The 112775-nt window shown below is 68.1% G+C and carries 109 protein-coding genes and 1 tRNA gene (1 of these 110 running past the window's edge); 58 read left to right on the top strand and 52 right to left on the bottom strand.

Features of this window, described 5'->3' with window-relative positions; all coding sequences use genetic code 11:
- On the top strand, positions 1 to 626 hold the 3' portion of the coding sequence (locus QMA07_RS10185) for a glycosyltransferase family 2 protein (protein WP_290161487.1). It extends 322 nt beyond the left edge of the window; 626 of the gene's 948 nt are visible here — the last part of the coding sequence; its start codon lies beyond the left edge, outside the window; it ends in the stop codon at positions 624 to 626.
- A 20-nt stretch (positions 627 to 646) separates the two neighbouring features.
- Positions 647 to 1420, top strand: coding sequence for an SDR family oxidoreductase (locus QMA07_RS10180; RefSeq protein ID WP_290161485.1), 774 nt, complete (start codon positions 647 to 649; stop codon positions 1418 to 1420).
- Positions 1421 to 1427: 7 nt separating this feature from the next.
- On the opposite strand, the gene QMA07_RS10175 is transcribed toward QMA07_RS10180, so the two are convergent.
- Entirely contained in the window at positions 1428 to 3473 is a 2046-nt protein-coding gene (locus tag QMA07_RS10175) for an ABC transporter ATP-binding protein (RefSeq protein ID WP_290161482.1), read from the bottom strand.
- A gap of 173 nt (positions 3474 to 3646) precedes the next feature.
- Between QMA07_RS10175 and QMA07_RS10170 the strand changes: the two genes are divergently transcribed.
- A complete protein-coding gene (locus tag QMA07_RS10170) occupies positions 3647 to 5128 on the top strand; it encodes an MDR family MFS transporter (protein WP_290161480.1) in 1482 nt (493 codons plus the stop codon).
- Between the two features lie 28 nt (positions 5129 to 5156).
- Here the strand turns inward: QMA07_RS10170 and QMA07_RS10165 are convergent, their stop codons facing one another.
- Positions 5157 to 5300 (bottom strand): hypothetical protein, encoded by a 144-nt coding sequence (locus tag QMA07_RS10165; protein WP_290161478.1) that lies wholly within the window; start codon positions 5298 to 5300, stop codon positions 5157 to 5159.
- A gap of 93 nt (positions 5301 to 5393) precedes the next feature.
- Between QMA07_RS10165 and QMA07_RS10160 the strand changes: the two genes are divergently transcribed.
- Entirely contained in the window at positions 5394 to 5975 is a 582-nt protein-coding gene (locus tag QMA07_RS10160) for a 1-acyl-sn-glycerol-3-phosphate acyltransferase (RefSeq protein ID WP_290161476.1), read from the top strand.
- Positions 5976 to 5985: 10 nt separating this feature from the next.
- Here the strand turns inward: QMA07_RS10160 and QMA07_RS10155 are convergent, their stop codons facing one another.
- On the bottom strand, positions 5986 to 6207 hold the full coding sequence (locus tag QMA07_RS10155) for a hypothetical protein (protein ID WP_290161473.1): 222 nt from the start codon (positions 6205 to 6207) through the stop codon (positions 5986 to 5988).
- Positions 6208 to 6276: 69 nt separating this feature from the next.
- Here QMA07_RS10155 and QMA07_RS10150 point away from each other — a divergent pair, with 69 nt between their 5' ends.
- Positions 6277 to 6810 (top strand): DUF6328 family protein, encoded by a 534-nt coding sequence (locus QMA07_RS10150; RefSeq protein ID WP_290161471.1) that lies wholly within the window; start codon positions 6277 to 6279, stop codon positions 6808 to 6810.
- 21 nt (positions 6811 to 6831) lie between these two features.
- On the opposite strand, the gene QMA07_RS10145 is transcribed toward QMA07_RS10150, so the two are convergent.
- The gene (locus QMA07_RS10145) at positions 6832 to 7374 is read right to left on the bottom strand and encodes a DNA starvation/stationary phase protection protein (protein WP_290161469.1); all 543 of its coding nucleotides are present in this window, start codon (positions 7372 to 7374) and stop codon (positions 6832 to 6834) included.
- Positions 7375 to 7470: 96 nt separating this feature from the next.
- On the opposite strand from QMA07_RS10145, the gene QMA07_RS10140 reads away from it, so the two are divergent.
- The 3 genes from QMA07_RS10140 (at position 7471) to QMA07_RS10130 (ending at position 8864) form a co-directional block, all read left to right on the top strand.
- Positions 7471 to 8010 carry a GNAT family N-acetyltransferase gene (locus QMA07_RS10140; protein WP_290161467.1) on the top strand — a complete coding sequence of 180 codons (540 nt, stop codon included), beginning with the start codon at positions 7471 to 7473 and terminating at the stop codon, positions 8008 to 8010.
- 77 nt (positions 8011 to 8087) lie between these two features.
- On the top strand, positions 8088 to 8387 hold the full coding sequence (locus QMA07_RS10135; protein WP_290161465.1) for a Fe-S cluster assembly protein HesB: 300 nt from the start codon (positions 8088 to 8090) through the stop codon (positions 8385 to 8387).
- A 132-nt stretch (positions 8388 to 8519) separates the two neighbouring features.
- Positions 8520 to 8864 (top strand): LysR family transcriptional regulator, encoded by a 345-nt coding sequence (locus QMA07_RS10130; RefSeq protein WP_290161463.1) that lies wholly within the window; start codon positions 8520 to 8522, stop codon positions 8862 to 8864.
- A gap of 3 nt (positions 8865 to 8867) precedes the next feature.
- Here QMA07_RS10130 and QMA07_RS10125 read toward each other — a convergent pair whose 3' ends face one another.
- The 3 genes from QMA07_RS10125 to QMA07_RS10115 all read right to left on the bottom strand — a co-directional run bounded on the left by QMA07_RS10125 (position 8868) and on the right by QMA07_RS10115 (position 11735).
- Positions 8868 to 10532: an ABC-F family ATP-binding cassette domain-containing protein gene (locus QMA07_RS10125; RefSeq protein WP_290161461.1), complete on the bottom strand. Its 1665-nt coding sequence runs from the start codon at positions 10530 to 10532 to the stop codon at positions 8868 to 8870.
- 98 nt (positions 10533 to 10630) lie between these two features.
- Positions 10631 to 11167 (bottom strand): isochorismatase family protein, encoded by a 537-nt coding sequence (locus QMA07_RS10120; protein ID WP_290161459.1) that lies wholly within the window; start codon positions 11165 to 11167, stop codon positions 10631 to 10633.
- Between the two features lie 4 nt (positions 11168 to 11171).
- Positions 11172 to 11735 (bottom strand): alpha/beta hydrolase, encoded by a 564-nt coding sequence (locus QMA07_RS10115; RefSeq protein ID WP_290161457.1) that lies wholly within the window; start codon positions 11733 to 11735, stop codon positions 11172 to 11174.
- 237 nt (positions 11736 to 11972) lie between these two features.
- On the opposite strand from QMA07_RS10115, the gene QMA07_RS10110 reads away from it, so the two are divergent.
- Complete coding sequence (locus QMA07_RS10110) at positions 11973 to 13079, top strand: N(5)-(carboxyethyl)ornithine synthase (RefSeq protein WP_290161611.1); 1107 nt, start codon at positions 11973 to 11975, stop codon at positions 13077 to 13079.
- A 19-nt stretch (positions 13080 to 13098) separates the two neighbouring features.
- Here QMA07_RS10110 and QMA07_RS10105 read toward each other — a convergent pair whose 3' ends face one another.
- Positions 13099 to 14859, bottom strand: a complete 1761-nt coding sequence (locus QMA07_RS10105; protein ID WP_290161455.1) for a GNAT family N-acetyltransferase — start codon at positions 14857 to 14859, stop codon at positions 13099 to 13101.
- An 84-nt stretch (positions 14860 to 14943) separates the two neighbouring features.
- On the opposite strand from QMA07_RS10105, the gene QMA07_RS10100 reads away from it, so the two are divergent.
- The 4 genes from QMA07_RS10100 (at position 14944) to QMA07_RS10085 (ending at position 17358) form a co-directional block, all read left to right on the top strand.
- Positions 14944 to 15723 (top strand): alpha/beta hydrolase, encoded by a 780-nt coding sequence (locus QMA07_RS10100; protein WP_290161453.1) that lies wholly within the window; start codon positions 14944 to 14946, stop codon positions 15721 to 15723.
- A gap of 34 nt (positions 15724 to 15757) precedes the next feature.
- Positions 15758 to 16090 carry a hypothetical protein gene (locus tag QMA07_RS10095; protein WP_290161451.1) on the top strand — a complete coding sequence of 111 codons (333 nt, stop codon included), beginning with the start codon at positions 15758 to 15760 and terminating at the stop codon, positions 16088 to 16090.
- Between the two features lie 573 nt (positions 16091 to 16663).
- Positions 16664 to 16999, top strand: coding sequence for a hypothetical protein (locus QMA07_RS10090; RefSeq protein ID WP_290161449.1), 336 nt, complete (start codon positions 16664 to 16666; stop codon positions 16997 to 16999).
- 155 nt (positions 17000 to 17154) lie between these two features.
- Positions 17155 to 17358: a hypothetical protein gene (locus QMA07_RS10085; RefSeq protein WP_290161447.1), complete on the top strand. Its 204-nt coding sequence runs from the start codon at positions 17155 to 17157 to the stop codon at positions 17356 to 17358.
- 244 nt (positions 17359 to 17602) lie between these two features.
- Here the strand turns inward: QMA07_RS10085 and ychF are convergent, their stop codons facing one another.
- Both ychF and QMA07_RS10075 read right to left on the bottom strand, forming a co-directional pair.
- Positions 17603 to 18676, bottom strand: coding sequence for a redox-regulated ATPase YchF (ychF, locus tag QMA07_RS10080; protein WP_290161445.1), 1074 nt, complete (start codon positions 18674 to 18676; stop codon positions 17603 to 17605).
- A 49-nt stretch (positions 18677 to 18725) separates the two neighbouring features.
- Entirely contained in the window at positions 18726 to 19475 is a 750-nt protein-coding gene (locus tag QMA07_RS10075; protein ID WP_290161442.1) for a class I SAM-dependent methyltransferase, read from the bottom strand.
- 59 nt (positions 19476 to 19534) lie between these two features.
- Between QMA07_RS10075 and QMA07_RS10070 the strand changes: the two genes are divergently transcribed.
- The gene (locus tag QMA07_RS10070; RefSeq protein ID WP_290161440.1) at positions 19535 to 20128 is read left to right on the top strand and encodes an exonuclease domain-containing protein; all 594 of its coding nucleotides are present in this window, start codon (positions 19535 to 19537) and stop codon (positions 20126 to 20128) included.
- 44 nt (positions 20129 to 20172) lie between these two features.
- Positions 20173 to 21525 carry a DNA recombination protein RmuC gene (locus tag QMA07_RS10065; RefSeq protein ID WP_290161609.1) on the top strand — a complete coding sequence of 451 codons (1353 nt, stop codon included), beginning with the start codon at positions 20173 to 20175 and terminating at the stop codon, positions 21523 to 21525.
- Between the two features lie 2 nt (positions 21526 to 21527).
- Here QMA07_RS10065 and QMA07_RS10060 read toward each other — a convergent pair whose 3' ends face one another.
- Positions 21528 to 21824 (bottom strand): hypothetical protein, encoded by a 297-nt coding sequence (locus tag QMA07_RS10060; RefSeq protein WP_290161438.1) that lies wholly within the window; start codon positions 21822 to 21824, stop codon positions 21528 to 21530.
- A 157-nt stretch (positions 21825 to 21981) separates the two neighbouring features.
- Positions 21982 to 22968, bottom strand: coding sequence for a class II fructose-bisphosphatase (glpX, locus tag QMA07_RS10055; protein ID WP_053095530.1), 987 nt, complete (start codon positions 22966 to 22968; stop codon positions 21982 to 21984).
- A gap of 182 nt (positions 22969 to 23150) precedes the next feature.
- Here glpX and fbaA point away from each other — a divergent pair, with 182 nt between their 5' ends.
- Positions 23151 to 24179 (top strand): class II fructose-bisphosphate aldolase, encoded by a 1029-nt coding sequence (fbaA, locus tag QMA07_RS10050; RefSeq protein WP_290161435.1) that lies wholly within the window; start codon positions 23151 to 23153, stop codon positions 24177 to 24179.
- Positions 24180 to 24240: 61 nt separating this feature from the next.
- Here the strand turns inward: fbaA and QMA07_RS10045 are convergent, their stop codons facing one another.
- From QMA07_RS10045 to QMA07_RS10035, 3 genes are all read right to left on the bottom strand, one after another.
- Positions 24241 to 24780 (bottom strand): DUF6264 family protein, encoded by a 540-nt coding sequence (locus tag QMA07_RS10045; RefSeq protein WP_290161433.1) that lies wholly within the window; start codon positions 24778 to 24780, stop codon positions 24241 to 24243.
- A gap of 278 nt (positions 24781 to 25058) precedes the next feature.
- On the bottom strand, positions 25059 to 25850 hold the full coding sequence (locus tag QMA07_RS10040; protein WP_290161431.1) for an IclR family transcriptional regulator: 792 nt from the start codon (positions 25848 to 25850) through the stop codon (positions 25059 to 25061).
- Between the two features lie 2 nt (positions 25851 to 25852).
- Positions 25853 to 26932 carry a 4-hydroxy-3-methylbut-2-enyl diphosphate reductase gene (locus tag QMA07_RS10035; RefSeq protein WP_290161429.1) on the bottom strand — a complete coding sequence of 360 codons (1080 nt, stop codon included), beginning with the start codon at positions 26930 to 26932 and terminating at the stop codon, positions 25853 to 25855.
- A 54-nt stretch (positions 26933 to 26986) separates the two neighbouring features.
- Between QMA07_RS10035 and xseA the strand changes: the two genes are divergently transcribed.
- From xseA to QMA07_RS10005, 6 genes are all read left to right on the top strand, one after another.
- The gene (xseA, locus tag QMA07_RS10030; RefSeq protein WP_290161428.1) at positions 26987 to 28279 is read left to right on the top strand and encodes an exodeoxyribonuclease VII large subunit; all 1293 of its coding nucleotides are present in this window, start codon (positions 26987 to 26989) and stop codon (positions 28277 to 28279) included.
- A 31-nt stretch (positions 28280 to 28310) separates the two neighbouring features.
- Positions 28311 to 28550, top strand: a complete 240-nt coding sequence (locus QMA07_RS10025) for an exodeoxyribonuclease VII small subunit (protein WP_290161427.1) — start codon at positions 28311 to 28313, stop codon at positions 28548 to 28550.
- Positions 28547 to 29185 carry a DUF4245 family protein gene (locus QMA07_RS10020; RefSeq protein WP_290161426.1) on the top strand — a complete coding sequence of 213 codons (639 nt, stop codon included), beginning with the start codon at positions 28547 to 28549 and terminating at the stop codon, positions 29183 to 29185. The genes QMA07_RS10025 and QMA07_RS10020 overlap by 4 nt, the downstream gene beginning before the upstream one ends.
- 2 nt (positions 29186 to 29187) lie before the next feature.
- The gene (locus tag QMA07_RS10015; RefSeq protein ID WP_290161425.1) at positions 29188 to 29877 is read left to right on the top strand and encodes a carbonic anhydrase; all 690 of its coding nucleotides are present in this window, start codon (positions 29188 to 29190) and stop codon (positions 29875 to 29877) included.
- Positions 29874 to 31292, top strand: a complete 1419-nt coding sequence (locus QMA07_RS10010; RefSeq protein WP_290161424.1) for a class II fumarate hydratase — start codon at positions 29874 to 29876, stop codon at positions 31290 to 31292. Before QMA07_RS10015 ends, QMA07_RS10010 begins: the two co-directional genes overlap by 4 nt.
- 209 nt (positions 31293 to 31501) lie before the next feature.
- Positions 31502 to 32338, top strand: coding sequence for a DUF559 domain-containing protein (locus QMA07_RS10005; protein WP_290161423.1), 837 nt, complete (start codon positions 31502 to 31504; stop codon positions 32336 to 32338).
- A 159-nt stretch (positions 32339 to 32497) separates the two neighbouring features.
- Here the strand turns inward: QMA07_RS10005 and QMA07_RS10000 are convergent, their stop codons facing one another.
- Positions 32498 to 33880 (bottom strand): PhoH family protein, encoded by a 1383-nt coding sequence (locus tag QMA07_RS10000; RefSeq protein WP_290161422.1) that lies wholly within the window; start codon positions 33878 to 33880, stop codon positions 32498 to 32500.
- A 204-nt stretch (positions 33881 to 34084) separates the two neighbouring features.
- On the bottom strand, positions 34085 to 34864 hold the full coding sequence (locus QMA07_RS09995) for an isoprenyl transferase (protein WP_290161421.1): 780 nt from the start codon (positions 34862 to 34864) through the stop codon (positions 34085 to 34087).
- Between the two features lie 144 nt (positions 34865 to 35008).
- Between QMA07_RS09995 and QMA07_RS09990 the strand changes: the two genes are divergently transcribed.
- Entirely contained in the window at positions 35009 to 35689 is a 681-nt protein-coding gene (locus tag QMA07_RS09990; protein WP_290161607.1) for a hemolysin III family protein, read from the top strand.
- Positions 35690 to 35705: 16 nt separating this feature from the next.
- Here QMA07_RS09990 and QMA07_RS09985 read toward each other — a convergent pair whose 3' ends face one another.
- Positions 35706 to 35990 (bottom strand): hypothetical protein, encoded by a 285-nt coding sequence (locus tag QMA07_RS09985; RefSeq protein WP_290161420.1) that lies wholly within the window; start codon positions 35988 to 35990, stop codon positions 35706 to 35708.
- A gap of 69 nt (positions 35991 to 36059) precedes the next feature.
- Between QMA07_RS09985 and QMA07_RS09980 the strand changes: the two genes are divergently transcribed.
- Both QMA07_RS09980 and greA read left to right on the top strand, forming a co-directional pair.
- Positions 36060 to 36446 (top strand): DUF4307 domain-containing protein, encoded by a 387-nt coding sequence (locus QMA07_RS09980; protein WP_290161419.1) that lies wholly within the window; start codon positions 36060 to 36062, stop codon positions 36444 to 36446.
- Between the two features lie 96 nt (positions 36447 to 36542).
- Entirely contained in the window at positions 36543 to 37031 is a 489-nt protein-coding gene (gene greA, locus QMA07_RS09975) for a transcription elongation factor GreA (RefSeq protein ID WP_140036577.1), read from the top strand.
- Positions 37032 to 37112: 81 nt separating this feature from the next.
- Here greA and ilvA read toward each other — a convergent pair whose 3' ends face one another.
- Together ilvA and QMA07_RS09965 are read right to left on the bottom strand one after the other, a co-directional pair.
- Entirely contained in the window at positions 37113 to 38342 is a 1230-nt protein-coding gene (gene ilvA, locus QMA07_RS09970; RefSeq protein WP_290161418.1) for a threonine ammonia-lyase, read from the bottom strand.
- Positions 38339 to 39535: an AI-2E family transporter gene (locus tag QMA07_RS09965; RefSeq protein WP_290161417.1), complete on the bottom strand. Its 1197-nt coding sequence runs from the start codon at positions 39533 to 39535 to the stop codon at positions 38339 to 38341. The genes ilvA and QMA07_RS09965 overlap by 4 nt, the downstream gene beginning before the upstream one ends.
- A gap of 80 nt (positions 39536 to 39615) precedes the next feature.
- Here QMA07_RS09965 and QMA07_RS09960 point away from each other — a divergent pair, with 80 nt between their 5' ends.
- On the top strand, positions 39616 to 40878 hold the full coding sequence (locus QMA07_RS09960; RefSeq protein ID WP_290161416.1) for a crosslink repair DNA glycosylase YcaQ family protein: 1263 nt from the start codon (positions 39616 to 39618) through the stop codon (positions 40876 to 40878).
- A complete protein-coding gene (locus QMA07_RS09955) occupies positions 40875 to 41402 on the top strand; it encodes a hypothetical protein (protein WP_290161415.1) in 528 nt (175 codons plus the stop codon). The genes QMA07_RS09960 and QMA07_RS09955 overlap by 4 nt, the downstream gene beginning before the upstream one ends.
- Positions 41403 to 41474: 72 nt before the next feature.
- On the opposite strand, the gene QMA07_RS09950 is transcribed toward QMA07_RS09955, so the two are convergent.
- From QMA07_RS09950 to QMA07_RS09940, 3 genes are all read right to left on the bottom strand, one after another.
- Positions 41475 to 42041, bottom strand: a complete 567-nt coding sequence (locus tag QMA07_RS09950) for a LemA family protein (RefSeq protein WP_056508667.1) — start codon at positions 42039 to 42041, stop codon at positions 41475 to 41477.
- Positions 42042 to 42129: 88 nt separating this feature from the next.
- Positions 42130 to 43443, bottom strand: a complete 1314-nt coding sequence (locus QMA07_RS09945; protein ID WP_290161414.1) for a D-arabinono-1,4-lactone oxidase — start codon at positions 43441 to 43443, stop codon at positions 42130 to 42132.
- Complete coding sequence (locus tag QMA07_RS09940; RefSeq protein WP_290161413.1) at positions 43440 to 44687, bottom strand: alanine racemase; 1248 nt, start codon at positions 44685 to 44687, stop codon at positions 43440 to 43442. The genes QMA07_RS09945 and QMA07_RS09940 overlap by 4 nt, the downstream gene beginning before the upstream one ends.
- Positions 44688 to 45027: 340 nt before the next feature.
- Between QMA07_RS09940 and QMA07_RS09935 the strand changes: the two genes are divergently transcribed.
- A tRNA-Leu gene (locus QMA07_RS09935) sits at positions 45028 to 45100 on the top strand.
- Between the two features lie 13 nt (positions 45101 to 45113).
- Here the strand turns inward: QMA07_RS09935 and QMA07_RS09930 are convergent.
- The 11 genes from QMA07_RS09930 to QMA07_RS09880 form a co-directional block, all read right to left on the bottom strand.
- On the bottom strand, positions 45114 to 45824 hold the full coding sequence (locus QMA07_RS09930) for a DedA family protein (protein WP_290161412.1): 711 nt from the start codon (positions 45822 to 45824) through the stop codon (positions 45114 to 45116).
- Positions 45821 to 46618, bottom strand: a complete 798-nt coding sequence (locus tag QMA07_RS09925) for a cation-transporting ATPase (RefSeq protein ID WP_290161411.1) — start codon at positions 46616 to 46618, stop codon at positions 45821 to 45823. Before QMA07_RS09925 ends, QMA07_RS09930 begins: the two co-directional genes overlap by 4 nt.
- 289 nt (positions 46619 to 46907) lie before the next feature.
- Positions 46908 to 48377 carry an FAD-dependent oxidoreductase gene (locus QMA07_RS09920; protein WP_290161410.1) on the bottom strand — a complete coding sequence of 490 codons (1470 nt, stop codon included), beginning with the start codon at positions 48375 to 48377 and terminating at the stop codon, positions 46908 to 46910.
- A gap of 39 nt (positions 48378 to 48416) precedes the next feature.
- Entirely contained in the window at positions 48417 to 49697 is a 1281-nt protein-coding gene (locus QMA07_RS09915) for a S8 family serine peptidase (RefSeq protein WP_290161409.1), read from the bottom strand.
- Positions 49698 to 49708: 11 nt separating this feature from the next.
- Positions 49709 to 50251 (bottom strand): DUF501 domain-containing protein, encoded by a 543-nt coding sequence (locus QMA07_RS09910; protein ID WP_290161408.1) that lies wholly within the window; start codon positions 50249 to 50251, stop codon positions 49709 to 49711.
- Between the two features lie 68 nt (positions 50252 to 50319).
- Entirely contained in the window at positions 50320 to 50880 is a 561-nt protein-coding gene (locus QMA07_RS09905) for a septum formation initiator family protein (protein ID WP_290161407.1), read from the bottom strand.
- Between the two features lie 55 nt (positions 50881 to 50935).
- Positions 50936 to 52216 carry a phosphopyruvate hydratase gene (eno, locus tag QMA07_RS09900; RefSeq protein ID WP_290161406.1) on the bottom strand — a complete coding sequence of 427 codons (1281 nt, stop codon included), beginning with the start codon at positions 52214 to 52216 and terminating at the stop codon, positions 50936 to 50938.
- 100 nt (positions 52217 to 52316) lie between these two features.
- Positions 52317 to 52976 carry an O-methyltransferase gene (locus tag QMA07_RS09895; protein ID WP_290161405.1) on the bottom strand — a complete coding sequence of 220 codons (660 nt, stop codon included), beginning with the start codon at positions 52974 to 52976 and terminating at the stop codon, positions 52317 to 52319.
- A 49-nt stretch (positions 52977 to 53025) separates the two neighbouring features.
- Positions 53026 to 53958: a type II CAAX endopeptidase family protein gene (locus QMA07_RS09890; RefSeq protein ID WP_290161404.1), complete on the bottom strand. Its 933-nt coding sequence runs from the start codon at positions 53956 to 53958 to the stop codon at positions 53026 to 53028.
- A gap of 37 nt (positions 53959 to 53995) precedes the next feature.
- Complete coding sequence (locus QMA07_RS09885) at positions 53996 to 55015, bottom strand: DUF1648 domain-containing protein (protein ID WP_290161403.1); 1020 nt, start codon at positions 55013 to 55015, stop codon at positions 53996 to 53998.
- A complete protein-coding gene (locus tag QMA07_RS09880) occupies positions 55012 to 55362 on the bottom strand; it encodes a GntR family transcriptional regulator (protein WP_290161402.1) in 351 nt (116 codons plus the stop codon). The genes QMA07_RS09885 and QMA07_RS09880 overlap by 4 nt, the downstream gene beginning before the upstream one ends.
- Positions 55363 to 55461: 99 nt before the next feature.
- On the opposite strand from QMA07_RS09880, the gene QMA07_RS09875 reads away from it, so the two are divergent.
- Positions 55462 to 55932, top strand: coding sequence for a DUF4442 domain-containing protein (locus QMA07_RS09875; RefSeq protein ID WP_290161401.1), 471 nt, complete (start codon positions 55462 to 55464; stop codon positions 55930 to 55932).
- Between the two features lie 48 nt (positions 55933 to 55980).
- The gene (locus tag QMA07_RS09870) at positions 55981 to 57207 is read left to right on the top strand and encodes an APC family permease (protein ID WP_290161400.1); all 1227 of its coding nucleotides are present in this window, start codon (positions 55981 to 55983) and stop codon (positions 57205 to 57207) included.
- Between the two features lie 58 nt (positions 57208 to 57265).
- On the opposite strand, the gene QMA07_RS09865 is transcribed toward QMA07_RS09870, so the two are convergent.
- From QMA07_RS09865 to nhaA, 4 genes are all read right to left on the bottom strand, one after another.
- Positions 57266 to 58069: an SGNH/GDSL hydrolase family protein gene (locus tag QMA07_RS09865; protein ID WP_290161399.1), complete on the bottom strand. Its 804-nt coding sequence runs from the start codon at positions 58067 to 58069 to the stop codon at positions 57266 to 57268.
- 153 nt (positions 58070 to 58222) lie between these two features.
- Entirely contained in the window at positions 58223 to 59473 is a 1251-nt protein-coding gene (locus QMA07_RS09860; RefSeq protein ID WP_290161605.1) for an ATP phosphoribosyltransferase regulatory subunit, read from the bottom strand.
- Between the two features lie 65 nt (positions 59474 to 59538).
- Positions 59539 to 60147, bottom strand: coding sequence for a MazG nucleotide pyrophosphohydrolase domain-containing protein (locus tag QMA07_RS09855; RefSeq protein WP_290161603.1), 609 nt, complete (start codon positions 60145 to 60147; stop codon positions 59539 to 59541).
- Between the two features lie 85 nt (positions 60148 to 60232).
- The gene (nhaA, locus tag QMA07_RS09850; protein ID WP_290161398.1) at positions 60233 to 61399 is read right to left on the bottom strand and encodes a Na+/H+ antiporter NhaA; all 1167 of its coding nucleotides are present in this window, start codon (positions 61397 to 61399) and stop codon (positions 60233 to 60235) included.
- 88 nt (positions 61400 to 61487) lie between these two features.
- Here nhaA and QMA07_RS09845 point away from each other — a divergent pair, with 88 nt between their 5' ends.
- Together QMA07_RS09845 and gdhA are read left to right on the top strand one after the other, a co-directional pair.
- Positions 61488 to 64175, top strand: a complete 2688-nt coding sequence (locus QMA07_RS09845; protein ID WP_290161397.1) for a phosphoenolpyruvate carboxylase — start codon at positions 61488 to 61490, stop codon at positions 64173 to 64175.
- A gap of 150 nt (positions 64176 to 64325) precedes the next feature.
- A complete protein-coding gene (gene gdhA, locus QMA07_RS09840) occupies positions 64326 to 65696 on the top strand; it encodes an NADP-specific glutamate dehydrogenase (protein ID WP_290161396.1) in 1371 nt (456 codons plus the stop codon).
- Between the two features lie 69 nt (positions 65697 to 65765).
- Here the strand turns inward: gdhA and QMA07_RS09835 are convergent, their stop codons facing one another.
- From QMA07_RS09835 to QMA07_RS09825, 3 genes are all read right to left on the bottom strand, one after another.
- Positions 65766 to 67199, bottom strand: coding sequence for an APC family permease (locus tag QMA07_RS09835; protein WP_290161395.1), 1434 nt, complete (start codon positions 67197 to 67199; stop codon positions 65766 to 65768).
- Between the two features lie 156 nt (positions 67200 to 67355).
- Complete coding sequence (locus QMA07_RS09830) at positions 67356 to 70397, bottom strand: aminotransferase (protein WP_290161394.1); 3042 nt, start codon at positions 70395 to 70397, stop codon at positions 67356 to 67358.
- A complete protein-coding gene (locus tag QMA07_RS09825; protein WP_140036551.1) occupies positions 70394 to 71020 on the bottom strand; it encodes a gamma carbonic anhydrase family protein in 627 nt (208 codons plus the stop codon). Before QMA07_RS09825 ends, QMA07_RS09830 begins: the two co-directional genes overlap by 4 nt.
- Positions 71021 to 71173: 153 nt before the next feature.
- Here QMA07_RS09825 and QMA07_RS09820 point away from each other — a divergent pair, with 153 nt between their 5' ends.
- Positions 71174 to 72055 (top strand): SDR family oxidoreductase, encoded by an 882-nt coding sequence (locus QMA07_RS09820; RefSeq protein WP_290161393.1) that lies wholly within the window; start codon positions 71174 to 71176, stop codon positions 72053 to 72055.
- On the opposite strand, the gene mfd is transcribed toward QMA07_RS09820, so the two are convergent.
- Positions 72056 to 75634 carry a transcription-repair coupling factor gene (gene mfd / locus QMA07_RS09815; protein WP_290161392.1) on the bottom strand — a complete coding sequence of 1193 codons (3579 nt, stop codon included), beginning with the start codon at positions 75632 to 75634 and terminating at the stop codon, positions 72056 to 72058. It abuts the gene before it with no gap.
- Between the two features lie 80 nt (positions 75635 to 75714).
- Between mfd and QMA07_RS09810 the strand changes: the two genes are divergently transcribed.
- From QMA07_RS09810 to QMA07_RS09780, 7 genes are all read left to right on the top strand, one after another.
- Entirely contained in the window at positions 75715 to 76278 is a 564-nt protein-coding gene (locus QMA07_RS09810) for a GNAT family protein (protein WP_290161391.1), read from the top strand.
- A gap of 46 nt (positions 76279 to 76324) precedes the next feature.
- Positions 76325 to 77188, top strand: a complete 864-nt coding sequence (locus QMA07_RS09805) for a DNA-formamidopyrimidine glycosylase family protein (RefSeq protein WP_290161390.1) — start codon at positions 76325 to 76327, stop codon at positions 77186 to 77188.
- Positions 77189 to 77457: 269 nt separating this feature from the next.
- Positions 77458 to 78489 (top strand): bifunctional diaminohydroxyphosphoribosylaminopyrimidine deaminase/5-amino-6-(5-phosphoribosylamino)uracil reductase RibD, encoded by a 1032-nt coding sequence (gene ribD, locus QMA07_RS09800; protein ID WP_290161389.1) that lies wholly within the window; start codon positions 77458 to 77460, stop codon positions 78487 to 78489.
- Complete coding sequence (locus tag QMA07_RS09795; RefSeq protein ID WP_290161388.1) at positions 78489 to 79118, top strand: riboflavin synthase; 630 nt, start codon at positions 78489 to 78491, stop codon at positions 79116 to 79118. The genes ribD and QMA07_RS09795 overlap by 1 nt, the downstream gene beginning before the upstream one ends.
- Positions 79115 to 80383 (top strand): GTP cyclohydrolase II, encoded by a 1269-nt coding sequence (ribA, locus tag QMA07_RS09790; protein WP_290161387.1) that lies wholly within the window; start codon positions 79115 to 79117, stop codon positions 80381 to 80383. Before QMA07_RS09795 ends, ribA begins: the two co-directional genes overlap by 4 nt.
- Positions 80380 to 80853, top strand: coding sequence for a 6,7-dimethyl-8-ribityllumazine synthase (gene ribH / locus QMA07_RS09785; RefSeq protein ID WP_290161386.1), 474 nt, complete (start codon positions 80380 to 80382; stop codon positions 80851 to 80853). Before ribA ends, ribH begins: the two co-directional genes overlap by 4 nt.
- A gap of 53 nt (positions 80854 to 80906) precedes the next feature.
- A complete protein-coding gene (locus QMA07_RS09780) occupies positions 80907 to 81266 on the top strand; it encodes a hypothetical protein (RefSeq protein WP_056277880.1) in 360 nt (119 codons plus the stop codon).
- Between the two features lie 16 nt (positions 81267 to 81282).
- Here the strand turns inward: QMA07_RS09780 and QMA07_RS09775 are convergent, their stop codons facing one another.
- The 3 genes from QMA07_RS09775 to QMA07_RS09765 are packed head-to-tail and all read right to left on the bottom strand — an operon-like array spanning position 81283 to position 83072.
- Positions 81283 to 82368 carry an ATP-binding protein gene (locus tag QMA07_RS09775; protein WP_285363107.1) on the bottom strand — a complete coding sequence of 362 codons (1086 nt, stop codon included), beginning with the start codon at positions 82366 to 82368 and terminating at the stop codon, positions 81283 to 81285.
- Positions 82369 to 82392: 24 nt separating this feature from the next.
- Positions 82393 to 82770, bottom strand: a complete 378-nt coding sequence (locus tag QMA07_RS09770; protein ID WP_290161385.1) for an SHOCT domain-containing protein — start codon at positions 82768 to 82770, stop codon at positions 82393 to 82395.
- Between the two features lie 44 nt (positions 82771 to 82814).
- Positions 82815 to 83072, bottom strand: coding sequence for a hypothetical protein (locus tag QMA07_RS09765; RefSeq protein WP_290161384.1), 258 nt, complete (start codon positions 83070 to 83072; stop codon positions 82815 to 82817).
- 159 nt (positions 83073 to 83231) lie between these two features.
- Here QMA07_RS09765 and QMA07_RS09760 point away from each other — a divergent pair, with 159 nt between their 5' ends.
- From QMA07_RS09760 to QMA07_RS09735, 6 genes are all read left to right on the top strand, one after another.
- Positions 83232 to 85802 carry a LuxR C-terminal-related transcriptional regulator gene (locus tag QMA07_RS09760; protein WP_290161383.1) on the top strand — a complete coding sequence of 857 codons (2571 nt, stop codon included), beginning with the start codon at positions 83232 to 83234 and terminating at the stop codon, positions 85800 to 85802.
- Between the two features lie 150 nt (positions 85803 to 85952).
- Positions 85953 to 86990 (top strand): AI-2E family transporter, encoded by a 1038-nt coding sequence (locus QMA07_RS09755; protein ID WP_290161382.1) that lies wholly within the window; start codon positions 85953 to 85955, stop codon positions 86988 to 86990.
- Positions 86991 to 87004: 14 nt separating this feature from the next.
- Positions 87005 to 88453 (top strand): hypothetical protein, encoded by a 1449-nt coding sequence (locus QMA07_RS09750; protein ID WP_290161381.1) that lies wholly within the window; start codon positions 87005 to 87007, stop codon positions 88451 to 88453.
- The gene (locus QMA07_RS09745; protein WP_290161380.1) at positions 88450 to 89874 is read left to right on the top strand and encodes a DUF2252 domain-containing protein; all 1425 of its coding nucleotides are present in this window, start codon (positions 88450 to 88452) and stop codon (positions 89872 to 89874) included. Before QMA07_RS09750 ends, QMA07_RS09745 begins: the two co-directional genes overlap by 4 nt.
- A gap of 9 nt (positions 89875 to 89883) precedes the next feature.
- Entirely contained in the window at positions 89884 to 90618 is a 735-nt protein-coding gene (locus tag QMA07_RS09740) for an ion channel (protein WP_290161379.1), read from the top strand.
- Entirely contained in the window at positions 90615 to 92237 is a 1623-nt protein-coding gene (locus tag QMA07_RS09735) for an MFS transporter (RefSeq protein ID WP_290161378.1), read from the top strand. Before QMA07_RS09740 ends, QMA07_RS09735 begins: the two co-directional genes overlap by 4 nt.
- 24 nt (positions 92238 to 92261) lie before the next feature.
- Here the strand turns inward: QMA07_RS09735 and QMA07_RS09730 are convergent, their stop codons facing one another.
- A complete protein-coding gene (locus tag QMA07_RS09730) occupies positions 92262 to 93299 on the bottom strand; it encodes a LacI family DNA-binding transcriptional regulator (protein WP_356762636.1) in 1038 nt (345 codons plus the stop codon).
- 109 nt (positions 93300 to 93408) lie between these two features.
- Between QMA07_RS09730 and QMA07_RS09725 the strand changes: the two genes are divergently transcribed.
- From QMA07_RS09725 to QMA07_RS09705, 5 genes are all read left to right on the top strand, one after another.
- Positions 93409 to 94326: a sugar ABC transporter permease gene (locus tag QMA07_RS09725; protein WP_290161377.1), complete on the top strand. Its 918-nt coding sequence runs from the start codon at positions 93409 to 93411 to the stop codon at positions 94324 to 94326.
- A gap of 1 nt (position 94327) precedes the next feature.
- Complete coding sequence (locus QMA07_RS09720) at positions 94328 to 95218, top strand: carbohydrate ABC transporter permease (protein WP_290161376.1); 891 nt, start codon at positions 94328 to 94330, stop codon at positions 95216 to 95218.
- A gap of 68 nt (positions 95219 to 95286) precedes the next feature.
- Positions 95287 to 96642 carry a sugar ABC transporter substrate-binding protein gene (locus QMA07_RS09715; RefSeq protein ID WP_290161375.1) on the top strand — a complete coding sequence of 452 codons (1356 nt, stop codon included), beginning with the start codon at positions 95287 to 95289 and terminating at the stop codon, positions 96640 to 96642.
- A gap of 64 nt (positions 96643 to 96706) precedes the next feature.
- Positions 96707 to 98449, top strand: coding sequence for a beta-galactosidase family protein (locus tag QMA07_RS09710; RefSeq protein WP_290161374.1), 1743 nt, complete (start codon positions 96707 to 96709; stop codon positions 98447 to 98449).
- 37 nt (positions 98450 to 98486) lie between these two features.
- Positions 98487 to 98852: an HNH endonuclease signature motif containing protein gene (locus QMA07_RS09705; protein WP_290161373.1), complete on the top strand. Its 366-nt coding sequence runs from the start codon at positions 98487 to 98489 to the stop codon at positions 98850 to 98852.
- Positions 98853 to 98859: 7 nt separating this feature from the next.
- Here QMA07_RS09705 and QMA07_RS09700 read toward each other — a convergent pair whose 3' ends face one another.
- Positions 98860 to 99357 (bottom strand): metallophosphoesterase, encoded by a 498-nt coding sequence (locus QMA07_RS09700; protein WP_290161372.1) that lies wholly within the window; start codon positions 99355 to 99357, stop codon positions 98860 to 98862.
- A gap of 149 nt (positions 99358 to 99506) precedes the next feature.
- Here QMA07_RS09700 and QMA07_RS09695 point away from each other — a divergent pair, with 149 nt between their 5' ends.
- Positions 99507 to 100967: an MFS transporter gene (locus tag QMA07_RS09695; RefSeq protein ID WP_290161371.1), complete on the top strand. Its 1461-nt coding sequence runs from the start codon at positions 99507 to 99509 to the stop codon at positions 100965 to 100967.
- Between the two features lie 61 nt (positions 100968 to 101028).
- On the opposite strand, the gene QMA07_RS09690 is transcribed toward QMA07_RS09695, so the two are convergent.
- Positions 101029 to 102060: a S66 peptidase family protein gene (locus QMA07_RS09690; RefSeq protein WP_290161370.1), complete on the bottom strand. Its 1032-nt coding sequence runs from the start codon at positions 102058 to 102060 to the stop codon at positions 101029 to 101031.
- A 93-nt stretch (positions 102061 to 102153) separates the two neighbouring features.
- Here QMA07_RS09690 and QMA07_RS09685 point away from each other — a divergent pair, with 93 nt between their 5' ends.
- Entirely contained in the window at positions 102154 to 102360 is a 207-nt protein-coding gene (locus tag QMA07_RS09685) for a transcriptional regulator (RefSeq protein ID WP_079112468.1), read from the top strand.
- Positions 102361 to 102438: 78 nt separating this feature from the next.
- Positions 102439 to 104322, top strand: coding sequence for an ABC transporter ATP-binding protein (locus tag QMA07_RS09680; protein ID WP_290161369.1), 1884 nt, complete (start codon positions 102439 to 102441; stop codon positions 104320 to 104322).
- A gap of 147 nt (positions 104323 to 104469) precedes the next feature.
- Here the strand turns inward: QMA07_RS09680 and QMA07_RS09675 are convergent, their stop codons facing one another.
- Positions 104470 to 106332 (bottom strand): phosphoenolpyruvate carboxykinase (GTP), encoded by a 1863-nt coding sequence (locus QMA07_RS09675; RefSeq protein WP_290161368.1) that lies wholly within the window; start codon positions 106330 to 106332, stop codon positions 104470 to 104472.
- A gap of 109 nt (positions 106333 to 106441) precedes the next feature.
- Between QMA07_RS09675 and QMA07_RS09670 the strand changes: the two genes are divergently transcribed.
- Positions 106442 to 107884 (top strand): XRE family transcriptional regulator, encoded by a 1443-nt coding sequence (locus QMA07_RS09670; RefSeq protein WP_290161367.1) that lies wholly within the window; start codon positions 106442 to 106444, stop codon positions 107882 to 107884.
- A 20-nt stretch (positions 107885 to 107904) separates the two neighbouring features.
- On the opposite strand, the gene QMA07_RS09665 is transcribed toward QMA07_RS09670, so the two are convergent.
- Both QMA07_RS09665 and QMA07_RS09660 read right to left on the bottom strand, forming a co-directional pair.
- Complete coding sequence (locus QMA07_RS09665; protein WP_290161366.1) at positions 107905 to 108966, bottom strand: winged helix DNA-binding domain-containing protein; 1062 nt, start codon at positions 108964 to 108966, stop codon at positions 107905 to 107907.
- Between the two features lie 34 nt (positions 108967 to 109000).
- The gene (locus QMA07_RS09660) at positions 109001 to 110449 is read right to left on the bottom strand and encodes a glyceraldehyde-3-phosphate dehydrogenase (RefSeq protein WP_290161365.1); all 1449 of its coding nucleotides are present in this window, start codon (positions 110447 to 110449) and stop codon (positions 109001 to 109003) included.
- A 206-nt stretch (positions 110450 to 110655) separates the two neighbouring features.
- Between QMA07_RS09660 and QMA07_RS09655 the strand changes: the two genes are divergently transcribed.
- Positions 110656 to 111027, top strand: coding sequence for a multidrug efflux SMR transporter (locus tag QMA07_RS09655; protein WP_290161364.1), 372 nt, complete (start codon positions 110656 to 110658; stop codon positions 111025 to 111027).
- Complete coding sequence (locus tag QMA07_RS09650; RefSeq protein WP_290161363.1) at positions 111024 to 111347, top strand: SMR family transporter; 324 nt, start codon at positions 111024 to 111026, stop codon at positions 111345 to 111347. Before QMA07_RS09655 ends, QMA07_RS09650 begins: the two co-directional genes overlap by 4 nt.
- 63 nt (positions 111348 to 111410) lie before the next feature.
- Here the strand turns inward: QMA07_RS09650 and QMA07_RS09645 are convergent, their stop codons facing one another.
- The gene (locus QMA07_RS09645) at positions 111411 to 111944 is read right to left on the bottom strand and encodes a hypothetical protein (RefSeq protein WP_290161362.1); all 534 of its coding nucleotides are present in this window, start codon (positions 111942 to 111944) and stop codon (positions 111411 to 111413) included.
- A 67-nt stretch (positions 111945 to 112011) separates the two neighbouring features.
- Here QMA07_RS09645 and QMA07_RS09640 point away from each other — a divergent pair, with 67 nt between their 5' ends.
- A complete protein-coding gene (locus QMA07_RS09640) occupies positions 112012 to 112596 on the top strand; it encodes a TetR/AcrR family transcriptional regulator (protein WP_290161361.1) in 585 nt (194 codons plus the stop codon).
- Positions 112597 to 112775 lie beyond the last annotated feature (179 nt).

Genomic DNA, 112775 nt, shown 5'->3' with positions numbered 1-112775 from the left:
TCGGCACCGTCACCGACACCGGCAGCGATTTCGTCGCCGGCGCCTACGTGCGGTCGCGCTTCGACGGCGAGCGCTATGTCCCCGGTCGGGTGCAGCCATGGGTGTCGGCGGCGACGTCTCCGGCGCGGCTGCGCACCACGATCATGGAGCACCCGCGCGCGAGCGCCAACATCGTCGCATGGTCGAAGATCAGCCGCACCGACTTCTGGAGCGGCCTCAGGTTTCCCGAAGGCGTGGCCTATGAAGATCAGGTGGTCGCGCAGCTGATGTACACGCGCGCCCGCAGCTTCGACGTGATTCCCGACACCGTCGTGAACTGGCGTCTGCGGGCCGACGGCACCTCGATCACGCAGAGTCGAGCGCAGCTCCCGGTGCTGCGTGACTACCTCGACGCGCTGCGCGGCGGAATCCGAGTGCTGCATGAGGTGGGTGCTCGGGCCGCCGTCACGGCCCGGCTCGAGCTGATCCTCACCATGGACGTGCCTCCGCTGCTCGAGATCGCACGCACGCACGCCGATCCGGCGTATTCGGCGGAGATCGACGCGTTCGTCGCCGAGATCGACGCGCTCCCCGAGCGCTCCGACGCCCGCCCCGATCCCGCACTCACCGCCGCCCTGGCGTGGTGAGCCCCGCCATCAGGAGACCCGTGAACCAGTATCTCGCTGATCTGTTCTCGCTCGAGGGCCGCACAGCGGTCGTCACGGGCGGAAGCTCAGGCATCGGACGAGGCATCGCGACCGCACTCGCGAGAGCTGGTGCTTCCACGGTGATCGTCGCGCGCGGCGATGCCCGGATCACCGAGACCGTCGCCGAGCTGACTCGCACCGGATGCCGAGCGGCCGGCGTCGTCGGCGATCTCAGCTCTCGGGAGGGGATCCGCGCCCTCGCCGAAGCTGCCACCGAGCCGTTCGGCGAACCCGACATCCTCGTGAACTCCGCCGGGATCAACATCCGTCCGCCGTTCGCCGAGATCACCGAGGACGACTGGGACGCGACGATGACCGTCAATGCGCTCGCCCCGTTCCTGCTCGGACAGCGCTATGCCACGGGCATGGCCGATCGCGGTTTCGGGCGCCTGATCCACGTCAGCTCGCAGCAGGCGCATCGTGCCTTCGTCGGCAGCGGCGTCTACGGGGTGTCGAAGGGAGCCGTGGAGTCGCTGATGCGCTCGGAGGCCGAGGCGTGGGGCGGCACCGGCGTCACGAGCAACACCCTCGTGCCCGGTTTCGTGCTCACCCCCCTCAACGCGCGGTTGCAGGAGGATCCGGAGCAGATCGCGGCGCTCGCCGCCCGGACGATGATCGGCCGCAACGGGCTGCCCGCAGACTTCGCGGCGGCAGCCGTGTTCCTCGCCGGTGTCGGCTCGAGCTACGTCACGGGGCAGTCGTTGTTCATCGACGGCGGGCTGTCGGTGCACTGAGCGCGCCTCACCCCTCGGCCGGGTACACCCGCTCGTCCGCGCGAGGCACCTCCAGCAGCGGAACCGGAGCGGTGAGCGCATCGACCGCATCCGCCCCGGCCGAGTCATCCGGCGCCCGGTCGGCTCTGCGGTCGACGAGTGCGGCACGCATTCCTCCCGAGACCGCCGTCTCGATGACCATCTCCGTGTCGAGCACGCGCGACGCGGCCACCTGCTGCGCGGCGAGCTCGGCGTAGAGACCGCCCAGGGCGAGGAGTTCGGCATGCGTACCCGACTCGACGATCAGCCCGGCCTCGACGACGTGGATGACGTCCGCACCCATGATCGTCGAGAGTCGGTGCGCGATCGTGAGGGTCGTGCGCCCCTTCGCCGCTTCGTCCAACGCCTCCTGCACGACGCGCTCCGATACGGTGTCGAGCGCGGAGGTCGCCTCGTCGAGAAGAAGCACAGGCGGGTCCTTCAGCAGCACGCGAGCGATCGCGATGCGCTGCTTCTCGCCACCGGAGAGGCGGTAGCCCCGCTCTCCGACCACCGTGTCGTAGCCGTCTTCGAACCCGCTGATGATGTGGTGGATGTTCGCCGCGGTACAGGCCGCGATCATCTCCTCGTCCGTCGCCTCCGGGCGGGCGTAGAGCAGGTTCTCACGGATCGTGGCGTGGAACAGGTAGGTCTCCTGAGACACGATGCCGACCTGATCGATGATCGACTCCTGAGTGAGGGTCTTCACGTCCGCACCGGCGAAGAGCACGGCGCCGCCATGCGCCTCATACAGCCTCGGAGCAAGGTACAGCACGGTCGTCTTGCCGGCGCCCGACGGACCGACGAATGCGACGTGCTGCCCCGGTTCGGCGACGAACGACACGCCCTGCAGCGTGGGACGAGCGTCCGGCGCCGCATCCGGGTATCGGAAGACGACATCCGCGAACTCGATCCGCCCGCGCGGCCCCGGTGCTTCGGCGACCGCGATCGCATCCGGAGCGTCCTGGATCTCGGGCACGAGGTCGAGGTACTCGAAGATGCGCGCGAACAGCGCGGATGACGTCTGCAGGTCGAGCGACACCCGCATGAGACCCATCAGAGGTTGCAGCAGACGCGCCTGGACGGTCGTGAACGCGACGACCGTGCCCGCGGTGATCGCGCCGGTGCCGCCGGCGATCAGGTACCCCGAGACGAGGTAGATGACGGCGGGGACGCTCGCCATCAGCACCTGGACGACGGCGAAGAAGCCCTGGCCGCTCATCGCCCGCCGCACCTGCAGGACCACCTGGTTGCGGTTCTCGGCCTGGTAGCGCTGGGATTCGGTGCGCTGGCGATTGAACGCCTTGGAGAGCAGCATGCCCGAGACGCTCAGCGTCTCCTGCGTGATCGAGGTGAGCTCCGAGAGGGACTCCTGCGTCTCTCCGGCGATGCGCGCACGCACCTGGCCGACGCGGCGTTGCACGATGATCAGGAACGGCATCAGCACGACGGCGATCAGGGTGAGGCGCCAGTCGATCAGGATCATCGCGACGAGCGACGCGATGACCGTGACGACATTGCCGAGGATGCTGGTGACGGTGTTCGTCAGCACTCCCGAGACGCCGCCGACGTCGTTCTGCAGACGGGACTGGATCACCCCCGTCTTCGTGCGGGTGAAGAACCCGAGCTCCATCGCCTGCAGATGCTCGAACAGGCGCACACGGAGGTCGCCGGTGACGTTGTTGCCCACCGTCGACGTCAACCACGTCTGGGCGACGCCGAGAACAGCCGACAGAAGGAACAGGGCGACCATCCCGCCGACGAGCCAACCGAGGAGCTGAAGCTGCGGGCCCCCGCCGTCGACCGGGAAGAGCGCGTCGTCGAAGATGCGCTGGACGATCAGCGGAGGGATCACCGCGATCGCGGCTCCGATGACGACCAGCACGCCGGTCCAGAAGATGCGCCACCGGTAGGGGCGGAAGAGCGCGACCACCCTGGCGCCCAGACCGCTGATCCGCGGAGCCTCGGCATTGAGTCGACGCTGCGCACTCTCGTCCACGCCGCGGAATCCGCCGCGTCCGCCACCCATGCTCATCTCGCCAGCGTAGTCAGCGCCGGAGACGTCGGGATCGGATCTCCTCCCTGGTCATCCGCTGAGAGCGGATTCACCCGGATCCGGAATGGAATGTCCGAAGCTGTGGTTACGCTGAATGGTCCCCGCGCACTCGCGCGACCCTCCCCTCTTTTTTCTCGTGCCCAGGAGGCCGTATGTCTGCCGTCGACACCGGTTCGATCACCACGCCCCCCGCTGCTGCCGCCGGAGGCGAGATCGCCCGCAGCGACATGCGGGTGATCTGGCTTCTCCTCGTCGCCGCGTTCGTCGCCATCCTCAATGAGACGACGATGGGGATCGCGATCCCCCATCTGAACACCGATCTGGGCATCCCGCCCGAGCTCGGCCAGTGGCTGACGAGCGCGTTCATGCTGACCATGGCCGTCGTGATCCCGACGACAGGGTTCATCCTGCAGCGGTTCACGACGCGCCAGGTCTTCATCGCCGCGATGACCTCGTTCTCCCTCGGCACCCTCGTCGCTCTCGTGGCACCCGGTTTCGAGATCCTGCTGCTCGGTCGCGTCATCCAGGCCGCCGGCACCGGCATCATGATGCCGCTGCTCATGACGACGATCATGAACGTCGTACCGCCGCAGTCGCGCGGTCGCATGATGGGTCGGGTCGGCCTGGTCATCTCGCTCGCCCCCGCGATCGGCCCGACGCTCGCGGGAGCAGTGCTCGAGACGCTGCACTGGCGCGCTCTGTTCGCGATCATCCTGCCCATCGCCCTCATCTCGCTCTTCATCGGCGTCAGGTGGATGACGAACCTCGGCGAGACGCGCAAGGTTCCGCTCGACGTGCTCTCCATCCCGCTCGCGGCACTCGGCTTCGGCGGCATCGTGTTCGGTCTCAGCCAGTTCGGCGGCGAAGGCGGCTCCGGTGAGGCCGCCGGCGTCACCGCACTCGTCGTGGGTGCCGTCGCTCTCGCGCTGTTCGTGTGGCGTCAGCTGGTGCTGCAGCGGATCGACGACGCGTTGCTCGATCTGCGGGTCTTCCGCTCCGCCAACTTCACGTTCGCCGTCATCATCATGGCGATCCTCGCACTGTCGATGTTCGGCACGCTGACTCTGCTTCCCCAGTATCTGCAGAACGTCGCCGGGCTCAACGCGCTCGAGTCCGGCCTGATCCTGCTGCCGGGTTCGGTGCTGATGGGCCTTCTCGGACCGCTCATGGGTCGTGTCTACGACGCACGAGGAACGCGCCCGCTCTTGATCCCCGGGACGATCCTCGTCTCCGCAGCGCTGTTCTACTACTCGACGGTCGGAGAGCACACCGTGTGGTGGGTGCTGATCATCGTGCAGGCCGCGATGTCGGTCGGGCTCGCGATGTCGTTCACTCCGCTGTTCTCGGCATCGCTCGGATCGCTGCCGCGTTCGCTGTATTCGCACGGCTCGGCGGTGCTGAACACCCTCCAGCAGGTCGGCGGGGCAGCCGGTGTCGCGGTCCTCACCGTGACCTACTCGGCGATCCTGCACGCCGGAGAGGCCGAGGGGCTCGACACGGCCACCGCCGGAGCACCGGGTGCCCGGATGGCTTTCCTCATCGCCGCGATCATCTCGCTCGCCGCCGTCGCGCTCAGCGCTTTCGTCCGCAAGCCTGCGGACGATGTGGCCGACGCCATGCACGGCGGCCACTGACCGTCACCGCTGCGGCGGCGTCTGATCGCTACTGCGTCTTCGGCGCAGGGAAGTGGCAGACGCCGTCGCTGCAGTATCCGGCAGCGGCGTCGTCGAGCAGGTTCGGAGTTCCGGTCAGCGGCTGAAGCACGGTCGGTGCGTCCTGCTCGGCGGAGTCCTGTGTCTTGGCCATCATTCGATGGTACGCCTGTGTCGACGGGATGGCGCGAAAAGGCCCTCGTCGGACGACAGCGGATAAACAGGAGCTCTGCTCTACGGTTGACGAGTGCTCAAACGACTCCTCGCCCGCCTCTTCTGGGCAGTCAGCCGCTGGACCCTCACCGCCGAGGCGACTCCGACGCGACCCACCATCCTGATCGGTGCGCCGCACACGTCGAACTGGGACTTCGTCCTCATGCTGGCGATCGCGTGGCGGCTCGACATCGAGGTGCATTGGCTCGGCAAGAGCAGCCTGTTCCGGGGCTGGCGAGGGCCGATCATGCGCGGTATCGGCGGCATCGCGGTCGACCGAGCCGACCCGGCACGAGTCGTCAAGGATGTCGTCGCGCAGGTGCACTCCGGCAGCGTCTTCGGTCTCGTGATCACGCCCGACGGCACTCGCGGGGGCAACGAGTACTGGAAGTCAGGCTTCTACCGGATCGCGCGTGAGACCGGGATGCCGGTGACACTCGGATTCGTCGACCGCACCACGATGACCACGGGCCTCGGCCCCACCTTCGAGCTGACGGGTGACGTCGCGACTGACATGAACAGGATCCGCGCCTTCTATTCGGACAAGGCAGGCCTGCGTCCGGAACGCCGGACGACACCCCGACTGCGCGAGGAGCAGGCCTCCGACGAGAGCTGAGCGCGTGGAGTCAGTCGGATTCCTCGTCCGCGATCTCCGAGCGTGTCTCCGAACGCGCGTACTCGAGGTCTTCGTCCGAGAGCGTCTCGGTCATGCCGACCACCGCGCCTGTGATCGTCCGGATCTCGGCTCGGGCCCGCTCGCTCAGCTGCGGCGCCGACTCCCCGAGCACGTCGACCCGCGCCTCGAGCGACAGCTCTGACCACCATTCCCGGATCGGGGGAAGCGTCATCATGATCTCCTTCTCGGTCGAGGCACAAGCCGCTGGACAGGATCCGAGGCCTCCCGCGAGACTGGCGGCATGGATCCCGATGAACGACCCGCGCCACCCGCGGAGCTCGACGACCTCCGCGACGGACGAGATGAGACGCGCAACGAGCGCGCAGACCGCAACTGGGAGGAGCTGCTGCAGGAACTGCGCGTGATGCAGACGGGCACCCAGATCCTGACGGGCTTCCTGCTCGCTGTGGCGTTCACTCCCCGCTTCGAGGACATGGACGAGTTCCAGCGAGATGCGTACGTGGTGCTCGTGGGTCTCGCCGCGGTGGCCACGATCCTCGCGCTGGCGCCCGTGGGCATGCATCGGGCGCTGTTCGGTCGCCGCCGCAAGCCCGAGCTCGTGCGCGTGGCCGCTCGCATCGTGAAGATCGATCTCGTGGCGATCGCCGCACTCACGATCGGCGTCACGACCCTCATCATCGACTTCACCGTCGATCGCTCAGCCGGGCTCATCGCGCTCGTCTCCTCGTTCGTGGGTGTGCTCCTGCTGTGGCTCATCCTGCCCCGCCTCGTGCGGCGCGAGGCCGAGCGAGGCGGGGCGGACGACGAAGCCTGAGGCGAGGCTCCCCCGCAGAGGTCAGTGACCGGCCGGTGTGCGGTTCTCGGCGCTGACCATCCACGCGAACTGCTCGAGACTCTCGAGCACCGCGTGCAGGATGTCGGCGGATGTGGGGTCTTCTTCATCGACTTCATCGTGCACGTCGCGGATCGTCGCCACCACGGCATCCAGACGCGCCGTCACGAGGTCGATCGTGTCGGTCGTCGAGACCTCGCCCATCGGGAACGCGGGGAGCGACGTCGACTCGGCGATCGTGTCTGTGCGACCGTCGGGCACCGCGTGCAGCGCACGCATGCGCTCTGCGACCGTGTCGCTGAATGTGCGCGCGGCGTCGATGATCTCGTCGAGCTGACGATGGGTGTCGCGGAAGTTGCGACCCACGACGTTCCAGTGCGCCTGCTTGCCCTGCAGCGAGAGCTCGATCAGATCGACGAGCACCAACTGCAGATTGGCGGCGAGCGTCGCCGATGCCGTGAATCCCTTCTCGGCGTTCTGTCGTCTGGTCGTCTTCGCTCCGCGCTTGGATGCGTTGCCGGTCTTGGACGCGGTCTTCTCAGCCATGGAGTCCTCCTGGGGTTGGGACTGCGAGGCTAACCCCGCGCGCCACCCGCATCGAGGGGGTTGACAGTCCCCCCGGTCGCATCAGATCGTGGCGCAGTGACGAATTCAGAAACAGCTCAGACCGACATCGACGACAACGCCTCCGACGTGGTGATCGGGCCCGTCTCGGAGTCGGATGCCGGCGAGGTGCTCACGCTTCAGCGCGCGGCGTTCGTCTCGGAAGCGCAGATCTACGGCAGCGCCGACATGCCTCCGCTGACCCAGACCCTGCCCGAGGTCGAGGCCGAGCTGCGCTCGAGCACGGGGCTGACAGCCCGCCAGAACGGCCGGCTGGTGGGAGTGATCCGATTCGTCGAAGCCGACGGAGTGCTGCTGATCGGCAGGATCGCGATAGCTCCCGACACGCAGGGCGAGGGCATAGGACGCACTCTGCTCGACGCAGCCGAGCGTTCATCGACGGCCCGTGAGGCCGAGCTCTTCACCGGCAGCCTGAGCGAGGCGAACATACGTCTCTACAAGGCGTGCGGCTATGAAGAGGCGGAGCGGGTGCCGCAGGGCGATGGAACCGAGCAGGTGTTCCTGAGAAAACCTCTGCATCAGGTGGGAGACCCCTCCGAACCGGGCGCGTCGGGTTGAATCGCCCCCGGGGTGTGCGGAATCGTAGCCCGGACACGTCGCACCCGCGGCGTGACAGCAACCGGAAGGAGAGTCTCGTGCTCACCCTCACCGATAACGCCACCGCAATCGTGAACACCCTCGTCAGCCGTCAGACCGACGCCACCGACGCAGGCCTCCGCATCCATTCCACGCCTGCTGCCGGACCGGACGGAGGCGCACGCCTCGCGGTCCTCGTGACCCCGGACCCCGAGCCCGATGACCGGGTGGTCGAGGTGTCGGGCACTCGACTCTTCCTCGATGAGACCGCTGCAGCCGCGCTCGACGACAAGGTGCTCGACGCCGGCGTCGACGACGAAGGCTCCGTATCGTTCGCGGTGCTTCCGCAGGTCGCCTGAACGAGAGAATCACCGGATGCCGCGGCTCATCGAGCCGCGGCATCCGTGCGCGTGGGGCGGCCGTGCATCCGCCTCGCGTAGGTTAGACGGAGACCCGCGATCGTCGCGGATCGAGAAGGATCGTTCACCCGCATGAAGCTGGCATTGCTCCGTCGCTACGTCGTCGTCGCCGAGACGCTGCACTTCCCCCGAGCCGCCCAGCAGCTGGGCATCCCCCTGGCATCCCTGTACACCTCTCTCGACAAGCTCGAGGACGAGGTGGGGCACACTCTGATCCACCGCGAAGGAACACCACGACTGACGAGCGTCGGCGAGTTGTTCCTCGTCGAAGCTCAGGCGACGGTGGCCGCTGCTCCTCCTCCTGCACCGAAGACGGCGGGCCCGGCCGGCGGCAAGGCCAAGGCGTCCAAGGGCAAGGGCCGGGCGCCGGTCGTGAAGGGGCAGCCGAAGCCCTACAAGAAGCGTCAGGGGCGCTGAGCCTCAGAGCTCGCTCACCTGACCGTTCTCGACGCTCCATCGGCGGTTCGTCTGCACGGCCTCCAGCATCCGCCGGTCGTGCGTCACCAGCAGCAGCGTGCCCGCGTACGACTCGAGCGCCTGCTCGAGCTGCTCGATCGCCGGCAGATCGAGGTGGTTCGTGGGTTCGTCGAGCACCAGCATGTTCACTCCGCGCGACTGCAGCAGCGCCAGCGCCGCCCGGGTGCGCTCGCCCGGAGACAGGGCACCGACGGGGCGAGTGACGTGGTCGGCTCTCAGGCCGAACTTGGCCAGCAGGGTGCGAACCTCCGCCGAAGACGACTCGGGAACGAGCGCCTCGAATGCGTCCGCGAGCGCCGCGTCGCCGATGAGCAGCGAGCGGGCCTGATCGATCTCACCGATCTGCACGCTGCTTCCGAGACTCGCGGTCCCCTCGATCGGCTTCTGCCGCCCGAGGAGAGCTCGGAGCAGCGTCGACTTGCCTGCTCCGTTCGGACCGGTGATCCCGATGCGGTCGCCGGCATCGATCTGCAGCGAGAGCGGCCCCAGGGCGAATGTCCCCTGCCGGAACACCGCTCCGCTCAGTGTCGATACCACGCTGCTCGATCGAGGCGCCGATCCGATCGTGAACTCGAGCTGCCATTCCTTGCGAGGCTCCTCGACCTCGTCGAGCCGCGCGATCCGGCTCTCCATCTGACGCACCTTCTGCGCCTGCTTCTCGCTCGACTCGGCTGACGCCTTGCGCTTGATCTTGTCGTTGTCGGGCGACTTCTTCATGGCGTTGCGCACACCCTGGCTCGACCACTCTCGCTGCGTGCGGGCGCGGGAGACGAGGTCGGCCTTCTTGTCGGCGAACTCGTCGTACTTCTCCCGCAGGTGCCGACGCACGACAGCTCGCTCCTCGATGTACGCGTCGTACCCGCCGCCGTAGAGGCGATTCGATCCCTGAGCGAGATCGAGCTCGAGCACACGGGTCACGCTGCGGGCGAGGAACTCGCGGTCGTGACTCACGAGCACGACACCGCCGCGGAGTCCACGGACGAACGACTCGAGTCGATCGAGTCCGTCGAGATCGAGATCGTTGGTCGGCTCGTCGAGGAACACGATGTCGAAGCGCGACAGCAGCAGCGCCGCGAGGCCGACTCGAGCGGCCTGACCACCGGACAGCCCGGTCATGAGCGCTTCAGTCCCGACGCCGCTCCCGCTCGGGAGCCCGAGGTCGGCGAGCACCGCAGGGATGCGCTCTTCGAGGTCGGCCGCACCGCTGGCAAGCCACCGATCGAGCGCCTGAGAGTAGGTGTCGGCCGGGTCTGTGCCCGCCGGTGCGAGCGTCGGGTCTCCGAGCGCCGCCGCAGCGGCATCCATCTCCCGAGTGGCCGTCGCGCAACCGGTGCGGCGGGCGATGTACTCCGCGACCGTCTCGCCTTCGACTCGCTCATGCTCCTGCGGCAGCCAACCGACGAACGCGTCAGTCGGTGCGAGCGAGATCGATCCTCCCATCGGCGCATCCACGCCGGCGAGGAGGCGGAGCAGTGTCGACTTGCCCGCTCCGTTCGCGCCGACCACGCCGATCACATCGCCGGGAGCGACCGTCAGATCGAGCCCCTCGAAGAGGATGCGGTGGCCGTAGCCGCCCGCCAGGTTCTGGGCGACGAGGGTAGCGGTCATCAGACCATCATCTCAGGCCGGCGATGGCAGCTCAGACTCGGGTCACGGTCGATCGCGGTCTTCTCCCGCAGTGCCTTCTTGTGCCGAGTGCCCCCGCGTCAGAGAGCGACCTGATCGTGGGTGGCGATCGCGAACTCCTGCCCGGGGTACCGCAGCCCCGAGAAGTACATGTTGGTGTGTGCGACGATCTGCTCCCCCGAGATCGGCACGCCATCCCATTCGGTGTCGACCGTGGTGTGGGCGTCGCTCACGAGCGTGACATCGTAGCCCTCCGCCGCTGCCCGCTGCATGGTGGTGCGCACGCAGAAGTCGGACTGCGCACCGGTGATCACCAGGCGCGTCGCACCCAGTTCGTCGAGCGTCGCGCGCAGGGTCGTGTCGGCGAACGAGTCCCGGTACTGCTTGCGCACGAGGGGCTCGCCCTCCGCGCGCTGCAGGGGTGCCGCCAGCTCCCACTCAGGAGTGCCCACGCCGACGGGGTCGTGATGCACCCAGATGACGGGAGCTCCGACCGCGCGAGCCCTGTCGACCAGGGCTGCAGCGCGAGCGAGCACGCCCTGTTCGTCGAAGCATCCGGGCGTCACGCCCGCCTGCAGATCGATCGCGAGGACGACGGTGCGGCCGGCCGCTGCCATCGGGTCAGTCCCAGTCCAGGTATTCCTCGATGATCACGCCGGTCTCGATCGGGTGATGCATCGGGAACAGGTGGTCGCCTGCGATCGTCTTGATGCTCGACCGATCCGGGATGGTCGCGTGCAGCGCCTCGGCGTTCGCTGCGGGGGTGTCGGTGTCTTCCGTCCCCTGCACGATGAGCACCGGGATCGCCGGGGCGACCGCGATGTCGACGTCCTCGACACCCAGCAGCAGCAGACCGTTGGCCCGGTCGCTGTGGGCCGCCACCAGCGCACGTGCGATCGTGCCGCCGAACCCGTGACCGCCGACCCAGGTGTCTTCGATGCCGACGTGATCGATCACCGCGACGACGTCGGCGACGCGATCGTCGAGCGTCGCCTCGGAGTCCGACCGGTGTCCGATGCGCAGAACGTGGAAGCCTGCCTCCTCCGCGAGGTAATGCGCGGCGACTCCCAGCACATCGGCGGCGAGCCCCTGCTCCTGGATCAGAACCAGCTTGACCGGGCCGTCTCCCTCATCCACGAAGGGGATGGCGCGGCCCTCTGGCTCGAAGATCTGGGTATCGGTCATGGGCGCGCGGCTCCTCGTTCGGCAGTCAGGGATCGAGATCAAGCGTAGTCGAGCGCGTCTGCGGAGATCGGACTCGTGCGCCCTGTCGCGCACTGGGGAGCGTAGAGTCAGGCCAGGAGCTGACTCTGGTTCCCCGAAGATGGGAACCCGTTGTCCGACACGACACGCTCGTCCACCGTCCGCACCTCCACCTCCGCGCAGGACCTTCTGACCTTGGGTGTGCTGGCGAACTCGTCGATGGAGAATGAGCGGCGGCTCCCCATCCACCCCCGTCACCTCGACCGCATCGACGCGGACATTCGTGCTCACATGATCGTCGAGCGCGGCTACGGCACCGACTTCCAGCTCGAGCCGGGCTACATCGAAGCCCGTGTGGGACGCGTCGCCGATCGGGCAGAGGTTCTCGCCTCAGCAGATGTCCTGCTGCTGCCGAAGCCGCAGCTCGCGGATGTCGCCGAGATCGCCGAGGGTCGGATCCTCTGGGGCTGGCCGCACTGCGTGCAGGACGTGACGCTCACACAGACGGCGATCGACAGCCGCCTGACGCTGATCGCCTTCGAGGCCATGAACCACTGGACCGCGCAGGGCGACATGAGCCTGCACGTCTTCCACAAGAACAACGAGCTGGCCGGCTACTGCTCGGTGATCCATGCCATGAGCCTCGTCGGTTCGACCGGCGACTACGGACCCCGGCTTCGCGCGGTCGTCATCGGCTTCGGCGCGACGGCACGAGGCGCGGTCACCGCACTGAACGCGCACGGAGTGCATGACATCGAAGTCCTCACTCAGCGCGGGGCGGCAGCCGTGGGCTCCCCCATCCACAACTCCCATCTCACTCAGCTCAACACCGACGAAGGACCCACGCACCTCAGCACGGTCGACACGGAGGACGGCCCCGTGCTCCTCCCCGATTTCCTGGCGACGTACGACATCGTCGTCAACTGCACCCTGCAGGACGTCGCAGCGCCGTTGACGTATCTGCGCACCGAGGACCTCGACCGATTCGCATCGGGCAGTCTGATCATCGACGTCTCCTGCGACGAGGGCATGGGCTTCGAATGGGCGACTCCGACGACGTTCGACGATCCGATGTTCACGGTGGGACAGGGCGTCAACTACTACGCGGTCGATCACAGCCCGTCGTATCTGTGGAACTCCGCCACGTGGGACATCAGCGAGGCACTGCTGCCCTTCCTCCGCACGGTGCTCTCCGGTCCCGGAGCATGGGCCGATAACTCGACGCTCACACGCGCGATCGAGATCCGGGATGGAGTGATCCAGAACCCCAGCATCCTGAGCTTCCAGGGCCGAGACGCCGGCTACCCGCACGCACTCGTCGCGTAACGGGATGCAAACTCGCTCGTCAGATCTGTCGCTTCAGCCCGACGTGGGCGGTCTGATATCCCAGTCGGGCGTAGAAGGCGCGAGTCCGATCCCGTGCTTCGTCGGTGGTCACCTGCGCCAGTCGCGCGCCCCGCGCACGACCGAATTCATGCGCCCACTTGAGCATCGCGGCACCCAGGCCCTGTGACCGCTCCCCCGGCGCAACCCGCAGCCCCTCGATCTGCAATCGGGTCGCCCCTCCGCGGGAGAGGCCGGGGATGACGGTCAACTGCATCGTGGCGACCAGACGGTCGGCGCTGTCGCGGACGACCCCCAGATAGTTGGAACCGTCGCGAGCGACCACGCTGAAGGCCGCCTCGTACCGCTCGAGTTCGACGCTCTCACGGTCCGATCCGAACTGATCATCGAACAACAGTGCCGCGATCGCCTCGATGTCGTCGCGGCTCGCGCGCTCGATCCGGAACGTCCGACCCGCCACCTGCAGCCGCCCACGCACAGAGGATCGCGCGTCCGCCTGCAGTCTGGTGACGAGCAGATCCAGCCACCCGCCCACGTTCGTGCGAGCCTCGGCGGTATCGGGATAACGGCATCGCAGGTGCAGCCCGGACTCGTCCAGGATGAACCACAGCATGACGCCGTCGGTGTCGGTCGCCGCGCTGACGTACTGGGCGTCGAGTCCGACGGAGTCGATGCGCACAGGCAGCCTGCGCAGATCGAGCCACGAGATCGCGAACATTCCGGGTGCCACGGGCATGCCACCCCACGGAGCGAGCACATCTGCGAGCGGCCACGCACCGATTTGCACCGCCTCCTTCACAGCTGCCGCCGCCGCGTGCGGTTCGGCGAGGTCCGACTCGAGGACGGAGTTGGTGATGAACCACCCGACCGAGTCATGCCAGTGTTCCTCGAATCGGCTGTGCACGGGGAACACGGCTCGGAGCGGAGCCCCGGCCAACTCTCGAGTCACCGCCGTCATCGCGACCACTGCGCGTGCGAGGGTCGAGACGCCGTCGTCACGTGCCTGCGCAGCAAATGCCGCGGCGTCGTCGACATCGAACACGTCACGCACTTCCACGCGCTCGCGATGCGGCTCGGTCGCGCCCAGGGGCAACGGGAACTGCGGCATCACACCGCCGCTGTCCTCGATGATGTCCTCCCACCGCCGACGCACACGGTCTGGCGCAGCATCCCGATCCAGCAGTGTCTGCGTGTGCTCGACGAATGCCGGCGCCGGCTCCGGCTTCGCGCCCGCCGTCCCTGTGTCGAGCGCAGACAAGAGGTCGCGTGCGATCACCAGCATCGACCACATGTCGACGTGCGCGTGGTCGGCTGCGATCACGACCGTGAGTCCCGCAGCGGTCTCCAGCACGCACAGTCGGTGAGAAGGATGCCGGTACGGCGAACACGCCGCATCGAGAACGTCGCGCAGCGCGTCGTTGACGGCCTGCCCAGGGGCCACCTGATGCTCGACCCAGCTTCCGGGGCCGATCTCGATCTCGTGAAGCATCGGATCGCCGTCAGCATCGGGCGCGAATGCCGATCGCAACGTGCCGTGGCGCGCGATCACGGCCAGCCAGGCATCGGCGATCGACTCTCGCCGAGTCGGTGCGGGCAGCCGGAACGACAGCGCCATCCAGGAGCCCGGCCGCTCGCCGGCCCCGACGTGGAGTCGCTGATCGAACGACACAGGGAGGCGGCGTCCGAGGGCAGACGCACTGACGTCGTAACCCCAGAGCCGTCCGAACGGGAGGCGGAGGTGCGTGACGTTGGTCAGTCGCATGGGCAGTACCTTATCGCCCCCAGATAACCTGAAAATCACACGACTGCCCGAGCCGACGCGGTCCGTCACCGATCGAGGAGCCCGATGCCCACTTTCGAGGTAGCCGGTGCAGAGCTGGCCGTCGCCCTGAGCGATGAAGGTGGACACCCGGTCGTCCAGCTGCATGGCCTCACGTCGAGCCGGGCCCGCGATCGGGTGCTCAATCTCGACCTCGGCCGTGGCCTCAGCGGAACCCGACTGCTGCGCTACGACGCACGCGGTCATGGCCGTTCGACCGGGCGGAAGGTCCCCGAGGACTATCGCTGGCCGAACCTCGCCGAGGATCTCCTGCGCCTGCTCGACCACTGGTTCCCGGGCGAACGCGTCCACGGGGTCGGCCCCTCCATGGGTGCCGCGACGCTCTTGCACGCTGCGTCGGTCGAGCCCGACCGATTCACCGGGCTCACGCTCATGGTGCCGCCCACCGCGTGGGCGACCAGGCCCGCTCAGGCCGCGATCTACCGAACGGCGGCAGCGCTCATCGAATCCGACGGTGTCGAAGCGTTCCACGCAGCCACGCACGGATCGACACCGCCCCCGGCCACCGTCGGTGCGCCGGAGACCTGGCCGGACGTCGCCGACGCTCTCCTGCCGTCGCTGCTTCGCGGCGCGGGAATCAGCGACCTGCCTGCCCCTGAGTCCGTCGAACGCATCGATGTGCCGACGACGATCCTGGCGTGGGTGGACGACCCGGGCCACCCGCTGTCGACCGCGCAATCGCTCGCCGAGCTGCTCCCGAACGCGACTCTGACGGTCGCACATACTCCGAGGGATGTCGAAGCATGGCCAGAGATCCTGAGTCAGGACGTCGAGCGTCGCGGCTAGACCGGCTGTGCGCGCCGAGTGATATCTTCATGCGGTGAGGCCAGAGTTCCGGGATGCCGCAAACGCGGCCTTCGTCGTGACCATCGTCGTGGACATGCCGATCACCAAGCTCCATGCCCTGGACGTCATCGCTTTCGCGTCGGACAGTGCCATCCGAGACGCACGCACCGCATCCCCTCGGGTACCGCTCTCGCCTGACGCCTGGGCAGAGGTGCAGATTCCACGCTTCGCCGATCCGCCGCCGATCGCCATCGACGTCTGCTCTGACGCAAGCTTCGACGTCGCGCGCGCCGCCGCCGACCGCCTCACGGAGGCATTGGTGCAGGTCGGCTGGCCCGTGCGTGCTCGACGTAGCGACGAGATCTGAGTCGCGACCCGCGGCTTCGTGCGGTCCGCCGCCAGTCTGGCCAGTACTCGGCCAGCACCCCGCTCAGTTGTTGAAGCGGAACGACCAACACCACCCTGCGCAGTCTTGTCCACTCTTGCCAGCCGCGGGAATCCGGGCCAGGGCACCTGGTGAGACATGGTCAGATTGAGCAAGATGCGGAGCATTCTTCGGACTCGGTGCGGACTCAGCTTCGTTCGCTTGGCAGGGGCCTCAACCAGCGTTCGAGCTCCTCGACCCTGACCACAGGTTTGGAGTTCGCCTAGGACGGTACTAAATCGTGCTCTCGGATCGCCAGATCGGCAACCTCATCGGCGGCACGCTCGTCGCGATGCAATGGCTGGTCACGATCGCGGCGGAGGGGCATGGTGTGAGCCAGGGGAGATCGTCTCTGATCTCCGCGCCTGGCTGGCCGACGAGAGGTAGCCACTCCCGTGCGGGCGGCCGGTGGGACATGCCGGCCGCCCTGCTGGGCTTTGTGGCGCGGCGGGCACGGTGGGCGGCTTCGCGATAGCTGAGCATCGTCATCGTGACGTCGCCACTAGAGTTCTGCGCATGGGCCAAACAGTCGAGGTTGCGATGACCCTCGCGCAGATCAGTGCGACCCTTTTCGTTGCGATCGTCTTTTCCGTCGGGCGTAGCACGATCAAGGAACCACTCTTTCGCCGTGTAGTGGCGGTGCTCAAGATTCTCGGCGGGCTGGGCAGTTTGTATCTCACGTTCGCCTTTGTGCGGTCCTTCCTCGGCAACCAGACGGTTGCCACGCCGGTCATCGCGATCGTAGGAGTGACGGTCCTGGTCGGCTGTTGCGCCATCGTGGCTGAGTGGTTCGTCCTCCTCGCCAGCGATGCCTTTGCACCGGGAAAGAAGAAACGCAAGAGTAGGCGATGAGCGAGCAGCATCGCTTCAGTGCCTCACGCCTCCGGCGGTAGGACTTGTACCCGCAGCCGGAATGGTCGTCCCCCGTCGTTCTGAGCGCTTCCCTGCAACGGCGCGACCCGGCCGGCGTGCTCGACAGCCGACCACGTGTCTGCGAAAGTTGACCGATGCGTACAAGCAGCCTGCGATCGATGCTCGGGTGGGTCAGTCTCACAGTCGCGGTCGTCGCGGTCGCCCTCGGCACTGTCCTGATGCTCACCGGTGCCGCGAACCGCAACCTCTGGTTCCCGGTCGCCGCGATGGCCCTCCTTGCCGTTGCGAGCATCATCCGGCTCGCGAGGATCCGTCGCAGGCGGCAGCGGCGCGACTAGGTGTGTCGGCTCCGGTACCTCGGAACGACGAAGCCGCTGTACCTCGTCGACCGGGCGCACCACGTGCAGCCACCCAAGTACGGATCCGAGCGCACAATCGTCGCGCCGGACTCGCTGCTCGAGCTCCTAAGTCGCCACGTCCGCGACATCGGCATCTACGGTGACGATGGGTGGATGTTTCGCAGGCGATCACGGAAACCCGCCGCATCAGAACACGGTTCACTACCGCGGAATGAGGGGGCTCCTAGTTGTTGAAGCGGAACTCCACCACGTCGCCATCCTGCATGACGTAGTCCTTGCCCTCGAGGCGGGCCTTGCCCTTGGAGCGGGCTTCGACGACAGAGCCGGTCTCGACGAGGTCGTCGAACGACACGATCTCCGCCTTGATGAAGCCCTTCTCGAAGTCGGTGTGGATGACACCGGCGGCCTGCGGAGCCTTGGATCCCTTGGGGATCGTCCACGCGCGCGCCTCTTTCGGCCCGGCCGTGAGGTAGGTCTGCAGACCGAGGGTGTCGAAGCCGATGCGGGCGAGCTGGTCGAGACCGGACTCGTCCTGACCCGTCGACGCGAGCAGCTCGGCAGCATCCTCGGGGTCGAGGTCGATCAGCTCCGACTCGATCTTCGCGTCGAGGAAGATCGCCTTCGCAGGAGCGACAAGCGCAGCGAGCTCCGCCTTGCGGGCATCGTTCGTGAGCACACCCTCGTCGACGTTGAAGACGAAGATGACGGGCTTGGCCGTGAGAAGTCCGAGCTCGCGGATCGGCGTCAGATCGATGCCGGCGACGGACAGCAGCACACCGCGCTCGAGAGCATCCTTGGCCGCGATGGCGGTCTCGAGGACGACGGGCTCGATCTTCTTGCCGCGCACCTCCTTCTCGTACCGCGTGATCGCCTTGTCGACGGTCTCGAGGTCGGCGAGCATGAGCTCGGCGTTGATGGTCTCCATGTCGGACGCCGGGTTGACGGCACCGTCGACGTGCACGACGTCGTCGTCGGCGAATCCACGCACGACCTGGGCGATCGCATCGGCCTCGCGGATGTTCGCGAGGAATTTGTTGCCGAGCCCCTCGCCCTCGCTCGCGCCGCGCACGATTCCGGCGATGTCGACGAACGACACTGCAGCGGGCAGGACGCGCTCGCTGCCGAAGATCTCGGCGAGCTTGTCGAGACGCGGATCGGGAAGGTTCACCACCCCGACGTTCGGCTCGATCGTCGCGAACGGGTAGTTCGCCGCGAGCACGTCGTTCTTGGTCAGAGCGTTGAAGAGGGTGGACTTGCCGACATTGGGCAGGCCGACGATTCCGATAGTGAGAGCCACGGGGGTCGAGTCTACCTGGCGTGGATGCGCAGTCCCTGCGGGATGCCGGTCAGGCGCGCACGGAGCGGAACGCGTGCGTCACGTAGGGGAGGTCGATCGTCGTCTCTCCGTCGAGCCCGAGCTCATCGAAAAGGTCGTCCATCTGCCGCGTGATCTCCGCGCGCTCGTCGGCGGGGGCGGTGATGAGATAGCTGCGTGAGAGCGCCATCTGGTGAAGTCTCGCTCTGCTCATCGGGCGGGTCCACTCCCACTGCTGCGTCTCGACGCCCGTGAACGGCGCCTCGATGCGCGGGCCGTCGGAACCTGGACCGTTGACCATGTTCTCGGCCGGGCTGCTGTGCATGATGTCGGTCAGGCGACGAACCCACTCCACGCGCTCGTCGCGGATGTTCCAGATCAACCCGAGGACTCCCCCGGCGCGGACGACCCGTCCGAGCTCGGCGGACGCGGCTGACGGCTGCACCCAGTGCCACGCCTGACCGAGCACGACGGCGTCGACGCTCGCGTCTGGCAGCGGCATCCGCTCGGCGGTTCCCTGGAACGTCGGAACCCCGGGAACGCTCAGACGCAGTGTCTCGAGCATGGCGGCATCCGGGTCGACGGCGACGACCTCGGCCTCCGGCGCCTGAGCGAGCACGCGAGTGAGCTTGCCTGTGCCCGCGCCGACATCGGCGATGCGGCGAGAGCCGTGCGGCATCTGCTCGAGCATCCAGGTGACCGCGTCGAAGGGATAATCGGGTCTTCCGGCCTCGTAGTTCGCGGCTTCGGTGCCGAAGGAGGTCGCTCGGTCGGTACTCATGTCGCCAGCCTACGGCGAGTCATCCTGGGGCGTCCCGGATGCCGGGAGAGAGTGGTCATGTGCCACTGGACTTCACCGCTATCGACTTCGAGACGGCGAATTCCAGCCCCGCCTCAGCCTGCTCCGTCGGCCTCGTGCGTGTGCGCGACGGCCGGATCGTCGCGACGGCCGGATGGCTGATCCGCCCGCCCGCCGGGCATGACGAGTTCCAGGAGTGGAACACGAAGATCCACGGCATCCGCGCGCACGATGTGCTGGACGCGGCCACCTGGTCGGATCAGTTCGATCGTCTCTGCGCCTTCGCGGGCGCCGATGTGCTCGTGGCGCACAACGCGGGCTTCGACCTCAACGTGCTCCGCCGTGCGTCGGAGGCCACCGGCGGCGACTGCCCGCCGTATCGCTCGCTGTGCAGCCTGCAGGTGGCACGCAAGACCTACGAGCTCGACTCGTACCGACTGCCGAAGGCGGCCGAGGCTGCCGGCTTCACCGGCTTCTCCCACCATGACGCGCTCGCCGACGCGCTCGCCTGCGCGCACATCATCATCGATGCGGCCCGCAGGCACGGCGCGTCCGACGTCTTCTCGCTGGCCGATGCGCTCGCGCTGCGTGTGACCGATCCGGTCGTCGCCGCTCCGGAGCGTGCGGTCGCCTGAGTCGCACCGGACGAATGTCCGTGGCCGAGCGCATCATGGAGCACATGGATGATCTCACGCTCGTTCTCCTCCTGGCCGCTCTCGTGGCCGGCGCCGCAGTGGGATGGTTCCTCCGCGGCTCGCGCGGTGCGGCGGATCTCGCTCGCGCCGAGGCAGAACTCGCCGCTGCCCGAGATGATCGCGACCGGCAGTACGACCTGTATCGGGATGCCGTCGAGCACGCGAGACTCGAGCAGCGCGCCGAGGCGCAGCGCGTGCAGCAGCAGAATGCGGTGCTCACGGCTCTCGCGCCCGTTCGCGAGAGCCTGCAGCAGATGCAGCAGAAGGTCTCGGCCATCGAGCAGGAACGGCACGCGCAGTTCGGATCCCTCGCGGAGCAGCTCAGGCGCGCGCAGGAGTCCGACGAGGCGCTGCGCTCGACGACCGAATCGCTCGCCGGAGCGCTGCGGTCGACGGCCACACGCGGCGTCTGGGGCGAGACCCAGCTGCGCCGCGTCGTCGAGGCCGCAGGGCTGATCCGTCACGTCGACTTCGACCTGCAGTCGACCATCTCGTCCGATCGAGGTCAGGGGCGCCCCGACATGGTGATCCGTCTGGCCGGCGGCACGTCGATCGCCGTCGACGCGAAGGTGCCGCTCGACGCCTATCTCGAGGCGTCGGCGCTGCCGATCGGAGACGCCCACGAGACTCAGCGGCGCACGCACATGCAGAAGCATGCGAAGGCCGTGCGCGCTCACATCGACGCACTCGCGAAGAAGGCCTACTGGTCGGGTCTCGACGCGAGCCCCGAGTTCGTCATCTGCTTCCTGCCGAGCGAGTCGCTCCTCGCGGCGGCCATCGACGAGGACCCGACGCTGCTGGACTACGCCTTCAGCAAGAGAGTGGCGCTCGCATCGCCCGTGAACCTGTGGGCCGTGCTCAAGACCGTCGCCTACAGCTGGACCCAGCAGGAGGTCTCGACCGAGGCACGAGCGCTCCTGAACCTGGGAACGCAGCTGTACGACCGTCTCGGCGTTCTCGCCGGCCATGCCGACGACCTGCGCCGTGCTCTCGAGCGCACCGTCGACAGCTACAACAGGTTCGCCGGCTCCCTCGAGAGTCGAGTGCTCGTGACAGCTCGGCAGTTCCCCGGGATCAGCGCGTCGACGCTGGACTCGAGTCCGCCGGCGGTCACGGCGCAGACTCGACGCTTCACCGCTCCCGAGCTCGTGATCGACTCGGAGCAGGATCTCGACGCACACCACGGCGTCCGACGCACCGACCGCGAGTCATCCGAGGAGCCGGACTCCTCGATTCAGGCCGACGTCGGAGACGTCCGCTCTCGTCTCGACAACGGAGAGTCGGTGCCGAAGCAGTCAACCTTCGGGGCCATCGAAACCGAAGAGTCCCGGAACTGAGGTCAGGCGACGCCCGGTACGCCGCTGAGCAGGAGGATGACGAGGCCGCTGGTGACGACGAAAGCGCCGATCATCCACCAGGAGCTGATCTCATGCCCCTCATCGAGGCGCTTGCGGAACAGCACGTCAGCGCGGCGAGCGGGGTCGGTGACAGCGGTCGTGACCACAGGCGGCGCCGGAGTCCCGGTCGACAGAGGCACCCCTGCCTCATCGACGTTGATCCGCATGATCCGACCGGTGGGCGTCGTCACGATCTTGGTCGGCGCGGCTTTGGAACCGTTCGTGTGCTGCGTTGTCATCGGTCTGCCCTCCTGTGCCTGCGGTGCCTGGCGGCTCCGTCGACGGCGACAAATCCAGTGACAATTGTGACACGGACGCGCGAGAAACCTCGGCTCGGCGCTGCGCACGGCGGTACCGGGTCGGTAACGATGACCGGCTCCGCTCAGATCTCAGAGATCAGAGCCACTTCGAGACGAGGTGCTCCGAGGCGATCCTCCGAAGGGTTCCCGATGCGCCGCGCAGCACGACGCTCTCGGTGTAGATGTATCCGCCCTCTCGCCGCACGCCTGCCACGAGCTGGCCATCTGTGACGCCGGTTGCGACGAAGATCGTGTTGTCTCCGCGCACGAGGTCGTCGGCCTCGTAGACCTTGTCCATGTCGAGGCCCGCATCGATGCCGCGCTGGCGCTCGTCGTCGTCGCGAGGCCAGAGCCTCCCCTGGATGTGTCCGCCGAGCGCCTTGATCGCACACGCCGTCACGATTCCCTCGGGGCTGCCCCCGACGCCCACGCACATGTCGGTGCGGGCGGCATGACGGGCCGCATTGATGCCACCGGCGACGTCACCGTCGCTCATCAGTCGTGTTCCCGCGCCGGCGTCCCGGATCTCCTGAATCAGCTGCTCGTGACGCGGGCGGTTCAGCACCGAGACGACGATCTCGTCCACGGGCTTGCCGAGGGCTCCCGCGAGCTTGCGGATGTTCTCGCCGATCGGGAGTCGGATGTCGACCACTCCGACGCCGGCGGGGCCGGTCACGAGCTTGTCCATGTAGAAGACGCTCGACGCGTCGAGCATCGACCCGCGGTCGGACACCGCGATGACGGAGAGCGCGTTCTGACGCCCCGCCGCTGTCAGAGACGTGCCATCGATCGGATCGACTGCGATGTCGCACTCAGGCCCGCTGCCGGTGCCGACCTCCTCGCCGTTGAAGAGCATCGGCGCGTTGTCCTTCTCGCCCTCGCCGATCACGACGCGCCCCTGGAAGGCCACGGTTCCGAGGAACGCACGCATGGCATCGACAGCTGCACCGTCGGCCGCCTCCTTCGCGCCACGACCGATGAAGGGAACAGCACGGATGGCGGCTGCCTCAGTGGCCCGCACCAGCTCCATCGCGAGATTTCGATCGGGACGAAGGGGGCTCAGATCCGCTGTAAGACTAACCATGCGGTCAGCCTAACCAGCATGCGGGCCTCAAACGCCGGTTTTCGATGAAGCACCGATGAAGGAATTGCGATTCTTAACGTGGGCGCAGGACGAGGCGGTCGGTCGGTCGGCTCCGACAGCATCCGACAGTCAGCCCCGATAGAGTGACTGCTGTCCCGGCTTCCCAAATCGCAGGAGTTCTCATGCCCGTCGCCACCCCGGATCAGTACGCCGAAATGCTCGACCGCGCGAAGGCCGGCGGCTTCGCCTACCCGGCTTTCAACGTCTCGAGCTCGCAGACGATCAACTCGGTCCTCCAGGGTCTGACCGAAGCAGGTTCCGACGGAATCATCCAGGTCACGACCGGTGGAGCTGACTACTTCGCAGGCCACACGGTCAAGGCACGCGCAACCGGCGCCCTCGCCTTCGCCCGCTTCGCGACCGAGGTCGCGAAGAACTACCCGGTCACCGTCGCGCTGCACACGGACCACTGCCCGAAGGACGCCCTCGCCGGGTTCGTCGAGCCGCTGATCTCCGCCTCCGAAGACGAGGTCAAGGCTGGGCGCAACCCGATCTTCCAGTCGCACATGTGGGATGGCTCGGCTGTCCCCCTCGCCGAGAACATCGAGATCGCCAAGGATCTCCTCCCCCGCATGAAGAACATCAACGCGATCCTCGAGGTCGAGATCGGCGTCGTCGGCGGCGAAGAGGACGGCGTCGCTCACGAGGGGTCGAACGACGCGCTCTACACGACATTCGCAGACGTCGACCAGGCCGTGCAGGCGCTCGGCCTCGGCGAGCAGGGTCGCTACATCGCTGCTCTCACGTTCGGCAACGTCCACGGCGTGTACAAGCCCGGCGGAGTGAAGCTGCGTCCCGAGCTCCTCGGTGAGATCCAGCAGCAGGTCGCCGCGAAGTACAACACCGGCGCGAAGCCGCTCGACCTCGTCTTCCACGGTGGTTCGGGGTCGACCGACGAGGAGATCGCCCTCGCCGTGGCCAACGGCGTCATCAAGATGAACATCGACACCGACACGCAGTACGCGTACACCCGTGCGATCGCCGACTACATGTTCAAGAACTACGACGGCGTCCTGAAGGTCGACGGCGAGGTCGGCAACAAGAAGCAGTACGACCCTCGCGCGTGGGGAAAGATCGCCGAGACGGCCATGGCCGCTCGTGTCGTCGAGTCCACCCGTCAGCTCGGCTCCTACGGGCAGTCCCAGAGCTGACGTCCTTTCGACAGCAAGATGCCCCTGGCCGATCGGCCGGGGGCATCTGTCGTTCTGCGGCCTACTGCCCGGCCGTCTTGGCTACGAAGTCGATGAAGGCAGGATCGTTCATGAGCGGGATCGCCGCGCAGACGGACGCCACAAGCAGGGTGACCGCCGCGCCGACGAGCGGCACCCACCAGGAGAGTCTGCCGGAGCGCAGTCGGCGGATCGAGAAGTACGCGGTGAGTGACCAGCCGACAGCGAGGACGATCGCGGCGATCGTGCCCCAGGTCCTGCCCTCGGCGTAGTTCGTGAACTCCCCGTCGACGCCGAGCACGCTCATCATCTGATTCATCGCGGTCGAGAAGTCGAGGTACGACAGCCCCGTCATGACCACGTTCACCAGACCGTAGGCGAGCAGGCCGATCGTCACGAAACGTTCGACAGGACGCGGACGCGCGGCGGGCATATCAGCAACGGCGCCGTCAGCCGGCGCCGACGAGCCCGGCGCTGCAGCCGACTCGACGACCGGAACCTCGCCGAGCGGAGGCAACCCTGCTGCCCTTCGCTGCTCGTCGAGGGTCGCGATTTCGCCGTATTGGGGCCGCTGGTCCGTCATCCCAGCATGCTAGCCGGATCGGCTAGGAGCTCCTCACAGACTGCGAGTGCCCGTCATGATGGCGGCCCCGAAGGAGTGGGGACTCCTCGGGGCCGCGGACTCGGAACGCTGGGGACGCTCGTCATCCAAGTGGGTCGAGGAACGCTGGGGACGTTCGACCACGGGTAGCGCCGATTGCACAGACGACTACACCTCACATGCTAGGGAAAGCGCGTGCCCGAGCACCAGTGGCACTTCTTCAGATAGTGAAGAGCCGCGACCCGCTGTGACGGCGGTCGTCAGAGCGAGGTCGCGAGACGAGACGTGCTTGCGCCCAGCGCATCCGCACCCAATTGCAGCGAGAGCCGCCGCGCCACCCCCCTGAGCTTCTCGACGAGGCCGTGCTCGAGACGAGGGTGGCCCACCGGAAGCGAGACCGCGAGCGACGCCCTGACGTTCGGAGCGGTCACCGGGACGGCGACACAGGCATTGCCGATCACGTATTCCTCGCAATCCACGGCGAACCCCCGAGAACGTTCGAGCGCCGTCAGCAATGCCCGCGGGTCGCTGATCGTGCGATGCGTGAGCTGCTCCATCGGGTGACGCGACAGGTAGTCCTTGCGCTCCTCACGACTCAGATCCGCGAGGATCTGCTTGCCGAGAGCCGTCGCGTGCGCGCTCGAGTCGAGACTGACCGACAGGTCGATGCGCGGGCTGCGAGCAGCATCCACGATGTCGACGAGGCGCAGCTCGCCATCCTCGTAGCGGGAGAGGTAAGCGGTGGCGCCCACCTCCGCCGTGGCGTGGCGCAGCGCAGAGCGCACATGGGCGAAGAACACTCCGCCCGCGTCGGACTGCGCGCGAAAAGCGGGGAAATTCTCGCCGAGGACCAGACCGTCGGGTTCGCTCACGAGGTATCCCTCGTGCACCAGCGTCCGCACGAGGTTGTACGTCGTACCCGGGGTGAGACCGGTCTGGGCCGCGAGGGTCTTGACCGGCACCGGGCGTGACGAATTGGCGACCATGTCGACCAGTCGAAGCGCACGCTGCACTGAGCCGATCAGAGTCGGCGCCGCCTCAGTGGCGGCCACTGTCAGGCATTCCCGCTCGAGGAACGGCCTCCCAGCGCACGCGCATCGCGCTGGCCTGCAGCATCCTGGCGAAGTTCCTTGGGCAGCGAGAACATCAGATCCTCCTCCGCCGTTTTGACCTCCTCGACATCGCGGTATCCCGCTCCGTCGAGCGCATCGAGGACCTCGCGGACGAGGACCTCCGGCACCGATGCTCCGCTGGTGACGCCGACCGTCGCCACGCCGTCGAGCCACTCCTGCTTGACCTCTTCGGCATAGTCCACGCGGTAGGCGGCCTTGGCACCGTACTCGAGTGCGACCTCGACCAGACGCACCGAGTTCGACGAGTTCGCCGATCCGACGACGATCACGAGATCCGCGTTCGCCGCGACCTTCTTGATGGCGACCTGACGGTTCTGCGTCGCGTAGCAGATGTCATCGGACGGCGGATTGTGCATCTCGGGGAATCGAGCGCGCAGGCGGTTCACCGTCTCCATGGTCTCGTCGACCGAGAGCGTGGTCTGCGAGAGCCAGACCACCTTGGACGGATCCTTCACCTGCACGGTGTCGGCTTCGTCTGGCGAGTTCACGATGGTCACATGCTCGGGGGCTTCCCCGGCCGTGCCCTCGACCTCTTCGTGACCTTCGTGGCCGATGAGCAGGATCTCGAAGTCGTCGCGGGCGAATCGGACGGCCTCACGGTGCACCTTCGTGACCAGCGGGCAGGTCGCGTCGATCGCGTGGAGCCCGCGGTCCGATGCCGCCTCGACGACGGCAGGCGAGACACCGTGAGCGCTGAAGACGACATGCGCGCCCTCGGGAACCTCGTCGACCTCCTCGACGAAGATCGCGCCCTTCTCTTCGAGCTCGGACACCACATGGATGTTGTGGACGATCTGCTTGCGCACGTAGACCGGAGCGCCGTAGCGCTCGAGTGCCTTCTCGACAGCGACCACAGCACGGTCGACGCCGGCGCAGTATCCGCGCGGAGCGGCGAGCAGAACGCGCTTGTCCCCGACGACCGGGTTATCCTGAAGCCGCCCGGCCGCCCCACGTACTCGTGGAACGCGCGGAAGGGGCAGATGAACGGCAGTCGAAGTCACTCTTGAATTCTACCGTCGACAACCTGAGCAGGAGCGGGAAGGTGCACTGAGCGGATGACGGTCTTCGAAGCGTCGACGAGATCCGGCGAGACTCCACCGGCGGATGCGGTCGCGCCGCGCGACTCATCGGCCGATGCTCCGACGTCCGTCGCACGCCTGAACGGCACGATCCGCGACTTCGTGGCCCGCTGGAACACCGTGTGGGTCGAGGGCGAGATCACCTCCTGGAACGTGCGCGGCGGCAACATCTTCGCCCGTCTCAAGGACACCCGCTCCGAGGCGCAGATCTCGATCCGGATCTGGTCGAGCGTGCGCCCGCGGATCCCCGGAGACCTGGCAGTGGGCGACCACGTCGTCGCCGCGGTCAAAGCCGACTACTTCGTGAAGGCCGGCGACTTCAGCTTCGCGGTCTCCGCGATGAAGCACGTGGGTCTCGGCGATCAGCTCGAGAAGCTCGAAAAGCTCAGACTGCAGCTGCGTCAGGAGGGCCTGTTCGATCCCTCGCGCAAGAAGCGGCTCCCGTTCCTCCCGCATGTGATCGGTCTGATCACCGGCGAGAAGTCTGATGCCGAGAAGGACGTGCACCGCAACGCGGAGCTGCGGTGGCCCCAGGTGCGCTTCCGCACCGAGTACGCGGCAGTGCAGGGCGACCGGTGCGTCCCGGAGACGCTCGCAGCGCTGGCGCGTCTCGACGCCGACCCCGATGTCGACGTGATCGTCATCGCCCGAGGCGGAGGCGACCCGCAGACGCTTCTCGGATTCAGCGACGAGCGTCTCGTGAGAGCCGTCGCGGCGGCATCCACTCCGATCGTCAGCGCGATCGGGCATGAGAACGACCACCCCCTGCTCGACGACGTCGCCGATCTGCGCGCCTCGACTCCGACGGATGCCGCGAAGCGCGTCGTGCCCGACGTGAGCGAGCAGCGGGCACTGATCGCGCAGCTCCGATCGAGAGCGACGACGAGACTCACGCAGCGCCTCTCGCACGACATCGCGCAGCTGGAGCAGCTGCGCTCACGCCCTTCGCTGCGGTCTCCCGACCCGATCATCGACTCGCGCTCTCAGGACGTGTGGCTTCTGCTCTCCCGAGGACGCGACACGATCACGCGTCAGCAGGATGCGGCCGGCCGAGCGACCAGCGAGCTGCGAGCCTCGCTGCGGGCGCTCTCTCCTGCAGCCACACTGTCGCGCGGCTACGCGATCGCTCACCTCGACGGCGGGGTCATCCTTCGAGACGCCGCGGACGCTCCGGCCGGCAGCAGACTGACGATCACGGTCGACCGGGGCTCTGTCGCGGCGCGCTCGGAGGGCGAGATCGAGGAGGCGCCGGCGCCCCGCTCCGGCTGAGCGCGCCCTGCGCACGGCGTAGGATGGAGGCGTGAGTGCGCTGAACGACACCCCCGTGGACACGCTGTCATTCGAGGCCGCTCGCGACGAGCTGGTGAAGGTCGTCTCCGAGCTCGAACAGGGCGCTCCGACCCTCGAGCAGTCGCTCGCTCTCTGGGAGCGCGGCGAGGCGCTCGCCGCTCGCTGCGAGGAGTGGCTTCTCGGCGCGAAGCGTCGTCTCGAGGCTGCGCGCGCCACATCGACCGGCAGCGCGGACGGAGACGAATCGTGAACAAGCCGGCTCCCATCGTCGCCGAGCTCGGGCGTCCGGAGACCCCGGAGGAGACAGCGGCACGCAAGGCCGCTTCGAGCAAGGCGTACCGCTCGAGCCAGACCGTGCGCAGTCTGGTGGCCGCGCTGATCGTCACACTGGCCATCGTCGCGGTGATCGTGCTGGCCGTTCCTCGCGGGGAGCCGGCGACCACGAGGGAGATCGACGTGGTCGGCATCGCCGCCGACGTGGAATCCACGATGGATCGTCCCGTGATCGTGCCCGACCTGGCGGACTTCTGGCGGGTCAACACAGCCGAACTCACGAGCGGCGCCACCGTGGTCTGGGACGTCACCCTGGCACCGTCAGCCGAAGACGAGCGCGGCTTCATCAAGCTCGCGCAGGCCTTCGATGCCGACTCCTCGTGGGCCCCCCAGCGACTCAACGGCACCGCGCCCACCGACACGACGTCGATCGGTGGTCTCGAATGGGATGTCTACGCCCTCGGCGATGCGGGCGCGAAGCAGAACCTCACCTACGCCATCGGCACCCAGGCGGGTGACGACTACCTGCTGCTCTACGGTTCGCGTTCCGCAGACTCCACCGCGGAACTCGCCGAGTCTCTCGTCCCCCAGATCCGCGACCTCTCGGAGTGAACATGACCCACGCGCTCACCCCCGCTGCTGCCTGGAAGCAGATGCAGGACGGCAACCAGCGATTCGTCGATGATGCGCCTCAGCACCCGAACCAGGATGTGGCTCGTCGTCGGCACCTCGCCGCAGCACAGCATCCGGTCGCCACTCTGTTCGGCTGCTCCGACTCGAGACTCGCCGCGGAGATCATCTTCGATCTCGGACTCGGCGACCTGTTCGTCGTGCGCAACGCCGGCCAGGTGATCGGCGAATCGATCGTCGCGAGCCTCGAGTACGCGGTCGCCGTGCTGAACGTGCCTCTGATCGTCGTCCTCGCGCATGACTCGTGCGGCGCGGTGCGAGCCGCCATCGACGGCACGGCCATCGACGCTGCTCCCCTGCCGCCGCACATCTGGAAGCTCATCGCCCCGATCGTCCCGGCGGCCCGCAAGGTGCTGGCTGAGAGCGGTGGCACCACCGTCGACGAGATCGACGCCGATCTCGTCGGCGCCGAGCACCTGCGCAACACCGTCCGCGACCTGCTGCAGTCGTCGGAGGTGATCTCCAGCGCCGTCTCCGAGGGACGGCTGGGCATCGTGGGAGCCAATTACCGTCTGGCCGAGGGCACCGCGGTGCCCGTCATCACGGTCGGAATCGACACCGACGGAATCGACACCGAGGGGCACGGCCCCGCAACCAAGGAGGGTTCGGAATGACCGACACACACCAGCGCAGCGGCGATGCAGCGGAGTACCGCATCGAGCACGACACCATGGGTGAGGTGCGGGTTCCCGTGAACGCGCTCTACGGCGCCCAGACGCAGCGCGCCGTGGAGAACTTCCCGATCTCGGGCAAGGGTCTCGAATCGACGCAGATCGCCGCGCTCGCGCGCATCAAGAAGGCTGCCGCGCTCGCGAACAAGGAGCTGGGAACCCTCGACGGTGCCATCGCCGACGCGATCGCGCAGGCCGCCGACCAGGTCGCCGCAGGTGCTCACGACGGCGAGTTCCCCGTCGACACCTACCAGACCGGCTCGGGCACGTCATCGAACATGAACATGAACGAGGTGCTCGCCACCCTCGCGACCCGCATCCTCGGTGCGAACGTGCACCCGAACGACCACGTGAACGCCTCGCAGTCGTCGAACGACGTCTTCCCGACCTCCGTGCACATCGCCGTCACGCAGGCGCTCATCGACACGCTGATCCCCGCGCTCGACCACCTCGCCGTCGCCTTCGAGGCCAAGGCCGATCTGTGGAAGGACGCGGTGAAGTCCGGCCGCACGCACCTGATGGATGCCACCCCGGTCACGCTCGGCCAGGAGTTCGGAGGCTATGCCCGACAGATGCGCCTCGGCATCGAGCGCGTGCAGTCTGCGCTTCCTCGCGTCGCCGAGGTCCCGCTGGGCGGCACTGCCACCGGCACCGGTATCAACACGCCGCTCGGATTCCCGCAGAAGGTCATCGAGCTGCTCGCCGCCGAGACCGAGCTCCCGATCACCGAGGCGAAGGACCACTTCGAGGCCCAGGCGAACCGTGACGGACTCGTCGAGGCATCGGGCGCACTCCGCACGATCGCGGTCTCGCTGACCAAGATCAACAACGATCTGCGTTGGATGGGCTCGGGCCCCAACACGGGTCTCGGCGAGCTGCACATCCCCGACCTCCAGCCCGGGTCGTCGATCATGCCCGGCAAGGTCAACCCGGTGGTTCCCGAGGCCGTGCTCATGGTCTGCGCCCGGGTGATCGGCAACGACGCGACCGTCGCGTGGGCGGGCGCATCCGGCTCCTTCGAGCTGAACGTCGCCATCCCGGTCATGGGCACCGCAGTACTCGAGTCGATCCGTCTGCTCGCGAACGCGTCGCGCGTGCTCGCCGACAAGACCGTCGACGGACTCCAGGCCAACCTCGACCGTGCGGCGGCATTCGCCGGCATGAGCCCGTCGATCGTCACCCCGCTCAACAAGCTGATCGGATACGAGGCCGCGGCGAAGATCGCCAAGCACTCGGTCGCGAAGGGCATCACGGTGCGCGACGCGGTCATCGACCTCGGATATGTCGAGCGCGGCGACCTGACGCTCGAGCAGCTCGACGAGAAGCTCGACCTGCTCTCGATGACCCACCCCGGTTGATCGCGAGCCGGTCCCACCACTTCGGGGGCCGACACACCGGATGCCGAGCGCAGGAGGCTTTCCCGCTCGGCAGCTGGTGTGTCGGCCCCCGATGTGTGTGACAGAGCACTGTTCCTGCAACTGGTCGCACGCCGGCGGTTTCTGCACCGCTGCCGGAAGGACGCCCACGCGTGACGTCACGGCGCAGAGAGAACTGCCACGATGCGGGGATGCTCGATCCACGACTCACCCTCGATCGCCTTGGCGGGCTCGCTCGCGGAACGCGCCTCCAGCACCACGGTCTCGACCGCCCCGCCCTCACGAGAGCTGTGCGGGCAGGGCACATCGACCGCATCCGGCCGGGACTGTTCGCCTCGCCGACAATCCCTGAATCGCTCCGACGAGCCGCTGCGCACGGCGGCGCCCTCACCTGCAGCGCGGCGCTGCGCCATCACGGCGTGTGGGTCCTCGCAGACGCGGACCGCGTGCACGTCTGGATCGGCCGGCGCGGCCGGACCTATGAGCACGACGGATGCCGATGCCGAAGCCACTTCTTCCGGGGCACTGTGCCGCTCGGAGTCGTCGATGTCGAGACGGCTCTCATCCACCTGTTCCGCTGCGAGGGCGAGGAGTCGTTCTTCGCCTCATTCGAGTCCGCTCTGCAGCGTCGCGCCCTGACACGCGCGGCGCGCCTCCGGATCCGGGCGGCTCTCCCGGCATCCGCCCGGTGGCTCTTCGAGCTCGCACAAGACGGTTCGGAGAGCGGACTCGAATCGATCCTTCGCCTGAGACTTCACCTGCTCGACATCGTCCTCGCTGCTCAGGTGACCATCGACGGCGTCGGTCGCGTCGACTTCGTCCTGGGTGGGCGGCTCATTCTCGAAGTCGACGGGCGCGAGAACCACGCCGGTCATGATCGTCGCCACAAGGATCTCGTCCGGGATGCCAGAGCCTCCGCACAGGGGTATGAGACCTTGCGCTTCGACTACGCACAGGTCATCCATGACTGGCCCTCCGTGCAGGCTGCCGTCATGGCGGCTATCCGCCGCGCGGACGATCTCAGCTGACAGCATGACCGTTCCTTGGCGCCGATGCTCATTCCGGGGGCCGACACACCAGACGTCGACTGCATCGGTTCAAGAAGGGCGGCGTATGGCGTGTCGGCCCCCGAGATGAACCGCAGACGGAAGCGAATCGACGACGCATCCTCCGAGACACACGACAGCTCAGCTGAGCTCGCCTCCCTCCAGAAGCTCCGTCACGAGCGCCGCGATGGCGGAGCGCTCGGAGCGCATCAGCGTCACATGGGCGAAGAGGTCGTGCCCCTTGAGCGTCTCGATCACACTGGCGATACCGTCGTGGCGGCCGACCCGGAGGTTGTCCCGCTGACCGACGTCGTGGGTCAGGATCACTCGGGAGTTCTGCCCCATGCGACTGAGCACCGTCAGCAGCACGTTGCGTTCGAGGGACTGCGCCTCGTCGACGATCACGAACGCGTCGTGCAGCGACCGACCGCGGATGTGCGTGAGCGGAAGCACCTCGAGGATGCCGCGTTCGACGATCTCCTCCATGACGTTGCCCGAGACCACCGAGCCGAGCGTGTCGAAGACCGCCTGCCCCCACGGCCCCATCTTCTCGCCCTGGTCTCCGGGCAGGTAGCCGAGCTCCTGGCCCCCGACGGCGAACAGCGGCCGGAACACGATGATCTTCTTCTGCTGCTGCCGCTCGAGCACCGCCTCGAGACCCGCGCAGAGCGCCAGTGCCGATTTGCCGGTGCCCGCACGCCCGCCGAGCGAGACGATGCCGATGTCGGGATCGGTGAGCAGGTCGATCGCGATCCGCTGTTCGGCGGATCGGCCGTGCATGCCGAAGATGTCGCGATCGCCGCGCACGAGCTTGTACTCGCCGTCGCCGGTCACCCTGCCGAGGGCCGAACCGCGCTCGGAGTGGATGATGAGTCCGGTGTTGACCGCCAGGCCCCTGGCGTCTTCGCTGATGCCGACCTCGCTCTCGTACAGGTCGCTGATGTCATCGCCTGACAGGTCGAGCGTGGTGATGCCGGTCCATCCCGAGTCGATGGCCTGCTCGGCGAGGTACTCCTCGGCGCGAAGACCGAGGGACGCCGCCTTGACCCGCATCGGCAGGTCCTTCGAGACGATCGTGACGTCCTGCCCGTCCTGCGCGAGGTTCATCGCGACGGAGAGGATGCGGGTGTCGTTGTCGCTCAGCCGGATCCCGGCGGGGAGCACCGAGGCATCGGTGTTGGCCAGCTCGACGCGGAGCGTGCCGCCGTCGCCGACCTCGACCGGGAAGTCCAGACGCCCGTGTTCGATGCGCAGGTCGTCGAGGTGACGCAGCGCCTGGCGCGCGAAGTAGCCGATCTCAGGATCGTGGCGCTTGCCTTCGAGCTCGGTGATGACCACGACCGGCACGACCACCGAATGCTCGGCGAACCGGAAGAAGGCCTGAGGATCACTCAGCAGGACGGACGTGTCGAGCACGTATGTCCGGAGATCCTGGTCAGGATCAGCGGAGGCTGCTCTTGTCGTCGTCTTACGGGTGGACTGCTGCGCTGTGCCTGTGGACTGCTGCGCTGTACGTGAGGTCACGACCCACTCCCGACCCGGGGAATCCCGGTGTGTTCGAACGAGTCGACCAGGGGGTCACGAGTCGTCAACCTGAGGCCGACCCGACGGGCGCTTTGCCCGATGCCTAGAAGCTACGACCACGCGCCGACATTCGCTCGCCTCGACACGCCAAGAGTTCGTTACGCGTTGATTAACGAATCGTGTCCGACGGCGTCGCCCGAGACGTCAGCGACCGAATCGCCGATCGCGATCCGCGAAGTCACGGATCGCTCGGAGGAAGTCGACCTGTCGCAGATCCGGCCCGAGCGCCTCGACGAAGTAGAACTCGCTGTGGGCGCTCTGCCACAGCAGGAAGTCGCTCAGCCGCTGCTCCCCGCTCGTGCGGATGACGAGGTCCGGATCCGGCTGGCCACCGGTGTAGAGATGCTCGCCGATCATCTCGGGCGTGAGGTGTGCGGCGAGGTCTTCGATGGTGCCTCCGGACGCCTGGTGCGCCGTCACGATGCTCCGCACGGCATCGACGATCTCGTTGCGTCCGCCGTAGCCGACCGCGAGGTTGACGTGCAGTCCCGTGTGCTCACGCGTGCGCTCCTGCGCGTCGTCGAGCACTCTCGCGAGTTCGGCAGGGAGGATGTCGGAGCGACCGACATGCTTCACTCGCCAGTTGCCTTCTCGCGACAGCGCCTCGGCGAGCTCCGCGATGATCTCGATCAGGTCGGCCAGCTCGGCCGAGTCGCGCTTGAGCAGGTTGTCACTCGACAGAAGATAGAGCGACACCACACGGATGCCGAGCTCGTCGCACCATCCGAGGAACTCCCGCATCTTGGCGGCGCCCGCCCTGTGCCCCTCTGCAGGAGTCTCGTAGCCGAGCTGTCGGGCCCATCGTCGATTGCCATCGATCATCATGGCGACGTGATGCGGGACCGACTCCGGGTCGAGGTGTCGGCGAAGCCTGCTGGTGTAGAGCCGGTACAGCGGCCCCCGCCCCTGAACATCGCGTGACATCACCTCCCTACGCTATCGTGCCGGGGCCGGAGTCACAGGGGCTGACGCTCAGGTTATGTACGCTCGCCTGCATGGTCGCCCGCATAGAGTGAGGGCGTGAGCACACCCGACTCCGCGGTACCCGATGTCCCTCAGCTGCCCCTCATGGAGGATGCGGCGCACGATGCCGCGGTCGAGATCAAGCCCACCTGGCGGGGCTGGCTGCACGCAGCCACCTTCCCGATCGCGATCGTCGCCGGTGTGGTGCTGATCGCCGTCGCACAGGGCGGAGCCGCGAAGTGGGCAGCCGCGGTGTTCATGGCGTCATCGCTGCTGCTGTTCGGCAACTCGGCGCTGTATCACCGGATCGACTGGAGTCCGAAGGTCAAGATCGTCCTCAAGCGGATCGACCACGCGAACATCCTTCTCCTGATCGCCGGCACGTACACCCCGCTCGCGGTGCTCGCGCTCCCGCCCGGCAAGGGCGCGCTGCTCCTCGTCTTCGTCTGGTCGGGGGCACTGGTCGGCATCCTGTTCCGGGTGTTCTGGATCAATGCCCCTCGGTGGCTGTACGTCGCGCTCTATCTGCTGCTCGGTTGGGCGGCGGTGATGTACCTCGCCGATCTGTTCGTCGCGAACGCGACCATGATGGCGCTCGTCATCATCGGGGGCCTGCTCTACACCGGCGGTGCGATCGTCTATGCGCTGAAGAGGCCGAACCCGTGGCCGGGCCATTTCGGCTTCCACGAGATCTTCCACCTGTGCACGGTGCTCGCCTTCCTGTGCCACTGGGTCGCGTGCCTGCTCATCGCGCTGGCACCGCTGTCCCCGTCGCTCGGGGCCTGAGAACGCTCCGGGGCGGTCAGCGCTTCTCGGGGTTGTCGTCGCCCTCACGGACGATCGGCAGATCGGCATCCGTCTCGGTCGCCTCGTCGGCCGCGAGCGCGGCCTCTTCGGCGTCGAGCTCTTCCCTGACCTCTTCGCGATAGCGGACCCGACGGATCCGACGGTTCATGTCGAGGATCAGCAGGATCACCGCGATCAGGATGATCACGACGGCGGCGAAGCCGACGAAACCTGGAGTGACCAGCTCCGGTGCCACCGTCATCGAGGGCGTGGGCATCGGGGTCTCGGTCAGAGCGAGCATGGAGTCTGCCTTTCATGCGCAGGTCGCATAACCTGGAGTTACCAGCCTAACGACCGGAAGACCCACCCCGTGACGACCGCAGAACAGCTCGATGACCGCTATGGCCGCACCCGAACCCGGCGGGGTCCGTGGATCGTCGTCATCATCCTTGCCGCACTTCTCGTCGGCGCGTTCGGCTGGATGATCGTCACGTCGCAGATGAATGCGGTCGACTCCGACGATCTCGGCTTCGACCTGGTCGACGAGCACAGCGTCACGGTGCGCTTCCAGATCACCGGAGTGCAGGGCAAGGACGTGGCCTGCGTCGTCGAGGCGCTCGACGAGGAGTTCGGAGTCGTCGGCTGGAAGGTCGTCGAGATCCCTGCCGGAGACACGCATTCGCAGGCGCTCTCGGCCACGGTTCCCACCGTCTCGGCCGCGACGACAGGTTTGGTGAACAGCTGCTGGGTCGCTTAGACTCGTGCCAGACAGATGACGCCCTGGCACCGTGCCGGGGCGTCTTGGCATATCCCCCGCGGAACGTCGCCGGGTACTTACCGAAGGAGCTTCGTCATGTCTACTGACGCTCAGGTTCCCTTCCTCACGCAGGAAGCGTATGACCGGCTCGTCGCCGAGCTCGAGCACCTCTCCACCACCGGTCGCGAAGAGATCGCCAAGCGCATCGAAGCGGCTCGCGAAGAGGGCGACCTCAAGGAGAACGGCGGATACCACGCCGCGAAGGACGAGCAGGGCAAGCAGGAGGCGCGGATCCGCACCCTCGAGAACCTCCTCAAGACGGCCAAGGTCGGTGAGGCACCCGCGAGCCGCGGCATCGTCGAGCCCGGCACCGTCGTGACCGCGATGGTCGCCGGCGGCGAAGAGATCTTCCTGCTCGGCAGCCGCGAGATCGCCGTGGGCAGCGACCTCGACGTGTACAGCGAAGCCAGCCCGCTCGGGCAGGCGATCCTCGGACTCAAGGTCGGCGAGAAGTCGTCGTACGAGGCTCCGAACGGGCGCGCGATCTCGGTCGAGATCGTGAAGGTCGAGACCTACACCGGCTGACACCGGTCGCACCGCGACAGCGTTTCGATGTGCCGATGCCCCGTCCACTCGGACGGGGCATCGGCGTATCCGGACGTCGCGTCAGTCCGGCACGACGATCGGATGGAAGCCGGCGTGGCGGAGTGTGTCGAGGGTGTGCTCGGAGTGCTCCGCACCGCGCGTCTCGACACTGAGCTCGAGGAACACCTCGCTGATCTGCAGGCCGTGTCCGTGGCGCGTATGCATCGCCTCGATGACGTTCGCCCCTGCCGCGGCGATCAGCTCGGACACCCGCGCGAGCTGACCGGGGCGATCGGGCAGTGGGATGCGGATCGTGAGGTATCGACCCGACGCGGCGAGTCCGTGCGCGACGACGCGCTGCAGCAGGAGCGGGTCGATGTTTCCTCCTGACAGCACCGCCATCGTGGTGCCCGTCGCCGAGACCTTGCCCGCCAGGATCGCGGCGACACCGGCAGCGCCGGCCGGCTCGACGACCACCTTGGCCTGCTCGAGCAGGATCAGGATCGCTCGCGCCAGATCGTCGTCCGAGACGGTGACGACCTCATCGACGAGATCCTTGATGATGTCGAACGGGATGGCGCCGGGGCGCGCGACCAGGATGCCGTCGGCGATGGTGGGCCGGGTCTCGATGTCCACCGGGTGCCCGGCATGGAGCGACGGCGGCATCGCTGCCGCGTTCTCTGCCTGCACGCCGATGATGCGCACTGTTCGACCGAGCTGAGCCGCACGGGCCTTGACCGCGGCGGCGACCCCCGCGATCAGCCCTCCGCCGCCGATGCCCAGCACGATCGTGTCGACCTCGGGTGCGTCCTCCAGCAGCTCGAGTCCGAGAGTGCCCTGGCCGATCACGACGTCGCGATGGTCGAACGGGTGGATGAGCATCGCTCCGGTGCGCTCGGAGAACTCCGCCGCGAGCCGGAGCGAGGTCGCGACGGTCTCGCCCTCGAGCACCACCTCCGCGCCGTAGCCGCGCGTGGCGAGCAGCTTCGGCACCGGCACGCCGATGGGCATGAAGATCGTCGCAGGGATGCCGAGAGCCTGCGCCGCCAGAGCGACCCCCTGCGCGTGATTGCCGGCCGAGGCTGCGACGACCCCATGCGATCGCTCTTCGGCGCTCAGGCGGGAGAGCCGGTAGGCCGCGCCGCGGATCTTGAACGACCCCGTGCGCTGCAGATTCTCCATCTTGAGCAGAACGGGGGCACCGAGGACGTCGGAGAGAGCGCGTGAGGGCAGAGTCGGTGTGTGCGTGATCACCTCAGCCAGACTCTGAGCTGCGCTCTCGAACTCGGTCAGGCTGGGAACTGCGCTCATCGATTCCTCCGTGTGCGCTCGCGCGGCACTGTGCTCCAGATCAGGTCTGCGTCCGGTTGATCGCCGGTGCGCCAGGCACCGGTGCTGACAGTCACGGCCGCGACGTTGACGAAGGCCGCGAGAGGCACCGCGAACAGTGCTCCGGGTATGCCGCCGACCATCGAGCCCCCGGCGACCACCAGGACGACGGCGAGCGGATGCACCTTGACGGCCGAGCCCATGAGGATCGGCTGCAGGATGTGGCCCTCGAGCTGCTGCACGCCGAGCACGACGGCCAGCATCGCGAGCGCGATCCAGGGGCCGTTGTAGACGAGGGCGAGCAGAACGGCGATCGCTCCGGTCACGACGGCACCGACGATGGGGATGAACGAACCGAGGAAGACGAGCACCGCGACGGGGATCGCCAGCGGAACGCCGAGCAGCGCGGCTCCGAGGCCGATGCCGACGGCGTCGATCGCGGCGACGAGCAGCTGCGTGCGTGCGTAGTTGACGATCGTCGCGAAGCCGTTGCTCCCCGCGGCGTCGGCAGCAGGGCGTGCGGCACGGGGGAAGAGGCGCAGCGTCCACTTCCAGATGCCCCGCCCGTCGGCCAGCAGGCAGATGAGGATGAACAGCGAGAGCACCGCGCCCGTCACGACGTGCGCGGCGGTGGTGCCGACCGCGAGGGCGCCGTTCAACAGAGCCTGCGTCTGCTCGTTGATGATCTCGAGGCCCTGGTCGATGTAGCCCTGGATCTGCGATTCGCTGAGGTGCAGCGGGCCGTCGAGCAGGAAAGTGCGGAACTCGTCTATCGCTTGGGAACTGCGCTCCTGCACGTCGGGGAGCTGCGCACGGATCTGCCAGATCACGAGCCACAACAGCAGCGAGACGATCGCCAGCGTGCCGATGATCGAGAGGGCGACGGCCAGCCAACGCGGGAAGCGGTGGCGCAGCATCCACTGGAAACCCGGCCAGAGCAGCGCCGTGATCAGGATGCCCACCATCAGCGGGATGACGAGCAGCTTGAGCTCGATGACGAGCCAGATGAAGCCGGCGACGACGGCCGCGAGCAGCAGCAGCCGCCACGCGTATGCCGCCGCGATGCGCAGTCCGATGGGCACTGTCGCATCGGCGTCGATGGGGGAATTCCGGTCCGGGGACACAGGGCGCGGTCGGAAGAGATCTCTCAGCCGCGGTCGCTGCTCTTCGCTCATCGCCCAAGTCTAAGGCGCTGTCACCACAGGTCCTGACGGGCATGGGCCCGTATGTCGGAGACCGGCGATAGCCTGACGTGGTGACCGACACCCTCAGCGCTGCCCAGGCCCGTCGCATCGCACTCGCCGCTCAGGGTTTCTCACGTGCACGCCCCGCGTCGGTGTCGGCCCGGCACATCCACCGGGCGATGGATCGACTCGGAGTGCTGCAGATCGACTCGGTCAACGTGTTCGCGCGGTCTCACTACATGCCGCTGTTCTCGCGCCTGGGTGCCTACGATCCGGCTCTCTTCGACCGCGTCTTCCACTCGCGCACGACCCACTACGTCGAATACATGGCTCACGAGGCGACGTTCATCCCCGTCGAGGACTGGCCGCTTTGGCGGTTCCGCATGGATCATTTCCGCGCCAGATGGGCGGCGGCCGACTCCTGGACGAGCACCAACACGCGCACCCTCCGCTGGGTGCAGGACGAACTCCGCGCCAGAGGTCCGCTGCGACCGGCGGACCTCCGGGACGATGCTCCTCGTGAGCGAGGCACCTGGTGGGATTGGGACGACGTGAAGCTCGCCCTCGAGCATCTCTGGCGTACCGGCGATGTGGCGATCAGCGGCCGAAAGGGCTTCGAGCGCACGTACGCGCTCGCCGAGCAGGTGATCCCCGACGCCATACTGTCGCAGGAGGTGCCCCGTGAGGACGCGATCCGCGAGCTCACCCGGCGAGCGGCGCGATCGTCAGGTGTCGCAACCCAGTCGGACCTCGCGGACTACCACCGCATCCGCGATCGCGCGGCGGTGGCACGGTCGATCGCAGATCTGGTCGACTCCGGCGAGATCCTCCCGGTCTCGGTGCGCGGATGGGACAGAGGTGGTCGCCCGCTGCCCAGCTGGCGACACCGCGATGCAGTGCTGCCGCGCAGGATCGACGCCGCCGCTCTCCTGACGCCATTCGACCCGGTGGTCTGGTTCCGTGACCGCGCGCTGCGCGCCTTCGAGCTCGACTACCGGATCGAGATCTACGTTCCTGCCGAGAAGCGGCGATACGGGTATTACTCGCTGCCCGTGCTCGTGGGTGACCGGATCGTGGCGCGTGTCGACCTCAAGGCCGACCGCGCGACGTCGACGCTCCAGGTGCAGTCGGCCTGGTGGGAGCCTCAGTCCCGACCGGACGCGGATGCCGAGAGGATCGCCGCTGAGCTCGCGCTCGCGGCTGACTGGCAGGGGCTCGCGCATGTCTCCGTCTCGCGCTGGGGCACGGCGGCCGAGGCACTGCATGCAGCGCTGTCCGGTCGCGCAGACACGTCGGTGCGTCGCCACGTGCATGCCAGGGAGAGCGCCGAATGACTCGCCGGCGCGCATGGGCGATAGGCGTCGTCGTCGCCGCGCTCCTCGTGGCGGGGGCTGCGGTGTGGCTGTGGCAGGCGTCGAGCGGCGCCCCCTCGTCAGAGGCCACGCCGACCGCGACGAGCTCGCCGACGCCCGACCCCGACATCGATCTGCGGGCGCTGGCGCAGCAGTCCCTCGACGAGCACCTCGAGGACTGCACGTCCGCCGAGATCGCCGAGGGCGTCGTTCCTGACGGATGCGGCATCAGGATCCCGTGGGGAACCGAGTTCGCCGCGGTCGACGACGTCCGCTTCCGCATCGAGCAGCTGCCGATGTTGACCCTGACGGCTGACGGCGTCACCGCCGAAGACGGTTTCATCGCCGAAGACGGTTTCATCGCCGAGGGCGGCATCCTCGTCGCGACCGTGTCGGGAACCGCGCAGGACGGCAGCCCGAGAACCGAGACCTATCGCACGGAATCATGGACACTCCGCGGCGACGTGACCGTCGAGGACGGCGAGGTCGATCTCGACGTGTGGTGAGCACTGCTCCGGGTCAGCATCCGAAGACGCGGAAGGCCCGATGCGCCGGTGCACATCGGGCCTTCCTGCAGCTCAGAACTGCACGCGGGGCGGCTCGGAGATCGCGCCGCTGTCGGCGACCTCGAAGAACTCGCGCTCGGTGAATCCGAGCCCCTTCGCGAAGAGATTGTTCGGGAAGACCTTGATCTTGGTGTTCAGCTCACGCACCCCGCCGTTGTAGAAGCGACGCGCGGCCTGGATCTTGTCTTCGGTGTCGACGAGGGCCTGCTGCACCTGCAGGAAGTTCTGGCTCGCCTGCAACTGCGGATACGCCTCCGCGACCGCGAAGAGGCTTCGGAGCGCCTGCTGGAGGTGCCCCTCTGCGATCCCCGCCTCACCGGGACCGCCTGCTGAGAGCGTCTCGGCTCGCGCTCGAGTGACGTTCTCGAAGACCGCCTTCTCGTGCGAGGCGTAGCCCTTCACCGTCTCGATGAGGTTGGGTATCAGATCCGCCCTGCGCTTGAGTTGAACCGTGATGCCGCTCCACGCCTCGTCGACGCGGACGTTCAGCTGCACCAGCGAGTTATAGGTCGCCCAGAGGTAGATTCCGATGAGCAGAATCACACCGACGACGATCAGTACCGGCACGAGCCATTCCATCAGAGGCCCACCCTTCCTCGTGTTTGTCTCATCCTATCGGCGCAGCCTGCGCGTCGACTGGGTGCGCGCGGTCAGGCGCAGGACCGGGTCATGCGCCGAGAACCCGATCCAGGTAGCGGTTGGTGAACCGACGATCGGGATCGAGCCGGTCGCGCAGCGCGATGAAGTCGGCGAAGCGGGGATAGCGCTCCTGCAGCTGCTCAGCCGTCTGCGTGTGCAGCTTGCCCCAGTGCGGGCGTCCTCCGTGCTCGAGCATGATCTGCTCCACGGCCTCGAAGTAGGCGGACGGGTCGGCGCGCCAGTATCGATGCACCGCGATGTACCCGCTCGCCCTGCCGTATGCCGTCGAGAGCCATCTGTCGTCCTCCGCCGCGAAGCGCACCTCGATCGGGAACTCGATACGCCACCCGCGTCGCTCGATGAGCTCGCGGACAGCGCGGAACGCCGGCACGACGTTCTCGACGGGCACCGCGTATTCCATCTCGCGGAACCGCACGGTGCGGCTCTGCGTCAGGGCACGGTGCGACAGCTCGGTGTACCGCCGGTCTCCCGTGAGCTTCACGGCGAGCCTGTTGAAGGGCGGCGTGATGGCCGGCACGGTCTGTGCGGTCGCGCACACCGCCCGGTACACGCCGTTCGAGAGCAGCGTCTCGTCGATCCATCGTCCCAGCACAGGAAGCGGCTGCCGTCTCGTCGACTCGGGCACCCTCGTCTGTCTCTTGGTCAGAGCGATGTCGGTGTGCGGAAACCAGTAGAACTCGAAGTGATCCGATGCCGCGACCCTGTCGTGCAGGGTCTCGAGCACATCCTCGAGCGGCGCGGGCTCATCGACCGCCTCCATGAGGTAGATCGGTACGCACTGCAGGGTCAGATCGACCAGGACACCGAGCGCGCCGAGGCCCAGCGCGACCGCAGGGAGCAGGTCGGTGTTCTGCCGCTCGTCCACGCGGAGGAACTCCCCCGCGGCGGTCACCAGGGTCGCACCGACGATCTGAGTCGCGAGCCCGCCGAAGCCTGCGCCGGTGCCGTGCGTCCCGGTCGAGATCGCCCCCGAGATCGACTGCCGATCGATGTCGCCGAGATTCTCCATCGCGAGGCCGAACGGTGCGAGGAGCGACGGGATGCGATGCAGTCGCGTTCCCGCGAGCAGAGTCGCTCGCCCCGTGGCCGCATCCGCCGACACCAGACCCTGCATGTCATCGAGCTCCAGGAGCACCCCGGGCGCGACGGCGATGCCCGTGAAGCTGTGCCCCGCGCCGACCGCCTTCACCGTGAGCCCCTGCGACACCGCCGCGCGGACGGCGCGCTGCACGCCTTCGGGGGTGCGCGGACGCTCGACGCGAAGCGGTGTGACCTGCGCAGACCTCGCCCAGTTCTGCCAGGTGCCACCGATCCGGGTCACAGGAACGCCTTCCCCTCGCCGCGATACGTCGGCAGCTCATCGACGATCTCATCGCCCGAGACGAGCTGGTAGGTGTCGATGCGCTCGGCAGGCTCGCCGCTCTTCGCGTGGCGGAACCAGACACGGTCGCCGACGCCGAGCCGCGCAGCCTCCCGACCTTGCAGCGGTGTCTGCACCTCGCCGGCGGCCTCACGAGACAACGTGCGCAGTCCCTGCGGCCACACGGGCAGCGGCTGACGTGACGCGACGGCGGGTCCGGAGGCGATCCATCCGCCGCCGAGCACCGTCGCGATGTCGGCAGCAGGCCGCCGCACCACGTCGAAGGCGAAGGCGGACGCCGGTGCGGGGCGGAACGATCGATATCCATCGAAGAGGTGCCCGCCGAGCAGTCCGCTGCCTGCGCTCGCCTCCGTCAGCGATTCGTCGCTCCCGGTGAACTCGAGCGAACCGGTGCCACCGCCATTGAGGAACTCGAGTGCTGCGACCTCCGACAGTGCGCCGACTATCGCGGCCCGACGCTCGCGCAGTTCGGATCGGGAACGCGCCTGCATGAGGCGTATGACCGGCGCATCCGCTCCGGCGTTGTCTCCCTGGCCCGCGATCTGAGCCTCGTACATCTGCAGCCCGACGAGCCGGAAGCCGGGGCGGCGCACGATCTTGCGTGCGAACGCAGCGACCTCACCCGCGGTGAACAGAGCTGACCTCCGCACTCCGATGTGGCCGAGTGCGATCGATCGCAACGACGCGTCTGCGTCGATCGCGACCCGGATGTCGGGTCGGCGGCCGGCAGACGCCACGCTGTCGATGATGTCGAGGTGTGCCGGATCGTCGACCATCAGAGTGATCCGTCGCGCCGCCTCTTCGGACGCGAAGAGCTGCGCGAGTCCGGCGCGGTCGACTGTCGGATACCCGAGGACGATGTCGTCGTGCGTCTCCGCGAGCCACAGCGCCTCGGCCAACGTGAAGGCGAGTATCCCTCTGAACCCGGGCATCTGCAGCACCGCGTCGAGCACCGAGCGGATCCGCACGGACTTCGACGCGACACGGATGGGCAACCCTCCCGCACGGACCAGCAGATCGAGGGCGTTGTATCGCAGCGCGTCACGATCGATGACCGCCACGGGAGCGGGCAGGTGGCCGCTCGCCGCTGACAGGCGCGGCCAGTATCGTGACGGGTCGTGCCACTCGGGTGACACGGAGCGTGGTCCCTGATCGGGGCTCAGATCGGCGGTGAGGTCGAGCACTCCCCCACCCTATGGGGTGGATGGACTCGGGTTCATCGTTTCTGAGATCGAGTCGCGCCGCCGGTCGTGACCCGAATCTGGAAATCTCGATACATCGGCGGCCGTCGTCGTAATGAACAGGATGGATCGCCGTCTTGATCACTGAGACCGTCATCCGTGGCGGTCTCGTCGGCCGTGCGCGGTCGGTTGCCGGGGGGCGATGCTGTCTCAGCAGCATCACAGGGGGGCGGGCGCTGGGACGCCCGTCCCCCTTCGCTCGGACGAGCGGTGAGGACATGTCGCCGTGCCTGCCGCCGCCACCGAGGACTCCCCGTGTACTCTGAGCCAGTCACGGCATGAAGCCCCCGTAGCCCAATGGCAGAGGCAGGCGACTTAAAATCGCTTCAGTCTGGGTTCGAGTCCCAGCGGGGGCACGTTCGGCTCCGGTCAGTCCTCCACGCCTCGCTCTGCGGCGCCGGGTGCGCGCGCGCTCTGGACTCCGGGCGTGCGAGCCTCACGCACACGTCGGACGATCAGCACGGCGAGCGCGATGGCGATGGCCGAGTACACGGCGTAGTCGAGGTAGCCCAGCAGATGTTCGAGCTGCTCGTGCTGGGTTCCGAGCAGAGCACCGAACCCGATGAGCAGGGCATTCCACAGGCCGCTGCCCACGATCGTGTACACGCTGAAACGGATCAGGTTCATGCGGGTTGCGCCCGCGGGGATGGAGATGAGGCTCCGCACACCGGGAACCATGCGACCGACGAGCACCGTCCACGCACCGCTTCGCCGGAACCAGTCCACCCCACGGTCGAGGTCGGTATGGCTGACCAGTTTGGTGGCCGAGAGGAGCCGCACCGCTCGTTCGACGCCGATGGCCGCCCCGAGCCAGTAGAGCAGAAGCGCGCCGATCCACGACGCGAGAGTGCTCCAGAAGATCAGCCAGCCGAGGGTGAGGTCGCCGCTCTGACTGAGATACCCCGCGAAGGGCAGGATCACCTCGCTCGGGATGGGTGGAACGAGCACCTCGAGGAACACCAACACACCCACACCGATGTCGCCGAGTTGAGTGAGGACGTCGGCTGCGAATCCGGTGAGACCGGAGAACCCGTGATCCGCTGCCGAGGTCTCGGTCGCGGTGAGGCCGGCAGCGCTCATCGGCCGAACAGATCGCCGAGTCCGGGAACCCCGAGGTCGCCGAGCCGCTGCCCCCACTCGCTCGCCGTGTCGCCGAGACCCGAGACGGTCTCACCGGCCGATCCGAGAACCCCTTCTGCGGCTCCCGCGAGCTCCGCACCGCCGAGGCCGCTCGCGATCGCCTCGATGTCGACGCCCTGTGCGAGGGCGTCGAAGTCGACGCCGAGACCGGCCGCCTGCTCGAGCAGCGGAGCAGCGACGGCACTGCCGACGGCGCCCACCGCGACGATCCCGAGCGCGCCCACGGCAGCTCCCCCGACCGCACCGGCGGCGCCGAACCCGCGCACTCTCGAGAGGATGCCGCGCATGCGCCCCGGGCTGGCCGCCTCGGAACGACCCGCCGCGCGGGCGAGATCATCGGGCGACGACGATGCCGGGCGCTCGCCCGGAGCGAGTTCCGTGTTCATGCGCTCCTGCACCTGCGCCCGCTGGGCGGGAGTCAGGCGCGCGAACGCCTCTCGGTGGATCTGCTCTACGCGGCGCGGATCAGCGGTCTCGAGGAGGTAGTCGTACCGCGCGATCGCCGCCCGATCGGCATCCGAGACTGCACCGGCTGCACCGGGCGCCGGCGGCGAGTAGGGATCCCGACCCGCAGGGCGTGCAGGCGGAGGCGTGTATCGATCGGTCCCGGTCTGCCGTCCGGCCGATGAGGGCGGCGTCGCTCCGCGCGAACCGCTACGATCCGTGCGGGATCCGGTCTCGTCGAGATCGAGCGCGCGAGCGGCCATCCCGAGCAGTCGGTTGAGTTTTCCCATGGTGACGGTTCCTTCGTGGTGTGGACGACCACGGGACTCGACAGCGGAGAGGCGAGGGTTCATGGTCGTCCGCGGATACGGACGCCAGGTCTCCTCCACCCTCACGGGCCGGTGGGCCGGGACACGACTTCGTATCCGTAATGACGACACCACCGCAGACGGGAGTACTCCCCTTGCCCTGCCGACGGTAGCAAACGCTCCTATGAGACCGATGCGAGACACGCGCCCTCGCCGAAAACGCCGAACGCCTCGACTCCGAAAGGAATCGAGGCGTTCGAGGAGGTGACTGCTACTTGGCAGCAGCCGTCTCGGCGGTCTTCTTCGCGGCCGGCTTCTTGGCCGCCGTCTTCTGACCGGCGGGCTTCTCGTCGGCGGCCTTGTCGGATGCGGTCGCCTGAGCGGCCGGAGCCGTGACGGCCGGAGCCGGTGCATCGGCGGCCGGACGCGGACGGGCGGCGAACTCCTCGAAGACGTAGCGCGGGTTCTGCACCGTCTCGAGGTTCACCAGGTCGCGACCGAGCCACAGGTTGTTCCACCAGCCCCAGACCACGCGGAACTTGCGCTCCCACGTCGGCATGGCGAGACCGTGGTAACCGCGGTGCGCGACCCAGGCGACGAAGCCCTTGAGGGCGATCTTGCCGGACTGGAAGACGCCGTTGTAGAGGCCGAGGCCCGCGACCGCACCGAGGTTCTTGTGGAAGTACTCCTTCGGATCCTCACCGCGCAGCACGGCGACGATGTTCTTCGCGAGGAGCTTCGCCTGACGCACCGCGTGCTGGGCGTTCGGCACGCAGAAGCCGCCGACGCCACCGCCGGACAGGTCGGGAACGGCCGAGACGTCTCCTGCAGCCCAGGCTCCGGGAACGAACGCCTCGGGCGTGCCGACACGGAGGTCTGCACGGGTCTGGATGCGGCCGCGCTCCTCGATCGGGAGGTCACCGCCGCGCACGACCGTGGGGTTCGCCATGACACCGGCGGTCCAGACGATCAGATCGGTCGGGATGATCTCTCCGGTCGACAGCTCGACGTTGCCGTCGACTGCACTGGTGAGCTGCGTGTCGAGGTGCACGTTGGCGCCGCGCTTCGCGAGGTCCTTGAGCACCCATTCGCTCGTCGGCAGCGACACCTCGGGCATGATGCGCCCCATCGCCTCGATGAGGTGGAAGTGCGTGTCGTCGAAGGTCAGCTGCGGGTACTTGCCCACGAGCGACGAGGCCAGCGAGCGCAGCTCGGCGAACACCTCGATGCCGGCGAAGCCACCGCCGACGACGACGACGGAGAGCAGACGATCGCGCTCAGGACCTGCCGGCAGCGACGCGGCCTTGTCGAAGTTCGACATCAGACGGTCACGGATGGCGACGGCCTCTTCGATCGTCTTGAGGCCGATCGCGTTGTCCGCGATGCCGGGGATCGGGAAGGTGCGAGAGACGGCACCTGCCGTGACGACGATCTGGTCGTAGGAGAACTCGTAGGGCTCACCCACCGGCGGGGTGATCGTCGCGACCTTCTCGGCGTGGTTGATGCCGGTCACCTTGGCGGTGAGCACGTTCGTCCGCTTCAAGTGGCGACGGTGTGCGACCACGGAGTGTCGGGCTTCGATCGACCCGGCAGCGACCTCGGGAAGGAACGGCTGGTATGTCATGTACGGCAGCGGGTCGACCATGGTGACGTCTGCTTCACCCTTGCGAAGGTGCTTCTCCAGCTTCCACGCCGTGTAGAAGCCTGCATAGCCTCCACCGACGATCAGAATCTTGGGCACAGTGCTGTTCTGAGGCACAGGGGGACAACTCCTCGGGAGTCAGGGATGTGGCGTGCGAGCGCGCGCCGATCGGATGCGCCGGGCAGCTGCGGTGACGCCAAGCGCTATCAGGATACCAGGGACTGTGAGCGCAATGAGCGGCAGGGTACCGTAGCGCAGCGATTCAGCGCTGGGAAGCAGCGGTGAACCGGGATCTGTCGGAGCGTCCGCGTCCGGCAGCGGCGGCACCTCGACCGGCGCGGCGGTGGGTTCGGGCTGCGGAACGCTCTCTGCGCGTCGGAACAGGCGGACCCACTCGGCGAGATCGCCCATCGGATTCTCGGAGACCTTCGGAAGGTCGGCTGTGATCGCTGCGTCGGCATCCACCAGCCCGTAGCCGTAGAGAGGATCGGGAGGGTCGGCCATGCCGGGGACCTTGATCGCGGTCTTGATGATGCGGTTGATGACATTCGCCGCATCGAGCTCGGGATGCGCAGACCGGACGAGGGCTGCGATGCCCGCGACGATGGGCGCTGCACCGCTCGTGCCGCTCCAAGGCACGACCGTGCCGTCTGCGGACACGCCCCGAAGACCCTCGCTGGGCGCCGCGATTCCGATGGTGATCCCCTGGGTCGACGCCTCGATGCTCGCCGTGCCCGTCTGGTCGACTCCGCCGACCGTCAGCACGCCAGGGATCGTCGCCGGAGCGCCGATGATGTTGGTCCCGCTCCCCCGGTTGCCCGCGGCGACGACCACCACCACGTCGTGCTCGAAGGCATAGAGGAACGCATCGTCCCAGCTCCTGTCCCAGTCCAGCGTGTTCGTGGTGAACGAGAGGTTGATGATGTCGGCTCCGTGGTCGACCGCCCATCGCATGGCCTTCGCGACCTGCTCGGTGAACGGCACGGCGGCCGCGGCGCCGAAGCCCACGGAGATGGACAGCAGATCGGCCTCGGGAGCGACTCCGATCATCCCCTTGCCATCGGCGGAGCCTCGTCCTGCGGCGAGTGACGCGACCCATGATCCGTGATTGCCGTCGATGGCGCCCACCGGGGTGCGCCCGTCGGGGGTTCCCGTGCCCGACACGTCGGTGCCGCCGACGACGGCGCCGTCGAACACGCCAGGAACCTTGGCGATCCCGGTGTCGATGATGGCGATCGTCACCCCATCGCCGCGTGTGGTCTGCCACGCATCACGGATACCGGCTCCGTCGAGCCAGTACTCGGCTGCGCGATCCGGGTCTGCGGGGTCGTCCGGCACGGGCCCGGGCGGCGGGGTCGCAGCGCCCAGGAGCAGGACGGATGCCACGATCGTCGCCATCGCGACACCGTTGCGCAGCATCCGCGGCCGCCTCATGCCGTCGATGCCTCGGCGTCACGCAGGGCCGCACCGGGGTCGTCGCACCGGCACCTCTGAGGCGACCAGGTCGAGCGCTCGAGAGCCGCATCGCCGACGGGGTTCACACCGGGACCGGCCGCGAGAGCGTGACCGGCCAGAGCGTGCAGGCACTTGACGCGCGAGGGCATGCCGCCGGCGGAGATCCCGTCGATCTCGCCGACCTCTCCGAACTGAGCCCTGTCGGCGAGGTAGGCCTCGTGCGCCGCGAGGTACGCCGCTGCGACGCCCTCGTCCTCGGCGAGCAGCGCGGCGAGCTCGGGCATGACCTGCGTGGCTTCGAGGGTCGACATCGCAGCGGTCGCCGCCGGATGCGTCAGATAGTAGAACGTGGGGAACGGCGTTCCGTCGGGCAGCCTGGGCGTCGTGGCGACGACCGTGGGGTTGCCGCACATGCAGCGGGCGGCGATGCCGACCACGCCGCGGGCGGTCCTGCCCAACTGGGCCGACACCACGGCGAGCTCGGCGGTCGTGGGGGCGGGGAATGGCGGCGTGGTCACCTATCCAGCGTACGGGAGCCGACCGGGAGGATGCTCGGAGCACGCTCCCGGCTCGGCGTCGCCGACGGTCAGCGGCTGACTGCCGCCGTGTCGCTCAGCCCCGCGGACGTGAGGGTGCGCAGCAGCTGCGGCATCCAGTCGGAGGGCGTCTCTTCGAGGGTGTCGCTGACCGGCCCCTGCTGCTGCGGAAGCGCCGCGGGATCGAGGTCGTTGTCGATCAGGAACACGACCTCGCCCGGCTTGACGTAGTACAGACGCTCACGCGCTTGGGTGGTGATGTAGGCCGGGTCGTTCCAGCGTTCACGCTCCTGCTCGAGTGCGGCGATCTGGTCTTCGGAGACCTGGATCGACTGCTCGAGCGCCGAGATCTTCTGTCTCTGGTCGATGAAGGTGCCGAGCGTCGGCACCAGCACCCACGCCCCGAGCACGACCAGCGAGAGCATGATGACCGAGAACGCCGACAGACGGATGCCGGATGCCCACTCGCGCACGTCGACGCGGCGATCCTGCGTGCCGCGGGCAGAAGAGCCTCGCGGGGGCCGCGCCGCAGCACGTCGTGCCGGCTTCGCGGACGGGGCGGCGCGCGACGACCCGGAAGACGCCGAAGGAGGAGCCGGTCGTCGTGCCACGGCTCCTCCTCCGTACGTGCCGCCGCTCAGGCGGCGTCTGTCTGTCTAGCTGTGATCAGCCCTGGTAGCGCGGGAACGCCGAACGGCCGGCGAAGACCGCCGCGTCGCCCAGCTCTTCCTCGATGCGCAGAAGCTGATTGTACTTCGCGACGCGCTCGCTGCGAGCAGGCGCACCCGCCTTGATCTGACCAGCGTTGGTGGCGACGACGAGATCGGCGATCGTGGTGTCCTCGGTCTCACCGGAGCGGTGCGACAGCATGGCGGTGTAGCCCGAGCGCTGCGCCAGGCTGACCGCGTCGAACGTCTCGGTGAGAGTTCCGATCTGGTTCACCTTGACGAGCAGCGAGTTGGCGACACCACGCTTGATGCCGTCGGCGAGACGGGTCGGGTTCGTGACGAACAGGTCGTCGCCGACGAGCTGCACCTTCGAGCCGAGTGCATCGGTGAGGAGCTTCCAGTTGTCCCAGTCGTCCTCGGCCAGCGCGTCCTCGATCGTGACGATCGGGAAGTCCTTGACCAGTCCCTCGTAGTACTCGATCAGCTCGGGGCCGCTCCAGTCCTTGTTGTCGAGGCGGTACACGCCGTCCTTGAAGAACTCCGTGGCTGCGACATCGAGACCGAGCGCGATGTCGGTGCCCGGCGTGAAGCCGGCCTTCTCGATCGCCTTGACGAGGAAGTCGAGACCCTCGCGGTTGCTGGGCAGGTCGGGGGCGAAGCCGCCCTCGTCGCCGAGGCCCGTCGCGTAGCCGGCGGCCTTGAGCTCGCCGCGCAGCACGTGGTAGGTCTCGACACCCCAGCGGAGCGCCTCGGAGTAGGTCTCCGCGCCGATGGGGGCGAGGAAGAACTCCTGCATGTCGATGCCGTTGTCGGCGTGCTCACCGCCGTTGATGACATTGAAGAGCGGAACGGGCAGCAGGTGCGCGTTCGGGCCACCCAGGTAGCGGAACAGCGGCAGGTCGGCGGAGTCGGCCGCGGCCTTCGCAACCGCCAGGCTGACGCCGAGGATCGCATTGGCGCCGGTGCGCTGCTTGTTCTCGGTGCCGTCGGTCTCGATCAGGATCGCGTCGACGATGCGCTGCTCGCTCGCCTCGACACCCTCGAGCGCCGGGCCGAGCTCGTCGATGACGGCGTCGACCGCCTTGAGGACGCCCTTTCCGCCGTAGCGGCTCTTGTCGCCGTCGCGGAGCTCGTACGCCTCGAATGCGCCGGTGGATGCACCGGACGGGACGGCCGCCCGCTGGACCACACCGTCGTCGAGGAGCACCTCCACCTCAACGGTCGGGTTACCGCGCGAGTCGAGAATCTCGCGTGCGCCTACAGCCTCGATCAGTGCCACTGATGTGCTCCTTGCTCAGAGAAAAGGTTGTGTGGAGCGTCGTCGATCCGCGCCCAGTCTAGCCCGCCCGCGGTCTACCTCCCGGGTTCGTGCCGGCGGCTCACACCACGACGGCGAGGGCGAAGCCGTCCCAGCCCTTGGCACCGACCGTCTGCAGAGCGGTCGCGTCGAAGCGCGCGTCTTCGCTCAGCATCCGCAGTGCGTCCCTCGTGCCGACAACCTTGGAGTCCGTAGAATCCTCACGGACGATCTCTCCCTCGCGTCCGATGTTGTCGAGCACGATCACGGTTCCCGGATGCCCCAGCTTCGCCGCCCAGTCGAGATAGACGGTGTTCGACTCCTTGTCGGCATCGATGAAGACCAGGTCGAAGCCGCCCACGAGAGAAGGGAGAACATCGGCGCCCCGGCCTATCCGGATGTCGACGCGGTCGCCGACACCGGCGGCATCGATGCTCGCGCGGGCGACGGCGGCGTTGTCGGCTTCGGCCTCGACCGTGATGACACGCCCATCCGGTCCTACGGCCCGGGCGAGCCAGATCGTGGAGTACCCGCCCAGCGTGCCGATCTCGAGCACCCGGCGAGCGCCGCTGATGCGCGCGAGGAGGTTGAGGAGCTTCCCTCCGACGGCGGCCACCTCGATCTCGGGAAGACCGGCATCTCGTTGGGCCGACAGCGCCGCCTCGAGGTGCGGGTCGTGACCGATCAGCAGGTCTGCGAGGTAGGCGTCGGCGTTCGACCAGGCGACGGGAGTGGAATCCATGCCCTCAGCCAATCGTGACCCTCGAAGAGCGTCAAGGGGCTTGGCGACGCTACCCGGCGCGCGGCGCGGACAGCAACCGGCCGGGCGCGCCCGCGAGCTCGGGCTGTTCGCGGAACTGTCCGGTGAGAGCGAGAACGGCGATCACCACCGCGATCGCGATCCACGCGGCGACGCCCAGGGGACCTGCGAGCGCGAGGTCGGGCTGCGTTGCCGAGAAGAGAAGGACGACTCCGCCTGCCGCGTTCAGCGATCCGTGGGCGAGGACGGCGGGCCAGATCGAGGCCGAGCGCAGGCGCAGCCAGCCGAGCAGGATCCCCCACGCGACGCAGCCACCGATCATGAAGAGCACGCCGGTGATGTCCGTGCGCCCGAAGTTGTATCCCAGCAGGATGACCGGGCTGTGCCAGAACCCCCAGATGACTCCGCTGATGAGCAGCGTCGGCCAGGTGCCCAGGGGCCGCAGCGCCGGCACGAGCCATCCGCGCCACCCCAGCTCCTCGCCGAAAGCCAACACGCTGTTGAGGAGCGCGCCCACCGGGATGATCGCGAGCTGCGAGATCACCAGGATCTCGACCGGCGGCAGCGGGGTGCCTTCCGGAAGCATCCTCGCGAGTTCAGCCGAGAAGCCTGCGAAGGTCAGGTCGAGCCGGATGAAGCCGAGGGCCGCGGCGACCAGGATGCTGAGGCCGACGAGAAGGGGCGGCACGAGCCATCCGAGGACCATGAGCCAGATGACCCGCTTCGCCGGCCGAAGGGGCCACAGACCGAGGAAGCGCACCCGCTCGCCGCGCGCCGGGACGCGCATCGTGAACGTGACGACGAGCGCGGCGAGCGCGGGCGTCAGCATCATCACGGGCAGGAGGACTCCGGTGGTCGGCTCTGCGAGACCGTCGCCCAGCCACAACGGCAGGGCGACGAGCCAGGCCGCCCCGCAGGCGATGACGGTGAAGACGACGATGGCGGCGATGCGTAGGCGAGTCACGATGGTTCTCCTTGTATCGATCGTGCGGGGGGCGCGGTCATCGGTGGCCGGCGGCAGCGAGGACGGATGCCGCGGTGGCCGCGTCGTCGACGGTGACGACGAACACCCGACCGTCCGTGCGGGTGACTTCGAGGGCGTCTCCGGCACGGAGCACGAAACCCCGACGACCGTCCGTGCCGAAGCGATAGCCCCAGCCTCCGAACTCGGCGAACGGGTCGATGCGGACCGCGCGCGTGCTGGCGATCTGCGCTGCGGGGATCTCCAGTCGCGGCCAACCCGCCGCAGAGCGCACCCGGAGGCCCGCGGTACTCGCGCGGACGCGGAAGGTCAGACTGGTCGAGACCAGGATGACGAGAAGCAGCGTGACCGCGGCCGTGATCCAGCCGCCGGCGATTCCCCGAGCGAGGAGCAGCGCACTCATCGTCGTCGTGACGAGCACACCGATACCGAGCACGACCTGACCGGTCTTAGCGATCGTGACGGTCCTCATCCACACCGCGCGCTCGTGGTCGGCGAGCGGCAACGGCTGCGCAGCGGTGCCGGACGCCTCCGCGGGGCGCTCCACGGCCGGCTGCAGGAACCAGCCGGCCACCGCGAGGCCGACGGCGACCAGGAGGAAGAGCGGGCTCCACGGCGCGATATCGGCCGCATCCGCAGCGTCCGACAGCCCGCGCTGCACACCGACGATGGCGACGGTGAGCGCGGACATCATGCCCACGGTGCCGAGACTCACGGCCCCGAGCAGACGAGCCGTCGTCGACCACCGGGGCTGCGGGGTCGATGCGTCCGCACCCCGCTGAGGAGATCCATGAGAGAAGAGGGCGATCGAGGCGAACAGCACGACGATCCCTCCGCCGAGCCCTGCGAGCATGACCGGCGGCATCCACTTCGGTGCATACCCGTCGACTCCCCCGCCACCCCAGTGCGTCGCAACAGGGTCGGGGAGCTCGGGCAGCCATGCGAGCACGACTGCGTTCGCGAGCACGATGAGGGCCAGCGGGACGATCACCCCCACCCACCAGAAGGCTGTGCGAGCTCGGCTGACTTCGGTTCTCATGCGTCGGTCTCCTTGATGAGGGCGGCCAGGGTCGTGGGCGAGAGTCCGAGCGACGAGGCGCGCGCGACGAGCGCGGCGATGTCCTGAGAGAGTTCCGCCAGCGGCGCGGCCGACTCGGACACCACCGCTCCCCTGCCGCGTCGCAGGTCGATCAGCCCCTCGTCGCGCAGCTGCTGATAGGCGCGGAGCACCGTGTGCAGGTTGATCTCGAGCGCCTCTGCCAGCTCCCGCGCGGCGGGAAGACGATCGCCGGGCACCAGGCGACCGGTCAGGACGTCGGAGCGGACGGAGGCCGCCACCTGATCGAAGAGCGGCCGCGCACTGTCGGCATCGATTCGAATCAGCATCGCGGTCCTCAATTTCTATTAGTTCTATTTAAACTATAACAACTGTTCGAACCCTCCAGTCAACTTCGTCGCGGCGATCACATCGTCGACACTGACCTCATGCGCATCACTCCCCGCCGTCTCGCCACGGGCATGAGCCTGTGGATCCCCAACCTCTTCAGCGGCATCCGCATCCGCCGGTTCAGCGAGGACTGGACCCACGCGACCGTCGAACTGCACGTGAACGTCTTCACCCGCAACTACGTCAAGACGGCGTTCGGCGGCTCGATGTCAGCGATGACGGATCCCTACTTCTTCATGCTCGTCATGCACCAGCTGGGGCGCGACTATGTCGTGTGGGACACCCGAGGCGAGATCGAGTTCCTCAAGCCGGGCCGGGGAGTGCTGACGGCGGAGTTCGAGGTCAGCGCGGAGCGAGCTGCGGAGATCCGCGAGCGCGCGCACGGCGGGGCGAAGGTGCTGGAGTGGTTCGAGACGGTGATCACCGATCGCGACGGCGACGTCGTCGCGAAAGTGCGTCGTGAGGTCTACATCCGAGAGAAGAAACGCGTCACCGCCAGTCGCGGCTGACCGTCACGACGTCACCGGGAGTTCACCCTCGCGTGCCACGATGAGGGGATGCCCCTCGCCCGCCGCCTGAGACTCGGTGACGCCGTCGCCATCGGACTCGGCTCGATGATCGGCGCGGGCGTGTTCTCGGTGTGGGCCCCGGCGATCGGTGTCGCCGGCAGCGGCATCCTGATCGCTCTGGCCATCGCCGCACTCGTCGCCTACTGCAACGCCACCGCGTCGGCGCAGCTCGCCGCAGCACACCCCGTCGCCGGCGGCACATACGCGTACGCCAGAGCCGAGATCGGCCCGTGGTGGGGCTTCGTCGCCGGCTGGAGCTTCGTCATCGGCAAGATCGCGAGCTGCGCCGCGATGGCCATGACCTTCGCCGCCTACGCTGCGCCCGAGGGCTGGCAGGTGCCGGTGGCCGTGGCAGCGGTCGTCGCGCTCGCAGCCGTGAACTGTTTCGGAGTGACCCGCACGGCTGTCGTCACCCGGATTCTCGTGGTGGCCTCGCTGCTCGGGCTCGCCCTCGTCGTCGCGACCGGACTCGGCGGATCGGCCTCGGCATCCCCCGCCCCTCTTCCTGACGCCAGCGCCTACGGCGTGCTGCAGGGCGCCGGACTGCTCTTCTTCGCATTCGCAGGGTACGCGCGCATCGCGACGATGGGCGAAGAGGTCGTCGACCCTTCCCGGACGATCCCCCGGGCGATCGCCCTCGCGCTGGGCGGTGCGGTCGTCGTCTACACGCTCGTCGCGATCACGGTCATCCTCGTGCTCGGCGGCGACGCGGCGACGACCACGACGCCTCTGGCCGATGTCGCCGCGGCCACCGGGTGGCAGGCTCTCACCCCGATCATCCGCATCGCTGCGGCGACGGCCTCACTGGGCGCTCTGCTCGCGCTGCTCACGGGCATCGGTCGCACGTCGCTGGCCATGGCCCGGGAGCAGGATCTGCCCCGGGTCCTCGCGAAGGTCGACGAGCGCTGGCAGGTGCCTCGTCGCGCAGAGATCGCGGTCGCACTCATCGTCGTCGGCATCGTGCTCGTCGCCGACCTTCGCGATGCGATCGGGTTCTCGTCCTTCGGGGTGCTGCTCTACTACCTCATCGCCAATGCGGCAGCCTTCCGCCAGTCTCCGGCGGCTCGCCGCTATCCGCGCGCACTCCAGGTCATCGGAGCGCTCGGATGCCTCCTTCTCGTGAACACGCTGCCCGTCGTGGCGTCGGCGATCGGAACCGTGGTCGTGCTTCTCGGAGTGCTCTATCGGATGGCAAGCCTCCGACTGTCGCGATGATCAGGTCTGCGCGCTCTCGCCCGGAGCTCGCGTCGCGTCGCCGAGGGGGCCGCGTCGTTCAGCGCGGCACCGACTGACGACGCGAGCTGAGCGCCGCCTCCGCCGCGAGGCACGCGGAAGGAAGCAGCACCTCGGCCGTGCGCCGGTAGCCCAACGGACTCGGATGGAAGCGGTCCAGGCTGAACATCGCATCCGGATCGTCGAAGAACATCGGCCCTACCGCTCGGCGGAGATCGACAGGGCTCGCCCCCGCCGATCGAGCGGTCTCGGCCTGCGCTTCGGCCAGCCTGCGCGACACGCTCGAGATCAGCCTGCGCAGCGGCTGAGGCACAGGGCGCAGCGCGCCGAGGTCAGGACACGTGCCGACGATGACCTCAGTGCCCCGACGACGCAGCTGAAGGATCGAGTCGCGCAGATGCTGCGTGGAGACGGCGATCGGAAGACGGTGGGTGACGTCGTTGCCGCCGACCACGATCACCGCCACGTGGGGTGCGTAGCCGTCGGGCAGACCCTCGAGCTGCGCGGCGAGATCGGGCGACTCCGCACCGACGACCGCGGCAGTGCGCAGACGCACCGGCCGTCGCAGGCGACGCGCCATGCCCTTCGCGAGTCGCCCGCCGAGCGTCTCCTTGCGGCGCTCGGCGCCGAGACCCGCGGCCACCGAGTCACCCAGCACGAGCAGCTGCACGGGATCGCCGTCGAGCGCCCGACGCCAGACGCGGTCGGCATCGATCGACTGCTCGCCGAGCGGCTTGCCGATGCGCCGACGTGCGATGGCCGCCTGACGCTTCAGCAGAAACCGGAAGCCGACGACCGAGACGGCACCGACTGCGGCGACCGCGACGAGATGCTGTCGACTCATGCCCCGATTCGATCCGACCGTCGTGAACGCCGAGTGAACGGCATCCGCGCCGTCCGTCTGCAGGACCCGGGCACGTCTGCAGGACGATATGACCGATCAGTCCCCGCGCACGTGATGCAATCCTGCAGACAGCGCCGGGACACACGGCGGAACTCAGGAGAGCGGCTTGAGCTCCAGCTCGGTGGCGCCCGTCGACACGGTCGCGAACTGGGTGTACCCGTCGGCGGCCGAGCGCTCGAGCAGAGCCTTGACGTTCTTGGTGCGCCGCTCCAGTCGCACCCTGGCACCGGATGCCACGAGACCCGCCTTGTGGGCGACGAGTTCGGCGACCGGCACGTCGGCGTCATGGATGAGCACGACGGCGCGTTCGCCGGCATCCGCCCCCGCCGTCACGAGATCGACGAGCCGCTCGAAGCCGAGGGAGAAGCCCACGGCCGGGACCTGCTGACCGAGGAACCGCCCGATCATGCCGTCGTAGCGTCCGCCGCCACCGAGCGAGTACGACACCGACGGGTGCGCGAGCTCGAAGATCGTGCCGGTGTAATAGCCCATGCCGCGCACGAGGAACGGGTCGAAGACCAGCGGGATGTCGGTCACGCCGCGACCGGCCGCCACGGCCTCGCCGATGCCTACGAGGTGCCCGACGATCTCGTCCGGGGCGTTGTCGGGGAGCGCCTTGCGGATCTGCCGTTCACCGAAGGAGTTGTACTCCATGGTCTGCGGACGAAGGAGGAAGGCCTCGAACGCGTCGACGGCCTCCGCTGCCGAGCCGCGCTCGCGCAGTTCTGCGGCGACGCCGTCAGGCCCGATCTTGTCGAGCTTGTCGATCGTGATCAGAACGCCGGGGCGCTCCTCCCCGGTGAAACCGAAGCTGTCGAGCATCCAGTCGAGCACGCGCCGATCATTGATGCGGACTGTGGCTCCTTCGAGGCCCAACGCATCGACCGCGTCGAGCGAGGCGACCATGAGCTCTGCCTCCGCTCGCGAGGAGTCGTCGCCGATGATGTCGATGTCGCACTGCACGAACTGGCGGTAGCGCCCCTTCTGGGGGCGCTCGGCGCGCCAGACCGGCCCGATCTGGATCGCGCGGAACACGCCCGGAAGCTGCCCACGGTTGCTCGCGTAGAAGCGCGCGAGGGGAACCGTGAGGTCGTAGCGCAGGCCCAGGTCGGCCAACGCGCTCTGATCACCGGCGGCATCGCGGATCGCCTCCGCGTCGAGGCCGCGACGCAGCACGTTGTACGCGAGCTTCTCGTTGTCTCCGCCGATCCCGGCGTGCAGTCGCGAGTACTCCTCGAGCGCGGGGGTCTCGATCTCGTCGAAGCCGTGCGAGCGGTAGCGATCGCGGATGGCGGCGAGGACGCGCTCGCGACGGGCCTTGTCGGCGGGGAGGATGTCGCGCATGCCGCGCGGCGGGTTCACAGTAGCCACGCGTCCATCTTTCCAGGTCGGCGGGGCGGGCCGTGGCCTCACGACCCCGATTCGGCCTCGCGGACTTCCTCCTCGAGCGCTCTGAGTCGTTCTCGCAGCGCTCGTTCGGCGTCCCAGCCCTCGGCGCGGGCGACCGCGACGAGGCCGAGCAGCGCGTCGCCCAGCTCTGCCTCCGAAGCCGGCCTCGCAGTCGCTGCGTCCGTCCCGGCGCCGTCGACTCCGGCCCCCGCAGCCCGACCGACGATCTTCTGCGCCAGAGCGAGCGCCGGCATCGCGCGCGGGATCCCGTCGAGCACACTTCGCCTCGTGCGCTTCTCCGCCGCCTTCGCGGCGTTCCAGTGCACGAGGACCTCTTCGGGCGTCGTCGCGACCTCATCGGCGAAGACATGCGGATGCCGCCGCACCATCTTCTCGGTCAGGGTGGCCGCGACGTCGTCGATGTCGAACGGGTCGTCCGCATCCTGCGCGGCGATCGCGGCGTGGAACAGCACCTGCCAGAGCAGGTCACCCAGTTCCTCACGCAGGTCGGCGCGTGTGCCGCCCTCGACGGCGTCGATCACCTCGTGCGACTCCTCGATCAGGTACGGCACGAGGTCGCGGTGGGTGATCTGCTGCGACCAGACGCAGCGCTCACGCACCTCGCGCATAGTCTCGGCCGCCGCACGCAGCGGGTCGAGGTCCGGTCGATCAGTCGGTGAAGCCCCTGCAGACACGATTCCTCCTAGCCGGCCGTCACGATGTCACGACACCCGCGCGTCGGTACGAACGCGCGCGCAGCGACACGATCACACCCGACAGCATGAGTGCCAGGAGCGAGCCCACGAGCACACCCAGGATCGCCTGATCGCGGATGCCCGCGTCTGTCGCGAAGGCGAGGTTCGCCAGCAGCAGCGAGACCGTGAAGCCGATGCCGCCCAGCGCACCGGCCGCGAGGATGTCGCCGAACGGCAGCGCGGGCTCCGCGCCGCGGGGACGGATGCGCATGGCGATCCAACCGAACAGCGAGATGCCGATGATCTTGCCCACCGGGAGGGCGACCACGATGCCCCAGAACGCGGGCGAGAGCTCGGTGGGCGCGAGGTCGGGGATCACCACGAACGCGGCGACGAACGCGAACACCGGCAGGATCCCGCCGTTGACCGTGGGTTCGAGCACGTGCCGGGTGCGCGCGGCGGGAACAGGCGACATCACGAGACCCAGCAGCACGCCCGCGATCGTGGCATGGATGCCGGAGGAGGCGACGAGCCCCCAGGCCACGACTCCGACCACGATCATCGCGACGGCGATCGCCGCATGCCCCTTCTCGTGCAGCAGCCTGCTCAGGAACCAGAAGACCGCGACCGCGACTACCGCGAGCCCCAGCAGCAGCCACTGCACGTCGCGGGCGAACAGCACCGCGATGAAGATGATGCCGATGATGTCGTCGAGGATCGCCAGAGCCAGCAGGAACACTCGGACGTTCGACGGCAGGCCTCGTCCGAACACCGCGAGCACTCCGAGCGCGAAGGCGATGTCCGTCGCCGTCGGAATGGGCCAGCCGGTGACGGTGGCCGAGTCTCCGGCGATGAGGAGGTAGATCGCGATCGGCACCAGCACTCCCCCTGTGGCGGCGATCGCCGGCTGCATCGCCTTTCTCGGCGAGTCGAGCTCACCGTGTGTCAGCTCGTGGCGCAGTTCGATCGCCACGACGAGGAAGAACACGGCGAGCAGACCGTCGGAGACCCAGTGCTCGATCGAGAGGTCGAGAGCCGTGCCGGGAACCGCGAGATGGTGGTCGAGCACGGCGGCGAGCGCATCATGCGTCGGAAGATTCGCCAGCAGCAGACCGAGTCCGGCCGCGACGAGGAGGAGCAGGGCGGGAAACTGCTGCCCGCGAAGGGGGTTCGCTGAGATGCGCATCGCGTCCATGCTAATTCGCCCGGCGGCTCAGACGTCTCACATCGTCATGCGTTCAGACCACCGCCCCGACCCGGGATACTCTCGAACGGTGACCCCCGAACACGCTTTCCCCGAGCCCACTGACACCTCGGCCATCCGCATCATCGGCCGTTTCGAAGCGGGGCGCGGCATTCCGGATGCCATGCGCACCGATGTGCGAATGCTCGGCGCCCTTCTCGGCCAGGTTCTGCGCGAAGCGGGCGGAGACGACCTCTTCGAGGACGTCGAGCGCCTGCGGCTGGCGACGATCCAGGCCTACGACGAGGAGACGTCCGACGCCTTCGACCGTGCGGCGGCGATCGCCGAGTCGTTCACCGTCGCGCGCGCCGACGAGGTCGCCCGGGCGTTCACCTGCTACTTCCACCTCGTCAATCTCGCCGAGGAGCACCAGCGCGTGCGGGTGCTGCGCGAGCGCGCCGGCCAGCCGGGACGCGAGGATGCCGCAGACACCGTCGCCACCGCGTATGCACGTCTGAAGACCGAGGTCGGCGATGACGAGGCTCGCCGCCGCCTCGAGGGGCTGCGCTTCCACCCCGTGTTCACCGCCCACCCGACCGAGGCGCGCCGTCGAGCCGTGTCGTCGAGCATCCGTCGCCTCTCCGAGCTGCTCACCCAGCACGACGCCGCGAGCGAGGGCGGAGCCGAGGAGCACCGCGCCCGACGTCGGATGCTGGAGGAGATCGACACGCTCTGGCGCACCGCTCCCCTGCGCGCCGAGAAGCCGTCTCCGACCGACGAGGTGCGCACGGTCATGGGCGTGTTCGACGAGACGCTCTTCACCACGGTGCCCCACGTGTACCGCCGCATCGACGACGCACTGCGCGGCGACGACTCCGGCGCGAGCGCACCTGTCGTGCCCGCCTTCGTGCGCATCGGCTCCTGGGTCGGCGGCGACCGCGACGGCAACCCCTTCGTGACGGCATCCGTGACACGCGAGGCGTCGCAGATCGCCTCCGACCATGTGCTCCGCGGTCTCGAGCGCGCGCTCGAGCGCATCGGCCGCACGCTCACGCTCAGCGCCGAGGACACTCCCCCGAGTGACGCCGTCTTGGCGCTGTGGGAGTCGTTCACGGCCTCCGAACCGCGGGTCGCCCACGAACTGGCCGCCCGCTCCCCCGGCGAACCCCACCGACGGGTGCTGCTCGCCCTGGCCCATCGCGTCGCCGCCACCAGGCACGGCGACGAGCAGGGCTATGCCCGCCCGGAGGAGCTGCTCGAAGACCTCCGCACGGTGCAGTCGTCGCTGTCGGATGCCGGCGCCAAGCGCCACGCCTTCGGTGGTGTGCAGCACCTGATCTGGCAGGTGGAGACGTACGGCTTCCACCTCACCGAGCTCGAGGTGCGACAGCACTCGCAGGTGCATGCCAAGGCCCTCGCAGAGCTCGAGAGCGGCGAGCCGATCAGCGCGCAGACCGAAGAGGTGCTCGAGGTCTTCCGCGTGATCGCGGAGATCCAGCGCGATCGGGGCCTCCGCGCCGCCGGTCGATACGTCGTCTCCTTCACGCAGGCGGCCTCCGACCTCGCGAACGTGCACCGTCTTGCCAGGCACGCGCTCGGCGACGACGCGCCCGTGCTCGACGTGGTCCCCCTGTTCGAGACGTTCGCCGATCTGCAGGCCGCGCCCGGCATCCTCGCCGAGGCCGTGACCTTCCCGGAGTTCCAGGCGCGACTCGCAGCGACCGGCAACCGGCTCGAGGTCATGCTCGGATACTCGGACTCGTCGAAGGACGTCGGCCCGGTCGCCGCCAACCTCGCACTGTACGAGGCGCAGGAGAAGATCGCGCAGTGGGCGCAGGAGTCGGACATCGAGCTGACGCTGTTCCACGGCCGCGGTGGCGCTCTCGGGCGCGGCGGCGGACCGGCCAACTCGGCGATCCTCGCTCAGCCGCCGCACTCTGTCGACGGTCGCTTCAAGCTCACCGAGCAGGGTGAGGTCATCTTCGCCCGCTATGGCGAGCCGGCCATCGCGATGCGCCACATCGACCAGGTCGCCGCGGCGACCCTGCTCGCGTCGTCGCCGTCGGTCGAGAAGCACACGAGCGACGCGGCGACGCGTTTCGCCGACATCGCTGCCGTCATGGACACCTCGTCGCGCGAGCGGTTCTTCTCGCTCGTCAAGGCCGAGGGCTTCGCGCCCTGGTTCGCGACGGTGACTCCTCTCGAGGAGATCGGCCTGCTCGCCCTGGGCTCGCGCCCGGCACGACGCGGCCTGTCGGTCGAGTCGCTCGAAGATCTGCGTGCCATCCCGTGGGTGTTCGCCTGGACCCAGGCGCGCATCAACCTCGCGGGCTGGTTCGGTCTGGGCACGGCTCTCGCCGCCGTCGGCGACGAGGAACGACTCGTCGAGGCCTACCGCGACTGGCCGCTGCTGCGCACCATGATCGACAACGTGGCGATGAGCCTCGCGAAGACCGATGAGCGCATCGCCCGCCAGTACCTCGCACTCGGCGACCGCGACGATCTCGCGCAGCTCGTGCTGGATGAGCTCGCGCTCACCCGCGAATGGGTCATCCGCCTCACCGGCGGCGTCGGGCTGCTCGAGAACAAGCCGATCCTGCAGCGCGCGGTGCAGCTGCGCACACCGTACGTCGATGCGCTGTCGCTGCTGCAGCTGCGTGCTCTGCGCGCGCTGCGAGACCCCTCCGAGGCGTCTGGTTCCGGTGCCGACGACGAGCAGAAGCGCCTGCTGCTGCTCTCCGTCAGCGGCGTCGCCGCCGGCCTGCAGAACACCGGGTGATCGACCCCCACCGCGCCTGAGCGGGTGCATTCCGGTGTGAAGGACCTCGCATCGACGTGCCCGCTAGAGTGAAAACTCCGCCCGATCCGGCGCACCCTCACGCGACACGATCGCACGCAGCACCATCCCCCGATCAGAAAGCTCTTTCGCGTGACCTCTTCGCCATCCGCCGACTTCCACCCGCTCGCCGAGTCCGTGCAGCCCGTGTTCGACACGGTGCTCACCCGCAGCCCGCACGAACCCGAGTTCCAGCAGGCCGTGCACGAGGTGCTGAACTCGATCGCCCCGGTGCTCGAGCGCAACCCCCAGTTCGTCGACGGAGGCATCCTCGACCGTCTGGTCGAGCCCGAGCGTCAGATCCTGTTCCGGGTGCCGTGGGTCGACGATGCCGGTCGCCTGCAGGTCAACCGCGGCTACCGCGTCCAGTTCTCCTCCGTCCTCGGCCCGTACAAGGGCGGCCTGCGCTTCCACCCCTCGGTCAACCTGTCGATCATCAAGTTCCTCGGATTCGAGCAGATCTTCAAGAACGCGCTCACCGGGCAGGGCATCGGCGGCGGCAAGGGCGGCTCCGACTTCGACCCGCACGGACGGTCGGATGCCGAGATCATGCGCTTCTGCCAGTCGTTCATGAGCGAGCTCTACCGTCACCTGGGTGAGCACACCGACGTTCCCGCAGGAGACATCGGCGTCGGCGGTCGCGAGATCGGCTACCTCTTCGGCCAGTACCGCAAGATCACCAACCGCCACGAGTCGGGCATGTTCACGGGCAAGGGCACCGGCTGGGGCGGCGCCGAGGTGCGCACCGAGGCCACCGGATACGGGGCCGTGTTCTTCGCACAGGAGATGCTCGGCGTGCACAACGACTCGCTCGACGGCAAGCGCGTCGGGGTCTCGGGATCGGGCAACGTCGCGATCTACGCGATCCAGAAGGCCTCGCAGCTCGGCGCGACCGCTGTGACCGCATCCGACTCCTCGGGCTACGTCGTCGATGATGCAGGCATCGACGTCGACCTGCTGCGTCAGATCAAGGAGGTCGAGCGCGCCCGCATCGTCGAGTACGCGAACCGGCGCCCCGGCGCGCGCTTCGTCGAGGGCGGCAGCGTCTGGGAGGTGCCCGTCGACATCGCCGTGCCCTCCGCCACGCAGAACGAGCTCGACCTCGATGCCGCCGAGGCCCTGATCGCGAACGGCGTGCGCGCCGTATCCGAGGGGGCGAACATGCCCTGCCTGCCTGCGGCCGTCGAGGCTTTCCAGGGCGCCGGCGTGCTCTTCGCTCCCGGCAAGGCGGCGAACGCCGGTGGCGTGGCGACTTCCGCACTCGAGATGAGCCAGAACGCCTCGCGTCAGCGGTGGACCTTCGACGCGAGCGAGAACAAGCTGCGCGAGATCATGGCCGACATCCACAGCGCCGCGTTCGACGCCGCAGAGCGATACGACGTCGCGGGTGACTACGTCGCGGGCGCGAACATCGCCGGTTTCGAGCGCGTCGCCGGCGCGATGCTCGCGCAGGGCGTGATCTGACACCCCTCGCACCCGTGCACGGATGAAGAGCCGCCTCCCTCGTGGGTGGCGGCTCTTCTGCGTCCCGCGTCAGGCCTTGTCGACCGGGACGTCGACGACCTTGTTGAATCCGGTCACCGCCTGGTTCTCGTCGAACGCGACGACCTTCTTGCGGAAGCCCTTGGTGATGACGGCGAGATAGATCAGGCCGAGGGCCGTCCAGGTCAGACCGCCCACGAGGGCGTCCTGGTGCAGGTTGACCCACAGCAGCCCGGTGAGCAGCATGCCTATTCCCGGCATCACGATGTACGAGAAGATGTCGCGCGGCGTGTGGCGCCGCCCCTTGCGGATCGCGAACCACGCGATCACCGAGATGTTGACGAAGGTGAAGGCGATCAGCGCTCCGTAGTTGATCCACGCCGCGATCAGCTCGAGGGTGAACGGGATCGCCAGCAGCGAGATGGCGCCCACCAGCACGATGTTGAACGTCGGCGTGTGCGTGCGCGGGTTGATGTATCCGAACGCCTTCTGCGGCAGCACGTTGTTGCGACCCATCACCAGAAGCATGCGCGACACCGACGCGTGCGAGGCGAGACCCGATGCCAGGGTGGCGCAGAACCCTGCGGCCGTCAGCACGGCCATGAGCACGTCGCCGCCGACGAGGTTTCCGATGATCGGCAGCGTCGAGTCCTCGACGTACTGCATGTCGCCGCCCGGGGCGAACTCGTTCCAGTCGGGGAAGCGCAGCTGCGTGACGTACCCGGCGACGAGGAAGATCGCCCCGCCGAGCAGCACCGTGAGCAGGATCGCCTTCGGCATGATCTTCGGATCCTTCGCCTCCTCCGCATACATGGTGACGGCGTCGAATCCGATGAACGAGAAGCAGACGATCGTGGCGCCCATGAGCACAGCGCCCATGGTCGCGCCGTCGTGGATGAAGGGGGCGGCCGAGGCGATCGTTCCCGCGCCCTCGCCGCGCATCAGCTGCGCGACGACCATCACGACGAAGACGACCATCACGACGATCGAGAACACCAGCAGGATCATGTTCATGTTCGAGGTGCCGCGCATGGTCATGTAGATGATGCTCGTGACGAGGATGCAGTACAGCACGACCCAGATCCAACCGGGGATGTCGGGGAACAGTGCCTCCAGGTAGCTGCGGATGATCAGGCAGTTGACCATCGGAAGCAGCACGTAGTCGATGAGAGATGTCCAGCCCACCATGAATCCGAGGTTGGGGTGGATCGATTCGCGCACGTATGTGTAGGCGGAGCCGGCGCTCGGGATGGCACTCGAGATCTTGCCGTAGCTGATGGCGGTGAAGACCATCACGACGAGGGCGACGAGGTAGGCGGCGGGGACGACATTGTCGGTGTCGCGGGCCACCATGCCGAACGTGTCGAACACGACGGTCGGCGTCATGTAGCCGAGTCCGAGACCGACGATCGCCCAGAGGCCCAGATTTCGTCGGAGGGTTCCTCCGCCCTGCGCGAGCGGCTTCGTCTTGAGGGGCGTGGCCATGAGTACTCCTTCGGGAACATCGCAGGGGCCGGACTTCGGGCGGTCCGACACTGACGCTCAGTATGTACCCGAGATATTCCTCAGCGGAAGAGAAGATCTGGTTCGAAATACGCATTTAACATGCCGAATCTCCGCGCGATTCGAAGATGTGGTCGATCACCAGCCTTCGGCGAGCACTCGATCCAGCATCGCGACGACATGGTCGGCGCTCTCGACGGTCAGGCAGAGCGGAGGTTTGATCTTCAGCACGTTCGAACGCTCCGAGGTCGTGAGCACGATCACGCCGAGCTCCCGCATCCGCTCGCAGATCGACGCGGCCTCGGCATCAGCGGGCTCCATCGTGTCGTGATCGCGCACGAGCTCGACGCCGAGATAGAGCCCCTCCCCGTGGACGGGACCGATCAGCGGATGCCGATGCGCGAGCGCACGGAGAGCGCCTGCCAGATGCCGACCGACCTCGAGGGCGTTGCGCTGCAGGTCGTCCTCGACCATCGCGTCGAGGACGGCGAGACCGACTGCGCTGCTGAGAGTGCTGCCACCGGCCGACGAGAAGAACTGTCCCTGGGTGCTCAGCGCGTCGGCGATCCGCCGCGACGTGATCACGCCTCCGATGGGGAAGCCGTTGCCCATCGGTTTGGCGATCGTGACGATGTCGGGAATCACTCCGGACTGCTCGAATCCCCAGAAGCTCGATCCCATGCGACCGAAGCCCACCTGCACCTCGTCGGCGATGCAGAGACCACCGCGCGCGCGCACGAGCTCGTAGGCTCCCGCCAGGTAGCCGTCCGGAAGGAGCACTCCGCCTGCGTTTCCCAGCACGGACTCGCACAGGAACGCGGCGGGCGCTCTGCCGTCCGCGGCGAGAACGTCGAGGTCTGCGGTGAGATCGGCGAGGTAGCGGCCGGCCGTGCTCTGGCCGCGATAGGTGCCGCGGAACGGGTTGGGCACGTCGGCGACGTGCACCCAGTCGGGCCGTGTGGCGAGCGCATGAGGGTTGTCGTAGGCGCTGGTCGTGACCGCATCGCTCGCCATCGTCCACCCGTGATAAGCCTCTCGGAGAGCCACCACCGAGCGTCTCCCGGTGGCCGCCTGGGCCAGACGGATGCCGAGATCGACCGCCTCCGAGCCGCTGTTCACGAGCAGCACGGTGTCGAGACCGCTCCCCTCGGGCATCAGCGCGATCAGCCTCTCGCTGTACTCGGCGAGGCCCCGGAACAGGAATCGCGAGTTCGTGGCGAGCGTCTTCAGCTGCTGATTCGCGGCTGCCGCCACCCGGGGGTGGCCGTGTCCGAGTCCCGCGACGTTGTTCACCATGTCTATGTGGCTGCGACCGGTCGTGTCGATGAGATGATGCCGCCAGCCGCGTTCGATCTGCGGCGGGTGTTCGTAATAGCGCTCCTGCGCGGTCGCGAAGATGCGCTCCCTGCGCTCGAGCTCCTGCGTGGCCTCGTCGCGCTGTGCGTGGGAGGCGAGCCCGAGCAACACTGCCGGGTCTGCGGTGAAGCGACACCACGCCGCGACACGATCCGGGGCCACGAGATGCGCCGCAGCGGGCGCATCGGGCCGTGGGGCCGGAAGCGGCGGAGCATCAGCTCGTCGGAGGCCGATGACGATGGTCCTGTTCTCGAAGGATGCGGCGAGCCTGCCGATGCTCTCGCCCCGCTCGACTCGTCCGCTGCGGTTCGGCTCGAGGTCGGCGCCTCGGAGCTCGAGCACCCACCCGTCATCGAGCGCTATGCGCACCCCTCCCTCGGTGATCTTGAGCTCGCCCTCTTCCGGCGCGATAATCCGCGACGACGGTCCAGGGGCGACGTGCACTTCAGTCTCGACCGGCCACGTGGATGCAGCGCTCGCGGTGTCGACCGTCGTGCGAGTGAGCCGGAACACGCCGTAGGGCACGACGGCGGCACGAGCGCCCTTCGCGTGGGCCTCGGCGACGAGGAGCGACTCGGCGTCGGGATGCGCCCACCGCCCGTCGTCGAGCGCCTCGGCCTCGACACCCGGGTCGACCACGACGACGCGACCGTCGAGCTCGGGGAGAAGGGTCGAGAGCTCGGGGGGCGCCTCGGCCGAGGCATCGATCGGCGACGCCTCCGGCCCTGGAGCGTCGGGCTCCGGCACCGTCGCGGGCGAGGTAGTCCCCGACGCCTCGAACTCCGGCGCCTCGAACTCCGACGCCTCGAACCCCAGCCGGGCGAGCACCAGCTCCGTCGCCTCGGCGAGCGGAACGGCAGTCGCGGCGTCGAAGATGGCCTGCTCGCCCGCGATCCGCTCGCGGGCGTAGTCGTTGTCGCCGTCGATCTCGAGCTGTCTCCATCCGCTTGCGACGAGCAGAGCGGCTCGCAGCACGACCAGCGGCCACACCGCGAGCGCCTCATCACGGGTGAGCGGTGCGTCGGCATGGAACGCGGCCACGGTCTCGAGCACCCGAAGCGGGCGCTCGGGCTCGTGGTGCAGCATCGACGAGACGCACACCGCCAGTTCGGCGACCCGCCAGCCGAGCCCCAGATCGCCCAGATCGAGCACGATGTGCGGGTGCAGGCGGGAGTCATCCCCCCGCGTCCCTGTGACGTTGTCGTCTGTCAGGTCGCCGTGGATAGGCTGCACAGGCAGCGCGGCTGCGACGATCGACAGCGCCTTCTGCGCCTCGTCCGCGGCTGTGCGCATTCGGGAGCGCAACTCGGCCTCCGTCACCGCCGGGGCGAGCACGCTGAGCTGCTCGTGCGCGACGCGCATGTCCCACATCTGCTCGCGCTCGAGCCCCGGGTGCGCGAGACCGGCGAGCGCGTTCACGGACGCCGCGGCCAGGGCGCCGAACTCGGCGAGCACGACGGGTGCGAGATAGCCCGCGTCGACCATCGGCTCACCCTCGGCGAACTCGCTGCGTCGCACCGCGAATCCCCGCCAGCGCTGCGTGAGCTGACCGTCGCGTCCGGGGAGCACGGCGGGAACCCGCACTCCGGCCGCCCGATACGCGTCGAGCGCCTCATGCTGTGCGGCTCTCGCGTCATCGCCGAACACGGGGTTGTCGACGCGCAGCACGCTGCGCGATCCGTCCGGTTCGACCAGTACGAAGTTGCGGTCCTGATTGCTTCCGAGCTCCGTCGCGACAGCCTCGACTCCGTAGCATTCACGAGCGATCAGCGCGGCGTCCTCCGTGCTGATGTCCGGTCGGATGAGCCCTGCCCCGTCACTCACCCTCGACCTGCCGCGCGGCCGTCGGCGTCGAGCCGCACATCGTCGGCGTGCCGGGCCAACGAGCTGCCGTAGCGCTCGGTGAGCTGCACCATGAGGTCGGGCGTGTCGCGATCCACACCGAAGACGTGCCCCGGGAAGTCGAGCTCGGGCTGGGCCGCGGAGATCTCCGCCTCCCTGTCCGGAGACAGGAGCTGCACGGGATCGCCGACCGCGACCCAGCCGATCGGAACGACCGTGCCGGCCGGCAGCACCGCTCGTCGGTGCACGATGGCGTTCACACGGACCTCGCATCGATCGCCCACCAGGGCCCCGTTGAAGATCCGCGCGCCGGACGCGAAGAAGACCTCTTCGCCGACGGTCGCCCCCGCGATGCTCGCGAGGGTTCCGACGAGCGTGTGCGAGCCGATATGCACGGCATTCGCAGCTGTGGCCCTGATCAGCGCGTTCTCCATCACGATGACGTGCTCGCCGATCGTGATGGGTCCTCCCTCGGCGGTGATGACGGCGCCGTGAAGCACCTGGCAGTCTGGTCCGATAGTGACGTCTCCGGAGATCACGGCGGTGGGAGCGACGACGGCGGTGTCATGGATCCGGGGCCGAGCCCCGAGGTGCTCGTACAACATGACGCCAGCGTAGCGCCGCCGCGCCGGAGTCGAGAAGGCTGACCGAGCCTCCTGCTACGCTGGCGCCCATGCAATGCAGGTGACTCGATCCCTTCCCGCCTCCGGCTGCCATTCGGCGCCCCCGAGGCTTCGTCGATCGAAAGGCTCATCCTCATGCCCTCCACAGCGCTCCCCCTGCTCGGACGCACCGCTCTGGTGACCGGCGTCTCCCGCAGACGCGGCATCGGATTCGCGACTGCGACGACACTCGCGTCTCTCGGCGCGAACGTGTTCATCCACCACTTCCGCCCGCATGATCTCGACCACCCCTGGGGCGGCGATGACCTCGAGTCCGTTCGCGCAGGCGTCCGCGACTCTCTCGCATCCGGCGCCGTGATGGATGACGCGCAAGCGGATCTCCGAGACCCCGACAGCATCGCACCGCTGCTCGATGCGGCGTCCGCCCTCTCCGGCCGGCTCGACATCGTCGTCTGCAACCAGGCGATGAGCGGCGGAGACGGCACGATCTTCGACATGACGGCCGACCGGCTCGACGCGCACTGGCAGGCCAACGCCCGTGCTTCGCTGCTGCTCACAGCCGGGCTGGCGAATCGAGTACGCCGCGAGCTCGGCGGTGCTGAGACTTCGGTGGGCCGCCCCGGCGACAGCATTCCGTCGCTCGGCCCCTTCGAGAAGCCGACGGCTCACGTCGTCTGGATGACCTCCGGCCAGGGACACGGAGCGATGCGCGGCGAGATCTCGTACGCGACGAGCAAGGCCGCGCTCGCAGGGATCACGCGATCGACGGCCGCCGAGCTTCTCGACGTCGGGATCGTGCTGAACACGGTCAACCCGGGCCCCGTGAACACGGGCTACCTCGACGCCGACACCACGGATCGCGATCTGTCGGGCGTCGAGGACTGGATCGCCGGCACGCCGTTCGGCCGGGTCGGGCGCCCCGATGATCCGGCCCGCCTGATCGGCTGGCTGTGCACGGACGCCGGGTCGTGGGTGGTCGGACAGGTGCTGACCACCGACGGCGGATTCTCGCTCTAGCTAGGCCTGCGCGGCATTCTCGGCTGCGACCGGATCGGGGAAGATCGCCGTGAACAGCTGGTCGACCCATGCGAGCAGCTCGGCCGCCTGCAGCGGTTCGAGTCCGACTCCCACGGCAGCGGGCACCGTCGGCATCGGCACGACGAGCGCCTCGCCCCCGCCGACCAGCTTCGCCTTGGGGTACAGCCGCTGCAGGCGCACCTTGATCGAGTCCTCGAGCCGGGCCGGCGCGATGCGCAGGTTCGAGCCCATGACCACGACGTCGGAGAGCCCGGCTCTGGCCGCGCGACGGCGAAGGCGGGAGACCGCGATCAGCCCCGTGACCTCGTCGGGAGGAGTCCCGTAACGGTCGGTGAGCTCGTCGATGACGAGATCGATCGCGTCGTCCTTCGCCGTCGCCGTCGACGCGGCTGACAGCTTCTGATACGCCTCGAGACGAAGTCGCTCACTGTCGATGTAGTACTCGGGGATGCGCGCGTCCAGCGGCAGCTCGAGCCGCAGCTCCTGACCGGACTCGACGTCTTCACCGCGGAAGGTGGCGACGGCCTCGCCGATCATCCGCAGGTAGAGGTCGAATCCGACGCCGGCGATGTGCCCGGCCTGCTCGCCCCCGAGCAGGTTGCCGGCACCGCGCAGCTCGAGGTCCTTGAGCGCGACCTGCATTCCGGATCCGAGGTCGTTGTTCACCGCGATCGTCTGCAGCCGGTCGGCAGCAGTCTCGCTGAGCGGCTTCATCTCGTCGTAGAGGAAGTACGCGTAGGCGCGTTCGCGACCACGACCCACACGGCCGCGCAGCTGGTGCAGCTGGCTCAGTCCGTACTTGTCGGCCCTGTCGATGATGATCGTGTTGGCATTCGCGATGTCGAGGCCGGTCTCGATGATCGTGGTCGACACGAGCACGTCGAACTTGCGCTCCCAGAAGTCGTCGACGACCTGTTCGAGTGCATGCTCGCCCATCTGACCGTGCGCCACGGCGATGCGCGCTTCGGGCACGAGCTCGGCGAGCTGGGCCGCGACACGCTGGATCGACTGCACGCGGTTGTGCACGAAGAACACCTGACCCTCGCGCAGGATCTCCCGACGGATCGCCGCGGCCATCTGCTTGTCGCTGCGGGGGCCGACGAACGAGAGGATCGGATGCCGGTCTTCCGGCGGAGTCGCCAGCGTCGACATCTCACGGATGCCGGTGACGGCCATCTCGAGGGTTCGAGGGATCGGGGTGGCGCTCATCGCGAGGATGTCGACATTCGTCTTCATCTTCTTGAGCGTGTCCTTGTGCTCGACGCCGAAGCGCTGCTCCTCGTCGATGATCATCAGACCGAGGTCCTTGAACATGACCTGGTCGGTGAGGATGCGGTGGGTGCCGATCACCATGTCGACCGTGCCGTCGAGCAGGCCGTCGAGAGTGAGCCGCGCCTCCTTGTCGGTCTGGAAGCGCGACAGCGGACGCACCTTGACGGGGAAACCGGCGAAGCGCTCGGTGAACGTCTCGAGGTGCTGCTTGACGAGCAGCGTGGTCGGCACGAGCATCGCGACCTGCTTGCCGTCCTGGATCGCTTTGAACGCGGCACGCACGGCCACCTCGGTCTTGCCGAAGCCCACGTCGCCTGACAGCAGCCTGTCCATCGGGATCGGCCGCTCCATGTCGGCTTTGATCTCGTCGATGGTCTGCAGCTGATCGAGGGTCTCGGCGAACGGGAAGGCCTCTTCGAGCTCGCGCTGCCAGGGTGTGTCCGGGCCGAACGCATGGCCCTTGGCGCTCATGCGCGCCGAGTAGAGCTTGACCAGTTCGACGGCGATGTCGCGCACGGCCTTGCGAGCCTTGCTCTTGGCCTGCGACCAGTCGCTGCCGCCCATCTTCGAGAGGGTCGGCCCCTCACCGCCGACGTACTTCGACAGCAGATCGAGCTGATCGGTGGGCACGTAGAGCTTGTCGCCGGGATAGCCGCGCTTCGAGGGCGCGTACTCGAGCACGAGATAGTCGCGCACCGATTTCGTCGCGTTTCGTCCGCCGGTCGAGACCTCGCGCTGCGTCATCTCGACGAAGCGGCCGATGCCGTGGGTGTTGTGCACGACGAAGTCGCCCTGCTTGAGCTGCAGCGGATCCACGACGTTCTTGCGGCGCGACGCGAGCTTCTTGACGACGCGCTGGTCGCCGCCGATCGTGCGCCCGTAGAACTCGTTGTCGGTGAGGACCGCGAGCTTCGCCTCGGGGATCTGGAATCCGGATTCGACCGAGCCGGTGACGAGCGTCGCGACGCCGGTGTCGGGCGCGTCGGTCAGCTCGGACACGATGCGGGCCGCGATTCCCCGATCGGAGAGCACATCGCGGGCACGGTCGACGAGGCCCGCTCCGGCGGCGATCACGACGACCCTCCAGCCGTCGGCGACCTTGGCCTCGACGAACGAGATCGCACCGTCGACGTTGCCGTGGAATGACGGGATGACCGAGGCGTCGATGGTCTCGGCATCCTCGCCGCCCATCGAGAACGGGCTCAGCCGCCACCAGACGCCGCCGCGATCGCGCACGACCTCGCGCAAGCGGGCGATGGTGAGGAAGTCGCCGGCACCGAGATCGATGGGAGCGGACGCACCCGAGGTCGCCGCGCTCCAGGCCGCGTCGAGGAACTCGCGGTTGGTCTCGCCCAGTGTGATCGCGCGGGCGCTCGACCGCTCGGGGTCGACGACGGCCGTCGCGATGCCCTCCGGCAGGTACTCCGCCAGCGACTTGAGCGGACCGGAGACCGCCGGAAGAAGAGACTCCATGCCCTCGACCGGGATGCCCTCGGCCATCTTCTCGAGCATGCCCGCGATCGCCGGGAATCCGCCGATCAGCGCCCGTGCGCGATCGCGCACGTCGGGAGTCAGCAGCAGCTCGCGGCTCGGCGGGAGGTCGACACCGTCGACATCGCCCGGAAGCGAGCGCTGATCGGCGACGGAGAACGAGCGGATCTGGTCGATCTCGTCGCCGAAGAACTCGACGCGGAACGGATGCTCCGAGATCGGAGGGAACACGTCGAGAATGCCGCCTCGGACGGCGAACTCGCCGCGGCGCGACACCATGTCGACTCGCGAGTAGGCGCGCTCGACCAGCTGCTCGACGACGTGGTCGAGTTCGTGACCGCGACTCGCGGTGCGCAGCTCGAGCGGCGCGATCTCGCCGAGGTTGCCGGCGATCGGCTGCAGAGCTGCTCGCACGGAGGCCACGACGACGAGGGGGTGATCGCCCGACCACTCCGCTATGCGACGCAGGGTCTGCAGCCTCTGCCCCACCGTGTCGGTGCTGGGGCTGAGGCGCTCGTGCGGCAGCGTCTCCCACGCCGGGAAGGTCACGACCTCGGCATCGGGGATGTACGCGGCGAGCGCGGCAGCGAGGCTCTCGGCTCGTCTTCCCGTCGGGACGACGGTCAGGAGCGCGGCGGGGTGCCCCGCTGCTCGGCGTTTCTCGAGCAGGCCGGCGAGTGCCGGAGCGTCGAGTCCGTCGACGAGGCCGAGGTCGGCGTCGGTCTGGGCCCACGTCAGGGCGTCACGAAAAAGAGATGCCTCTTCCAAGGCGCGCAGAATCCCCGGCACAGTCACCGCACAAGCCTAGCCGCGGCCACCGACACCGGCATCGGCACTGACCTGGACGCGCGCTGCGCGAGCCGTAGGATGCCGGGATGGAATCGGTCACCCTCACCACCGAGCGACTCGTCCTGCACGTGCCGGACGAGTCCGACATCGACGCGATCACGGCGGCCTGTCAGGACCCGGAGATCCCCCGGTGGACGACCGTGCCGAGCCCCTACAGCCGCACGGACGCGTCTGACTATGTGCGCCTGATCGGCGAGTGGTGGGCAGACGGCAGCCAGGCGATCTGGTGCGCCTACCGCGACGGCGAGCTGGTCGCCTCGATCGGGCTGCATCACATCGTCGAGCACTCCACCGGCGGGCACGCCGAGATCGGCTACTGGGTCACGGCGTCCGCCCGCTGCAACGGCTACCTCGTCGAGGCCGCTCGCTCCGTCGTCGACTGGGCGTTCCACGAGCTCGGCCTCGCCCGCCTCGGGTGGCGTGCGGTCGCGGGCAACATCCCGTCGGCCCGAGCCGCCCGCGCGCTGGGATTCCGGTACGAGGGGCTGGGCCGTCAGGCGCTCACCAGCGACCGCGGGCGTGACGACGGATGGTTCGGCGGGCTCCTCGCGACCGACGACCGCACTCCGGTGGACTGGCCGATCCTCTGACGTGGCTCCCTAGCCGCGTGTCCGACGTCGGTGGCAGGATGAGCGCATGCCTGAGATGCCGGAAGTCCAGGGCCTGACCGCATTCCTCGCCGAACGCACCGTGGGGCGCACGATCATCCGCACGAGCGTGGGGGCCATCGCGGCGCTGAAGACCTACGACCCGCCCAACACCGCTCTGCACGGGGCGCAGATCACCGCAGCCTCGCGCCGCGGCAAGTTCATCGTGCTCTCGTTCGGCGACGACCTGCACCTCGTGTTCCATCTCGCCAAGGCGGGCTGGCTGCGGTGGTACGAGGCCCTGCCGACGACCCTCATCAAGCCGGGCAAGTCGCCCATCGCCGTGCGGGTGGGCCTCGACGACGAGAGCGGATTCGACCTCACCGAGGCGGGGACGAAGAAGTCGCTCGCCGTCTACGTCGTGCGCGACCCCGAAGAGGTGCCCGGCATCGCCCGCCTCGGCCCGGACCCGCTGGAGGAGACATTCACCCGAGATGTGTTCGCCGGGCTGCTCGACGGACGCCGGACCCAGATCAAGGGGCTGCTGCGCGACCAGAGCGTGATCGCCGGGATCGGCAACGCCTACTCCGACGAGATCCTGCACGCCGCGCGCATGTCGCCGTACGCGATCGCCGCCAAGCTCGACGATGACGAGATCGACCGCCTGTTCGCGGCCATGCAGACGACCCTGACCGAAGCGGTCGCCGAGGCTTCCGGCAAGCCTCCAGCCGATCTGAAAGACGCGAAGCGCCGTGGGATGCAGGTGCACGCCCAACGAGGCGAAGCCTGCCCCGTATGCGGTGACACGGTGCGCAGCGTGTTCTTCGCCGACCGCTCTCTCGAGTACTGCCCGACCTGTCAGACCGGCGGCAGACCGCTCGCCGATCGCCGCCTCTCGCGGCTGCTCAAGTAGCAGAATGACGCGGAATGAAATCTCCTCAGACGCGTTGAGTACACTCAGAGCATCAACGTGCTCCGGGGTCGGTGAGAATCCGAACCGGCGGTGACAGTCCGCGAGCGTCTCGGTTCTCCGAGATGCCGATCCGGTGGAATTCCGGGACCGACGGTGGTGCGAGGCGCAGCCTCGCTAGTCCGGAAGGGAGGCAGCACGGTGCGCCGCCGCGCGCGCGTTCTGCCTGCATCCCCAGAGGGGAATCCCCGGAGCCTCAGAGAGGACCACGGATGGCAGTGAACGAGACGGAACGCCGGGCGATGTCCCGCGCTCTCGAGCTCGCGACCCTCGGTCCGCGCGGTGTGAACCCGCAGGTCGGCGCTGTCATCCTCGCACCCGACGGCGAGATCATCGCCGAAGGCTGGCACCACGGTGCCGGGACTCCGCACGCCGAGGTAGACGCCCTCTCGAAGCTCGCACCGGGAGCCGCCCGCGGTGCGACCGCGGTGGTCACGCTCGAACCCTGCAACCACACCGGACGAACGGGTCCCTGCGCCCTCGCGCTCATCGAGGCGGGGGTCTCCCGGGTCGTCTATGCACTCGACGACCCCGGTGCCGTGTCGGGCGGCGGTGCCGAGCGACTGCGCTCTGCCGGCGTGAGCGTCGACGCGGGAGAGCAGGCTGACGTGGCGCACCGCATCATCGAGGGCTGGCTCACGGCGCAGCGTCTGGGGCGACCGCACGTGACCGTCAAGTGGGCGCAGTCGCTGGATGGCCGTGCCGCGGCATCCGACGGCTCGAGCCAGTGGATCACGGGATCTGCCGCCCGTGCCGACGTGCATCGCCGTCGCGCCGACGCGGACGCGATCGCCGTCGGCACCGGCACGGTGCTCACCGACGACCCCTCGCTGACCGCCCGAGACGGCGATGCGCTGTTCGAGGATCAGCCCGTGCCGGTCGTGATCGGCTCTCGTACCACCCCTGAGGAGGCGGCGATCCGTCGGCATCCGCAGGCACCGCTCTTCTACGACACCCACGATCTGCACGCCGTGCTCGCAGACCTGCACTCCCGCGGCATCCAGAGCGTCTTCGTCGAGGGTGGCCCGACGCTCGCGAGCGCCTTCGTCGCCGCCGGCCTGGTCGACCGGGTGCTCGCCTACATCGCCCCCGTCCTGCTCGGCGGCGACCGTCTCGCACTCACCGACATCGGCGTCTCATCGATCGACGCCGCCCACCGTCTGACGATCGAGGAGTGGCTGCCGCTCGGCGCAGATCTGCTCGCGATCGCCGCCCCCGCGCACAGCCCGGAAGAAGGAATCTGATGTTCACCGGAATCATCGAGGAGATCGGCGAGATCACCGCGATCTCCGCTGCAGGAGACGGATGGCGCCTCACGGTGCGTGCGCCGAAGGCCGCCGCAGACGCGATCCACGGCGAATCCATCGCTGTCTCGGGCGTCTGCCTCACGGTCGTCGACTCGACGGCGGACACCTTCGACGCCGATGTGATGAAGCAGACCCTCGACGTCGCAGCGCTCGGCGGGGCGACAGTCGGCACCCGTGTGAACATCGAGAAGGCGATGCCGGTCGGCGCGCGCCTCGGCGGCCACATCGTGCAGGGTCATGTCGACGGAGTCGGCAGCGTCATCGAGGTGCGCCCCGGCGAGCAGTGGAGCGTGCTGCGCATCTCGCTCCCCGACGACCTCGCCGCCCTCGTGGTCGACAAGGGCTCCATCTCGGTCGACGGCACTTCGCTCACGGTGAGCGCGGTCAGCCCCGTCGACGTCGACGCCCACTGGTTCGAGATCTCACTCATTCCCGAGACCCTCGCCGCCACCACCCTGGGCTCACGCGCGGTCGGCGACCGTGTGAACCTCGAGACCGACATCCTCGCCCGCCACGTCGAACGCCTGCTGGCGTTCAGGGCAGCACCGGAAGGAGGCTCGCGATGAGCCTTTCCACCATCCCCGAAGCCCTCGAGGCGCTCCGCGCGGGGCGTCCCGTTCTCGTCGCAGACGACGAGAACCGCGAGAACGAGGGCGATGTCATCCTCTCGGCAGAGCTCGCCACACCCGAGTGGGTCGCCTGGACGGTTCGCTGGTCATCCGGCTTCATCTGCGCGCCGATGCCCGCCGACCTCGCCGACAACCTCAACCTGCAGCCGATGGTCGCGGCGTCCGAGGACGCACGCGCGACCGCCTACACGGTGAGCGTCGATGCCGCCGAGGGAGTGACCACCGGCATCAGCGCGCACGACCGCGCCCACACGCTGAACGTCCTGGCGAACCCCGAGTCGACGGCGACGAGCATCATCCGCCCCGGGCACGTGCTTCCCCTCCGCGCGGTCGACGGAGGAGTGCGCGAGCGCAGCGGTCACACCGAGGCCGCGGTCGATCTGATGAAGCTGGCAGGTCTCCGCCCGGTCGGCGCGATCGCCGAGGTCGTCGCCGAGGACGGCAGCATGATGCGCCTTCCCGGGCTCATCGAGCTGGGCGCACGCGACGGGGTGCCGGTCATCACGATCGAGCAGCTCATCGCTCACCTCAACGAGATCGACCCCACCGGCTGGTCTCCCGAGCGCGCCAGCCGGCGCGTGAGCCTGCGCGCGGATGCCACGGTGCCCACCACGCACGGCACGTTCCGCTTCCTGGCCTACAAGGACAGAGTGACCGGCACCGATCACATCGCCGTCGTGGCGGGTGAGCCGAGCGAGACCGCTCTCGTGCGCGTGCACTCGGAGTGCCTGACGGGCGAGGCCTTCGGCTCACTCAAGTGCGAGTGCGGCCCGCAGCTCGACGCCGCTCTCGACGCGATCGAGCAGGACGGCGGCGTCGTCATCTACATGCGGGGTCATGAGGGCCGGGGCATCGGGCTGATCAACAAGCTCCGCGCCTACAGCCTGCAGGAGGAGGGCCTCGACACGGTCGACGCGAACCTCGCGCTCGGACTTCCCGCAGACGCGCGCGACTACGCGGCCGCAGCCGGCATCCTCGCCGACCTCGGAGTCTCGAAGGTGCGTCTGCTGACGAACAACTCCGACAAGGTGAATCAGCTGCGCAGCCTCGGCCTCGACGTCGTCGAGCAGGTGCCGTTGATCGTCGGCGTGGGCCCGAACAACCACCAGTATCTGGAGACCAAGCGTGACCGGATGGGTCACATCATCGGTGAGGCGGAGCTCGCACAGGCTCTCGCCGACGGACGGAAGGACGACGCATGAGCGGCGCAGGAGCACCCAAGACCGAGAAGATCGACGGACGCGGACTGAAGGTGGTCATCGTCGCCGGCACGTGGCACGACGTGATCACGAACGGACTGATCGCCGGTGCGCAGCGCGTGCTCGACGATGCGGACGCCGCCTACCGGCTCGTGCGGGTCCCTGGCTCATTCGAGCTCGCGCTGGCGGCGCAGGCCGCTTTCGCGGGCGGCGCGGATGCTGTGATCGCCCTCGGCGTGATCATCCGCGGTGGCACCCCTCACTTCGAATACGTCTCGGCCGCGACGACCGACGGACTGACCCGCGTCTCGCTCGATGCGGGCAAGCCCGTCGGCTTCGGCGTGCTCACCCTCGACGACGAGAAGCAGGGTCTCGACCGTGCTGGTCTGGAGGGCTCGAAGGAGGACAAGGGCGCAGAGGCTGCGGATGCCGCACTGCGCACCGCTCTCCTCGTGCGGGAGCTGCGCGGCTGAGGTCAGCCTGCCCTTGCTGGCGTGCGCACCCCGCGTGCTCATAGCGTGAGGGCATGGAGACTCTGCGTCACGTCGTTCTGTTCGTCCACCTGATCGGCTTCGCCGTGCTCTTCGGCGCCTGGGCGGTGCAGGCCTTCGGCGGCAAGCGCGAGTTCACCCGTCTGATGAGCATCGGCATGACGATCGCCGCGATCGCGGGCCTCGCACTCGCCGCACCGTGGGGTCTCCCCGAGGGCGTCGAGATGAACTACGCCAAGATCGGCACGAAGCTCGTCGTGCTCCTGGTGATCGGCGCGCTCCTCGGCATCGGCACCTCGAAGCAGCGCAAGTCCGGCTCCGTGCCCGTCGCGATGTTCTGGCTCGTCGGCATCCTGACGGCGCTCAACGCAGGCATCGCGACCATCTGGCGCTGAGCCGCCGATCACTCGGTCACGAGCGCAGCGGCACCCGCACGTCGGCTCCGGCCTCCTCGGTCAGCCGTTCGCCCATCTGTGCGAACGTCGGCTGGGCGATGAACCCTCCCGCGAACAGCGCCTGCCCCTGGGCGAATCCCTGGGCCCGGCGGATGTCGTCCTCCCCGACGAAGCCGAACACGTCGGCCAGCTCGGCGATGTCCCGCGGGGCGTTCACGCGCATCAGGCCGAGGTTGTCGCACTGCGAGAGCACGTTGGGGTGGATCTTGGTCGGGCGCTGCGTCGACAGGAGGAGCCAGAGTCCGAACTTGCGTCCCTCCGCAGCGATCTGCACGAGCCTCTCGGTGAGAGCCCTCTCGACGGCGGTGCGCGGCTCGGGCGAGCAGAGGTTGTGCGCCTCGTCGATCACGATGAGAAGGGGGCGACGGCTCTCTCGCTGCGTCCAGAGGGACTCGAGCACCGCGAGGGCCGCGACCTTCGGTTCGGCGGGATGATCGAATCCTCCGAGATCCAAGACGGTCACCCGCGGCCGCTCATCGACCACGTCGACGACAGATCCCGCGCCTCGCGACCACAGATCCCACTCGAGCACCTGCAGGTTCTCCATCCGATTCGCGAGCCTGATATGCGCGGGATCACCCGTCGCGCGGAACCCCCTGAGCATCTCGTCGGCGTCGAAGTCCGTGGTGCTCACCGACCAGTGCAGCAGCGCGTTGTACTCTTCGGCGTCGGCGATCGGATCGATCTGCAGCACGGCGGCCTTCGCGGCGGGAGACAGATCGACATACCGCGCATGAACCTTGTCACCCTCCCCGTGGCCCGACCGGAACACGCGGATGTCGGTCTGCGCGATGGCGGCCGCATGCTCGGTCGACGCGCCCGCTCTCGTCTCCGCCAGCCTGACGAAGTCGGCGTTCGGATCGAGGATGAGCATCGGCAGCTCGGTGCGCAGCAGGAGCTGCTCGAGGACGACGCCGAGCGCATAGGTCTTGCCACTGCCGCTCTGCCCGCACCAGAACGTGTGCCTGTTGAAGCGACGTGCATCCAGCTGTACGGTTGCGTCCGCATCGTCCGTCATCGTGCCGATGGTCAGTTCGGTCATGCCCTGCCTCCAGCCCTTCGTCGGCTATGACGCCAGCGCCTTCGCCTTGAGCGTCTCGAACTCGGCCTGGGTGATCACGCCCGAGTCCAGGAGTCCGCGAGCCTTCGCGATGTCGTCCGCAGGCGAAGACCCTGCGGTCTCCCGGATGTAGGCGGCCTGAGCCGCCTGCAGTCCGGCGATCTGCTCCCCTCGCCGCTGCGCCATGCCCTGCCCGCGGGCGATGAGATACACGAGTGAGGTGAGGAACGGGAGGAAGACGAGGAAGATGATCCAGACCGCTTTGAGCCACCCGTTGAGAGAGCCGTCTCGGAAGATGTCCCCGATGATCGTGAAGACCACCATGAGGTAGGAGATGAAGACGAAGGACCAGAAGAACCAGGCGACGAGATCCCAGATGGACATGCGCGATCCCTTTCGATCGGAGGTGGTGAGTACCAGATCCGAAGCTAGTCAGGCGTGGATGCGCCCGCGTCACCCTGCTCGGGTGACCCGGCATCGGGTGCGGGGACGGGATTCACCGAGATGACCTCGATGTGGAGGTCGTCGAAGGCACCCAGAAGCCCCAGCAGACGCGGCTGATCGTCGATCGGTCCGAGGATGCTCGTCAGTCCGCCAGGACGGGCCTGCACCGTGAAGCCGTCCAGCGCCATTGCGAGCTGTGCACTCATCCGCCCGCGGACGAGCACTTCGACGACCCGGGTCATGACGGCAGCCTCCCTGGGGTGCACGAGCAACATGGACGCGCGAGCGCGCCGGTCCCATGATGCACGCGCTGCTCGCGGGCGTCCTCATCCTCTGCGGATGATCTGAAGTGGCTGTGGATGACGCGACCGCGCCCTGCCATACTGACAGCGGAATCGCCGATGACCGCCATACCTCCCCCGCCGGCCCACGCCGTCGAGCGACCACGATTGCGTAGCCGACTCGACGCGACGCTGAACGCGCCCCTGAGCGTCGTCGTCGCCCCGGCCGGTTCCGGCAAGACGGTGCTGCTGTCGCAGTGGGCTGCATCGCACGCCGACGTGCGTGTCATCTGGATCGCGCTGGAGCCCGCGGACAGCGATCCGCGCCACCTCCTCGACCATCTGCTCAGCGCGGTGCTGCCGCCGGGCCGCGGCACGAAGGATCTCGGACGGCCGCACGCAGTCAACGCGCGAGCCTTCGGGCGTCCCGTCCTCGAGTCTCTCATCGGCGTCTTCCGTGAGCATCCCCCCGTCGTGCTCGTGGTCGACGACCTGCACCACCTCGCCGGATCGCCGCTGCTGCCCGACCTCTGGTGGCTCGCCGACAACGTCCCCGAGCACACTCACCTCATCTTCTCCTCACGTATCGACTACGGCCTCGGCTGGGGCCGCCACAGGCTGAGCCACTCGCTGATCGAGCTGCGACAGAGCGACCTCGCGCTCGATGAGGCCGCGAGTGCGATGCTGCTCGAGCGGATCATCGGTGCGCCGGTCAGTCCCCGCACTCTCGCAGCGGTCATGGAGCGCACCGAGGGATGGGCCGCCGGTGTGGTGCTGACCGGTCTCGGTCTGCGCAGCGAAGCCGATCCGGAGCACTTCGCGTCCGAGCTTCGCGGCACCGATCGCCTCATCTCCGAGTACCTGAGCGAACAGGCGCTGGCCCAGCAGCCGTCCGCGCGCCGATCGCTGCTCCTGCGTCTGTCGGCCCTCGATCGGATGTCCGCAGAACTCGTCGAGTCGGTCCTCCCCGTCGACGACGCGACGTCGCTGTTCGAGGAGCTCGAGAGGGAGTCGATGTTCCTCGTCGCCCTCGATCGGAATCGCGAGTGGTTCCGCTTCCACCCGATGTTCCGAGAGCTCCTGCGCTACCGGTTGAAGGCCGAGCACCCCGGCGCGGCGAATGAGATCCGCACGGCCGCGGCCGACTGGCATCTCGCGCGCGGCGATGCGCCGTCCGCGATCGAGTACCTCCTCGAAGCCGGATCATGGGAGCGTGCCGCGACCGTCATCTCCGCACGCGGCCGCGACGTGCTCGAACGCAACGACACCGTCTCGGTCAGCCGGTGGCTGGATGCGCTGCCGGGAGAGTTTCGCGCGACCCGCCCTGACGTCGAGATCCTGCGCGGGATGCTGCTGATGATGAACGGGGACGCCGCCCGAGCCGAGGATGTGCTGCGCGAACAGGCCGATCGGCCGGCTCTCGCACCGGGCCGATCGGCGATCATCCACACCTATCTGGCCGCGCGGGTGCAGTTCCGGCCTGATCCCCTCGTCGCGCTGCAGGCTGCCGAATCAGCGGCGGCGGTGATCCGAAGGCATCCGGAGCTGCACCCGCCCGATCTGCTGGGCCTCACGCACCCGCACCTGCTGCGCACGAGCTCGCTGACTTCGGCGGGCCGGGCGCTGTTCCTCGCCGGTGATCTCGCCGCTGCGCGACGGAGATTCGATGACGCTCTCGTCGAGCCAGGGGCGCAGTACAGCCTGTATCGGATCCATATCCTCGGCTCGCTCGCGCTGCTGGAGGCGTGGGCCGGACGTCTGCGCCTCGCCGCCGCGTTCTCGGAGGAGGCGCTGGACCTCGCCGCCGAGACCCGCCTGCTCGCGCATCCGTCACCAGCGGATGCCTTCCTGGCCGCGGCGCTCGCGTCGATCGAGCGAGCCACGCCGTCGTCCGCCGCTGCGCCCCTGCACGAGGGCGCGCTCCGCGCCGCAGCGAACCACCGCACTCAGCTCATGTGGATCGCGCATCTCGAGAGGATTCTCAGCGAGGGCGGCCCCGTGGACCCGACCGATCGCCTGCCGTCGACCCCGCCTCCGATCGTCGCGGTGGCGCTCGAGGCCGAGGAGGCTCGCGCACTCCGCCTCGCCCACGCGTCGAACGGCGCGTTGCGTCATCCCACCGCAGGACGCTGGTCTGCTCTGGCCTTCGAGGCGACAGCCGCCGCACTGACGCACAACCGTCCCGACCTCGCTCGCGCCCACCTCGATGCGGTCTCCCCCGAGCCGCCCGAGACGATGCCCCGCGCGCGTGTCGAGCAGCTTGTCCTCCGCGCGTGGCTCGACGCCCGCGAGCTCGGCACCGCCGCAGGCGCGGAGGCCATGCACAGGGCCCTGGAGTTGGCGTCACAGCATGACCTGGTCGCCGTCTTCGTGCGGGCGGGTCCCGAGGTCATGCGTCTGATCGCAGATCTCCCCGGCACGTCGACGCCGTTCCGCGCCAGCGTGCGGGAACGGGCGAGCCTGCTGCGTCGTGCCCGCGCATCGTCGCCCGCGCTCGCCGAGCAGCTCACGGATCGCGAACTCGAGATCCTCGCGTTCCTGCCCACCAGGATGACCAACATCGAGCTCGCGGCCCGCTGTTACGTGTCACCCAACACGATCAAGACCCACATGGCTCACATCTACCGAAAGCTCTCGGTGCCCAACCGCAACTCCGCGGTCGCGCGGGCTCAGGACCTCGGGTTGCTCTGACGCCGCGGTATATCGCCCTGAAAGGGTGACGCGGCCGTGCGCCCTGCGCCCGAGAGTGGCACCGTGAGCGATGCGAGCGTGCCTGAGGGGTCATCCCCAAAGCTCCGGCGCGCCACTCGCGGGTCGCGACCGCGCAGCATCCAGATCACCATGACGCGCCCTCTGCTGTTCGGCTTCGCACTCGTGCTCGGCGGGCTCGGCGCGTTCGTCCTCGGCGTCGCCGCGAGTTCTGTCGCCACGATCCTGATCTACATCGCCATCGCCATCTTCGTCGCGCTCGGCCTCGACCCGGTGATCCGCCGGCTGGAAGCACACCGGGTGTCACGAACGCGCGGACTGCTGATCGTCTCCGGCGGATTCCTCGTCCTCTCCGCCGTCGTGATCGGATTCATCGTCCCGCCCGCTCTGGTGCAGCTCGGCGAGTTCGCACGATCCATACCCGCGGCCATCGCGGACTTCCGCACCTCGGAGGCGTACACAGCGTTCGAGGCCCAGGTCGGGGACGTCCTCGGAACCGCCCTCGAACAGCTGTCGGCGTTCTTCGCGGATCCGGGCAACCTGCTCGCCGTCGGAGGTGGGGTGCTCGCCGTGGGCTTGACCGTCGGCAACGCCGTCTCCGGCGTCATCATCGTCGTCGTGCTCACGCTGTACTTCCTCGCCTCCCTGACGTCGATCAAGTCCGCGTTCTACTCGCTCGCGCCGGCACGCGACCGAGCAAGACTGCGATCGCTCACGGAGCAGATCACCGACTCCGTGGGCGGATACCTCATCGGAATGGTGGTGCTCGCCGCCTGCAATGCGGTGTTCGCCACCCTGCTGCATCTGGTCCTCGGGCTCCAGGCGCCTGCCTTCATGGGGCTGGCCGCCTTCCTGATCACACTGATACCCCTCATCGGTCCGGTCACCTATTGGATCTTCGCCTCGATCGTCGCGCTCTTCACCGATCCCCTGCTCGCGCTGATCTTCTCGGTGCTGTATCTGATCTACATGCAGTTCGAGGCATATCTGCTGACGCCGCGCATCATGAACAAGGCGATCGCGGTTCCGGGCTCGCTCGTCATCATCGGAGCGCTCATCGGCGGGGCCCTGCTCGGCCTGCTCGGCGCCCTGGTATCGATCCCGATCACCGCCGCGATCCTGCTCGTCATCAAGCAGGTCCACATCCCGCGTCAGAACGCGAAGATCTGAGGACGGAGAACCCCATGGCACGATCCACAGTCCAGGAGCTGCAGCGGCGCCTGGCCGCCCTCGAGGCCGAGAACAGCGCGCTCCGCGGCGACACCGCGGCGATGGCCCCCGCGGCGACGCCCGATCCGACGGTGTCGCATCGCCGATCCCGCGGGTGGGGGCGCGCCCTCGCGGCCACCGTCCTGGTCTTGCTCGGAACACTCATCGCCCCCGTCGCCCTCATCGCCGCGTGGGGCAACGTGCAGCTCACCGACACCGACCGATTCGTCGCACGCTACAGCGTGCTCGCGAGCGATCCTGCCGTGCAGTCCGCGGTCACCGACCAGGTGGTCGAGGCGATCGAGGGGCAGGTGGACATACCGGCCCTCACCACGGACGTGATCGACGGAGTCATCGAACTCGGCACCGGCCCCGCGGCGACTCGTGCGCTGGAACTGCTCAAGGGCCCCGCCGCACAGGGGCTCCAGTCGCTCGTGGGCACCGTGGTCGAGCGCTTCGTCGAGTCCGAGGCGTTCGCGAACGTCTGGGCATCCGCGCTTCGCATCAGCCACTCGCAGGTGGTGTCCGCATTGCAGAACGATCCTGATGCGGCCATCGCCCTCGGCCCCGACGGCACGATCGGGATTCAGCTGGCGCCGATCATCGACGCCGCGAAGGATGTGCTCGTCGACCAGGGCGTCGGATTCGCGGCGTCGATCCCGACGGTCGATCGCACGATCACCGTCGCGCAGGTCGACTCCCTCGCGTCCGTCCAGCTCGCGTACGAGCTGGTGGTGGCGGCCGGTCTGTGGTTGCCCTGGGTGGCGATCCTCTTCCTCGCCGCCGGGGTGGTCGCCGCGCGACGACGCTCGGTCGCGCTGATCACCGCGGCGCTCTCCCTCGGTCTCGTGATGCTGATCGTACTCGCCGGCCTCGCAATCGGCAGGGTGTTCTTCGACGCCGCTCTGCGCAGCAACGGCATCCCCGCAGAAGCAGGGGGCGCCATCTACGAACTGGTCGGCGGTGCCATGCGCGACACGGCCGTGGCCGTGCTCGTGCTCGCGCTCGTCACCGCCGTGGTCGGGTGGTTCGCCGGCCCCTTCGATGTTCCACGACGACTTCGCGCTGTCGTACACGGTGGTGCGTCCTCCGTTCGCGGAGCCCTGGAACGCCGCGGCCTGAGCAGCGGTCGGGTCGGCACGTGGCTGCACTCGCGACGCTCCCTCCTGAGGGGCATGGTCATCGTGGCAGCTGCTGCGGTCGTGCTGCTCATACGTCCGCTCAGTCCCGCGCTCGTGCTGTGGACTCTGGTGCTGTCGCTGCTCGTCGTCCTCGTCCTGGAGGTGGTGGAACGTCCGCCGTCCGCCGATGCCGATGGCGATGCCATCGACGGCGTGGCGTCTGAGGGTGAGGTGCGCGAGGGCGTCGCGCGGGATGAGGCGGATGTCGCCTCCGCCGACCCTCTCGGCCGGGCCAGCTCATGACCCCGCCGGCGGAGGTCGCGAAGCCGTTCGCAGAGCGACACGAGCAAGGACGCGCCGCTCGATCGCGGATGCCTCGGGCGCAGCTCGGATCATGGTCACCGGCCCCGGATCGGCCGGACCCCATCGATCTGCTCGAGGAGCAGGGACGATCACGGGTCCAGGAGCTCACACCCGTGCGGTACGCGCGCATGGCCGTGTCGCCGCTCGCGTTCTACCGGGGGGCGGCACTGCTCATGGCCTCGGACCTCGCCTCATCCGCGCACACCGGGATCACGGCGCAGCTCTGCGGAGACGCTCACCTGTCGAACTTCGGACTGTTCAGCACCCCCGAGCGCCACCTGATCTTCGACATCAACGACTTCGATGAGACGCTTCCCGGACCGTTCGAATGGGATGTGAAGCGACTCGCGGCGAGCTTCGCGGTCGCCGGCAGACAGCGCGGCTTCAGCGCCGAGGAGGAGCGCGCCTGCATCGTGGCCGCGGCGCACGGCTATCGGTCGGCGATGAGGGCGGCGGCGAAGTCGACGGTGCTCGACGCCTGGTACGACCGGCTCGACGCGGAGCGTGCGAGGCTGTCGATCCGCCAGGCGCAGCTCGACCGGCGAGTGGGCGATGAGGAGGTGCGCCGCCTGGACGCGACGATAGCGAAGGCGCGAAAGCGGGACCATCGCAAAGCCTTCAAGAAGCTGGTGCGCGTCGTCGACGGCCACCTGCGCATCGTCGCGGCGCCGCCGCTGATCGTTCCCATCGAGGACCTCATCCGCGAAGCGGGGCGTGCGGCAGACGACGCGGATGTCATGCATCAGGTGCTGGGCGCGTATCGAACGACGCTCGTCGGCGAAAGGCATCCGATCGCCGAGTACCGGTACCGTCATATGGCTCGAAAGGTGGTCGGAGTCGGGAGCGTGGGGACGCGTGCCTGGGTGATCCTCTTCAGCGGGCGCGACGACGACGACCCTCTGCTCCTCCAGGCGAAAGAGGCCCAGGCATCCGTCCTCGAGCGCTTCCTCGGGCCGAGCGAGTACGACGACCACGCCGAGCGCGTGGTGCGGGGCCAGCGGCTGATGCAGGCATCCAGCGACATCTTCCTCGGCTGGCAATCCGTGCTCGGCCTCGACGGGCAGCATCGTGACTTCTACATCCGCCAGCTGCAGGACGGCAAAGGGGGCATCGACCCGGATGCGATGACCGTGCGGGGTGCGACTCTGTATGCGCGGATCTGCGGAGAGACGCTGGCGCGAGCCCATTCCCGATCCGGAGATCGGGTGCAGATCGCGGGGTATCTGGGGCGCAGCGACACGTTCGAGGAGGCGATCGCGGACTTCGCCGCGGCGTACGCGCACCAGAACGACAGCGACTTCCGTGCTCTGAAGGCAGCTCTGGCGTCGGGGCGCCTGCCGCACGACCACGGACCCGTGTGAGGCATCTCGATGAGCGCCGGAAGAACGATGCGTGAGTCCTCGACCCTCGGCTCCCACGTCGCGAGACCCGGGGTCGGCTGGCCCTCGGGGTATTGGCTCGTGCTCGCACTCCTCGTGCTCACTTATGTGCTGTGCGCGGCGCAGGACACGGCAGACCCGAGCCCGTCGGCGTTCGTGGCGCAGCTGTTCACCGTCGCCGTCGTGCTTCGGGTGACCGATGCGCATCGGCGGGTGCAGCACATCGCCTGGATCGTGCTCGCGGTCGGGGGCATCGCTGCGACCCTCGTCGCGGTTCTCGATCTGGGGGGCCACTCACTCGATGTCGCACTGTCGGCGGCGTCGACCCTCGCCTTCCTCATCGCGCCGGTCGCGATCATCCGACACCAGGTGCGGCGTCGGGGTCTGAACGCCGAGGCCCTGCTCGCCGCGATCTCGGCGTACGCCCTGGTGGGCATGTTCTTCGCTCTCGTCTACAACCTCGTCGCGCTTCTGACCGTCGTTCCGACCTTCGGCCCGCACGTCGTCGATTCGCTCTCGAGCCAGCTGTTCTTCTCATTCACCACCCTCACGACCACCGGCTACGGCAACATCGTGCCGGTGAGCTCGGTGGTGCAGGGGATCGCCGTCGCCGAAGCGATCACCGGACAGCTGTTCCTGATCACGGCCGTGGCGCGGATCATGCGCGGCAGCCGCCGTCCCGCGCACGAGGCAGCATCCGCATCCGCATCCGCGGAGTCGTCATGAAGAAGTGGAACGTCGTCATCGTCCTCGGGGCCGCGCAGTTCGTGATGGTGCTCGACGGCACGGTCATGAACGTGTCGATCTCGACGGTCGTGAAGGATCTCGACACATCCGTGACGGCGATGCAGGCTGCGATCACGTTCTACACCCTGACCATGGCGGCGTTCATGCTCCTCGGGGCCAAGCTCGGCGACGTGTGGGGACGACGCCGTGCGTTCGTGATCGGATCGTGCGTCTACGCCGCAGGGTCACTCGTCACCGCACTGAGTCCTTCTGTGGGGTTCCTCTTCCTCGGCTGGTCGATCATCGAGGGGCTCGGCGCGGTGCTCGTGATCCCCGCGATCGCCGCCCTCGTCGCCGACAACTACCGCGGCGCCGAGCGCGTCACAGCGTTCGCCGTCATCGGCGCGGTGTCGGGTGCGGCGGTCGCGGCGGGGCCCCTGATCGGCGGCGCGGTGACCACCTACTCCAGCTGGCGGTTCGTCTTCGTCGCCGAGGTCGTGATCATGCTGGGCGTCGTCGCGTGTGCTCGCATCATCACCGATTCCACCCCGCGACAGCGCATACGCATCGATATCGGCAGCGTGCTGCTCTCTGCGTCCGGCCTCGTTCTGATCGTCTTCGGCATGCTGCAGAGCAAGACATGGGGATGGGTGGTCCCCCTCCACACACCGGAGATCGCGGGCGTGCCGGTCGCGCCTCTCGGCGTCTCCCTCACGACCTGGTGCATCGCCCTCGGGGCCGCTCTGATCGCGCTCTTCATCAGCTGGCAGAGACGACTGATCCGCGGCGGCCGCTCTCCGCTGATGCAGCCGGATCTCCTTTCGATCACGACTCTGCGCAGCGGCCTCTCGGTGCTCGGCGCCCAGTATGCCGTGACGGCGGGGCTGTTCTTCATGGTCCCGGTCTACCTGCAGATGACGCTCGGATTCGATGCGCTCGAGACAGGCCTCAGGATCTTCCCGCTCTCGGTCGCGTTGATCCTCTTCTCGATCGTCGGCACCGCGCTGTCGCGCAGGTGGTCTCCGCGTCTGATCGTGCGCGTCGGGCAGTCGACCCTGGTGCTCAGTGCCGTGCTGCTGCTCGCATCGGTGACCGAGGACCTCCGCGGCGGCCTCTTCTCGATCGGCATGTTCCTCGCCGGCAGCGCCCTGGGGCTTCTGGCCTCACAGCTCGGCAACGTCAACATGTCGAGCGTGAGCGAGAAGGACACGAGCGAGGCAGGCGGACTGCAGGGAGTCTTCCAGAATCTCGGCTCATCGCTCGGAACGGCGCTGATCGGATCGTTGCTGATCGGAGCTCTCTCGACCTCGTTCGCGTCGGGCGTCGCCGCGAGCGATCTTCCGAGCGACGTGCGCGAGACGGTGAGCGCCGCGACAGACCGCGGGGTCACGGTGGTCCCCGCGGCGGACGTCGTCGGGATCGGCGAGGCGGCCGGTCTCAGCGACGAGGACTCGAGCGCACTCGCCGACATCTATCGCGAATCGCAGCTCTCGTCGCTTCGCGTGTCCTTCGTGGGGCTGATCCTGATCAGCCTGCTGTCGATCCTGTTCTCGCGCGGCATCCCTGCGCACGTGTCGATCCGGCGAAGAGAGAGCGCCGACGCGGCCGAGAAGCCCTGATCGCGGCTCAGCCGCGCCGCGGGGTCAGATGCGCCGAGGCGGAGCGGTGCTCTCGCGCACGATGAGCTCGGTGCCGACCAGCGGCGTCTGCGCGCGCTCTCCGCCGTCGAGCTCGACGAGCAGCGCGTCCACGGCGAGTGCGCCGACCCTCTCGGGATGCTGCTGCACGGTGGTCAAGGGCGGCCACAGCTGCGCGGCGTCCGGCAGGCCGTCGAAACCGACCACACTGACGTCGGCCGGAATGTCGCGTCCGGCCTCGCGGAACGCACGCACGACGCCGATCGCCATCTGGTCGTTCGCGGCGAAGACCGCGGTGACCCGGTCGTCGTCGCGCAACCGGAGACCGGCCTGGTAGCCGGATTCGGCCGTCCAGTCTCCCTGCAGCGGCTCGGGCGCGACGACCCCGCGGGCTTCGAGCGTCCGCTGCCAGGACTCGCGACGGCGCTCGGCGGAGTACGACTTCGCCGGACCCGCCACGTGCCAGACGGTCTCGTGACCGAGGTCGAGCAGATGCTCGGTCGCGAGCCGCGCGCCCTCTGCCTGGTCGGTGTCGACGAAGGGGTGAGTCGATCCCCTGTTCGAATCGACCAGCACGACGGGCAGCCCGTCGGGGATCTCGACCTCGGCCTCATCGAGCTGGTGCGCCTCGATCACGATGATGATGCCGTCGACCGCGTGCTCCTCGAGACGACGGAAGGCGCCTGCCACGGTGTCGCGAGCGCTGGACTCCACGGGGATCAGCGTCAGTGCGTACCCCATCTGCGAGGCCCGCACCGCGATCGCGTCGAGTGTGCGTTGATTGCCGTAGGAGCTGAAGGAGAACATGATCACGCCGATCGCGCGGAACCGGCCCGACCGCAGTGCGCGGGCGGCGCTGTTCGGCCGATAGCCCAGCCGCTGCATGGCGTCTTCGACGCGAGACCTGGTGGCGGCGCCGACGTAGCCTCGCGCATTCACAACCCGTGAGACGGTCTGCCCGGAGACTCCGGCCTCGCGCGCCACGTCCTCCATGGAGGGGTCTCGCCGCCGCTGCGGCGGCTCTGCCGACTGTTCCGAGGTCACGAGCACTCATCCATTCATGTGTTGACGTTGACACACTAGCAGCGCATCGAATATGTTGACGTTGACACACGGCGCAGTGAGCGCCCGATCTCTAAGAAGGTTCTCGTCAATGACGACTCAAGATTCCGCAGCCCTGGCGGACCACGGCATCCGCCGGCGTGAAAAGCGCGACTGGAAGGGATGGGCCTTCGTCGGCCCGTTCATGGTCGTGTTCGCCCTCGTGTTCCTCACACCGCTCGCCTACGCGCTGTACCTCAGCTTCTTCCAGGAGAAGCTGATCGGCGGCACCGCGTTCGTCGGGCTCGACAACTACGTGCGCGCCCTCACCGACCCCCAGTTCTGGGAGGCGTTCGGCCGCGTCGTGCTGTTCCTCGTCGTGCAGGTGCCGATCATGCTGATCCTGGCCCTCGCTGCGGCCCTGGCACTCGACAGCGCACGACTGCGCGGAGCATCGTTCTTCCGCATCCTCATCTTCCTCCCCTACGCCGTGCCCGCCGTCGTCGCGGTGCTCATGTGGGGCTACATCTACGGCGATCAGTTCGGTCTGACGTCCAACTTCAACGACCTGCTCGGCAGCGACCTGATCACCCCGTTCGCACGGGAGTGGATCCTGGTCTCGATCGGCAACATCGTGACGTGGCAGTTCGTCGGCTACAACATGCTGATCTTCTACTCCTCGCTCAAGACGATCCCCACAGACATGTACGAGGCGGCGTCGCTCGACGGAGCAGGCGCGTGGCGCACGATCTTCTCGATCAAGATCCCGTCGGTGCGCGGCGCACTCGTGATCGCGACGATCTTCTCGATCATCGGCAGCTTCCAGCTCTTCAACGAACCCAACATCCTGCGACCCCTGGCACCGAACGTGATCACGACGTACTTCACACCGAACATGTACGCGTACAACCTCTCGTTCGCCGGGCAGCAGTTCAACTACGCCGCGACGATCGCCATCATCATGGGCGTCATCACCGCAGTGATCGCCTACGTCGTGCAACTGCGCGGCTCGAAGTCGGAGGTGCGCTGACATGGCACTCCCCCTCGCCCGTCCCTCGCAGAAGCGCCACGATCTGCTCAATCCGCGCAAGTCGAAGATCCTGCTCATCGTCATGGTGATGTACGCGCTGTACACACTCGTGCCGCTCGTCTGGCTGCTGTTCAGCTCGACCAAGACCCAGGCGGGTCTGTTCAGCTCGTTCGGGCTGTGGTTCTCCGACGACTTCGCGTTCTTCGACAACCTCGTCGCGACCTTCTCGTACCAGGACGGCATCTTCCTGCGCTGGCTCGGCAACACGCTGCTGTATGTGGTCGTCGGAGCCGGCGGCGCGACCCTGCTGGCGACCATGGCGGGCTACGGACTCGCGAAGTACCGGTTCCCCGGTCGCCGAGCGGTGTTCGCCGTCGTGCTCGGGGCGGTCGCCGTTCCCGGCACCGCGCTCGCCGTGCCGACTTTCCTGCTCTTCAGCGAGCTGGGGCTCACCAACACCCCGTGGGCCGTCATCATCCCCTCGCTCATCAGCCCGTTCGGCCTGTACCTGATCTGGGTCTTCGCTTCGGATTCGGTACCGACCGAGCTGCTCGAGGCGGCGCGCATCGACGGCGCCGGCGAGTTCCGCACCTTCTTCACGATCTCGATGCGACTGCTCGCACCCGGAATCGTGACGGTCACGCTCTTCACGGTGGTCGCGACCTGGAACAACTACTTCCTGCCGCTGATCATGCTGTCCGACCCCGACTGGTACCCGCTCACCGTCGGGCTCAACCAGTGGAGCAACCAGGCGATCGGTGCAGGGTCTCAGCCGATCTACAACCTCGTGATCATGGGCTCGCTCCTCACCATCATCCCGATCGTCATCGCCTTCCTGCTGCTGCAGAGGTTCTGGCAGTCGGGTCTCACCGCCGGAAGCGTCAAGCAGTAGCTCACGGCATCCCTCCGCACCGCACACGTCGGTCCGATGAAGGACCGCACCCCCGAAAGGACACAGCAATGAAGCACCTTCCCTCACCCGCCGCACGGCGCACCCTCGCGGTGCTCGCGGCCGGAACCGTGGCAGCGCTGGCGCTGGCCGGCTGCAGCACCGGCGACACCGGCTCGGGCGGCGCTGCCGGCGACGGCTCGTTCGACTCCGTCGAGGCCGCTCTCGAGAAGGGCGGCGAGATCACGTACTGGTCGTGGACGCCCTCTGCCGAGGCCCAGGTCGAGGCCTTCGAGAAGGAGTACCCGAACGTGAAGGTGAACGTAGTCAACGCGGGCACCAACAACGAGGAGTACACCAAGCTGCAGAACGCGATCAAGGCAGGCTCCGGCGCCCCCGACGTCGTGCAGATCGAGTACTACGCCTTCCCCCAGTTCGCACTCACCGACGCGTTCGTCGACCTCTCGCAGTACGGCTTCGCCGACTTCGAGGACGACTACACGGCCTCGACGTGGAACTCCGTCACCGACGGCGACGCGATCTACGGACTGCCGCAGGACTCCGGCCCCATGGCGCTGTTCTACAACAAGGCCGTGTTCGACGCCGCAGGCGTCGCGGTGCCCACCACGTGGGACGAGTACTACGAGGCGGCCAAGGCGATCCACGCCGCGAACCCTGACGCGTACATCACGAACGACACCGGCGACGCCGGATTCGCGACCTCGATGATCTGGCAGGCCGGCGGCAAGCCGTTCGAGACGTCCGGCACGGATGTCACGATCGACCTGCAGGACGAGGGCTCGAAGAAGTGGACCGAGAACTGGAACCGCCTCGTCGAGGAGGACCTGCTCGCCCCCTACGGCAGCTGGAGCGACGAGTGGTTCCGCGCCCTCGGCGACGGCAGCCTCGCGACCCTCGTGATCGGCGCCTGGATGCCCGGCAACCTCATCACCGGGGCTCCCGACGGAGCCGGCGACTGGCGCGTCGCGCCGATGCCGACCTACGACGGAACCCCGGCGACGGCGGAGAACGGCGGAGGCGGCCAGGCCGTCACGACGCAGAGCAAGAACCCGGAGCTGGCTGCCGGCTTCCTGTGGTGGCTGAACAACTCGGAGGACAGCATCTCGACCTTCCTCGAGTCGGGCGGCTTCCCGTCGACCACCGCTGAGCTCTCGAGCGAGGAGTTCCTCGCCGACGCCCCCGAGTACTTCGGCGGCCAGAAGATCAACGAGGTCCTCGCCGCGGCGGCCGACGAGGTCGTCGAAGGCTGGAGCTACCTGCCCTACCAGGTCTACGGCAACAGCATCTTCGGCGACACCGTGGGCCAGTCGTACCAGAACGGCACCGATCTGAACGAGGGTCTCGTGACCTGGCAGGACGCGCTGGTCGAGTACGGCAACTCCCAGGGCTTCGCCGTCAACAAGTAATCGCACGTCCGGGCCGGACGGGGACCCGATCTCCGTCCGGCCCTCCCATCGAAAGCACCACATCGTGACTTCCTTCTCCATCGGCGAGACCGACTTCCTCCGCGCGGGGCTCCCCCACCAGGTGATCGCCGGCGCCATCCACTACTTCCGGGTGCACCCCGACCAGTGGCAGGACCGCATCCGCAAGGCCCGCCTGATGGGGCTCAACACGATCGAGACGTACGTGGCCTGGAACGCTCACGAACCCCGCCGGGGCGAGTGGGATGCCACGGGATGGAACGACCTCGGGCGCTTCCTCGATCTGATCCAGGCCGAGGGCATGGACGCGATCGTCCGCCCCGGACCCTACATCTGCGCCGAATGGCACAACGGCGGTCTGCCGAACTGGCTCACCGCGGGCGAGCGCGAGCTGCGCTCCTCCGAACCCACCTACCTGGCCGACGTGAGCGAGTACCTACGTCGGGTCTACGAGATCGTCGCTCCGCGGCAGATCGATCGCGGCGGCTCGGTCGTGCTCGTGCAGATCGAGAACGAGTACGGCGCCTACGGCTCCGACAAGGCCTATCTCGAGGCCCTCGTCGCGCTGACGCGTGAGGCAGGCATCACAGTGCCCCTCACCACCGTCGACCAGCCCACCGATCAGATGCTCGCAGACGGCAGCCTTCCCGAGCTGCACAAGACCGGTTCGTTCGGCTCGCGCAGCGCCGAACGTCTCGCGACTCTGCGCACCCATCAGCCCACGGGCCCGCTCATGTGCTCGGAGTTCTGGGACGGCTGGTTCGACTGGTGGGGCGGGGTGCATCACACGACCGACGTCGCAGCGGCCGCCGCCGACCTCGATGAACTGCTCGCTGCCGGCGCGTCGGTCAACATCTACATGTTCCACGGCGGCACGAACTTCGGCCTCACGAACGGCGCCAATCATAAGGGGCGCTACCTGCCGATCGTCACGTCGTACGACTACGACGCGCCCCTCGACGAAGCAGGAAACCCGACAGAGAAGTTCTTCGCGTTCCGCGACGTCATCGCGAAGTACGCGCCCGTGCCCGAAGAGCTCCCGCTCCCCGCAGAACCCGCGCCCGTCTTCTCCGTGCCGCTGAGCCCGGCGGGCGCGTGGACGGATGCTGCGGCGAGCGCGCCCGCCTCCGCAGCACCCGTCACGTTCGATGAGCTGGAGCACCTGAGCGCCCTGGTCCGCTACGACGTCTCCCTGCCTGATGGTCAGGGCGGTCGGCTGGTGCTCGACGAGGTGCGCGACCTCGCGTGGGTCGGTGTGGACGGCCAGCCCGTCGGCATGCTCTCGCGCACGCGGCACGATCGCGCGCTGCGCATTCCGGCCGGCCGGACCCTCAGCATCCTCGTCGAAGACCAGGGGCGCGTGAACTACGACCATCGGCTCGGCGAGCAGAAGGGGCTGATCAGCACGCCTGAGCTCGACGGCCTGCCGCTGACCGGTTGGCATTCGACACCGCTCGACGTCGCCGAGATCGCCGCAGCGATCGCATCCCGCGGCTCGGGGTCGTCCATCTCAGCCGGGAGCGCGCCGTCGGCCTGGGTCGGCGAGTTCGCCCTCGACTCCGCGTCGGACCTGTTCCTCGACACCGATGCCTGGGGCAAGGGCTACGCGTTCGTGAACGGGTTCTTCCTGGGCCGCTACTGGCGCAATGGCCCGCAGCGCACTCTGTTCGTGCCCGCACCGGCCACGAATGCCGGCACCAACACGGTCGTCGTGCTCGAGCTCGAGCATGTGCTCGCGCCGACGGCCGACTGCGTCTCGGCGCTGGCGCTCGGCGACACGGAGGAATAGAGCTCGGCGGCAGACGTGCGCGCACTACCGTGAGTCTGTGCCGCGCCGAAAGTTCTCCACCCCCACGCCCGCTGCGCGCGCTCGCCATGCGAAGCGACGCCGGGGTCGCGTGGCCCGGGCAGACAACGACCTCACCAGCGAGCAGTGGGCTTCGCTGCGGGAGGTATGGGGAGGATGCGCCTATTGCGGAGCGGGCGACATCGCCCTGCAGCGCGATTGCGTGATGCCGATATCTCGGGGCGGCCGCTACACCCTGGAGAACGTGGTTCCGGCGTGCGGTTCATGCAATGCGAGCAAACGCAACGACGAGGTCACGTCGTGGCTTCGTCGCAAGCGCCTCGACGAACGCACCTTCCTCACCCGATACGACGAGATCCTGGTGACTCTGCGTCAGGCGGAGTGAGCCGCGCTCATGCGAGCGGCACCAGCGTGGCGTCGATCCGTCGAGCATCGATCGTGACCGACATCATCGTGCACACCGGCTGACGGCGCCGATCGGTCGGCGAGCCCGGGTTGAGCAGCCGCATCCCCGAAGGGGCGACGGTGTCCCAGGGAATGTGGGAGTGCCCGAAGATCAACAGATCCACCCCGGGGAAGGCCGCGTCCATCCGCTCCTCGCGCTTCTGCGCCTGCCCCGTCTCGTGGATGACGGCCACCTCGACCTGCTCGACCGTCAATCGAGCGATCTCGGGCAGGCGTTCGCGCAGGTCCGGGCCGTCGTTGTTGCCGTACACGCCGTGCATCACCGGCGAGCGGGACTCGAGCAGGTCCAGCGTCGCGAGGTCGACCCAGTCGCCCGCGTGGATGACGATGTCGGCGTCATCGACCGCTCGCAGCACCGCGTCGGGAAGACGCTTCGCCCTCTTCGGCACATGGGTGTCCGCGATCAGCAGCAGTCTCGTCGTCACGGTTCTCCTCGTCTCGCGTAGGCCTCGGCATGCGCCTCCGACTCTACGCAGGCGCGGGTGACGGACGTCACGCGTACCCAGCAAACGTTCAGGAAGGCGTAGGATCTCTCGGTGCCTTGGTATACCGGGCCCTGGATCTAAGGAGCAGCATGAGTACGACCACAGCCCCCGCGAATCCGCGCTCGCGCGTCATCACGGCGAGCCTGGTAGGCACCACGATCGAGTTCTACGACTTCTACGCCTATGCGACAGCTGCCGTCCTCGTCTTCCCCGTCCTCTTCTTCCCCACGGGCAACGACACCACCTCACTGCTGTCGTCGTTCGCGGTGTTCGGTGCGGCCATGGTGGCTCGCCCCATCGGCGCGGTGATCTTCGGCCACTTCGGCGACAAGTTCGGCCGCAAGGCGACACTCGTGGCGTCGTTGCTCACGATGGGCATCGCGACGTTCATCATCGGGCTGCTCCCCACGTTCCAGCAGATCGGCTGGTGGGCGGCTCTGCTGCTGCTCATCCTGCGCCTCGCTCAGGGCTTCGCGCTCGGTGGCGAGTGGTCGGGCGCCGCGCTGGTGGCCACCGAGAACGCACCCCAGGGCAAGCGCGCCTGGTACGGCACCTTCCCGCAGCTGGGAGCTCCGCTCGGGTTCATCATCGCCAACTTCCTCTTCCTCGCCATCAACTGGCTGCTGCCGCACTCCGAGAACCCCGCCCTGAAGTCCGAGGCCTTCCTGTCGTGGGGCTGGCGCATCCCGTTCCTCTTCTCGGCCGTCATGGTCATCATCGGCCTGTGGGTCAGGCTCAAGCTGGTCGAATCCGACACCTTCAAGAAGGCCGAGAAGAAGGGCGCGATCCGCAAGCTTCCCCTCGCGACCGTGTTCCGTCACCACTGGAAGCAGTTGATCCTCGGCACGTTCATCATGCTGGCGACCTATGTGCTCTTCTACCTGATGACGAACTTCACCCTCGCATACGGCACGAAGCCGGCCACGCTCGAGACGGCATCCGCTGCCGCGCAGGCCGCCGCAGAGGCGACGGGCAAGGACTTCGACGCGTCGGCCTTCGCTGCGCAGTTCTATCCGGGTCTCGGATTCGCCTACACCGACTTCGTGCTCATGCAGATCGTCGGCGTCGTCTTCTTCGGCATCTTCACCCTGCTCTCGGGTCCCATCGCCGACACGATCGGTCGTCGCAAGCTGCTGCTGTGGGTCACCGGGCTCATCATCGTGTTCGGCTTCACGTTCAACGCGTTCCTGCTGCCTGCGATGGACCCGAAGTTCACGGGCGCACTCGCCCAGGCGTTCCTCGTGTTCGGGTTCATGCTCATGGGCGCGACATTCGGCCCGATGGGAGCGCTGCTCCCCGAGCTGTTCCCGACGAACGTGCGGTACACGGGTTCCGCGATCTCGTACAACGTGTCGTCGATCCTCGGCGCGGCCGTGGCTCCGCTGATCGCACTGTGGCTCTGGGAGCTCGGAGACGGCGCCCCCTGGCTCGTCGGTCTCTACCTGTCGGCGATGGGCGTGCTGACCTTCATCGCGCTCCTGCTCTCGAAGGAGACGAAGGACAACGACTACGAATCCGACCTCGGAGTCGCGGCAGCCGTCGAACTCTGACACGTCTTCTCAGACGAAGGGCGGCACCTCCTCGGGAGGTGCCGCCCTTCGTCGCATCTGTTCAGTAGGAGGCGAAGACCGCGCGCTCCGCACCGTCGAGCACCATCGTCCCCCCGTAGGGAACGATCCACTGCGGCCGCGTGTGGCCGAAAGGCACTCCGACGCAGACCACGGCATCGGGGTTGTACCGCGAGATCGTCTCGATCACGGCGTCTCGCTGCGCCGCGCGCAGCGCGTCGGCTTCGGCCCGCGACGGCAGGAACTCGAAGTCGCTCACCGGCGGACGCGCGACGACCACGCCCGCGACGGCGTCGAGAAGCCCGCGCTCCCCCAGCCCGCGCAGCCAGCGTGACACCCAGGTCGCCGGCGGTCGCTCCTCGCTGGTCTCGAGCAGCAGGATCCCGCCGCGCAGGTCGTAAGTCGTGGGCAGCCGGTCTGCGAGCGCCAGCGCATCGATGCTCTCGAGACATCCGCCCCACGTGCGTCCCTCGACGCGCGATGCCGGCCCGGCCCAGGCCCACTCATCGGTCGCGTTCCGGTCGCCGTATTCGGTGAGCGCGAGCGGGTCTGTCCAGCGCCGTCCCACGTCCTCCGACTCGCCTGGCTCGGTGATCTCGACCGTGCCGCCGTCGAGCAGCGCCGCGCGCAGTGAGCGCAGATGCACGTCGTCGACCGCCGGTCCAGGCCCCAGGTGCACTGCCGTGGACCCTCCGTAGTAGCCGCGGATGCCGAGCCCCCACAGCCAGTTGAGGATGTTGGTGTTGTCGCTGTAGCCCAGGAACGGCTTGGGATCGGCCTGAGCGAGTGCGGCGTCGAGGTGCGGCACCACCAGGATCTGATCGTCGCCCCCGATCGTCGCGAGGATCGCGCGGATGCCGGGGTCGGCGAAGGCCGCATTGACGTCGGCGGCCCGGGCTTCGGCACTCGCGTCGAGCTGCCGAGTGGTCGGATACTCGACCGGGATCAGTCCGGTCAGCTGCTCGAGTCGTCGGAGAGCCTGCTCATGGATCTCGGGGGCGACCGCAGGAGCAGCGAAGGCGGGCGACAGGACGGCGACTCGGTCGCCGGGGACGGGTTTCGATGCAGACAGCATCGATCCAGTCTGGCATCGCACACGCTGCGAAAGCCGTCAATTTGTGTTGACATTCTCCGCCGCGTCAACGAATATTGACGCAGGAGGTTCACGATGACCATGAAGACCGCGATCGCCCAGGATGACGGCGGCGAGCCGCTGTCCGAACTCCACCGCCTTGCCGCCCTGCGCAGTGAACTGGCCCGCGCGGAGGAGACCCAGGTGCGACGCGCGCGCAATCTCGGGTACTCGTGGCAGGCGATCGCGAGCTCACTCGGCGTCTCGAAGCAGGCGGCGCACCGCCGATTCGGCAAGCACTGAAACGCATACAGCCCATCCACAGAATCCGTCCTCGCACGAAGTACGGTCGAACTACCCCCTTTCAGAACGAGGTTCCGCATGTCCAGCACGGCGACATCACGCCGACGCGGACGCGGCGCGCAGTACGACGGTCCGCGCGCCACCTTCCGCCAGCTCCTCCCCTTCCTCTTCGAGCACAAGCGCACGCTCATCGTCGTCGCGGTGCTCAGCGTGTTCGGCGCGGCCACGTCACTCGCCCAACCGCTGCTGGTCGGGCAGCTCATCGAAGCCGTGCAGTCCGATCAGGGACTCGGTTTCCTGGTGTGGGTCCTGGTCGGCCTCGTGATCGTGTCGTCGATCATCTCCGGCTACCAGCACTACCTGCTGCAGCGCACCGGCACTGCGGTCGTGTACTCGAGCCGACGCAAGCTGATCTCACGCATCCTGCACCTGCCGATCAGCGAGTTCGATGCCCGCCGCACCGGCGACCTGGTCTCACGTGTCGGCACCGACACCACCCTGCTCTACGCCGTGCTCACGCAGGGACTGGCGGATGCCGTCGGCAGTGCGATCCTCTTCCTCGGCGCGCTCATCGCGATGCTCGTGATCGACCCCGTGCTGCTGCTGCTCATCGTCGTCGTGATCGGCGCCTCGGTCGTCGTGGTCACCGCGCTCAGCGGTCGTATCCGCACCGCATCGACCGCCCAGCAGGAGAAGGTCGGCGAGCTCGCCTCGGGCGTCGAGCGCGCCGTCGGCTCGATCCGCACCGTACGCGCCTCCGGGGCGACCGAACGCGAGACCGAGACGGTGTCGGCCCTCGCCTCCGAGGCCTACGGCATCGGCGTGCGCATCGCCAAGATCTCGTCCCTCGTGGTTCCGATCGCGGGCGTCGCCCTGCAGGTCTCGCTGCTCGTCGTGCTGGGCGTCGGCGGCCTCAGGGTCGCCGCGGGCACGATCACGATCGCGTCGCTGATCACGTTCATCCTGTTCCTGTTCATGCTCGTGATGCCGCTCGCGACCACGTTCGGCGCCATCACCTCGGTGAACCAGGCGCTCGGCGCCCTCGGTCGCATCCAGGAGGTGCTGAACCTGCCTATCGAGACCCAGCACGATGACGAGATCGCCGCGTCCTTCCCGCGCGACGCGGCGGACCCTCTCGCTCCGGCGATCGAGTTCCGCGACGTGCGCTTCCGCTACCCCGAGAACGTGGTCGCCGCCCGACTGGCCGCCGCGAAGGAGGCGCAGACCCTGCTCGCCGATGCGCATCTCGAACCGACGGACGACTCATCCGCGCCCGCCGAGCGCGATGTCCTCCGCGGAGTCTCGTTCGCCGTGCCCCGCGGCGCACGCGTCGCGCTGGTCGGCCCCAGCGGCGCCGGCAAGAGCACGATCCTCTCGCTCGTCGAGCGCTTCTACGACCCGACGGGCGGATCCATCCGCCTCTACGGCCACGACTCGCGCACCTACCCGCGCGACGAGCTGCGCGCGCAGTTCGGCTACGTCGAGCAAGACGCGCCCACGCTCGCCGGCACGCTCGGCGACAATCTGCGTCTCGCCTCTCCGGACGCCTCGGACGCTGCGTGCGAGCAGGTGCTGCGCGCCGTGAACCTGGGCGACGTGCTCGAGCGCGACCCGCTGGGGCTCGAGGCACCCGTCGGCGAGGACGGCGTGATGCTCTCGGGCGGAGAGCGGCAGCGACTGGCGATCGCCCGTGCGCTGCTCACCGATGCGCCGATCCTGCTGCTCGACGAGTCGACCTCTTCTCTCGACGGTGTCAACGAGCAGCGCATGCGCGAAGCGATCGACGCGGTGTCGACCGATCGCACGCTCATCGTGATCGCCCACCGGCTGTCGACCGTCGTCGACAGCGATCTCATCGTGGTGCTGCAGGACGGCGCCGTCGTCGGTCAGGGCACGCATGCCGAGCTGATCGAGTCGACGCCGCTCTACCGCGATCTGGCGCGGCACCAGCTGCTCGCCTAGCAGTCAACAGGCGCTCGGACGTGCGCGAAGGCGGGATGTCAGAGACCACTCAGCCATGGGTTCGTCTCAGCCATCCCGCCTTCGCGGTCTGGGGGTAGGGGATCTGCGAAATAGAGCGCCGGCTCCCCCGAACCGGCGCCCGGTCTGTCAGGCCTTGTCGAGTCGGTAGCGCAGCGACGCGAGCTCAGCGCGCAGCGCCGCCGGAACCTTCGCTCCGAACGTGTCGTAGAACTCCTCGGTGAGGTCGGCCTCGGTCTTCCAGGCTTCGGTGTCGACCGAGAACAGCTCCTCGAGGTCGGCCTCCGGAACGTCGATGCCGTCGAGATTGAGGTCCTCGACCCTCGGCAGGCGACCGATCGGGCTGTCGACGGTCGAGACCTCGCCTGCGACGCGACGGATGATCCAGTCGACGACACGCGAGTTGTCGCCGAATCCGGGCCACAGGAACCGGCCGTCAGCGCCGCGACGGAACCAGTTGACCTGGAAGATGCGGGGGGCGCGGTCGAAGCGCAGACCCCGCCCGACCTTCAGCCAGTGGCCGAAGTAGTCAGCCATGTTGTAACCGCAGAACGGGAGCATCGCGAAGGGGTCACGGCGCAGCTCGCCGACCGTGCCCTCGGCTGCGGCTGTGCGCTCGGACGAGATGTTGGATCCGAGGAACACACCGTGCGTCCAGTCCGTGGCCTCGACCACGAGCGGCACGTTGGTCGCGCGGCGTCCTCCGAACAGGATGACGTCGAGCGGCACCGCCTCCTCCCAGTCCTCCGAGATCTGCGGGCACTGGGCGGCCGAGACCGTGAAGCGCGAGTTGGGGTGCGCGGCGGGGCGCCCGGAATCGGGTGTCCATGCGTTGCCCTCCCAGTCGGTGAGGTGAGCCGGAGCCTGATCGGTCAGTCCCTCCCACCACACGTCTCCATCGGGGCGGAGCGCGACGTTCGTGAAGATCGTGTTGCCCCACAGGGTCTCGACGGCGGTGACGTTGGTCGACTCGCCGGTGCCGGGTGCGACACCGAAGAACCCGGCCTCGGGATTGATCGCCCAGAGGCGACCGTCCTCGCCCGGGCGGATCCACGCGATGTCGTCGCCGAGAGTCTCGACGCGCCACCCCGGAATGGTCGGGCGCAGCATCGCGAGGTTCGTCTTGCCGCACGCCGACGGGAACGCCGCGGCCACGTGGTAGGCCTTGCCCGCCGGATCGATCACGCGGATGAGCAGCATGTGCTCGGCCAGCCAGCCCTCGTCACGGGCGATGACCGAGGCGATGCGCAGGGCGAAGCACTTCTTCGCGAGGATCGCGTTTCCGCCGTACCCGGAGCCGAAGGAGTACACCTCGAGGGTCTCAGGGAAGTGCACGATGTACTTGTCGTCGTTGCACGGCCACTCGACATCGGGCTCTCCGGCGGCGAGCGGTGCGCCGACCGAGTGCACGGTCTTGACCCAGGGTGCACCCTCGGCGATCTGGCGGGTGACCGCATCGCCGACGCGCGTCATGATGCCGATGGATGCCACGGCGTAGGCGCTGTCGGTGACCTGGACGCCGATGTGCGAGAGCGGCCCGCCGACCCGCCCCATGGAGAACGGCACGACGAACATCGTGCGGCCCCGCATCGAGCCCTCGAAGATCTCGGTCATCTTCTCGCGCATCTGCGCAGGAGGCGCCCAGTTGTTGGTCGGACCGGCATCCTCCTCGTTCTCCGACGAGATGAAGGTGCGTCCCTCTGTGCGCGCGACGTCGCTGGGGTGCGAGCGGGCGAGGTACGACCCGGGACGCCACTCGGGGTTGAGCTTGATGAGCTTGCCCTCGTCGACGAGCCCTCGCAGCAGCCAGTCGTTCTCGGCGCGCGAGCCGTCGACCCAGTGGATCGACGCCGGCTGCGTGAGAGCGGCGATCTCGTCGACCCATGCCGCGAGCTCTGCCATCGCAGGGGTGTCATACGTCGGAGCCGTCCCGAAGGTGCGCACAGGTGCGACTGATGATGCTCGGGGGGTGAAGACTTCGGCGATCGCCATGACTACTCCTTTGAAGTGAGGGGCGTTTCCTCCATCTTCTTCCGGTTGCCCCTCGACTTTCGGCCATTTCGTTCGATAAGAATCACGATTCTTTAGCTAGAATCAAGGAATGGCTCCTTCCGGCATCCACCTCGCGACCCTCGGCCACCGCATCAGGCACCACCGACTCGAGAAGGGCTTCACACTCGATGAGCTGGGCGCGCTCGTCGGCGTCGCCGGTTCGCAGCTGAGCCTGATCGAGAACGGCAAGCGCGAGCCGAAGCTCTCGCTGCTGCAGGCCATCGCGCTGGCCACGGGCACCGAGGTCACCGATCTCATCTCCGGCGAGCCGCCGAACCGACGCGCCGCCCTCGAGATCGAACTCGAACGCGCGCAGGAGAGCCCGGTGTTCCGCCAGCTCGGCATCGCCCCCGTGCGCGTCACGAAAGGGATGAGCGACGAGACCATCGAGTCGATGCTCGGGCTGCACCGCGAGCTGCAGCGACGGGAACGAGAGGCGATCGCGACCCCCGAAGAGGCCAGACGGGCGAACACCGAGCTGCGCCTGCGGATGCGCGCGCAGAACAACTACCTCCCCGAGATCGAGAGGCTCGCCGAGAAGCAGCTGCGGTCGGCCGGGCACGTGCAGGGAGCACTCACGCACCGCACAGTGAGCATCATGGCCGAGAAGCTCGGTTTCGAGCTGATCTACGTCAACGACCTGCCGCACTCGACCCGCTCGGTCACCGACCTCGAGAACGGGCGGATCTACCTGCCGCCGGCGTCGATCCCCGGAGGCCACGGCCTGCGGTCCATGGCGCTCCAGGCCATGGCGCACCGTCTGCTCGGGCACACTCCCCCGACCGACTACGCCGACTTCCTGCAGCAACGACTCGAGATCAATTACTTCGCCGCCTCCTGCCTGATGCCCGAGACGGCCTCGGTCGCGTTCCTGCAGCAGGCGAAGAAGGATCGCAACCTCGCGGTCGAGGACTTCCGAGATGCGTTCGGCGTCACCCACGAGGCGGCCGGAATGCGCATGACCAACCTGCTCACGCAGCACGTGGGCATGTCACTGCATTTCCTCCGCGTCGACGCCACCGGCGCGATCACCCGCGTCTACGAGAACGACGATCTGCCCCTGCCGATGGACGTGACGGGCGCTGTCGAGGGCCAGCGGGTGTGCCGCAAGTTCCAGGCGCGGGCCGCCTTCACACAGCAGAACCGCACCAACGAACATCACCAGTACACCGACACGCCCTCTGGCACGTTCTGGTGCTCGACGCAGACCGGCGCCTCGACCGACGGCGAGTTCTCGATCACGGTCGGCGTGCCCTTCGATGACGCCCGCTGGTGGCGCGGCCGCGAGACCGCCGACCGGGCGGTCTCGACCTGCCCGGATGAGGCATGCTGCCGCCGCCCCTCTGCCGACCTCACAGACCGATGGAACGGAAAGGCCTGGCCGAGCGCCCGCGTGCACACGCACATGTTCTCGCCGCTCCCCCGCGGTGCGTTCCCCGGCGTCGACGACAACGAGGTCTACAACTTCCTCGGGCGACACGCGAGCGAGTGATCCGACGCCTGATCGGCCGCTCAGCCGTCGAGGAAGCGTGAGAACCGCGCGAGAGCGTGTGACACAGCGCGCTCGTCCACCGGGTGCGATCCGGTCACCGGCTCGAAGAGCTCTGCCGGTGAGCCCAGTGAGGCGCTCGCGTGCGTCCAGCATCCGATCACCCGACCGTCGGCGACGATCGTCGCCCGCACCATGCCGTTCTTGCCCGGCCCGACCAGCGCGAGATGTTCAGGAGCGCAGACCGCCGTGCGGTCGGCGTACGAGATGTAGTACTCGTCGAAGGAGCCGAGCGCGAGCACAGCCGCTGCGGATGACGAGCGTCGTGGTCGCGCGTTCGAGACGAACACGCCCTCTTCGATCTCGGTCACCCTTTCCGCGGCTCGGTCCCGCGCTTCTCGGGACTGACCGAGCGTGAGACCCGACCACCAGGCGAAGTCGGCGACCGCGGCTGGTCCGTGCCCGTCGACGTAGCGCACGAAGAGCTCGGCCAGTGGGTCGTCGGGCACCGCATGCTCACGGATGTGCCGGTCGACCAACACGAAGCACTGTTCCCGACTCACCCCCTCACGGGCGACGACCGGCCCCTGACAGATCAGGCCGTCGAGGGTCAGTTCACTCAGCAGGTGGATTCCGCGCTGCCCGCTCGGGTCGATGCCGACACCGGAGAAGACGTCGAACATCTCGGTGCGCGTGAGACCGCCGTCCCTCAGCCGCGGCACCACAGCAGCCACGGCTGCGTCGACCATCACCCCGTCGATCCCGAGATCACGTCGCCTGCCTGCCGCCTGCTGGCGCTGCCGGTCGCCGGTCACCGACAGCACCCAGCGCAGATCGCGGGCGGGGATGATGTGCAGGGTGCCGCGCATGGTCCACGCCCGCACCAGGTCTCCCGCGTCGAAGGCACGATCGACCAGCCGCAGCGTCGGCTCGTGGCGTGTGCGCGCAGCGAGCGCCCACCGTCCCGCGACGAAATCCTGGCTCTGCACCGCGAGCATGTGGGCCGCGGCATCGGCCACCGAGCGCGCGGGGGCCGTGAGCCGATGCGAGCGCTGCCGCTCGGACAGCAGGGATGCGGACTTCATGACCTCATCATGCCGGGTATGACCGACAGCGCTCTCACCCGTGCAGTGTCACCTCTCGGCGCTCCGGGAGCACGATCGGATGCGAGCCGGCCATGACCTCGAGCACGCGGATCACCTGGCACGAGTATCCGTATTCGTTGTCGTACCAGACGTACAGCACGACGTCGCGGTCGTTCGCGATCGTCGCGAGGCCATCGACGATGCCGGCGCGATGCGAGCCGACGAAGTCCGTCGACACGACCTCCGGGCTCTCGACGTAGTCGATCTGCTGGCGCAGCTTCGAGTGCAGCGAGACGCGTCGCAGATAGTCGTTCAGCTCGTCCTTGACCGCCGGCCGCTCGAGGCTGAGGTGCAGCACGGCGAGTGACACGTCGGGGGTCGGCACGCGGATCGCGGATCCGGTGAGCTTGCCCTCGAGCTCGGGCAGCGCTCGTGCCACGGCCTTCGCCGCGCCCGTCTCGGTGATCACCATGTTCAGCACGGCCGAGCGACCTCGACGGTCGCCGCTGTGGAAGTTGTCGATCAGGTTCTGATCGTTGGTGAACGAGTGCACCGTCTCGACGTGCCCCCGCACGATGCCGTACGCCTCTTCGACCGCCTTGAGCACCGGGGTGATCGCGTTCGTGGTGCACGACGCAGCGGTGATGATGCGGTCGTCGGGCTGGATCGTGTCGTCGTTGATGCCGTGCACGATGTTCTTCAGCGTCCCCTTGCCGGGGGCGGTCAACAGCACGCGCGCGACACCGGCGGATTCGAGGTGGCGGCTGAGACCGGCCTCGTCGCGCCAGCGCCCGGTGTTGTCGACGACGATCGCGTCGTGGATGTCGTATGCCGTGTAGTCGATCGTCGAGGGGTCGTCGGAGTAGATGACCTGGATGCGACTGCCGTTCGCGATGATCTGCTCCGCCTCCTCGTCCACCGTGACGGAGCCGGCGAAGCGGCCGTGCACCGAGTCGCGCAGCAGCAGCGAGGCGCGCTTGACGAGGTCGTTCTCCGAGCCGCGGCGCACGACGATCGCCCGCAACCGCAGACCGCTGCCACCGCCGTCGTGCGCGATGAGGATGCGGGCGAGCAGCCGCCCGATGCGCCCGAAGCCGTAGAGCACGACATCGGTGGGCGCCGCGGCGATCGCGCCGACCGCCGGTGCGAGGGCTGCGGTCAGATAGGCATCGAGAGGCAGGTCGCTCTCGGCGTGACCTGCCGCCAGGCGTGCGAGATCGAGCGACGAGGCACCGGGAGCGAGCCGGTGAACGCCCTCGAGCACTGCGAGGGTCTCATCGACGGCGAGCTGTTCGTGCCCGAGCTGTGCCACCCTGTCGTGCACCTCGACGATGCCCGTGGCGGAGAGCCCGAGCAGGCGGTGGCCGTGAAGAGAGGTGACGACGTCTCGTTCGCGCTTGAGCGCGCCGATGAGCGGGATCATCCGCTCGGCCAGCTCTTCTCTCGCCGTCCAGTCGTCGTGGGGTGCGGCGGTTACGTTCATCTGCGTCCTTGCATGTGTGAGCGCGCCGAGGTCGCCGGCGCGCGAGATTGCCGGGTGAGCTTCGGGGGATGCTCCCAGGGTACGCGCCGCGTCACGGGGTTCTGAAATCGCGGCTTCACGGACGCCGTTCACCTGCGCGACAGGGAATCCTGCGAGTATGCGACGCGTTGTGCCCGGTGGGCATGCCCCGCGTCGAAAGGCTCCAGATGACCTCCCCCTCCCGCCCATCGCCGTGGCCCCCGCTGCTGGTCGCGATCGTCCTCGAGGTCACGGCCACACTGTCGCTGCGCGCCGCCGAAGGCTTCACTCATCCGCTGTGGCTCATTCCGGTGGTCGTCGGCTACACCGGCTCGCTCTGGCTGCTGTCGATCGTGCTGGATCGCGGGATGCCGGTGGGCGTGGCCTACGGCATCTGGGCGGCGATCGGCGTGGTGCTCACCGCAGTGATGGGCACGGTGCTCTTCGATGAGCTGCTCGGGTCGGTGCAGATCATCGGCATCGGTGCCATCGTGCTCGGCGTGCTGCTCGTCGAGCTCGGATCGCACAAGCGCGAGGCGCCTGCGGAGGTCGGAGCATGACGTGGGCGCTCCTCGCCCTCGCGATCGCGAGCGAGGTGACCGCGACGCTCAGCCTGCGCGCGTCGGAAGGCCTCAGGCGGCGGAGGTGGATCCCCATGATCGTCGTCGGCTACCTCGCCGCCTTCTCGCTGCTCGGAGCGATCCTCGCCATGGGCATGCCAGTGGGCGTCGCCTACGGGGTGTGGTCGGCGGCCGGTGTCGCGATCACGGCGATCCTCGGCCGCGTGATCTTCAAGGACCATTTCTCGGTGCTGATGGCGCTCGGCGTCGCCCTGATCGCGCTGGGCGTCGTGCTGATCGAATTCGGAGGCGCGCACTGACACTCGGTCGGAATCGCGCCGAGAACGTCTGTCGACCGCGCACGTCGCCCAGCCACCGCAGCCTCAGAAGCCGACGCACATCGCGGTGACACCGGCAGCCATCGCCCACGACTCGACCGCGAGCAGGCGGGCAGTCCGCGAGCGCGGACTCCGCGCGCGCATGCACTCGGTGACGAGCGTCCAGAGCACCAGGCCGACGACGCCGACCACCACGAGTGCCGAGAGCAGCCCGTCGAGCCCATGCCCGCCGTGCCCGCGAGCACCGACCGCCGACGCTTCGCCCGTCGACAGGCTCTCGAACGCACACGCGGCCATCACGAGCGATACGAGCGCTCGGTGACAGCACGACGCCGCAGACGGGGTGCCACGCACACCGACGGTGCCGAGCATCGCCGACAGCAGCAGCACGACGCCGAGCATCAGACCGGTCATCGCGTCGCCGTCGGCGACCGCCATCACGACCATGGTCGCCGCCATGATCAACGCGGTCTGCCTTCCCTGCCAGGGCACCGCACGCCAGGCGCCCACGCAGGCCACGGCCGAGATGACGGCGGCGAGCGCCATCAGCCACGATGCTGCGGGGGCGATGTGATCCACGACTCGGATTATATTGATCACTCGCTCAAAATAGCTAGACCCGCATGCGATACGGCAGGATGGGCGGGTGCCCCGTGTCGTCGACCACGATGAGCGCCGCCGGCAGATCGCCGAGGCGCTGCTCGCCGTGGCCGCCCGCGACGGCCACGAGGCTGTGTCGTCTCGCGCGGTGGCGAAAGAGCTCGGCGTCGCGACGGGATCACTCTGGCACTACTTCGACGGATTCGATGACGTGATCCGCGCCGCCGCGGCCGAGATCACCCGCCGCACCGACGAGCGGATCCGATCGGTGACCACGGGGCTGCGTGGGCTGAACAGACTCGACGCCCTGATGCGCGAGGTCCTTCCCGTCGAGGCGGAGACGCGCACCGAGGCGTACGTGGTCGTCGGATTCTGGGGACGCCTCGCGACGCTCGCCTCCTCCCCCGACGCCGGGTCACCCACGTTGGCGACCTGGCAGGACGGCATCAGCGAGGCCCTCGATGAAGCGGTCGCCGACGGCGAGCTGACGGCCGAAACACCCAAGCAGGCGGTGATGTCGCTGCTCCGCTCGATCACCTACGGCCAGCAGGTCCTCGAGGTCACCGAGCCTCGGGGCGCCGAGGCCCACCTCGCGGTGCTCGACAGCATCCTCTCGCCCTGGCGCGCCTGAACCCGCGCTCTGAACCCCGCGCTCTGCACTCGCATCCACTCCGGTCTTCTCGCAGAGGCGATCCCTCGTGCACTCTTGTGCGCCCCGCCGCACCGTCGTACCATCGACCCAATCCGTTTATTGAGCGATCGCTCGAAATAGTGAGGTACGCCGATGTCCCACCCCCAGCCCGTCTCCAT

This window comes from Microbacterium sp. APC 3901 (assembly GCF_030407765.1).
In the GTDB taxonomy this organism is placed as follows: domain Bacteria; phylum Actinomycetota; class Actinomycetes; order Actinomycetales; family Microbacteriaceae; genus Microbacterium.
This window is presented reverse-complemented; position numbering and strand designations above follow the sequence as displayed.

Excerpts from the sequence above, each read along its gene's own strand:
- QMA07_RS10175 (WP_290161482.1), bottom strand. The coding sequence starts at position 3,473 with ATGAGCATGGGTGGCGGACGCGGCGGATTCCGCGGCGTGGACGAGAGT.
- QMA07_RS10170 (WP_290161480.1), top strand. The coding sequence starts at position 3,647 with ATGTCTGCCGTCGACACCGGTTCGATCACCACGCCCCCCGCTGCTGCC.
- QMA07_RS10165 (WP_290161478.1), bottom strand. The coding sequence starts at position 5,300 with ATGGCCAAGACACAGGACTCCGCCGAGCAGGACGCACCGACCGTGCTT.
- QMA07_RS10155 (WP_290161473.1), bottom strand. The coding sequence starts at position 6,207 with ATGACGCTTCCCCCGATCCGGGAATGGTGGTCAGAGCTGTCGCTCGAG.
- QMA07_RS10150 (WP_290161471.1), top strand. The coding sequence starts at position 6,277 with ATGGATCCCGATGAACGACCCGCGCCACCCGCGGAGCTCGACGACCTC.
- QMA07_RS10145 (WP_290161469.1), bottom strand. The coding sequence starts at position 7,374 with ATGGCTGAGAAGACCGCGTCCAAGACCGGCAACGCATCCAAGCGCGGA.
- QMA07_RS10130 (WP_290161463.1), top strand. The coding sequence starts at position 8,520 with ATGAAGCTGGCATTGCTCCGTCGCTACGTCGTCGTCGCCGAGACGCTG.
- QMA07_RS10125 (WP_290161461.1), bottom strand. The coding sequence starts at position 10,532 with ATGACCGCTACCCTCGTCGCCCAGAACCTGGCGGGCGGCTACGGCCAC.
- QMA07_RS10120 (WP_290161459.1), bottom strand. The coding sequence starts at position 11,167 with ATGGCAGCGGCCGGCCGCACCGTCGTCCTCGCGATCGATCTGCAGGCG.
- QMA07_RS10115 (WP_290161457.1), bottom strand. The coding sequence starts at position 11,735 with ATGACCGATACCCAGATCTTCGAGCCAGAGGGCCGCGCCATCCCCTTC.
- QMA07_RS10110 (WP_290161611.1), top strand. The coding sequence starts at position 11,973 with ATGGAGAATGAGCGGCGGCTCCCCATCCACCCCCGTCACCTCGACCGC.
- QMA07_RS10105 (WP_290161455.1), bottom strand. The coding sequence starts at position 14,859 with ATGCGACTGACCAACGTCACGCACCTCCGCCTCCCGTTCGGACGGCTC.
- QMA07_RS10100 (WP_290161453.1), top strand. The coding sequence starts at position 14,944 with ATGCCCACTTTCGAGGTAGCCGGTGCAGAGCTGGCCGTCGCCCTGAGC.
- QMA07_RS10090 (WP_290161449.1), top strand. The coding sequence starts at position 16,664 with ATGGGCCAAACAGTCGAGGTTGCGATGACCCTCGCGCAGATCAGTGCG.
- QMA07_RS10085 (WP_290161447.1), top strand. The coding sequence starts at position 17,155 with ATGCGTACAAGCAGCCTGCGATCGATGCTCGGGTGGGTCAGTCTCACA.
- QMA07_RS10075 (WP_290161442.1), bottom strand. The coding sequence starts at position 19,475 with ATGAGTACCGACCGAGCGACCTCCTTCGGCACCGAAGCCGCGAACTAC.
- QMA07_RS10065 (WP_290161609.1), top strand. The coding sequence starts at position 20,173 with ATGGATGATCTCACGCTCGTTCTCCTCCTGGCCGCTCTCGTGGCCGGC.
- QMA07_RS10060 (WP_290161438.1), bottom strand. The coding sequence starts at position 21,824 with ATGACAACGCAGCACACGAACGGTTCCAAAGCCGCGCCGACCAAGATC.
- glpX (WP_053095530.1), bottom strand. The coding sequence starts at position 22,968 with ATGGTTAGTCTTACAGCGGATCTGAGCCCCCTTCGTCCCGATCGAAAT.
- fbaA (WP_290161435.1), top strand. The coding sequence starts at position 23,151 with ATGCCCGTCGCCACCCCGGATCAGTACGCCGAAATGCTCGACCGCGCG.
- QMA07_RS10045 (WP_290161433.1), bottom strand. The coding sequence starts at position 24,780 with ATGACGGACCAGCGGCCCCAATACGGCGAAATCGCGACCCTCGACGAG.
- xseA (WP_290161428.1), top strand. The coding sequence starts at position 26,987 with ATGACGGTCTTCGAAGCGTCGACGAGATCCGGCGAGACTCCACCGGCG.
- QMA07_RS10015 (WP_290161425.1), top strand. The coding sequence starts at position 29,188 with ATGACCCACGCGCTCACCCCCGCTGCTGCCTGGAAGCAGATGCAGGAC.
- QMA07_RS10010 (WP_290161424.1), top strand. The coding sequence starts at position 29,874 with ATGACCGACACACACCAGCGCAGCGGCGATGCAGCGGAGTACCGCATC.
- QMA07_RS10005 (WP_290161423.1), top strand. The coding sequence starts at position 31,502 with ATGCTCGATCCACGACTCACCCTCGATCGCCTTGGCGGGCTCGCTCGC.
- QMA07_RS09995 (WP_290161421.1), bottom strand. The coding sequence starts at position 34,864 with ATGTCACGCGATGTTCAGGGGCGGGGGCCGCTGTACCGGCTCTACACC.
- QMA07_RS09990 (WP_290161607.1), top strand. The coding sequence starts at position 35,009 with ATGGAGGATGCGGCGCACGATGCCGCGGTCGAGATCAAGCCCACCTGG.
- QMA07_RS09985 (WP_290161420.1), bottom strand. The coding sequence starts at position 35,990 with ATGCTCGCTCTGACCGAGACCCCGATGCCCACGCCCTCGATGACGGTG.
- greA (WP_140036577.1), top strand. The coding sequence starts at position 36,543 with ATGTCTACTGACGCTCAGGTTCCCTTCCTCACGCAGGAAGCGTATGAC.
- ilvA (WP_290161418.1), bottom strand. The coding sequence starts at position 38,342 with ATGAGCGCAGTTCCCAGCCTGACCGAGTTCGAGAGCGCAGCTCAGAGT.
- QMA07_RS09965 (WP_290161417.1), bottom strand. The coding sequence starts at position 39,535 with ATGAGCGAAGAGCAGCGACCGCGGCTGAGAGATCTCTTCCGACCGCGC.
- QMA07_RS09955 (WP_290161415.1), top strand. The coding sequence starts at position 40,875 with ATGACTCGCCGGCGCGCATGGGCGATAGGCGTCGTCGTCGCCGCGCTC.
- QMA07_RS09950 (WP_056508667.1), bottom strand. The coding sequence starts at position 42,041 with ATGGAATGGCTCGTGCCGGTACTGATCGTCGTCGGTGTGATTCTGCTC.
- QMA07_RS09930 (WP_290161412.1), bottom strand. The coding sequence starts at position 45,824 with ATGAGCGCTGCCGGCCTCACCGCGACCGAGACCTCGGCAGCGGATCAC.
- QMA07_RS09925 (WP_290161411.1), bottom strand. The coding sequence starts at position 46,618 with ATGGGAAAACTCAACCGACTGCTCGGGATGGCCGCTCGCGCGCTCGAT.
- QMA07_RS09915 (WP_290161409.1), bottom strand. The coding sequence starts at position 49,697 with ATGCTGCGCAACGGTGTCGCGATGGCGACGATCGTGGCATCCGTCCTG.
- QMA07_RS09895 (WP_290161405.1), bottom strand. The coding sequence starts at position 52,976 with ATGGATTCCACTCCCGTCGCCTGGTCGAACGCCGACGCCTACCTCGCA.
- QMA07_RS09885 (WP_290161403.1), bottom strand. The coding sequence starts at position 55,015 with ATGAGAACCGAAGTCAGCCGAGCTCGCACAGCCTTCTGGTGGGTGGGG.
- QMA07_RS09880 (WP_290161402.1), bottom strand. The coding sequence starts at position 55,362 with ATGCTGATTCGAATCGATGCCGACAGTGCGCGGCCGCTCTTCGATCAG.
- QMA07_RS09875 (WP_290161401.1), top strand. The coding sequence starts at position 55,462 with ATGCGCATCACTCCCCGCCGTCTCGCCACGGGCATGAGCCTGTGGATC.
- QMA07_RS09870 (WP_290161400.1), top strand. The coding sequence starts at position 55,981 with ATGCCCCTCGCCCGCCGCCTGAGACTCGGTGACGCCGTCGCCATCGGA.
- QMA07_RS09865 (WP_290161399.1), bottom strand. The coding sequence starts at position 58,069 with ATGAGTCGACAGCATCTCGTCGCGGTCGCCGCAGTCGGTGCCGTCTCG.
- QMA07_RS09860 (WP_290161605.1), bottom strand. The coding sequence starts at position 59,473 with ATGCGCGACATCCTCCCCGCCGACAAGGCCCGTCGCGAGCGCGTCCTC.
- QMA07_RS09855 (WP_290161603.1), bottom strand. The coding sequence starts at position 60,147 with ATGCGCGAGGTGCGTGAGCGCTGCGTCTGGTCGCAGCAGATCACCCAC.
- nhaA (WP_290161398.1), bottom strand. The coding sequence starts at position 61,399 with ATGCGCATCTCAGCGAACCCCCTTCGCGGGCAGCAGTTTCCCGCCCTG.
- QMA07_RS09835 (WP_290161395.1), bottom strand. The coding sequence starts at position 67,199 with ATGGCCACGCCCCTCAAGACGAAGCCGCTCGCGCAGGGCGGAGGAACC.
- QMA07_RS09825 (WP_140036551.1), bottom strand. The coding sequence starts at position 71,020 with ATGTTGTACGAGCACCTCGGGGCTCGGCCCCGGATCCATGACACCGCC.
- QMA07_RS09820 (WP_290161393.1), top strand. The coding sequence starts at position 71,174 with ATGCCCTCCACAGCGCTCCCCCTGCTCGGACGCACCGCTCTGGTGACC.
- QMA07_RS09810 (WP_290161391.1), top strand. The coding sequence starts at position 75,715 with ATGGAATCGGTCACCCTCACCACCGAGCGACTCGTCCTGCACGTGCCG.
- QMA07_RS09805 (WP_290161390.1), top strand. The coding sequence starts at position 76,325 with ATGCCTGAGATGCCGGAAGTCCAGGGCCTGACCGCATTCCTCGCCGAA.
- ribD (WP_290161389.1), top strand. The coding sequence starts at position 77,458 with ATGGCAGTGAACGAGACGGAACGCCGGGCGATGTCCCGCGCTCTCGAG.
- QMA07_RS09795 (WP_290161388.1), top strand. The coding sequence starts at position 78,489 with ATGTTCACCGGAATCATCGAGGAGATCGGCGAGATCACCGCGATCTCC.
- ribA (WP_290161387.1), top strand. The coding sequence starts at position 79,115 with ATGAGCCTTTCCACCATCCCCGAAGCCCTCGAGGCGCTCCGCGCGGGG.
- ribH (WP_290161386.1), top strand. The coding sequence starts at position 80,380 with ATGAGCGGCGCAGGAGCACCCAAGACCGAGAAGATCGACGGACGCGGA.
- QMA07_RS09780 (WP_056277880.1), top strand. The coding sequence starts at position 80,907 with ATGGAGACTCTGCGTCACGTCGTTCTGTTCGTCCACCTGATCGGCTTC.
- QMA07_RS09775 (WP_285363107.1), bottom strand. The coding sequence starts at position 82,368 with ATGACCGAACTGACCATCGGCACGATGACGGACGATGCGGACGCAACC.
- QMA07_RS09770 (WP_290161385.1), bottom strand. The coding sequence starts at position 82,770 with ATGTCCATCTGGGATCTCGTCGCCTGGTTCTTCTGGTCCTTCGTCTTC.
- QMA07_RS09765 (WP_290161384.1), bottom strand. The coding sequence starts at position 83,072 with ATGACCCGGGTCGTCGAAGTGCTCGTCCGCGGGCGGATGAGTGCACAG.
- QMA07_RS09760 (WP_290161383.1), top strand. The coding sequence starts at position 83,232 with ATGACCGCCATACCTCCCCCGCCGGCCCACGCCGTCGAGCGACCACGA.
- QMA07_RS09755 (WP_290161382.1), top strand. The coding sequence starts at position 85,953 with ATGACGCGCCCTCTGCTGTTCGGCTTCGCACTCGTGCTCGGCGGGCTC.
- QMA07_RS09750 (WP_290161381.1), top strand. The coding sequence starts at position 87,005 with ATGGCACGATCCACAGTCCAGGAGCTGCAGCGGCGCCTGGCCGCCCTC.
- QMA07_RS09745 (WP_290161380.1), top strand. The coding sequence starts at position 88,450 with ATGACCCCGCCGGCGGAGGTCGCGAAGCCGTTCGCAGAGCGACACGAG.
- QMA07_RS09740 (WP_290161379.1), top strand. The coding sequence starts at position 89,884 with ATGAGCGCCGGAAGAACGATGCGTGAGTCCTCGACCCTCGGCTCCCAC.
- QMA07_RS09735 (WP_290161378.1), top strand. The coding sequence starts at position 90,615 with ATGAAGAAGTGGAACGTCGTCATCGTCCTCGGGGCCGCGCAGTTCGTG.
- QMA07_RS09725 (WP_290161377.1), top strand. The coding sequence starts at position 93,409 with ATGACGACTCAAGATTCCGCAGCCCTGGCGGACCACGGCATCCGCCGG.
- QMA07_RS09720 (WP_290161376.1), top strand. The coding sequence starts at position 94,328 with ATGGCACTCCCCCTCGCCCGTCCCTCGCAGAAGCGCCACGATCTGCTC.
- QMA07_RS09715 (WP_290161375.1), top strand. The coding sequence starts at position 95,287 with ATGAAGCACCTTCCCTCACCCGCCGCACGGCGCACCCTCGCGGTGCTC.
- QMA07_RS09695 (WP_290161371.1), top strand. The coding sequence starts at position 99,507 with ATGAGTACGACCACAGCCCCCGCGAATCCGCGCTCGCGCGTCATCACG.
- QMA07_RS09690 (WP_290161370.1), bottom strand. The coding sequence starts at position 102,060 with ATGCTGTCTGCATCGAAACCCGTCCCCGGCGACCGAGTCGCCGTCCTG.
- QMA07_RS09685 (WP_079112468.1), top strand. The coding sequence starts at position 102,154 with ATGACCATGAAGACCGCGATCGCCCAGGATGACGGCGGCGAGCCGCTG.
- QMA07_RS09680 (WP_290161369.1), top strand. The coding sequence starts at position 102,439 with ATGTCCAGCACGGCGACATCACGCCGACGCGGACGCGGCGCGCAGTAC.
- QMA07_RS09675 (WP_290161368.1), bottom strand. The coding sequence starts at position 106,332 with ATGGCGATCGCCGAAGTCTTCACCCCCCGAGCATCATCAGTCGCACCT.
- QMA07_RS09670 (WP_290161367.1), top strand. The coding sequence starts at position 106,442 with ATGGCTCCTTCCGGCATCCACCTCGCGACCCTCGGCCACCGCATCAGG.
- QMA07_RS09665 (WP_290161366.1), bottom strand. The coding sequence starts at position 108,966 with ATGAAGTCCGCATCCCTGCTGTCCGAGCGGCAGCGCTCGCATCGGCTC.
- QMA07_RS09660 (WP_290161365.1), bottom strand. The coding sequence starts at position 110,449 with ATGAACGTAACCGCCGCACCCCACGACGACTGGACGGCGAGAGAAGAG.
- QMA07_RS09655 (WP_290161364.1), top strand. The coding sequence starts at position 110,656 with ATGACCTCCCCCTCCCGCCCATCGCCGTGGCCCCCGCTGCTGGTCGCG.
- QMA07_RS09650 (WP_290161363.1), top strand. The coding sequence starts at position 111,024 with ATGACGTGGGCGCTCCTCGCCCTCGCGATCGCGAGCGAGGTGACCGCG.